The sequence below is a fragment of the Salmonella sp. SG203 genome, from assembly GCF_013350575.1.
In the GTDB taxonomy this organism is placed as follows: domain Bacteria; phylum Pseudomonadota; class Gammaproteobacteria; order Enterobacterales; family Enterobacteriaceae; genus Salmonella; species Salmonella enterica.
The window spans coordinates 1-115,343 of sequence record NZ_SNMT01000005.1 but is presented as its reverse complement, the minus strand read 5'-3'; the positions used below and the strand labels follow the sequence as shown (position 1 = coordinate 115,343).

General features: G+C 53.5%; 101 protein-coding genes (1 of these 101 running past the window's edge). 56 read left to right on the top strand and 45 right to left on the bottom strand.

Annotated features, from left to right (window positions below; genetic code table 11):
- Positions 1-310, bottom strand: partial view of a carboxylating nicotinate-nucleotide diphosphorylase gene (nadC, locus tag HV477_RS09930; protein WP_001135134.1) — the 5' portion only. Its footprint begins 584 nt before the window's first position; the window shows 310 of its 894 coding nt (coding positions 1-310); it begins with the start codon at positions 308-310; its stop codon lies off the left edge, out of view.
- An 87-nt stretch (positions 311-397) separates the two neighbouring features.
- Between nadC and ampD the strand changes: the two genes are divergently transcribed.
- Positions 398-961: a 1,6-anhydro-N-acetylmuramyl-L-alanine amidase AmpD gene (gene ampD, locus HV477_RS09925; protein ID WP_058821431.1), complete on the top strand. Its 564-nt coding sequence runs from the start codon at positions 398-400 to the stop codon at positions 959-961.
- The gene (gene ampE, locus HV477_RS09920) at positions 958-1,812 is read left to right on the top strand and encodes a beta-lactamase regulator AmpE (RefSeq protein ID WP_079898679.1); all 855 of its coding nucleotides are present in this window, start codon (positions 958-960) and stop codon (positions 1,810-1,812) included. Before ampD ends, ampE begins: the two co-directional genes overlap by 4 nt.
- Before the next feature lie 91 nt (positions 1,813-1,903).
- On the opposite strand, the gene HV477_RS09915 is transcribed toward ampE, so the two are convergent.
- The 3 genes from HV477_RS09915 to aroP form a co-directional block, all read right to left on the bottom strand.
- Positions 1,904-2,854, bottom strand: coding sequence for a family 43 glycosylhydrolase (locus tag HV477_RS09915; protein WP_000024782.1), 951 nt, complete (start codon positions 2,852-2,854; stop codon positions 1,904-1,906).
- Positions 2,854-4,260 carry a glycoside-pentoside-hexuronide (GPH):cation symporter gene (locus HV477_RS09910; protein ID WP_079898678.1) on the bottom strand — a complete coding sequence of 469 codons (1,407 nt, stop codon included), beginning with the start codon at positions 4,258-4,260 and terminating at the stop codon, positions 2,854-2,856. The genes HV477_RS09915 and HV477_RS09910 overlap by 1 nt, the downstream gene beginning before the upstream one ends.
- Before the next feature lie 163 nt (positions 4,261-4,423).
- Positions 4,424-5,797 (bottom strand): aromatic amino acid transporter AroP, encoded by a 1,374-nt coding sequence (gene aroP, locus HV477_RS09905; protein ID WP_000969487.1) that lies wholly within the window; start codon positions 5,795-5,797, stop codon positions 4,424-4,426.
- A 562-nt stretch (positions 5,798-6,359) separates the two neighbouring features.
- On the opposite strand from aroP, the gene pdhR reads away from it, so the two are divergent.
- From pdhR to HV477_RS09880, 5 genes are all read left to right on the top strand, one after another.
- On the top strand, positions 6,360-7,124 hold the full coding sequence (gene pdhR, locus HV477_RS09900; RefSeq protein ID WP_000331771.1) for a pyruvate dehydrogenase complex transcriptional repressor PdhR: 765 nt from the start codon (positions 6,360-6,362) through the stop codon (positions 7,122-7,124).
- Between the two features lie 159 nt (positions 7,125-7,283).
- A complete protein-coding gene (gene aceE, locus HV477_RS09895) occupies positions 7,284-9,947 on the top strand; it encodes a pyruvate dehydrogenase (acetyl-transferring), homodimeric type (protein WP_000003851.1) in 2,664 nt (887 codons plus the stop codon).
- Between the two features lie 14 nt (positions 9,948-9,961).
- Positions 9,962-11,845 carry a pyruvate dehydrogenase complex dihydrolipoyllysine-residue acetyltransferase gene (aceF, locus tag HV477_RS09890; protein WP_000963611.1) on the top strand — a complete coding sequence of 628 codons (1,884 nt, stop codon included), beginning with the start codon at positions 9,962-9,964 and terminating at the stop codon, positions 11,843-11,845.
- A 200-nt stretch (positions 11,846-12,045) separates the two neighbouring features.
- Positions 12,046-13,470 (top strand): dihydrolipoyl dehydrogenase, encoded by a 1,425-nt coding sequence (gene lpdA, locus HV477_RS09885; protein ID WP_001519338.1) that lies wholly within the window; start codon positions 12,046-12,048, stop codon positions 13,468-13,470.
- A gap of 288 nt (positions 13,471-13,758) precedes the next feature.
- The gene (locus HV477_RS09880; RefSeq protein ID WP_017465627.1) at positions 13,759-14,043 is read left to right on the top strand and encodes a hypothetical protein; all 285 of its coding nucleotides are present in this window, start codon (positions 13,759-13,761) and stop codon (positions 14,041-14,043) included.
- A 37-nt stretch (positions 14,044-14,080) separates the two neighbouring features.
- On the opposite strand, the gene HV477_RS09875 is transcribed toward HV477_RS09880, so the two are convergent.
- Positions 14,081-14,872 (bottom strand): DUF2950 family protein, encoded by a 792-nt coding sequence (locus HV477_RS09875; protein ID WP_000757452.1) that lies wholly within the window; start codon positions 14,870-14,872, stop codon positions 14,081-14,083.
- 12 nt (positions 14,873-14,884) lie between these two features.
- The gene (locus tag HV477_RS09870; RefSeq protein ID WP_017465628.1) at positions 14,885-16,507 is read right to left on the bottom strand and encodes a DUF3300 domain-containing protein; all 1,623 of its coding nucleotides are present in this window, start codon (positions 16,505-16,507) and stop codon (positions 14,885-14,887) included.
- A 388-nt stretch (positions 16,508-16,895) separates the two neighbouring features.
- On the opposite strand from HV477_RS09870, the gene acnB reads away from it, so the two are divergent.
- Positions 16,896-19,493 carry a bifunctional aconitate hydratase 2/2-methylisocitrate dehydratase gene (gene acnB / locus HV477_RS09865; RefSeq protein WP_079898676.1) on the top strand — a complete coding sequence of 866 codons (2,598 nt, stop codon included), beginning with the start codon at positions 16,896-16,898 and terminating at the stop codon, positions 19,491-19,493.
- Positions 19,494-19,532: 39 nt separating this feature from the next.
- Here the strand turns inward: acnB and HV477_RS09860 are convergent, their stop codons facing one another.
- Both HV477_RS09860 and HV477_RS09855 read right to left on the bottom strand, forming a co-directional pair.
- Positions 19,533-19,997: a membrane protein gene (locus HV477_RS09860; protein WP_000110443.1), complete on the bottom strand. Its 465-nt coding sequence runs from the start codon at positions 19,995-19,997 to the stop codon at positions 19,533-19,535.
- A gap of 408 nt (positions 19,998-20,405) precedes the next feature.
- Positions 20,406-20,729 carry a low molecular weight protein tyrosine phosphatase family protein gene (locus HV477_RS09855; RefSeq protein ID WP_001101536.1) on the bottom strand — a complete coding sequence of 108 codons (324 nt, stop codon included), beginning with the start codon at positions 20,727-20,729 and terminating at the stop codon, positions 20,406-20,408.
- A gap of 270 nt (positions 20,730-20,999) precedes the next feature.
- Here HV477_RS09855 and yacL point away from each other — a divergent pair, with 270 nt between their 5' ends.
- The 5 genes from yacL to HV477_RS09830 all read left to right on the top strand — a co-directional run bounded on the left by yacL (position 21,000) and on the right by HV477_RS09830 (position 25,568).
- Positions 21,000-21,362 (top strand): protein YacL, encoded by a 363-nt coding sequence (yacL, locus tag HV477_RS09850; RefSeq protein ID WP_079898675.1) that lies wholly within the window; start codon positions 21,000-21,002, stop codon positions 21,360-21,362.
- A gap of 234 nt (positions 21,363-21,596) precedes the next feature.
- Positions 21,597-22,550, top strand: a complete 954-nt coding sequence (locus HV477_RS09845; RefSeq protein WP_001022089.1) for a 2-keto-3-deoxygluconate permease 1 — start codon at positions 21,597-21,599, stop codon at positions 22,548-22,550.
- Positions 22,547-23,818, top strand: a complete 1,272-nt coding sequence (locus HV477_RS09840) for a D-threonate kinase (RefSeq protein ID WP_000783302.1) — start codon at positions 22,547-22,549, stop codon at positions 23,816-23,818. The genes HV477_RS09845 and HV477_RS09840 overlap by 4 nt, the downstream gene beginning before the upstream one ends.
- The gene (locus HV477_RS09835) at positions 23,808-24,791 is read left to right on the top strand and encodes a D-threonate 4-phosphate dehydrogenase (protein ID WP_000448749.1); all 984 of its coding nucleotides are present in this window, start codon (positions 23,808-23,810) and stop codon (positions 24,789-24,791) included. Before HV477_RS09840 ends, HV477_RS09835 begins: the two co-directional genes overlap by 11 nt.
- 9 nt (positions 24,792-24,800) lie before the next feature.
- Positions 24,801-25,568 carry a DeoR/GlpR family DNA-binding transcription regulator gene (locus tag HV477_RS09830; RefSeq protein WP_000678254.1) on the top strand — a complete coding sequence of 256 codons (768 nt, stop codon included), beginning with the start codon at positions 24,801-24,803 and terminating at the stop codon, positions 25,566-25,568.
- Between the two features lie 29 nt (positions 25,569-25,597).
- On the opposite strand, the gene speD is transcribed toward HV477_RS09830, so the two are convergent.
- From speD to HV477_RS09815, 3 genes are all read right to left on the bottom strand, one after another.
- Complete coding sequence (gene speD / locus HV477_RS09825; RefSeq protein WP_000734293.1) at positions 25,598-26,392, bottom strand: adenosylmethionine decarboxylase; 795 nt, start codon at positions 26,390-26,392, stop codon at positions 25,598-25,600.
- A 20-nt stretch (positions 26,393-26,412) separates the two neighbouring features.
- The gene (gene speE / locus HV477_RS09820; RefSeq protein WP_079898673.1) at positions 26,413-27,273 is read right to left on the bottom strand and encodes a polyamine aminopropyltransferase; all 861 of its coding nucleotides are present in this window, start codon (positions 27,271-27,273) and stop codon (positions 26,413-26,415) included.
- 106 nt (positions 27,274-27,379) lie between these two features.
- A complete protein-coding gene (locus HV477_RS09815; protein WP_000846613.1) occupies positions 27,380-27,727 on the bottom strand; it encodes a YacC family pilotin-like protein in 348 nt (115 codons plus the stop codon).
- Positions 27,728-27,928: 201 nt separating this feature from the next.
- Between HV477_RS09815 and cueO the strand changes: the two genes are divergently transcribed.
- Positions 27,929-29,539, top strand: coding sequence for a multicopper oxidase CueO (gene cueO / locus HV477_RS09810; protein WP_000946058.1), 1,611 nt, complete (start codon positions 27,929-27,931; stop codon positions 29,537-29,539).
- A gap of 77 nt (positions 29,540-29,616) precedes the next feature.
- Here the strand turns inward: cueO and HV477_RS09805 are convergent, their stop codons facing one another.
- Positions 29,617-32,007 carry a glucose/quinate/shikimate family membrane-bound PQQ-dependent dehydrogenase gene (locus HV477_RS09805; RefSeq protein WP_079898671.1) on the bottom strand — a complete coding sequence of 797 codons (2,391 nt, stop codon included), beginning with the start codon at positions 32,005-32,007 and terminating at the stop codon, positions 29,617-29,619.
- 205 nt (positions 32,008-32,212) lie between these two features.
- Here HV477_RS09805 and hpt point away from each other — a divergent pair, with 205 nt between their 5' ends.
- Positions 32,213-32,749, top strand: a complete 537-nt coding sequence (gene hpt, locus HV477_RS09800; RefSeq protein WP_000683342.1) for a hypoxanthine phosphoribosyltransferase — start codon at positions 32,213-32,215, stop codon at positions 32,747-32,749.
- Between the two features lie 57 nt (positions 32,750-32,806).
- Here hpt and can read toward each other — a convergent pair whose 3' ends face one another.
- Positions 32,807-33,469, bottom strand: a complete 663-nt coding sequence (can, locus tag HV477_RS09795) for a carbonate dehydratase (RefSeq protein WP_000651591.1) — start codon at positions 33,467-33,469, stop codon at positions 32,807-32,809.
- Between the two features lie 108 nt (positions 33,470-33,577).
- Between can and HV477_RS09790 the strand changes: the two genes are divergently transcribed.
- From HV477_RS09790 to HV477_RS09775, 4 genes are all read left to right on the top strand, one after another.
- Positions 33,578-34,504, top strand: a complete 927-nt coding sequence (locus HV477_RS09790; protein ID WP_000150625.1) for an ABC transporter ATP-binding protein — start codon at positions 33,578-33,580, stop codon at positions 34,502-34,504.
- Entirely contained in the window at positions 34,501-35,271 is a 771-nt protein-coding gene (locus HV477_RS09785; protein ID WP_000983418.1) for an ABC transporter permease, read from the top strand. The genes HV477_RS09790 and HV477_RS09785 overlap by 4 nt, the downstream gene beginning before the upstream one ends.
- A gap of 104 nt (positions 35,272-35,375) precedes the next feature.
- Positions 35,376-35,816, top strand: coding sequence for a PTS sugar transporter subunit IIA (locus tag HV477_RS09780; RefSeq protein ID WP_079898670.1), 441 nt, complete (start codon positions 35,376-35,378; stop codon positions 35,814-35,816).
- A 61-nt stretch (positions 35,817-35,877) separates the two neighbouring features.
- Complete coding sequence (locus HV477_RS09775; protein WP_000245322.1) at positions 35,878-37,107, top strand: polysaccharide deacetylase family protein; 1,230 nt, start codon at positions 35,878-35,880, stop codon at positions 37,105-37,107.
- A gap of 6 nt (positions 37,108-37,113) precedes the next feature.
- On the opposite strand, the gene panD is transcribed toward HV477_RS09775, so the two are convergent.
- The 16 genes from panD to thpR form a co-directional block, all read right to left on the bottom strand.
- Complete coding sequence (panD, locus tag HV477_RS09770) at positions 37,114-37,494, bottom strand: aspartate 1-decarboxylase (RefSeq protein ID WP_000621526.1); 381 nt, start codon at positions 37,492-37,494, stop codon at positions 37,114-37,116.
- 94 nt (positions 37,495-37,588) lie between these two features.
- The gene (panC, locus tag HV477_RS09765; RefSeq protein ID WP_079898668.1) at positions 37,589-38,443 is read right to left on the bottom strand and encodes a pantoate--beta-alanine ligase; all 855 of its coding nucleotides are present in this window, start codon (positions 38,441-38,443) and stop codon (positions 37,589-37,591) included.
- Between the two features lie 125 nt (positions 38,444-38,568).
- Positions 38,569-39,363 carry a 3-methyl-2-oxobutanoate hydroxymethyltransferase gene (gene panB, locus HV477_RS09760; RefSeq protein WP_079898666.1) on the bottom strand — a complete coding sequence of 265 codons (795 nt, stop codon included), beginning with the start codon at positions 39,361-39,363 and terminating at the stop codon, positions 38,569-38,571.
- Positions 39,364-39,472: 109 nt separating this feature from the next.
- Complete coding sequence (locus HV477_RS09755) at positions 39,473-40,648, bottom strand: fimbrial-like adhesin (protein WP_000924984.1); 1,176 nt, start codon at positions 40,646-40,648, stop codon at positions 39,473-39,475.
- Positions 40,649-40,684: 36 nt separating this feature from the next.
- Positions 40,685-41,269 (bottom strand): fimbrial-like protein, encoded by a 585-nt coding sequence (locus HV477_RS09750; RefSeq protein ID WP_001253683.1) that lies wholly within the window; start codon positions 41,267-41,269, stop codon positions 40,685-40,687.
- Positions 41,270-41,280: 11 nt separating this feature from the next.
- A complete protein-coding gene (gene staE, locus HV477_RS09745) occupies positions 41,281-41,889 on the bottom strand; it encodes a fimbrial protein StaE (RefSeq protein ID WP_000744143.1) in 609 nt (202 codons plus the stop codon).
- Between the two features lie 14 nt (positions 41,890-41,903).
- On the bottom strand, positions 41,904-42,470 hold the full coding sequence (locus tag HV477_RS09740; protein WP_000827925.1) for a fimbrial protein: 567 nt from the start codon (positions 42,468-42,470) through the stop codon (positions 41,904-41,906).
- Positions 42,457-45,063, bottom strand: a complete 2,607-nt coding sequence (locus HV477_RS09735) for an outer membrane usher protein (protein ID WP_052932269.1) — start codon at positions 45,061-45,063, stop codon at positions 42,457-42,459. Before HV477_RS09735 ends, HV477_RS09740 begins: the two co-directional genes overlap by 14 nt.
- A 59-nt stretch (positions 45,064-45,122) precedes the next feature.
- Complete coding sequence (locus HV477_RS09730) at positions 45,123-45,857, bottom strand: fimbrial chaperone (protein WP_000967610.1); 735 nt, start codon at positions 45,855-45,857, stop codon at positions 45,123-45,125.
- Between the two features lie 178 nt (positions 45,858-46,035).
- Positions 46,036-46,620: a fimbrial protein gene (locus HV477_RS09725; RefSeq protein WP_000709193.1), complete on the bottom strand. Its 585-nt coding sequence runs from the start codon at positions 46,618-46,620 to the stop codon at positions 46,036-46,038.
- A gap of 387 nt (positions 46,621-47,007) precedes the next feature.
- A complete protein-coding gene (folK, locus tag HV477_RS09720) occupies positions 47,008-47,487 on the bottom strand; it encodes a 2-amino-4-hydroxy-6-hydroxymethyldihydropteridine diphosphokinase (protein ID WP_000150775.1) in 480 nt (159 codons plus the stop codon).
- Positions 47,484-48,881 carry a polynucleotide adenylyltransferase PcnB gene (gene pcnB, locus HV477_RS09715; RefSeq protein ID WP_204376218.1) on the bottom strand — a complete coding sequence of 466 codons (1,398 nt, stop codon included), beginning with the start codon at positions 48,879-48,881 and terminating at the stop codon, positions 47,484-47,486. The genes folK and pcnB overlap by 4 nt, the downstream gene beginning before the upstream one ends.
- 161 nt (positions 48,882-49,042) lie before the next feature.
- Positions 49,043-49,939, bottom strand: a complete 897-nt coding sequence (gluQRS, locus tag HV477_RS09710; RefSeq protein WP_076737690.1) for a tRNA glutamyl-Q(34) synthetase GluQRS — start codon at positions 49,937-49,939, stop codon at positions 49,043-49,045.
- A 68-nt stretch (positions 49,940-50,007) separates the two neighbouring features.
- Complete coding sequence (gene dksA, locus HV477_RS09705; RefSeq protein ID WP_001155232.1) at positions 50,008-50,463, bottom strand: RNA polymerase-binding protein DksA; 456 nt, start codon at positions 50,461-50,463, stop codon at positions 50,008-50,010.
- A gap of 176 nt (positions 50,464-50,639) precedes the next feature.
- On the bottom strand, positions 50,640-51,344 hold the full coding sequence (sfsA, locus tag HV477_RS09700; protein ID WP_000899412.1) for a DNA/RNA nuclease SfsA: 705 nt from the start codon (positions 51,342-51,344) through the stop codon (positions 50,640-50,642).
- A 16-nt stretch (positions 51,345-51,360) separates the two neighbouring features.
- Positions 51,361-51,891 carry an RNA 2',3'-cyclic phosphodiesterase gene (thpR, locus tag HV477_RS09695; RefSeq protein ID WP_001748937.1) on the bottom strand — a complete coding sequence of 177 codons (531 nt, stop codon included), beginning with the start codon at positions 51,889-51,891 and terminating at the stop codon, positions 51,361-51,363.
- Between the two features lie 72 nt (positions 51,892-51,963).
- Between thpR and hrpB the strand changes: the two genes are divergently transcribed.
- From hrpB to fhuB, 6 genes are all read left to right on the top strand, one after another.
- Positions 51,964-54,393 (top strand): ATP-dependent helicase HrpB, encoded by a 2,430-nt coding sequence (hrpB, locus tag HV477_RS09690; protein ID WP_167668473.1) that lies wholly within the window; start codon positions 51,964-51,966, stop codon positions 54,391-54,393.
- 140 nt (positions 54,394-54,533) lie between these two features.
- Complete coding sequence (mrcB, locus tag HV477_RS09685) at positions 54,534-57,056, top strand: bifunctional glycosyl transferase/transpeptidase (RefSeq protein ID WP_079898663.1); 2,523 nt, start codon at positions 54,534-54,536, stop codon at positions 57,054-57,056.
- Positions 57,057-57,348: 292 nt separating this feature from the next.
- The gene (gene fhuA, locus HV477_RS09680) at positions 57,349-59,538 is read left to right on the top strand and encodes a ferrichrome porin FhuA (RefSeq protein WP_000113226.1); all 2,190 of its coding nucleotides are present in this window, start codon (positions 57,349-57,351) and stop codon (positions 59,536-59,538) included.
- 48 nt (positions 59,539-59,586) lie between these two features.
- Positions 59,587-60,384 (top strand): Fe3+-hydroxamate ABC transporter ATP-binding protein FhuC, encoded by a 798-nt coding sequence (gene fhuC / locus HV477_RS09675; RefSeq protein ID WP_023138974.1) that lies wholly within the window; start codon positions 59,587-59,589, stop codon positions 60,382-60,384.
- Complete coding sequence (fhuD, locus tag HV477_RS09670; protein ID WP_001208783.1) at positions 60,384-61,274, top strand: Fe(3+)-hydroxamate ABC transporter substrate-binding protein FhuD; 891 nt, start codon at positions 60,384-60,386, stop codon at positions 61,272-61,274. Before fhuC ends, fhuD begins: the two co-directional genes overlap by 1 nt.
- A 14-nt stretch (positions 61,275-61,288) precedes the next feature.
- On the top strand, positions 61,289-63,328 hold the full coding sequence (gene fhuB / locus HV477_RS09665) for a Fe(3+)-hydroxamate ABC transporter permease FhuB (protein ID WP_114063936.1): 2,040 nt from the start codon (positions 61,289-61,291) through the stop codon (positions 63,326-63,328).
- Between the two features lie 90 nt (positions 63,329-63,418).
- Here fhuB and hemL read toward each other — a convergent pair whose 3' ends face one another.
- Positions 63,419-64,699: a glutamate-1-semialdehyde 2,1-aminomutase gene (gene hemL, locus HV477_RS09660; protein ID WP_000045249.1), complete on the bottom strand. Its 1,281-nt coding sequence runs from the start codon at positions 64,697-64,699 to the stop codon at positions 63,419-63,421.
- 169 nt (positions 64,700-64,868) lie between these two features.
- On the opposite strand from hemL, the gene clcA reads away from it, so the two are divergent.
- Entirely contained in the window at positions 64,869-66,290 is a 1,422-nt protein-coding gene (gene clcA, locus HV477_RS09655; RefSeq protein ID WP_079898660.1) for a H(+)/Cl(-) exchange transporter ClcA, read from the top strand.
- A gap of 81 nt (positions 66,291-66,371) precedes the next feature.
- Positions 66,372-66,716 (top strand): iron-sulfur cluster insertion protein ErpA, encoded by a 345-nt coding sequence (gene erpA, locus HV477_RS09650; protein WP_001278668.1) that lies wholly within the window; start codon positions 66,372-66,374, stop codon positions 66,714-66,716.
- 100 nt (positions 66,717-66,816) lie between these two features.
- Here the strand turns inward: erpA and HV477_RS09645 are convergent, their stop codons facing one another.
- The 3 genes from HV477_RS09645 to mtnN are packed head-to-tail and all read right to left on the bottom strand — an operon-like array spanning position 66,817 to position 68,968.
- Positions 66,817-67,440 (bottom strand): TRIC cation channel family protein, encoded by a 624-nt coding sequence (locus tag HV477_RS09645; protein ID WP_000964234.1) that lies wholly within the window; start codon positions 67,438-67,440, stop codon positions 66,817-66,819.
- 36 nt (positions 67,441-67,476) lie between these two features.
- Entirely contained in the window at positions 67,477-68,277 is an 801-nt protein-coding gene (btuF, locus tag HV477_RS09640) for a vitamin B12 ABC transporter substrate-binding protein BtuF (protein ID WP_023226776.1), read from the bottom strand.
- Complete coding sequence (gene mtnN, locus HV477_RS09635; protein WP_000689821.1) at positions 68,270-68,968, bottom strand: 5'-methylthioadenosine/S-adenosylhomocysteine nucleosidase; 699 nt, start codon at positions 68,966-68,968, stop codon at positions 68,270-68,272. Before mtnN ends, btuF begins: the two co-directional genes overlap by 8 nt.
- Before the next feature lie 84 nt (positions 68,969-69,052).
- On the opposite strand from mtnN, the gene dgt reads away from it, so the two are divergent.
- The 3 genes from dgt (at position 69,053) to cdaR (ending at position 73,437) form a co-directional block, all read left to right on the top strand.
- Positions 69,053-70,570: a dGTPase gene (dgt, locus tag HV477_RS09630; RefSeq protein WP_000146450.1), complete on the top strand. Its 1,518-nt coding sequence runs from the start codon at positions 69,053-69,055 to the stop codon at positions 70,568-70,570.
- A gap of 129 nt (positions 70,571-70,699) precedes the next feature.
- Positions 70,700-72,127: a serine endoprotease DegP gene (gene degP / locus HV477_RS09625; RefSeq protein ID WP_000753959.1), complete on the top strand. Its 1,428-nt coding sequence runs from the start codon at positions 70,700-70,702 to the stop codon at positions 72,125-72,127.
- A 152-nt stretch (positions 72,128-72,279) separates the two neighbouring features.
- Positions 72,280-73,437, top strand: a complete 1,158-nt coding sequence (gene cdaR, locus HV477_RS09620; protein WP_000929420.1) for a DNA-binding transcriptional regulator CdaR — start codon at positions 72,280-72,282, stop codon at positions 73,435-73,437.
- An 88-nt stretch (positions 73,438-73,525) separates the two neighbouring features.
- On the opposite strand, the gene HV477_RS09615 is transcribed toward cdaR, so the two are convergent.
- Positions 73,526-73,912: a DUF3461 family protein gene (locus HV477_RS09615; protein WP_000272193.1), complete on the bottom strand. Its 387-nt coding sequence runs from the start codon at positions 73,910-73,912 to the stop codon at positions 73,526-73,528.
- A 246-nt stretch (positions 73,913-74,158) separates the two neighbouring features.
- Here HV477_RS09615 and HV477_RS09610 point away from each other — a divergent pair, with 246 nt between their 5' ends.
- Positions 74,159-75,460: an MFS transporter gene (locus tag HV477_RS09610; protein ID WP_079898658.1), complete on the top strand. Its 1,302-nt coding sequence runs from the start codon at positions 74,159-74,161 to the stop codon at positions 75,458-75,460.
- 36 nt (positions 75,461-75,496) lie between these two features.
- On the opposite strand, the gene dapD is transcribed toward HV477_RS09610, so the two are convergent.
- The 3 genes from dapD to map all read right to left on the bottom strand — a co-directional run bounded on the left by dapD (position 75,497) and on the right by map (position 80,055).
- Positions 75,497-76,321, bottom strand: coding sequence for a 2,3,4,5-tetrahydropyridine-2,6-dicarboxylate N-succinyltransferase (gene dapD / locus HV477_RS09605; protein ID WP_001186673.1), 825 nt, complete (start codon positions 76,319-76,321; stop codon positions 75,497-75,499).
- Positions 76,322-76,350: 29 nt separating this feature from the next.
- Positions 76,351-79,023, bottom strand: coding sequence for a bifunctional uridylyltransferase/uridylyl-removing protein GlnD (gene glnD / locus HV477_RS09600; RefSeq protein ID WP_001094520.1), 2,673 nt, complete (start codon positions 79,021-79,023; stop codon positions 76,351-76,353).
- Between the two features lie 237 nt (positions 79,024-79,260).
- A complete protein-coding gene (gene map, locus HV477_RS09595; protein ID WP_001018214.1) occupies positions 79,261-80,055 on the bottom strand; it encodes a type I methionyl aminopeptidase in 795 nt (264 codons plus the stop codon).
- Between the two features lie 450 nt (positions 80,056-80,505).
- On the opposite strand from map, the gene rpsB reads away from it, so the two are divergent.
- From rpsB to tilS, 21 genes are all read left to right on the top strand, one after another.
- On the top strand, positions 80,506-81,231 hold the full coding sequence (rpsB, locus tag HV477_RS09590) for a 30S ribosomal protein S2 (protein ID WP_000246886.1): 726 nt from the start codon (positions 80,506-80,508) through the stop codon (positions 81,229-81,231).
- A gap of 257 nt (positions 81,232-81,488) precedes the next feature.
- Positions 81,489-82,340, top strand: coding sequence for a translation elongation factor Ts (gene tsf, locus HV477_RS09585; RefSeq protein WP_000808106.1), 852 nt, complete (start codon positions 81,489-81,491; stop codon positions 82,338-82,340).
- Between the two features lie 144 nt (positions 82,341-82,484).
- The gene (gene pyrH, locus HV477_RS09580; protein ID WP_000224567.1) at positions 82,485-83,210 is read left to right on the top strand and encodes a UMP kinase; all 726 of its coding nucleotides are present in this window, start codon (positions 82,485-82,487) and stop codon (positions 83,208-83,210) included.
- 146 nt (positions 83,211-83,356) lie between these two features.
- The gene (frr, locus tag HV477_RS09575) at positions 83,357-83,914 is read left to right on the top strand and encodes a ribosome recycling factor (protein ID WP_000622423.1); all 558 of its coding nucleotides are present in this window, start codon (positions 83,357-83,359) and stop codon (positions 83,912-83,914) included.
- A 141-nt stretch (positions 83,915-84,055) separates the two neighbouring features.
- Positions 84,056-85,252, top strand: a complete 1,197-nt coding sequence (gene ispC / locus HV477_RS09570) for a 1-deoxy-D-xylulose-5-phosphate reductoisomerase (protein ID WP_079898656.1) — start codon at positions 84,056-84,058, stop codon at positions 85,250-85,252.
- Positions 85,253-85,564: 312 nt separating this feature from the next.
- On the top strand, positions 85,565-86,323 hold the full coding sequence (gene ispU / locus HV477_RS09565; protein ID WP_079898653.1) for a (2E,6E)-farnesyl-diphosphate-specific ditrans,polycis-undecaprenyl-diphosphate synthase: 759 nt from the start codon (positions 85,565-85,567) through the stop codon (positions 86,321-86,323).
- 12 nt (positions 86,324-86,335) lie between these two features.
- Positions 86,336-87,193 (top strand): phosphatidate cytidylyltransferase, encoded by an 858-nt coding sequence (gene cdsA / locus HV477_RS09560; RefSeq protein WP_000922422.1) that lies wholly within the window; start codon positions 86,336-86,338, stop codon positions 87,191-87,193.
- An 11-nt stretch (positions 87,194-87,204) separates the two neighbouring features.
- On the top strand, positions 87,205-88,557 hold the full coding sequence (gene rseP, locus HV477_RS09555; protein ID WP_000949017.1) for a sigma E protease regulator RseP: 1,353 nt from the start codon (positions 87,205-87,207) through the stop codon (positions 88,555-88,557).
- 31 nt (positions 88,558-88,588) lie between these two features.
- Complete coding sequence (gene bamA / locus HV477_RS09550; protein ID WP_021293678.1) at positions 88,589-91,000, top strand: outer membrane protein assembly factor BamA; 2,412 nt, start codon at positions 88,589-88,591, stop codon at positions 90,998-91,000.
- Between the two features lie 122 nt (positions 91,001-91,122).
- Entirely contained in the window at positions 91,123-91,608 is a 486-nt protein-coding gene (gene skp, locus HV477_RS09545) for a molecular chaperone Skp (protein ID WP_000758966.1), read from the top strand.
- A gap of 3 nt (positions 91,609-91,611) precedes the next feature.
- Positions 91,612-92,637 carry a UDP-3-O-(3-hydroxymyristoyl)glucosamine N-acyltransferase gene (gene lpxD, locus HV477_RS09540; RefSeq protein ID WP_001139266.1) on the top strand — a complete coding sequence of 342 codons (1,026 nt, stop codon included), beginning with the start codon at positions 91,612-91,614 and terminating at the stop codon, positions 92,635-92,637.
- A 105-nt stretch (positions 92,638-92,742) separates the two neighbouring features.
- Positions 92,743-93,198 carry a 3-hydroxyacyl-ACP dehydratase FabZ gene (gene fabZ / locus HV477_RS09535; RefSeq protein WP_000210741.1) on the top strand — a complete coding sequence of 152 codons (456 nt, stop codon included), beginning with the start codon at positions 92,743-92,745 and terminating at the stop codon, positions 93,196-93,198.
- Between the two features lie 3 nt (positions 93,199-93,201).
- The gene (lpxA, locus tag HV477_RS09530; RefSeq protein ID WP_000565950.1) at positions 93,202-93,990 is read left to right on the top strand and encodes an acyl-ACP--UDP-N-acetylglucosamine O-acyltransferase; all 789 of its coding nucleotides are present in this window, start codon (positions 93,202-93,204) and stop codon (positions 93,988-93,990) included.
- A complete protein-coding gene (lpxB, locus tag HV477_RS09525; protein ID WP_000741216.1) occupies positions 93,990-95,138 on the top strand; it encodes a lipid-A-disaccharide synthase in 1,149 nt (382 codons plus the stop codon). Before lpxA ends, lpxB begins: the two co-directional genes overlap by 1 nt.
- Positions 95,135-95,731, top strand: a complete 597-nt coding sequence (rnhB, locus tag HV477_RS09520) for a ribonuclease HII (RefSeq protein ID WP_000569411.1) — start codon at positions 95,135-95,137, stop codon at positions 95,729-95,731. Before lpxB ends, rnhB begins: the two co-directional genes overlap by 4 nt.
- Before the next feature lie 23 nt (positions 95,732-95,754).
- The gene (gene dnaE, locus HV477_RS09515; RefSeq protein ID WP_001294821.1) at positions 95,755-99,237 is read left to right on the top strand and encodes a DNA polymerase III subunit alpha; all 3,483 of its coding nucleotides are present in this window, start codon (positions 95,755-95,757) and stop codon (positions 99,235-99,237) included.
- 12 nt (positions 99,238-99,249) lie between these two features.
- Positions 99,250-100,209, top strand: coding sequence for an acetyl-CoA carboxylase carboxyl transferase subunit alpha (gene accA / locus HV477_RS09510; RefSeq protein WP_000055753.1), 960 nt, complete (start codon positions 99,250-99,252; stop codon positions 100,207-100,209).
- Between the two features lie 179 nt (positions 100,210-100,388).
- Positions 100,389-102,152 (top strand): chitinase, encoded by a 1,764-nt coding sequence (locus HV477_RS09505; protein ID WP_000524169.1) that lies wholly within the window; start codon positions 100,389-100,391, stop codon positions 102,150-102,152.
- Between the two features lie 75 nt (positions 102,153-102,227).
- On the top strand, positions 102,228-104,369 hold the full coding sequence (ldcC, locus tag HV477_RS09500; RefSeq protein ID WP_001021052.1) for a lysine decarboxylase LdcC: 2,142 nt from the start codon (positions 102,228-102,230) through the stop codon (positions 104,367-104,369).
- Between the two features lie 55 nt (positions 104,370-104,424).
- Positions 104,425-104,814, top strand: a complete 390-nt coding sequence (locus HV477_RS09495) for a VOC family protein (RefSeq protein WP_000901086.1) — start codon at positions 104,425-104,427, stop codon at positions 104,812-104,814.
- 62 nt (positions 104,815-104,876) lie between these two features.
- Positions 104,877-106,169 carry a tRNA lysidine(34) synthetase TilS gene (gene tilS, locus HV477_RS09490; protein WP_000210056.1) on the top strand — a complete coding sequence of 431 codons (1,293 nt, stop codon included), beginning with the start codon at positions 104,877-104,879 and terminating at the stop codon, positions 106,167-106,169.
- An 83-nt stretch (positions 106,170-106,252) separates the two neighbouring features.
- On the opposite strand, the gene rof is transcribed toward tilS, so the two are convergent.
- Both rof and HV477_RS09480 read right to left on the bottom strand, forming a co-directional pair.
- Complete coding sequence (gene rof, locus HV477_RS09485) at positions 106,253-106,513, bottom strand: Rho-binding antiterminator (protein WP_000062330.1); 261 nt, start codon at positions 106,511-106,513, stop codon at positions 106,253-106,255.
- The gene (locus tag HV477_RS09480; RefSeq protein WP_001518678.1) at positions 106,500-106,700 is read right to left on the bottom strand and encodes a YaeP family protein; all 201 of its coding nucleotides are present in this window, start codon (positions 106,698-106,700) and stop codon (positions 106,500-106,502) included. Before HV477_RS09480 ends, rof begins: the two co-directional genes overlap by 14 nt.
- A 197-nt stretch (positions 106,701-106,897) precedes the next feature.
- Between HV477_RS09480 and HV477_RS09475 the strand changes: the two genes are divergently transcribed.
- From HV477_RS09475 to nlpE, 3 genes are read left to right on the top strand one after another with little or no spacing between them, the layout of a single operon-like run.
- Positions 106,898-107,443, top strand: a complete 546-nt coding sequence (locus HV477_RS09475; protein ID WP_001185319.1) for a YaeQ family protein — start codon at positions 106,898-106,900, stop codon at positions 107,441-107,443.
- Positions 107,440-107,862, top strand: coding sequence for an alternative ribosome rescue aminoacyl-tRNA hydrolase ArfB (gene arfB, locus HV477_RS09470; protein ID WP_079898651.1), 423 nt, complete (start codon positions 107,440-107,442; stop codon positions 107,860-107,862). The genes HV477_RS09475 and arfB overlap by 4 nt, the downstream gene beginning before the upstream one ends.
- A gap of 31 nt (positions 107,863-107,893) precedes the next feature.
- Entirely contained in the window at positions 107,894-108,595 is a 702-nt protein-coding gene (gene nlpE / locus HV477_RS09465) for an envelope stress response activation lipoprotein NlpE (protein WP_000252575.1), read from the top strand.
- Positions 108,596-108,668: 73 nt separating this feature from the next.
- Here nlpE and proS read toward each other — a convergent pair whose 3' ends face one another.
- The 6 genes from proS to metN form a co-directional block, all read right to left on the bottom strand.
- Entirely contained in the window at positions 108,669-110,387 is a 1,719-nt protein-coding gene (gene proS, locus HV477_RS09460) for a proline--tRNA ligase (RefSeq protein WP_001260683.1), read from the bottom strand.
- A 110-nt stretch (positions 110,388-110,497) separates the two neighbouring features.
- Positions 110,498-111,205, bottom strand: a complete 708-nt coding sequence (gene tsaA, locus HV477_RS09455; RefSeq protein ID WP_000093988.1) for a tRNA (N6-threonylcarbamoyladenosine(37)-N6)-methyltransferase TrmO — start codon at positions 111,203-111,205, stop codon at positions 110,498-110,500.
- Positions 111,202-111,606, bottom strand: coding sequence for an Rcs stress response system protein RcsF (gene rcsF / locus HV477_RS09450; protein WP_001202315.1), 405 nt, complete (start codon positions 111,604-111,606; stop codon positions 111,202-111,204). The genes tsaA and rcsF overlap by 4 nt, the downstream gene beginning before the upstream one ends.
- Positions 111,607-111,724: 118 nt before the next feature.
- Complete coding sequence (gene metQ, locus HV477_RS09445) at positions 111,725-112,540, bottom strand: methionine ABC transporter substrate-binding lipoprotein MetQ (protein ID WP_000874215.1); 816 nt, start codon at positions 112,538-112,540, stop codon at positions 111,725-111,727.
- 38 nt (positions 112,541-112,578) lie between these two features.
- Entirely contained in the window at positions 112,579-113,232 is a 654-nt protein-coding gene (locus tag HV477_RS09440) for a methionine ABC transporter permease MetI (RefSeq protein WP_001287486.1), read from the bottom strand.
- Entirely contained in the window at positions 113,225-114,256 is a 1,032-nt protein-coding gene (metN, locus tag HV477_RS09435) for a methionine ABC transporter ATP-binding protein MetN (protein WP_000594017.1), read from the bottom strand. Before metN ends, HV477_RS09440 begins: the two co-directional genes overlap by 8 nt.
- A 189-nt stretch (positions 114,257-114,445) precedes the next feature.
- Here metN and gmhB point away from each other — a divergent pair, with 189 nt between their 5' ends.
- Positions 114,446-115,012: a D-glycero-beta-D-manno-heptose 1,7-bisphosphate 7-phosphatase gene (gene gmhB, locus HV477_RS09430; protein ID WP_001140158.1), complete on the top strand. Its 567-nt coding sequence runs from the start codon at positions 114,446-114,448 to the stop codon at positions 115,010-115,012.
- Positions 115,013-115,343: the final 331 nt, after the last annotated feature.

Here is a 115,343-nt window from a genome sequence, read left to right as displayed (position 1 = left end):
CTGTTTGGTTGGCGTGAATGGCGTCGCCGTCATCGACATGCCAGGTGAGGCGAACATCATCGCCCGCCAGTTGGATGAAGACCTCTTCAACCCAGCGCTTGCCGCAGAAAACGCCGTCTTCACGAGTGATCACCGTGGCATGGGCTTGCGTATCTGCCGGCAAAAGTTGCGCGGTGATATCGTTGCCAGCATCGACTTCTCCACCTAAATCTTCACGCAGCGCCTGAGCAACGGCGGCAGGGATATCGAGATTAATGCGTTCCAGTAGCGCGTCACGTCGGTCGTCTGGGTTATAACGGCGAGGCGGCATGATAAAACTCCAAATTGCTAACGAATCATAAGGTAGAAACATGCTACTCTGAAGCAGCTATAAGCACCACTCAAAAGGAGACTCCGCATGTTGCCAGATAAGGGTTGGTTGGTAGAGGCGCGACGCGTCCCTTCTCCGCATTATGATTGCCGTCCGGATGACGAAAAACCGTCCTTGCTGGTGGTGCATAATATTAGCCTGCCCCCCGGCGAGTTTGGCGGTCCGTGGATCGATGCATTATTCACCGGAACGATAGATCCAGACGTCCATCCTTTTTTTGCAGAAATCGCTCATCTTCGTGTTTCGGCCCATTGTCTGATTCGTCGCGACGGTGAAATCGTCCAGTATGTGCCTTTTGATAAGCGTGCGTGGCATGCGGGCGTGTCAAACTATCAGGGGCGGGAACGTTGTAATGATTTCTCCATTGGTATTGAGCTGGAGGGGACGGATACGCTGGCTTATACCGATGCGCAGTATCAGCAGCTAGCCGCCGTGACGCGCACGCTTATCGCTTGCTATCCGGCGATCGCCGACAATATGACCGGACACTGCAACATTGCGCCTGACCGCAAAACGGACCCTGGCCCTGCCTTTGACTGGCCGCGCTTTCGCGCTTTGGTAGCCCTCTCGTCGCACAAGGAGATGACATGACGCTGTTTACGACATTACTGGTGCTGATTGTCGAGCGCCTGTTTAAGCTGGGCGAGCACTGGCAGCTCGATCATCGGCTGGAGGCGCTATTCCGTCGGATTACGCATTTTTCGATGTTGCGCACGATGGGAATGACGGCGATCGCGATGGTGGTGACTTTTCTACTGCTCCAGGCGTTAAAAAGGCTGCTATTTAACGTGCCGACGCTGGTGGTGTGGATTCTCCTGGGCGTGCTGTGTATCGGCGCGGGCAAAGCGCGAGTACATTATCACGCCTGGCTGAAAGCGGCGTCCCGTAACGATCCGCATCCTTGCGAGGCGATGGCCAGCGAGCTTACGCTGATTCACGGCGTGCCGCCGGATTGTAATGAGCGTGAATTTTTGCGTGAGCTGCAAAATGCGTTGTTATGGATAAATTTCCGTTTTTACCTCGCACCGCTATTTTGGTTTATCGTTGGCGGTCCATGGGGGCCGGTAACGCTGGTGGGCTATGCGTTTTTACGGGCCTGGCAGACCTGGCTGGCGCGCTATCAGACGCCGCACCAGCGTTTGCAATCCGGCATTGACGCTATTCTTCATGTGCTGGACTGGATTCCGGTACGTCTGGCGGGCGTAGTGTATGCATTACTGGGGCATGGCGAGAAAGCGTTGCCGGCTTGGTTTGCCTCGCTGGCGGATCTGCATACTTCGCAGTATCAGGTGCTCACACGACTGGCGCAGTTCTCACTGGCGCGCGAACCGCATACTGACAAAGTAGAAACCCCCAAAGCGGCGGTGTCGATGGCGAAGAAGGCCTCGTTTGTGGTGGTGGTGATTATTGCGTTGCTCACCATTTATGGGGCATTAGTGTAGCGTTGTGCCGGTGGCGCTAACGCTTATGCTGCCTACAATGGAAAAATCTGTAGGCCCGGTAAGCGCTAGCGCCACCGGGCAGTGCAACGGCTTAGATCGTATCGGCTGGCGGCACGCCAAAATCAGGCATCCCGTTTTCGTCCCAGCGCACCCGTTTCAGACGCGTATGGCGGTTGGGATCGTACAACGGATCGCCTTCAATTTCGGTGTAATTTCTCGCGTGGTACACCAGTACATCTTCACCTTCCGGCGTTTGCGTAAAGCTGTTATGTCCCGGCCCATACTGGCGATTTTCATAGCTGGTGGTAAAGACCGGGCGCGGTGATTTATGCCAGTTCTGCGGGGTGAGCGGATCGTCGTTTACGTTAATCCACAGTAACCCCATACAGTAGTTTTCATCGGTGGCGCTGGCCGAATAGCTGATAAACAGCTTGTCGCCATGCACCACGACGGCCGGACCTTCGTTAACCCAAAAACCCCGACACTCCCAGTCGTACTCTGGCTTACTGAGCCTTACCGGCTCGCCTTTAAGAGTCCACGGATTTTCCAGTTCAGCCAGATAAATATTTGAGTTACCGGCAATATCCGGCGCTTTTTGCGCCCACAGATACCACTGCTTTCCCTGATGATAAAAAGTAGTGGCATCGAGGGCGAAGGTATCAAACGGCGTTTTAATTTGGCCTTTCTCCGTCCACTTGCCGGTGAGTGGGTCGGCATCGGCGCACTCCAGGGCAAACATGCGGTGCTGGAACATTCCCAGCTTATCAAGCGCTTGAGTATGGGTAGCGGCAAAATAGATGTACCACTTACCGTTGATGCGGTGCATTTCCGGTGCCCAGATGAGCTGGCTCATAGGGCCGCTTTCCGGTTTACGCCAGACGACAACGGGGTCGGCGGCGCGCAACCCTTCCAGCGAATTAGCCCGGCGGATTTCCAGTCTGTCATATTCCGGTACGGAGGCAATAAAGTAGTAATCGCTGCCGTCGCGTAAAATAAATGGATCGGCACGTTGTTCAATAAACGGGTTTGGCCAGTTTGCCATCAGGCTTTCCTTACGCTTTCAGCGGCTTTGAGCTCCTGCAACTCACTCAATTCGCGGTAATTAGTGCAACGTTTTTCCAAATCGTCCTGGATTTTTTTCATCAGTTCACGGTCAACTTTCAGCAGACGTACCACGCCTGCGGTAATCAGATAGCCAACGCCGGGGATAACGGTAAACAACAGCATAATACCGTTCATCGCCGAGGCGCTTTGCGCTTTGGCGCTGGCGTCATAACCGTACCAGGAGAGCAAAAAGCCGACCATCGCCCCGGCAATCGCCAGGCCCAGTTTCAGGAAGAACAGGTTACCGGAGAAGCTGATACCGGTAATGCGTTTGCCGGTTTTCCATTCGCCGTAATCGTCGACGTCCGCCATCAGCGACCAGTGCAGCGGGGAAGGGATCTGATGCAGAATATTGAGCAGGAAGTAGAGCGCCACTATCATCACGGTGGCTTTCGGGTCAAAGAAATAGAATGCGCAGGAGAAAATCGCCAGCGCGATATTGGTCCAGAAAAATACCTGCAATTTACACCAGCGATCGGTTAAGACTTTTGCCAGCATACTGCCGATCATCATACCGACCACGCCAAGACTAATAAAAAGCGTAGCGAAATGGGTGCTTTGTCCCATCACCCAGGTGACGTAATACATGGTCGCCGCCATACGGATAAACCCCGGGCAGACGTTACATAAGGTCAATAGCAGAATGCGTACCCATTGATCGTTTTTCCACACATCTTTGAAATCATTCTTCATATCATCGTGCGTCGGAACGGCAGGGCGAACGCGTTCGCGGACGCTGGCAAAGCAGAACAGAAACATACCCATGCCGATAATCGCCAGCACGGTCATCGCCAACTGATAGCCTTTGGCTTTGTCGCCGCCGCCAAACCAGTCCACCATCGGCAATAGCGTTAACGATAGCAACAGCGTCGCGATGCCGACTAACACGAAGCGATAAGCCTGACAGGCCACGCGCTCTTTTGGATCGTTGGTGATCACGCCGCCCAGTGAGCAATAGGGAATATTGATGGCGGTGTAGGTCACGGAAAGCAGAAAATAGGTGACGAAAGCATAGACAACTTTGCTGTTATAGCCCCAGTCCGGCGTCGTGAACATCAGCACGCTGAACAGCGCGTAGGGAAATGCAATCCACAGTAGCCAGGGGCGGAAACGACCATATTTACTTTGGGTACGATCGGCAAGCGCGCCCATCACCGGATCGGTAACGGCATCGATAACGCGTACTGAAAGGAGTAAAACACCGACTAACGCCGGGGCAAGACCAAAAATATCCGTATAAAAGTAATTAACAAACAGCATGATAGCGCCAAAAATAATGTTACATCCGGCGTCACCCATGCCATACCCGATTTTCTCTCTTACCGAAAGTCTGCCCTTATCCATTGAGACTTCTCCCCATCAGATGATGGCGGTAATTATTCGCCTGCAAGCTTTTTTTTGCGTAGCAGGATCACGTCGCTGATATGGATAAAATGGTTATACGTGGGAAACTGTGAGGCAGATAACACCCTCCCCGGACGGGGAGGGCGGAAAAGTAACGTCACGATCAGTGGGCTTTCACCGTTTTTGCCGTTTTTTCTTTACACAGATAGCCGACGCCCAGGATAAGCAGCCATACCGGAATCAGCCACACGGAGATCGCCATACCTGGCGTCATCAGCATAATGATCAATACCGCCGCCATAAACAGCAGGCAGAGAACGTTGCCGAACGGATAAAACAGGGCCGGGAAGCGGGTTTTCACGCCCTGCTGCTGTTTCGCGCGACGGAACATCATATGGGCAAGGCTAATCATCGCCCAGTTAATGACCAGCGCGGAGACCACCAGCGCCATCAGCAGTCCGAATGCGGACTCTGGGGCCAGGTAGTTGAGCAGCACGCACAACGCAGTCACGACGGCGGAAACCAAAATGGAGCTCACCGGCACGCCGCGTTTGTCGACGTTCAGCAGCGCTTTCGGCGCATTTCCCTGCTGGGCCAGACCGAACAGCATACGGCTGTTGCAGTAAACGCAGCTGTTATAAACCGATAGCGCGGCGGTGAGAACCACGATATTCAGCGCATTGGCGACAAACGTATCGCCCAGCTCATGGAAGATAAGGACAAACGGGCTGGTATCGGCGGTGACGCGAGTCCATGGCAGCAGCGAAAGCAGAACCGCCAGCGAGCCGATATAAAAAATCAGGATGCGATAGATAACCTGATTGGTAGCTTTGGGGATGCTCTGTTCCGGGTTATCGGCTTCAGCGGCGGTGATCCCTACCAGCTCCAGTCCGCCGAACGAAAACATAATAATGGCCATCATCATCACCAGCCCGGTCCAGCCATGCGGCAGAAAGCCGCCCTGTTCCCACAGGTTGCGCACGGTGGCCTGCGGACCAGCGGTATCGCTGAAGAGTAACCACGCGCCGAACAGAATCATAGCGATGACGGCGATCACTTTAATAATGGCGAACCAAAACTCCATCTCACCGAACACTTTAACGTTGGTCAGGTTGATGGCGTTGATAATCACAAAGAAGGCTGCCGCAGAAGCCCAGGTGGGGATCTCCGGATACCAGAACTGGATATATTTACCCACTGCGGTCAGTTCCGCCATGGCAACTAATACGTACAGCACCCAGTAGTTCCAGCCGGAAGCGAATCCGGCAAAGCCGCCCCAGTATTTATAGGCGAAGTGGCTAAAAGAGCCGGCGACCGGTTCTTCAACCACCATCTCCCCCAGCTGGCGCATAATCAGAAAGGCAATAAAGCCTGCAATCGCATAGCCCAGGATAATTCCTGGCCCCGCCGACTGAATAACGGAGGCGCTTCCCAGGAACAAGCCTGTCCCTATCGCGCCGCCCAATGCGATAAGCTGAATATGGCGGTTTTTCAGGCCGCGCTTGAGCTGCTCGCCGTGCTGCTGACTGTCCATTATAAAACCTCGTGTATCGGGCGCGGTTTATTCATAACGCGCTTATTTTGAACGATGCAGTAGTGCGTGTGTAAGTTTGCAATTCCGCTTTTTGTATTGATTTATTTACAATCTCGTTTTTTAAAATGTCACTTCAACTCTTTCGTCTTGATCAGAATAATGGTATGTGGCCGCGAATGCACCTGCTTTGTGCAGGGGTGATGACGAGTTGCGTAAAAAGAAAGCACTTGTAAATACCTCCTTTTATTTTCCCTTACAGATGTTAATTTGTTTTTATTCATTATTTATGCATAAAAATGCATTTAATCTACTGTTGAATCGGTTCAGATGAGATTTTTTATCGTTTCAAATACGTTAAATCTACCTCCTGGTGGGTAAATTTAACATTTGTGCACAGTTACAGTTTTGAAACATGATTTCTGTAAAATTGTTAAAATGTGCCTCCTTTACTGATTTCAATCAAAACCTGTATGGACAGAAGGTGAATACTTTGTTACTTTAGCGTCACAGACATGAAATTGGTAAGACCAATTGACTCCGGGCAAATGGCTTAAGACAGGAAATCATGGCCTACAGCAAAATCCGCCAACCAAAACTCTCCGATGTGATCGAGCAGCAGCTGGAGTTTTTAATCCTTGAGGGAACATTGCGTCCCGGAGAAAAACTCCCACCGGAACGTGAACTGGCAAAACAGTTCGACGTCTCCCGTCCCTCCTTGCGCGAGGCGATTCAACGTCTCGAAGCGAAGGGATTGTTGCTTCGTCGTCAGGGCGGCGGAACCTTCGTGCAGAGCAGCCTGTGGCAGAGCTTTAGCGACCCGCTGGTGGAACTGCTCTCCGATCACCCTGAATCCCAGTTTGACCTGCTCGAAACGCGCCATGCTCTGGAAGGCATTGCGGCTTATTACGCGGCGCTGCGCAGCACCGATGAAGATAAAGACCGTATTCGCGAGCTGCACCATGCTATTGAGCTAGCGCAAGAGTCCGGCGATCTGGATGCCGAGTCCGAAGCCGTGCTCCAGTATCAAATCGCCGTCACCGAAGCGGCGCACAACGTGGTATTGCTTCATCTGCTAAGGTGTATGGAGCCGATGCTGGCGCAAAACGTGCGGCAGAACTTCGAATTGCTGTATGCGCGTCGGGAGATGCTGCCGCTGGTGAGTACGCATCGCACCCGTATATTTGAAGCCATTATGGCCGGAAAACCAGAAGAAGCGCGTGAAGCGTCACACCGACATCTGGCGTTTATCGAAGAGATTATGCTGGACAGAAGCCGTGAGGAGAGCCGTCGTGAACGCGCTTTACGCCGCCTGGAACAGCGCAAGAATTAGTTTTTTCTGGCAGAACGTTAACCAGAAGATGTTGTGAATAACGCGCAAAAATGTGCGCGGCAACTAAACGCAGAACCTGTCTTATTAAGCTTTCTCACGAAAGTTTAATGGGACAGGTTCCAGATAACTCAACGTATTAGATAGATAAGGAATACCCCCATGTCAGAACGTTTCCAAAATGACGTGGATCCGATCGAAACTCGCGACTGGCTACAGGCGATCGAATCGGTCATCCGTGAAGAAGGTGTTGAGCGCGCTCAGTATCTGATTGACCAACTGCTTTCTGAAGCTCGTAAAGGCGGCGTGAAAGTCGCGGCAGGCGCAGGGGCCAGTAATTACATCAACACTATTGCCGTTGAAGACGAACCGGAATACCCGGGTAATCTGGAGCTGGAACGTCGCATTCGTTCTGCGATCCGCTGGAACGCCATCATGACCGTGCTGCGCGCGTCTAAAAAAGACCTTGAGTTGGGCGGCCACATGGCGTCCTTCCAGTCTTCCGCCACGATCTATGATGTCTGTTTTAACCATTTCTTCCGTGCGCGCAACGAACAGGATGGCGGCGACCTGGTGTACTTCCAGGGCCACATCTCTCCGGGCATCTACGCTCGCGCGTTCCTGGAAGGTCGTCTGACCCAGGAACAGATGGATAACTTCCGTCAGGAAGTTCACGGCAATGGCCTCTCTTCCTATCCGCACCCGAAACTGATGCCGGAATTCTGGCAGTTCCCGACCGTCTCTATGGGTCTGGGCCCAATCGGTGCTATCTACCAGGCGAAATTCCTGAAATATCTGGAACACCGCGGCCTGAAAGATACCTCTAAACAAACCGTTTACGCCTTCCTCGGCGACGGCGAGATGGATGAGCCGGAATCCAAAGGCGCGATCACCATCGCCACCCGTGAAAAACTGGACAACCTGGTCTTTGTTATCAACTGTAACCTGCAGCGTCTTGACGGCCCGGTCACCGGTAACGGCAAGATTGTTAACGAACTGGAAGGCATCTTTGCAGGTGCTGGCTGGAACGTTATCAAAGTCATGTGGGGCGGTCGTTGGGATGAACTGCTGCGTAAAGACACCAGCGGTAAACTGATCCAGCTGATGAACGAAACCGTTGACGGCGACTACCAGACCTTCAAATCCAAAGACGGCGCTTACGTGCGTGAGCACTTCTTCGGTAAATATCCGGAAACCGCCGCGCTGGTGGCCGACTGGACTGACGAGCAGATTTGGGCGCTGAACCGTGGTGGTCACGATCCGAAGAAAGTCTACGCGGCACTGAAAAAAGCGCAGGAAACCAAAGGCAAAGCGACCGTAATCCTGGCCCATACCATTAAAGGTTACGGCATGGGTGACACCGCGGAAGGCAAAAACATCGCTCACCAGGTGAAGAAAATGAACATGGACGGCGTGCGTTACGTCCGCGATCGTTTCAACGTGCCGGTTGCCGATGCTGATCTCGAAAAACTGCCGTACATTACCTTCCCGGAAGGTTCTGAAGAACACAAATACCTGCATGAACGCCGTCAGGCGCTGCATGGCTACCTGCCAAGCCGTCAGCCGAACTTCACCGAGAAGTTAGAGCTGCCTCAACTTTCAGATTTCGGCGCGCTGCTGGAAGAGCAAAGTAAAGAGATTTCCACTACGATCGCTTTCGTGCGTGCCCTGAACGTGATGCTAAAGAACAAGTCGATCAAAGATCGTCTGGTTCCGATCATCGCCGACGAAGCGCGTACTTTCGGTATGGAAGGTCTGTTCCGTCAGATTGGTATCTACAGCCCGAACGGCCAGCAGTACACCCCGCAGGACCGTGAGCAGGTTGCTTACTACAAAGAAGACGAGAAAGGCCAGATTCTGCAGGAAGGTATCAACGAGCTGGGCGCAGGCGCATCCTGGCTGGCTGCGGCGACCTCTTACAGCACCAACGATCTGCCGATGATCCCGTTCTATATCTACTACTCCATGTTCGGGTTCCAGCGTATCGGCGACCTGTGCTGGCAGGCTGGCGACCAGCAGGCTCGCGGCTTCCTGATCGGCGGGACTTCCGGTCGTACTACGCTGAACGGTGAAGGTCTGCAGCACGAAGATGGTCACAGCCACATTCAGTCGCTGACTATCCCGAACTGTATCTCTTACGACCCGGCTTACGCTTATGAAGTGGCTGTCATCATGCATGATGGTCTGGAGCGTATGTACGGTGAGAAACAAGAGAACGTTTACTACTACATCACCACCCTGAACGAAAACTACCACATGCCGGCCATGCCAGCAGGTGCCGAGGAAGGTATCCGTAAAGGTATCTACAAACTCGAAACCCTTGAAGGTAGCAAAGGTAAAGTTCAGCTGCTGGGCTCCGGTTCTATCCTGCGTCACGTGCGTGAAGCGGCAGAGATCCTGGCGAAAGACTACGGCGTAGGTTCTGACGTGTACAGCGTAACCTCCTTCACCGAACTGGCGCGTGATGGTCAGGATTGTGAGCGCTGGAACATGCTGCACCCGCTGGAAACCCCGCGCGTACCGTACATCGCTCAGGTGATGAACGACGCTCCGGCAGTGGCATCTACTGACTATATGAAACTGTTCGCCGAGCAGGTTCGTACTTACGTACCGGCTGACGACTATCGCGTACTGGGTACGGATGGCTTCGGTCGTTCCGACAGCCGTGAGAACCTGCGTCACCACTTCGAAGTTGATGCTTCTTATGTGGTTGTTGCAGCGCTGGGCGAACTGGCTAAACGTGGCGAAATCGACAAGAAAGTGGTAGCGGATGCGATTACCAAATTCAACATCGATGCAGATAAAGTTAACCCGCGTCTGGCGTAAGAGGTAAAAGAATAATGGCTATCGAAATCAAAGTACCGGACATCGGGACAGATGAAGTTGAAATCACCGAGATTCTGGTCAAAGTGGGCGACAAAGTTGAAGCTGAACAGTCGCTGATCACCGTAGAAGGCGACAAAGCCTCTATGGAAGTCCCGTCTCCGCAGGCTGGCGTCGTGAAAGAGATCAAAGTCTCTGTCGGCGACAAAACCGAGACCGGTGCACTTATCATGATTTTCGATTCCGCCGAAGGTGCAGCCGACGCTGCGCCTGCTAAGGCAGAAGAGAAGAAAGAAGCGGCTCCGGCAGCAGCACCTGCTGCGGCAGCGGCGAAAGACGTTCACGTACCGGATATCGGCAGTGACGAAGTTGAAGTGACTGAAGTGATGGTGAAAGTGGGCGACACCGTTGAAGCTGAACAGTCGCTGATCACCGTCGAAGGCGACAAGGCCTCTATGGAAGTGCCGGCGCCGTTCGCGGGCACCGTGAAAGAGATCAAAGTGAACACCGGTGATAAAGTGTCTACCGGCTCACTGATTATGGTCTTCGAAGTGGCGGGCGCAGCGCCTGCCGCAGCACCAGCGAAAGCGGAAGCCGCTCCGGCTGCTCCAGCAGCAGCGACGGGCGTGAAAGACGTTAACGTACCGGATATCGGCGGCGACGAAGTTGAAGTCACCGAAGTGATGGTCAAAGTCGGCGATAAAGTTGCCGCTGAACAGTCGCTGATCACCGTCGAAGGCGACAAGGCCTCTATGGAAGTTCCTGCGCCGTTCGCGGGCACCGTGAAAGAAATCAAAATCAGCACCGGCGATAAAGTGAAAACCGGTTCTCTGATTATGGTCTTCGAAGTAGAAGGCGCAGCGCCTGCGGCCGCTCCGGCTAAACAGGAAGCGGCGGCACCGGCTCCGGCGGCGAAAGCTGAGAAGCCTGCTGCCCCGGCTGCCAAAGCGGAAGGCAAATCTGAGTTCGCTGAAAACGACGCTTACGTTCACGCTACCCCGCTGATTCGCCGCCTGGCGCGCGAGTTTGGCGTAAACCTGGCGAAAGTGAAAGGCACCGGTCGTAAAGGCCGTATTCTGCGCGAAGACGTTCAGGCTTACGTGAAAGACGCAATCAAACGCGCGGAAGCTGCGCCGGCTGCTGCGGGCGGTGGTATCCCGGGTATGCTGCCGTGGCCGAAAGTGGACTTCAGCAAGTTTGGTGAAGTTGAAGAAGTGGAACTGGGCCGTATCCAGAAAATCTCTGGCGCGAACCTGAGCCGTAACTGGGTGATGATCCCGCACGTTACGCACTTCGACAAAACCGATATCACCGATCTGGAAGCGTTCCGTAAACAGCAGAACGCCGAAGCTGAGAAGCGCAAACTGGATGTGAAATACACGCCAGTGGTCTTCATCATGAAAGCGGTTGCCGCTGCTCTGGAACAGATGCCGCGCTTCAACAGCTCTCTGTCCGAAGACGGTCAGCGTCTGACCCTGAAAAAATACATCAACATCGGCGTGGCGGTTGATACCCCGAATGGCCTGGTGGTTCCGGTCTTTAAAGACGTGAATAAGAAGAGCGTGACCGAGCTGTCTCGTGAACTGACCACCATCTCCAAAAAAGCGCGTGATGGTAAGCTGACCGCTGGCGAAATGCAGGGTGGTTGCTTCACTATCTCCAGCATCGGCGGTCTGGGAACTACCCACTTCGCGCCGATTGTTAACGCGCCGGAAGTGGCTATCCTCGGCGTTTCTAAGTCGGCGATGGAACCGGTGTGGAATGGGAAAGAGTTTGTGCCGCGTCTGATGATGCCTATCTCTCTTTCCTTCGACCACCGTGTGATCGATGGTGCTGATGGTGCGCGTTTCATTACCATTATCAACAATATGTTGTCTGACATTCGCCGTCTGGTGATGTAATGAAAAAGCCGGCCAGACGGCCGGCTTTTTTTTGATAATCTCATGGAGTTTGTGAGGTTATTAGCGAAAGCGATAATTCGTGATCCGTTTGTTGTTTCAAAATTGTTAACAATTTTGTAAGATACGGGCGGATAGAACGACCCGGTGGATGATGGGCGATCAAGTACCCCGGACCGCCGGATACAAATAAAGAGGTCATGATGAGTACTGAAATCAAAACTCAGGTCGTGGTACTTGGGGCGGGCCCGGCAGGCTATTCTGCCGCTTTCCGTTGCGCTGATTTAGGTCTGGAAACCGTAATTGTAGAACGCTACAACACCCTTGGCGGTGTTTGTCTGAACGTCGGCTGTATCCCTTCTAAAGCGCTGCTGCACGTAGCAAAAGTTATCGAAGAAGCCAAAGCGCTGGCTGAACACGGTATCGTCTTCGGTGAGCCGAAAACCGATATCGACAAGATTCGTACCTGGAAAGAGAAAGTGATCACGCAGCTGACCGGCGGTCTGGCGGGTATGGCCAAAGGCCGTAAGGTGAAAGTGGTCAACGGTCTGGGTAAATTCACCGGGGCGAACACCCTGGAAGTTGAAGGCGAAAACGGCAAAACCGTGATCAACTTCGACAACGCGATCATCGCGGCAGGTTCTCGTCCGATCCAATTACCGTTTATTCCGCATGAAGACCCGCGCGTATGGGATTCTACCGACGCTCTGGAACTGAAAGAAGTGCCGAAGCGTATGCTGGTCATGGGCGGCGGTATCATCGGTCTGGAAATGGGTACCGTATACCACGCGCTGGGTTCAGAGATTGACGTGGTTGAAATGTTCGACCAGGTTATCCCGGCGGCTGATAAAGATATCGTTAAAGTCTTCACCAAGCGCATCAGCAAGAAATTCAACCTGATGCTGGAAACCAAAGTGACTGCCGTTGAAGCGAAAGAAGACGGTATCTACGTTTCGATGGAAGGCAAAAAAGCCCCGGCTGAAGCGCAGCGTTATGATGCGGTTCTGGTGGCGATTGGTCGTGTGCCGAACGGTAAAAACCTCGACGCGGGCAAAGCTGGCGTGGAAGTTGACGACCGTGGCTTTATCCGCGTGGACAAACAGCTGCGCACCAACGTGCCGCACATCTTCGCTATCGGCGATATCGTCGGTCAGCCGATGCTGGCGCACAAAGGCGTTCACGAAGGCCACGTTGCCGCTGAAGTTATCGCCGGGAAGAAACACTACTTCGATCCGAAAGTTATCCCGTCTATCGCGTACACCGAGCCAGAAGTGGCATGGGTTGGCCTGACCGAGAAAGAAGCGAAAGAAAAAGGCATCAGCTATGAAACCGCCACCTTCCCGTGGGCAGCTTCTGGCCGTGCTATCGCTTCTGACTGCGCAGACGGTATGACCAAACTGATTTTCGACAAAGAATCTCACCGCGTGATCGGCGGGGCGATTGTCGGCACCAACGGCGGCGAGCTGCTGGGTGAAATCGGTCTGGCGATCGAAATGGGCTGTGACGCGGAAGACATCGCGCTGACCATTCATGCGCACCCGACGTTGCACGAGTCCGTCGGTCTGGCTGCTGAAGTGTTCGAAGGTAGTATTACCGACCTGCCGAACCCGAAAGCGAAGAAGAAATAATCTTCTGTAGGTGGCAATGCGCCACCCGATACAGAAAAGCGGCTTTACAGCCGCTTTTTTTATGCATGGCAAATCAGATGTGTCAAATGATGGCGAAGGATAACGAAACCGCAAAATTTATCTTTTCCGCAGCAGTACGTTTTTCAAAGCGTATGCCGTCGGTAGTGCCTTTGTCTGTCATTTTCGATCAACTAATTGTTTCATAAGAAATACCTCTCCTTACTTTGTCATCACCCTGAAATTAGTAACCCTATAAAATAATAGCGAGCTAATTATGAGGTTTGATATATGAAACTTTTTCTGACAACAGCAGCGCTAACCGCGACGTTGGTTTCCGGCATGGCATTTGCCAGCGATCCCGTCATCCCCTGGGCGACTAACAGCGGTGGTACGGAAAGTACGCATATTGCGGCAATGGGCGAGGATTTGAATGCGCAGCATCAGCAGATCACCCACACGCATGAAGGCGTATGGGCGGCTAATTCCGGCAGCATTCAGGCTGATGAAGCCGCGCTGACCAGCAACAAGCCGCCGGTACAAGGCCACCCGGAATTAATGCCGCATCAGGGCTAATGATCACGGCCTGGCGATAACGCCAGGCGCTTACGGGTTATTCGGCGACCTGCCACTGCGCGTCTGGCGCAAAACGCGTGATAGCCTGAACTTTACTCTCCGTCTCCTTGCCTAAATCCGCCTGATAAATACGATCGTCCTGGTTGACCATAAAACTCATCACCCCGGTTTCGCCGTAATGCATCGGCCAGGCCAGAAGCGCCGCGCCGTGACCGTCGTTATCGCTGATAATACGGAAATGGTAGCCGTGGTAACCCTCGTCTGGCGCTGCGGGACTAAAGTTTGGGCCTAACGGACTGGGGACGTCGCCTGCTTTGGTTGGCCAGTACAGGCCATCTTTTTGGCCTTCGCTACTGATTATCCTGTGCGCCCAGCGATGGTTTTGCAAGTAATAGTCCTGCTGCGCATCAACGTAAGCATGCATGGCCTGTAAGGTAGAAAGTTCATTTCGCCCAATAGTACGGGTGAGGATCTCATTCCCGGCTGCCGCCATATCAAAGCGCCAGCCGCCAGTCTCTTTCACCATGGGCACCGGGAGCTGCCAGTCTTCTCGTCCGACATTCAGGTGCGCCGTATTGTCTTTCTGTACAATGCGATGGCCTTCGCGCCAGTCACGATTGAAGCGGGCCACGGCCTCGGGATCGGCACCTTCCGGCGGCAGAAATTGCCGCCAGTCATCGCCCAGTAGCGCGGTAAGCTGCGTTTCGTTTTTTCCGGCTACCGCCGCGGCGAAGGCGCTGGCGGCCGCTTCCGGGGAGGGGAACCGTTCCTGCGCGTAGCCCAGCAAGGGTAACGACAGTAACAGAGCGCTTAACATAACCTTTTTCATTATCTGCTCCGGTTAACGGCGATGAAATTCATGATGTTCAGAAAAATGTTCCCGCGCGGCGGCGCGTTGCTCGGTGTTTAAGTGACTGCCGCGACGGCTTTCCAGGCCGCGTAGCTGTTGCGATTGCCATGACGGCGATCGACTGTCGTTCCCGCTAAACACATTGGCGTGCATATTCTGGCGAAATGCCTGACGCTGTTGCGGCGTAGAGGATTCAATACGCTGGCGGGCGGTGTCTCTCTGCTGTTGTGAAACAGGGTGCTGCTGGGCTTTAGCCTTCAGCTCGGAACGATGCTGCTGCGTGGTGGATTTATTCAGTGTCTGCTGCGCCGCCTCGCGACGACTGCTGTTTTGTGTTCCGTCATAGCCACGGTAATTATTACGCTGGGCAATTTGATTTAACTGCTGCGATGCCGCTTTGCGCTGTCTATCGCGGGATGTCTCGCCTGACAGGTTAGCGGGTGATGTATGGCTGCGCTGTTGGAATTGCGCCATGGCCGCCTGGCGCTGACTGTCGCGAGACACTGGCGCTTGCTGCGTTGCGCTTAACCCGCCGCTAACATTGGTGGGATGGAACCGTTGCGCAACGGTATTATTCGGATAGGGGACGCCATTGCGCCAGGCGGGATTATGCTGCCAGCCCATCGTTTGGCCCGGCAGGTTTTGCCCGGATATCCGGTTGAAATTATTGACATTGATGTTGATATTATCGCCATTATGTTGATAACCGTTACCACCATGATGGTAATCATCATCATGATGGTCGTCGTCATGGTGGTGATGATCGTCGTCATCCCAGTCTATGCTGCTGAACAACGCATAGGTGGTGGCGACGCCCAGACTATAACCAAAACCTTTAACAAAACTATCGGCAAACTGCTGCCCCGGAGGGGGCGGTAAATACACCGGCGGATAAGCGGTATTGGGCCAGGCACCATACACCGTCGCGGGGTTATAGTTCGGCACGTACACCACCTGCGGATTCGCGGGTTCAATTTTGATGACGGTCGACGGTGTCGCTGGCGTACTGGCGGATGTGGTGGTTGTCGTCGTGACGGCGGTAGAAGCGCTGGACTTCGGCACGCTGGTGACGGTTTGCTGTGGCGTGGATTTTAGCGAACCGGTTTGTTGAGCGAGCAGACGCAGCCTTTGCACCGCATCCATCACATCCTGTGGCTGGGCTAAGAACGCATCGCCCAGGTTTTGCACCCATTGCGGATTCTCGCCCATAAGCGCCATCAACTGGGGAAAGGCGACCAGCGATTTGACGCTGGGGTCCCACGGTTGGCTGGCCACCGCCTGAATAGCGGCATCGCCCTGCAGCGTAGGGTTATCGCGCGACCACTGGACGGCCTGAACTACGTTCGCCGGGTAGGTGGAGGCCATGAGCACCTGCGAAAGCAGGGCATCGGGATAAAGCGCGACAGGCGCGACCCATTGATCAATTTGCGCAGTGGTAAAGGTCGTTTTCGCGACAGGCGCGGGCACAGCGGTCTGCGTTGGCTCAGAGGCGGGAGCTGCCGCCTGCGCGGGCGCTTCGGGAGCGCGGCTTTTAACATACAGTACGCCCGAAGCGGCAAATAACCCGGCACTGCACACAAGGGCAATGAGATGGGGTTTAAAGGGCAACGTCATTTTATCTCTCCCGATTCCCGAGAATCGCTATGGTCATTATGCCTGCCGCCGACGGGGTGCAGTTTGGCGTGAGTATAAAGGGACGATAGTTTAATTTTTAGCTAATGTTGGGATCGGTAACGTTACGTGACGATCAAAGCACGAAATGAGGTAAGCATTTATGGCTGCAGCTCCCGTCTCAGTAGAGCATTAGACCATCCTTAACGATTCAGCCACTTTTTTATGTTGCTTTTTTGTAAACAGATTAACACTTAAAGAAAATCCTGTTATTGTGCCTTATGCGGTACCGGGCATTTACCCTACTAACTACTGTCTCACAGGAGCGTGAAGAGAATCGCCCATCAACAAAAGCGCCGCATTATGACAATGAGAGCGAGGAGATATCGTCGTGCTAGAAGAATACCGTAAGCACGTAGCTGAGCGTGCTGCCCAGGGGATTGTGCCGAAACCTTTAGACGCAACCCAAATGGCTGCGCTTGTCGAGCTGCTGAAGACCCCGCCTGTGGGCGAAGAAGAATTCCTGTTAGACCTGTTGATCAACCGCGTTCCTCCTGGCGTAGATGAAGCCGCTTATGTTAAAGCCGGTTTTCTCGCTGCTGTCGCGAAAGGCGACACCACCTCCCCGCTGGTCTCCCCAGAAAAAGCCATTGAACTGCTGGGCACCATGCAGGGTGGTTACAACATTCATCCGCTGATTGATGCGCTGGACGATGTGAAACTGGCGCCGATTGCGGCCAAAGCGCTGTCCCACACCCTGCTGATGTTCGATAACTTCTACGACGTAGAAGAGAAAGCCAAAGCGGGCAATGAATATGCCAAACAGGTGATGCAATCCTGGGCCGACGCCGAATGGTTCCTGAGCCGTCCGCCGCTGGCGGAAAAAATCACCGTCACCGTTTTCAAAGTGACCGGCGAAACGAATACCGACGATCTCTCTCCGGCGCCGGATGCGTGGTCGAGACCGGATATCCCGTTACATGCGCAGGCGATGCTGAAAAACGCCCGTGAAGGCATTGAGCCGGATCAGCCAGGCGTTGTCGGCCCCATCAAACAAATCGAAGCATTGCAGAAAAAAGGCTACCCGCTGGCCTACGTGGGCGACGTGGTGGGCACCGGTTCTTCCCGTAAATCCGCGACCAACTCCGTGCTGTGGTTCATGGGCGATGACATCCCGAACGTGCCGAACAAGCGCGGCGGCGGTCTGTGCCTCGGTGGCAAAATTGCGCCTATCTTCTTTAACACTATGGAAGATGCGGGCGCACTGCCAATCGAAGTTGACGTTTCTAACCTGAATATGGGCGATGTGATTGACGTCTACCCGTACAAAGGCGAAGTGCGCAATCATGAAACCGATGAACTGCTGGCAACCTTCGAACTGAAAACCGACGTGCTGATCGACGAAGTGCGTGCCGGTGGTCGTATTCCGCTGATTATCGGACGTGGCCTGACCACCAAAGCGCGTGAAGCGCTGGGTCTGCCGCACTCTGATGTATTCCGTCAGGCAAAAGACGTGGCAGAAAGCAGCCGTGGCTTCTCTCTGGCGCAGAAAATGGTCGGTCGCGCCTGTGGTGTGAAAGGTATCCGTCCGGGCGCGTACTGCGAACCGAAAATGACCTCCGTCGGTTCTCAGGATACTACCGGCCCGATGACCCGCGACGAGCTGAAAGACCTGGCCTGTCTGGGATTCTCCGCCGATCTGGTCATGCAGTCGTTCTGTCACACCGCAGCCTATCCGAAGCCGGTTGACGTCACCACGCACCACACGCTGCCAGACTTCATTATGAACCGCGGCGGTGTCTCTCTGCGTCCGGGCGACGGCGTGATTCACTCCTGGCTGAACCGTATGCTGCTGCCGGATACCGTCGGTACCGGCGGTGACTCCCATACCCGTTTCCCGATCGGTATCTCCTTCCCGGCGGGCTCAGGCCTGGTGGCGTTTGCCGCCGCGACCGGCGTGATGCCGCTGGATATGCCGGAATCCGTGCTGGTGCGTTTTAAAGGCAAAATGCAGCCGGGCATCACCCTGCGCGATCTGGTCCACGCCATTCCGCTGTACGCCATCAAACAGGGCCTGCTGACCGTTGAGAAGAAAGGCAAGAAAAACATCTTCTCTGGCCGCATCCTGGAAATCGAAGGTCTGCCGGATCTGAAAGTGGAGCAGGCGTTTGAGCTGACCGATGCTTCTGCCGAGCGTTCTGCTGCGGGTTGTACCATCAAGCTGAACAAAGAGCCGATCGTTGAATACCTGACCTCCAACATCGTCCTGCTGAAGTGGATGATTGCGGAAGGCTACGGCGACCGTCGTACGCTGGAACGTCGTATCCAGGGCATGGAAAAATGGCTGGCGGACCCGCAGTTGCTGGAAGCCGATGCCGACGCGGAATACGCGGCGGTGATCGACATCGATCTGGCGGATATCAAAGAGCCAATCCTCTGTGCGCCGAACGATCCGGACGACGCGCGTCTGCTGTCTGACGTGCAGGGCGAGAAGATCGACGAAGTGTTCATCGGTTCCTGCATGACCAACATCGGCCACTTCCGTGCCGCCGGTAAGTTGCTGGATAGCCACAAAGGCCAGTTGCCAACCCGCCTGTGGGTAGCGCCGCCAACCCGTATGGACGCCGCGCAGCTCACGGAAGAGGGCTACTACAGCGTGTTCGGGAAGAGCGGTGCGCGTATTGAGATCCCTGGCTGTTCCCTGTGTATGGGTAACCAGGCGCGGGTGGCTGACGGTGCGACGGTGGTTTCCACTTCCACCCGTAACTTCCCGAACCGTTTAGGTACCGGTGCGAACGTCTTCCTGGCTTCTGCGGAGCTGGCGGCGGTGGCAGCGCTGATCGGCAAACTGCCGACGCCGGAAGAGTATCAGACCTATGTGGCGCAGGTGGATAAAACAGCGGTAGATACCTACCGTTATCTGAACTTTGATCAGCTTTCTCAGTACACCGAGAAAGCGGACGGCGTGATTTTCCAGACTGCGGTGTAATAGAGACGGGCCCGGATTTCCGGGCCCGAATGGCGCTTCTTATTTATTATTACGCTTCACTTCCCGTAGCCCCGGCAAATACGTAATTACCCCGCCCATTAATGCCCCGGCTACAATCGCTGGAATAAGCATAATCAATACTTCACCATATATTAATGGCAGTATGCTTATGTCAAAACGATATCGCACCAAATTAAACAACGTCGTGATCAGACCGCCTGCAATGGCGCAAAGGATCATCCTGTTAATTATTTTTTGATATAATTTCAGGGGTATCAGCGCGCAGGCGACACCGGTTAACCATGCGGGGAGGAGACTGTATATCCAGCCGGTAATAATAACTAATGCTGGTATTGTTCTGTAGAAACAGAACAAAAATGAGTCTGGTCCGCCAATAATGGCGGGTGAATAGTTTATGACACCTATCGCGGTGGCTGCGCCTATTAACGGCCCAAGCAGAATAAACCAACCGCTATGATAAATTATTCGTCGAAATACAGACATAATGTATCCCTCCTTAATTTTCCTTCAACCGTCTGACAAAAAATACAACTCACTACGGCTTCTCTGCTGATATCGCCCATTGCTGGAGCTTAGTTGAAAAGCGCTTATCAAGTAGCCAACAATTTCATGACAACGACCCGGATGATAAGGAAGCGTCTGAAAGACTAGCAGGCATCGGCGTGGCAGGGTATTGATGATTTCTGAAAAAACGCCAGAGGGACACCGGGCTGGTAATGCTATAACTGGATGAGGGGCAGCCATTTTTAATGACTGCTCTCTTCCGGCGCATAATAAAAGGTCATCTAAACGGCGCGCTGCCTGATGTGAAATTTGTCGTCGAGTTTTCGCTTAACGGAGAGTAAGTGAATGTAATCGTGATCGATGATGGACATTTCCTTGCGGCAACGCCTATATCCCCAGCACTTCCGGCACCAGCTCTTCCAGTTGCCTGACCAGTTCAGGATCCATATAGCGATAATCGTCGGGGATATCGAGTACGTGCAGGGGCTTATTTTCAATAATACGACGATATTCAGCCATCAACCGGTCTTTATGTTTCTGCTCCATAACGCAGATAACGTCAGCCCACTGAAGTAACCCGCACGACACGCTTTTTTTGGCGTTGCGGCTGGTGCCGGCGGAACGGACGCTAAGGCCAGGATAGCGGCGGAACACCTGCTCCGCCGTGGGGCTGCGCCATTGATTTCGGCTGCATATGAAAAGCACATTCATTAAATAAATACTCTTCCAGATCGCGCTTCGCTAACGGCGAGTGTGTGAATCGTGGAGACTTAATACCCCACGGTGCGGCACGTAGCACTTTGTCGGAGCGCGTGTAGATATATTGAAGCGCTAGAGTGACTTTCTGTATGAATAATAAACTGTTTTGGCATTTTTATTTTATCTTTTGTGCGCCCCGCTGTTTTTCTTTCACCGTGCTGCGATAATTACCTTAAGGCGCAATGCGGTATTGGCGCATTGCCAGGGCAGAGGAAAACAATTATGGATTACGAATTTCTGCGCGACGTTACCGGAGGGGTAAAAGTACGAATGTCGATGGGCCACGAGGTGGTCGGTCACTGGTTTAATGAAGAGGTTAAAGACAACCTCTCGCTACTGGATGAAGTAGAACAAGCCGCGCGTACGGTCAAAGGCAGCGAACGTTCCTGGCAACGAGCAGGGCATGAGTACACGATCTGGATGGACGGCGAAGAGGTGATGATTCGCGCCAATCAGCTGGATTTTTCCGGCGATGAGATGGAAGAGGGGATGAGTTATTACGATGAAGAGAGTTTCTCCCTGTGCGGCATGGAGGATTTTCTGCGGGTCGTCGCCGCGTATCGGGAATTCGTCAGTAAAGCCTGACACTCTCTTCGTTATTGCCCCGCAACGCCTGTCGACGGACAGTTGGGGGCGGTAGTGGAAACGAAATCACCACACATTCCAGCCGGGAGTATCCCGGCTTTTTTATTGCAGAATGATTTTTTGATTTTTATTAATCATTTTAAAACTGTGATCTGGCGCGTTTGTGATCTTAATTTGATTGAATATAATCGTTATGATTTTATTCAATCACAACAGGCAACAGGCGGTAAGACCATGAACATCAAAAAAGCAATAGAGCGCGTACCCGGCGGCATGATGGTCGTACCGCTCGTTATTGGCGCAGTCATTAACACCTTCGCCCCGCAGGCGCTTGAGATCGGCGGTTTTACCACCGCCTTATTTAAAAACGGCGCGGCGCCGCTAATTGGCGCTTTTCTGCTGTGTATGGGAGCCGGTATCAGTGTGAAAGCTGCGCCCCAGGCGTTATTGCAGGGCGGGACGATTACGCTCACCAAGTTGCTTGTCGCCATCGGCATTGGCCTGGGCGTGGAGCATCTTTTCGGCGCGGAGGGTATTTTTGGCCTGAGCGGCGTGGCGATTATCGCGGCGATGAGCAATTCGAATGGCGGACTTTATGCTGCGCTGGTAGGCGAATTCGGCAATGAGCGCGACGTCGGCGCTATCTCTATTTTGTCTCTTAATGATGGCCCTTTCTTTACGATGATTGCGCTGGGCGCGGCAGGGATGGCGAACATTCCCATTATGGCGCTGGTGGCGGTGCTGGTTCCGCTGGTTGTCGGCATGATCCTCGGCAATCTTGATCCTCATATGCGCGATTTTTTGACCAAAGGCGGCCCGCTGCTCATTCCTTTCTTTGCTTTTGCGCTGGGGGCGGGCATCAACCTGGAAATGTTACTGCAAGGCGGACTTGCCGGAATTCTGCTCGGCGTGCTGACAACGTTCGTTGGCGGTTTTTTTAATATTCGCGCAGATCGTCTGGTTGGCGGAACTGGCATTGCCGGGGCGGCGGCCTCCAGCACCGCGGGTAATGCCGTTGCGACGCCGCTGGCTATTGCGCAGGCCGACCCTTCGCTCGCCGAGGTGGCCGCTGCTGCCGCTCCGCTGATTGCCGCCTCGGTGATCACCACGGCAATCCTGACGCCAGTGTTGACCTCCTGGGTTGCGAAAAAACAGGCGCGTCAGGCTTCTTTGGAGAAAAACGCATGAAAATGATGGTTATCGCCGATGATTTTACCGGATCGAATGATACCGGCGTCCAGTTGGCGAAGAAGGGGGCGAGAACGGAAGTTATGTTGAGCGCGTCGCAAAAACCGTCCCGCCGCGCCGATGTGTTAGTCATTAACACCGAAAGCCGGGCGATGCCCGCAGATCAGGCGGCATCTGCCGTTTATGCCGCGCTTTCCCCGTGGTGTGAGACATCGCCAGCGCCGCTGGTGTACAAAAAAATCGACTCCACATTTCGCGGCAATATCGGCGCCGAAGTGACGGCGGCCATGCGCGCCAGTCAGCGAAAACTGGCCGTTATCGCCGCCGCGATCCCTGCGGCCGGACGCACGACGCTTGAAGGAAAATGTCTGGTTAATGGCGTCCCGCTACTGGAAACCGAATTTGCCAGCGATCCGAAAACGCCCATTGTCTCTTCCCGTATTGCCGAGATAGTGGCGTTGCAAAGTGAGATCCCTGTGTATGAAGTCTTTTTGCAGGATGTCCGACGCGGCGGGTTAAGCGCCTTACTTACGGCTTATGCGGCTGAGGGCGAAGGGATTATCGTCGTGGATGCGGTGGAAGAGCGGGACCTGACGTTGATTGCGCAAGCGGCGTGTGAACAACCGTCGATGCCGCTGCTCGTCGGCGCAGCGGGTCTGGCGAATGCGTTGCCGGTTGAACTTTTTATGCAAGACCGGCAGCGGCTGCCGGTGCTGGTGGTGGCCGGTTCGATGAGCGAAGCCACGCGACGTCAGGTGGATAATGCGCTGTGCCGGGGACGTGCGGAGGTCGTGGATATCGATGCCGCGCGCATGGTGTCGGATAGCGCGGAACAGGAAATCGCGTCTGTCGTAGAGCAGGCCTGCGCGCTGTTAAGTCAGCATCGACATACGATTTTACGCACCAGCCGTCGCGCAGAAGATCGACAGTTAATCGACGCGTTGTGCGAAAAATCCGCGATGAGCCGTCAGCAATTGGGCGAGCGACTGAGCCAGCGGCTTGGCGTCGTCACGTTAAACATTATCGAGCAGGCGCGGATTGGCGGGCTGTTTCTGACCGGCGGCGATATCGCTACCGCCGTCGCCGGCGCGCTTGGCGCTGAAGGTTATCGCATTCAGAGCGAGGTGGCGCCCTGTATTCCCTGTGGAACGTTTGTAAACAGCGAAATTGACGATCTGCCGGTCATTACCAAAGCGGGCGGATTCGGTTCAGACAGTACGTTGTGTGACGCGCTTTATTATATTGAGGAGATGTATTGTGGAGACTAAAACCGTTGCCATTACCATGGGCGATCCAGCGGGCATTGGGCCGGAAATTATTGTTAAAGCGCTAAGCGAAGACGGTCTCAACGGCGCGCCGCTGGTGGTTATTGGATGCCTCGCAACGTTGAAACGTTTACAGGCGAAGGGCATCACGCCGAACGTCGAGTTACGGGCCATTGAACGGGTCGCCGAAGCGCGTTTTGCGCCCGGCATCATTCATGTGATTGATGAGCCGCTGGCGCAGCCGGAGGCGCTGGAGGCCGGGAAAGTTCAGGCGCAGGCGGGGGATTTAGCGTATCGCTGCGTGAAGCGCGCCACCGAGTTAGCGTTACGGGGCGACGTACAGGCTATCGCTACCGCGCCGCTGAATAAAGAGGCGCTGCACCTGGCGGGGCACAACTATCCGGGCCATACCGAGCTGCTCGCGACCCTGACCCATAGCCGCGATTACGCGATGGTACTTTACACCGATAAACTAAAAGTGATTCACGTTTCAACGCATATCGCGCTGCGTAAATTCCTTGATACGTTAAGTACCACGCGTGTCGAAACGGTGATTGGTATTGCTGATACTTTCCTCAAGCGTGTGGGTTACGTTAAACCGCGTATCGCCGTGGCAGGCGTGAATCCTCATGCGGGCGAGAATGGCCTGTTTGGCGATGAAGAGACGCGTATCCTGACGCCAGCCATTACCGATGCCCGCGCAAAAGGTATGGACGTTTATGGGCCGTGCCCGCCGGATACTGTATTTCTCCAGGCTTATGAGGGGCAGTATGATATGGTGGTGGCGATGTATCATGACCAGGGGCATATCCCGTTGAAATTGCTTGGCTTTTATGATGGCGTGAATATCACCGCGGGGCTGCCGTTTATTCGGACCTCTGCCGATCATGGCACCGCATTTGATATCGCCTGGACGGGAAAAGCAAAATCTGAGAGCATGGCCGTATCGATCAAACTGGCAATGCAACTGGCATAATTCCCTGTTATGAAAGGACAACACCGTCTGGATCTCATTGTGGCGTATCTGAAAAACCATACGCTGGTTACGGTAGAACAGCTGGTTGAGGCGGTTGACGCATCGCCAGCCACTATCCGTCGCGATTTGATCAAGCTGGATGAGCAGGGCGTGATCAGCCGTAGTCATGGCGGCGTGGCGCTGCGGCGTTTTGAACCCGCCCAGCCCACCACCAATGAAAAACAACTGCGATCGCCCGCTGAAAAACGGGCGATCGCACGCGTTGCCGCATCGCTGGTCAATGCTGGCGATGCCGTCGTGCTGGATGCCGGTACGACAATGATGGAGCTGGCGAAATGCTTAACCCATCTTCCGCTGCGGGTCATCACCGTCGATCTGCATATTGCGCTGTTTTTAGCTGAGTTCCGGCAAATTGAAGTGACGATTGTCGGCGGTCGTATCGATGACAGCAGTCAGTCCTGTATCGGTGAGCATGGGCGCAAGCTGTTGCGCAGCGTTTACCCGAACATCGCGTTTATGAGCTGTAATTCATGGGGGGTAAAAACGGGCGTGACGACCCCAACGGAAGATAAAGCCGGGCTTAAACAGGAGATTATTGCTAATGCGCAGCGCAAAGTGTTGCTGGCGGACAGCAGTAAGTATGGCGCGCATTCGCTCTTTAATGTGGTGCCGCTTGAGCGCTTTAATGACGTGATTACCGACGTCAATCTGCCGCCGTCAGCGCAGGTTGAACTGAAAGGGCGCGCTTTTGCGCTAACGCTGGTGCAGCCGGAGTGACAGCGCCGTCAGGCGCTGCCAGTGGTGAATCAGACCGCAGAAATATTGCGGCCGTAGTAAATCTCGCGCATCTCTTTCCACAGCGCGGCGGTGATCTCCTGGCGTTCGGTTTCAGTGAGATCTTCCGGTTTGGTGTGAAACATGTAGTGCTTAAGATCGAACTCTTTAAGCAGCATCTTGGTATGGAAAATATTTTCCTGATACACGTTTACATCCACCATGTCATACAGCGACTTCATATCTTCCGACATAAAATTCTGAATAGAATTAATCTCATGATCGATAAAGTGCTTCATACCGTTGACGTCGCGCGTAAAGCCGCGCACGCGGTAATCGATGGTGACAATATCGGACTCTAGCTGGTGGATCAGGTAATTGAGCGCTTTTAGCGGTGAAATCACCCCGCAGGTTGACACTTCGATGTCGGCGCGAAAGGTGCATAGCCCGCCTTCCGGATGGCTTTCCGGATAGGTATGCACACAGATATGGCTCTTATCGAGGTGCGCCACCACGGTTTCCGGCAGCGGGCCGGGATGTTCGGTTTGATCGATAAGTTTCGGGTCGACTGGCTCTTCGCTCACCAGAATCGTGACGCTGGCGCCCTGGGGTTCATAATCCTGACGGGCGATGTTCAGGATGTTCGCGCCGATAATGGAGCAGGTCTCCGACAGGATCTCGGTCAGTCGGTTGGCGTTATAGAGTTCATCGATATAGGCGATATAGCCATCGCGCTCTTCTGCGGTTTTGGCGTAGCAGATATCGTAAATACAAAAACTCAGGCTTTTCGTCAGATTGTTAAAGCCATGCAGTTTCAGCTTTTTCAATTTTTATCACCTCCTTAACGTCACTGTGCGGACAGTGCGTCATGTAGATATTGCGGTAGCGCAAATGCAGCGGCATGAATAGCCGGGTTGTAATAGCGACATTTAAGGCCGGCGGCATGAAAACGCGCCTGAATAATTTCGCTCGACAGGTGACGAAGAGCGCCGTTGTCCGTCGCCCAGGCGAAGGTCATAATGCCGCCGTAATAGGTCGGAATCGCCGCCTGGTAGAAGCCGACATCGCTGAAGTAATGACTCAGCTTGCGGTGGCTGTCGAGCGCTTCATCCTGTTGCAGGAAGCACACGCCGTTCTGGGCGACAAAAATGCCGCCCGGATTCAGGCAACGCTTACAGCCTTCATAAAAGGCGGAGGTAAACAGGCTTTCGCCGGGGCCTATCGGATCGGTACAGTCGGAAATGATCACATCAAAGGTCTGATGGGGCTGATTGACGAAATTCACGCCGTCGTCGATCACTAGCGTAAAGCGCGGATCGTCGTAGCTGCCGGCATTGTGGTTGGGTAAATACTGGCGGCAAAACGAGACTACGCCAGCGTCTATCTCTACCATGGTGATGGTTTCGACGTTTTTATGCCGGGTGACTTCACGTAGCATTGCGCCGTCGCCGCCGCCGATAATCAGAACGTGTTTCGCATGACCGTGCGCCAGCAGCGGGACGTGGGTCATCATTTCATGATAAATAAATTCGTCGCGTTCGGTGGTCTGTACCACGCCGTCCAGCGCCATCACGCGGCCAAAAGCGGCGTTTTCAAAGATGATTAAATCCTGGTGATCGGTTTTTTCATGATACAGAACGTTGTCTACGGCAAAGTACTGACCAAACTGGTCGTGTAGCGTTTCATGCCACATCGTATTTTCGGCCATTGGCTGATACCTCCATTGTTAACACCCGTAAAAAAAGGGCGCAACATCATAGCTAACAATGACCGTGGATGCACGGTCATTATTTCAGCAATAGGATCGCGGAGGATTATTTAACGTAGGCTAACAGGCTCAGAGAATCGCGGGCCAGAGCTTTGCATTTTTTAGCGACCGGAATACCGATGCCGCTAAGATCGCGGTAGCTGTCTTCGCCCAACGATTTCATATCGAAGGTGTCGTAGTTACTCAGGTCCCACTGATTTTGCTGGGCAAAAAAGACCAGCGCACGGCGAATCTGACTGTTGGGTAAATTTTGGTAACCACAGTCATTTTTCAGAAAAACGAAAACCGCCGTTAAATCGGCCATATCTTCAGCTTCGGATTCAGTAAGCGCATAGCTATTTGCGCATAAGGCCATCAGGCTGCCAAACAACACGGGTCTGAAAAACGTCTTCATTGCTTCTACCACGGCATCAGGGAAAGTCAACGTTAGCATACTGAGAACGTAGCGACGACTTTTATTATCAGGATTGGTCGCGGCGTTTTCATTCTTGTTGTATTGCTGTCAGGAACGGTAAAGACGTGTTGCTGGCTTGACCTTCCCGTTAGGGCAGGGTCTAAGCTTAGACACCCGCCTGTTCATTATAAGGAAATGATTATGTTACGCCGTGATTTCTTAAAATATTCAGTGGCGCTGGGGGTTGCATCAGCGCTGCCGCTGTGGAGCCGCGCCGCTTTTGCCGCCGAACGTCCCGCGTTGCCTATTCCTGACCTGTTAACGGCAGATGCGAGCAACCGTATGCAGTTAATTGTTAAAGCCGGACAGTCGACATTCGCCGGTAAGAACGCGACAACCTGGGGCTACAACGGTAATTTGCTGGGGCCAGCGGTACAGCTTCACAAAGGAAAAAGCGTGACCGTTGATATCCATAACCAACTGGCCGAAGACACGACGCTTCACTGGCATGGTCTGGAGATTCCAGGCATCGTCGACGGCGGTCCGCAGGGGATTATTCCCGCAGGCGGAACCCGCACGGTGACGTTTACGCCGCAGCAACGCGCCGCGACCTGCTGGATTCATCCGCACAAACACGGCAAAACCGGGCGCCAGGTGGCGATGGGCCTTGCCGGACTGGTGCTGATTGAAGATGACGAGATTCGCAAATTGCGCCTGCCGAAACAGTGGGGCATCGACGATGTGCCGGTAATCATTCAGGACAAACGCTTCTCCGCCGATGGCCAGATTGATTATCAACTGGATATTATGACCGCCGCCGTCGGCTGGTTTGGCGATACGCTGCTGACCAATGGCGCTATCTATCCGCAGCATTCCGCGCCGAAAGGCTGGCTACGTCTGCGCTTGCTAAATGGCTGTAATGCGCGTTCGCTGAATATCGCCGCCAGCGATAATCGCCCGCTTTATGTGATCGCCAGCGACGGCGGCCTGCTGGCGGAGCCGGTGAAAGTCACCGAACTGCCGTTATTAATGGGTGAGCGTTTTGAAGTGCTGGTGGATATCAGTGACGGGAAAGCCTTTGATCTGGTGACCCTGCCGGTCAGCCAGATGGGAATGGCGATCGCTCCGTTTGATAAACCGCATCCGGTGATGCGTATCCAGCCGTTGCGGATTACCGCCTCCGGTACGCTGCCGGATACGTTGACGACGATGCCGGCGCTGCCGTCGCTGGAAGGGCTGACGGTGCGCAACCTGAAACTGTCGATGGACCCGCGCCTTGATATGATGGGGATGCAAATGCTGATGAAGAAATATGGCGCTCAGGCGATGAGCGGCATGGATCATGACAGCATGAACGCGCATATGCAGGGCGGCAATATGGGGCATGGCGAGATGGATCATGGCAACATGGATCACAGTGGGATGAATCATGGCGCGATGGGCAATATGAATCACGGCGGAAAATTCGACTTCCATAACGCTAACTTTATCAACGGCCAGGTCTTCGATATGAACAAACCGATGTTCGCGGCGCAAAAAGGCCGACATGAACGTTGGGTGATTTCCGGCGTGGGTGACATGATGCTGCATCCTTTCCATATTCACGGCACGCAGTTCCGTATTTTGTCAGAGAATGGCAAAGCGCCAGCGGCGCACAGAACGGGCTGGAAGGATACGGTACGCGTTGAGGGCGGTATCAGCGAAGTGCTGGTCAAGTTCGATCACGACGCGCCGAAGGAACATGCCTATATGGCGCACTGTCATCTGTTAGAACATGAAGATACGGGAATGATGTTAGGATTTACGGTCTAATCGATGTCTGTGACGCAGGCCGGGTAAGGCGAAACCGCTACCCGGCACAATGCCCGGCATACGCCGGGCATTAATGGTTATTTCGCGTCGTCAGGCAAAGCATAGGCCACGATATAGTCGCCCATCTTCGTACCAAACGAACCGTGGCCTCCGGCAGAAACGACCACGTACTGCTTACCGTTTACCTCATAGGTCATCGGCGTTGCCTGGCCTCCGGCGGGTAAACGTCCCTGCCACAGTTTTTCCCCGTTGCTCATGTTATAAGCGCGCAGGTAGTTGTCGGCGGTCGCGGCAATGAACAGCACGTTACCGGCGGTTGAGATTGGCCCGCCGAGCATGGGCATCCCCATGTTGAACGGCACCGGAACCGGCATCGGGAACGGCATACTGTCGCGCGGCGTCCCTATACGTTTCTTCCACACGATTTCATTGGTCTTCAGATCCAACGCGGAAATGTAGCCCCAGGCCGGTTGTTTACACGGCAAACCAAACGGCGAAAGGAACGGATTCAGCGTGACGCCGAACGGTACGCCGTACTGCGGCTGAATACCCGCTTCTGTACCGGTACCTTTCGCGTCTTTCGGCGGTTCCATTGGATTACCCGGGCCGCGTGGGATCAGCTTCGAGACAAACGGCAGCGCCATCGGGTTAGCGATAGCGACCTGACGGTCTGGATCGACGGAAATACCGCCCCATTCAAACATCCCCAGGTTGCCAGGGAAGACCAATGTCCCCTGCTCGGATGGCGGGGTGAAGATACCTTCATAGCGCAACTGGTGGAACATAACGCGGCACACCAGTTGGTCGAACATGGTCGCGCCCCACATATCCGCGCCGGAGAGATCTTTTTTCGGGCGGAAGGTTAAATCAGAGAACGGCTGAGTTTTGGCGACATAATCGCCTTTTGCCGCGCCCTGCGGGACCGGTTTTTCCGGAGCGGGCACGACCAGCTCGCCATTACGTCTGTCCAGCACAAAGATATTACCGGTTTTCGCTGGCGCATAGATAACCGGAACGGTAGTACCGTCAACGGTAATATCCGCCAGCGTCGGCTGTGCCGGCAGGTCCATATCCCACAGATCGTGATGGACGGTCTGATAACTCCAGGCCAGTTTCCCGGTGGTGGCATTCAGCGCCAGGATGGAGCTGGCATAACGTTCCTGCTCCGGCGTGCGGTTACCGCCCCAGATATCCGGCGTGGTCACGCCCATCGGCAGATAGACCAGATCCAGTTTCGCATCATAGGCGGCAGGCGCCCAGGAGTTCGGCGAGTTAAAGGTAAAAGCGTGCTCATCGGCTGGAATCGCGTTCGGATCTTTCGCCCCAGGATCGAAGGCCCACAGTAGTTTACCGCTATTAACATCAAAACCACGGATAACGCCGGACGTTTCGCGGGTAGAGAAGTTATCCGTGACCGAACCGGCAATGACAATCGTTTTATCGGTGATAATCGGCGGCGACGTCGGTTCATACAGTCCCGGCGTGGTGTCCGGCATATTGGTTTGCAGATTCAGAACGCCTTTGTTGGCGAAGGTTTCACACAGCTTGCCGGTTTCGGCATTCACCGCGAAAAGGCGACCGTCGTTGACCGGAAGGATAATGCGGCGCGGACAGTCGGCGATGACCTCCGGCGAGGCGGTATCCGTTTTGGCCTCATGATAAGAGACGCCGCGGCAGGTCACATGCTGGAAAGACGAATCGGTCTTCAACTGAGGATCAAAATGCCACTTCTCTTTACCGCTGGCGGCGTCCAGCGCGAACAGACGCTGGTGAGCTGTACACAGATAAAGCGTATCGCCGACTTTAATCGGGGTTACTTCGTTGGTGATTTCACCCGGATCGTTGGGTTGTTTCAGATCGCCGGTGCGGAAGACCCACGCTTCTTTCAGTTGGTGAACGTTATCCGCAGTGATCTGTTTCAGCGGCGAATAGCGTTGGCCTTCCTGATTACGTCCATAGGCCGGCCAGTCTTCGTCGGCGATCGACGAACTTGTTGCGGTGGGCGTGGCGTCGGCGCGAAGCGTACCGTTGATCTCCTGCGGGTCGTTGAAGCCGGCCCAGGTCAGAATGCCGCCGCTAATCAGCAGCGCCACGACCAGCGCCGCCACTGCGCCACTGGAAGGAACCACCAGCCGATGCCAGACAAACGGTAATATTAGCCAGATGCCGAAAAACACCAGGATATCGCTACGCGGCGTGAGCGCCCAGAAGTCGAACCCGACTTCCCACACGCCCCAAATCATTGTCGCCAGCAGCAGGGCGGCATACAGCCACAGCGCGGCACGTTTACTGCGCCATAGCAATCCGGCCACAACCAGCATCACGAGGCCCGCGATGGGGTAGTACCAGGAACCGCCAATAGCAACCAGCCAGACACCTCCGATAAGAAGATACAGCCCACAAAGTGCTGCAAAGAGGGCCGTCAGCGTCACGAGTAATCGTGGCGATCGTGCGTTATTTTCTGCCATAAAAAGACACCATCCCAAATTGTTAATTTTTTAGTAGCAATTAAGTATAGGAATTAACATGTGTGATCGTCATCACAAAATGAGCTTTCTTATCAAATGCCGCGAATGAATACGTTTGCTGTTATACTGCGTGCCTTGCGCGTCAATGCGGCGTTATTAGTCACCGGCATTGAGTGATTTGTTTTTAAATCATATGGTTATAAATATGAAACATACTGTTGAAGTCATGATCCCCGAAGCGGAGATCAAAGCACGTATTGCCGAGCTGGGTCGTCAGATTACCGAACGTTATAAAGACAGCGGCAGTGAAATGGTGCTGGTAGGTCTGTTGCGTGGCTCATTTATGTTTATGGCGGACCTGTGCCGTGAAGTTCAGGTTCCTCATGAAGTCGATTTTATGACCGCCTCCAGTTATGGTAGCGGCATGTCCACCACCCGCGACGTGAAAATCCTCAAAGATCTGGATGAGGATATTCGTGGTAAAGACGTGCTGATTGTCGAAGACATTATTGATTCCGGTAATACGCTGTCGAAGGTCCGTGAAATCCTGGGCCTGCGCGAGCCGAAATCGCTGGCGATTTGTACGCTGCTGGATAAACCTTCTCGCCGCGAAGTGGACGTGCCGGTTGAGTTCGTTGGCTTTTCGATTCCGGACGAATTTGTAGTCGGTTACGGTATCGACTACGCTCAGCGTTATCGCCATCTACCGTATGTTGGTAAAGTGGTGCTGCTGGACGAGTAAGCGCAGAAATGCCGGATGGCGTCGCTAAAGCGACTTATCCGGCCTATAGCTAATGGCTTATTGGTGGGGAATGTATTTCAGACTTAGGGCGGAAATACCCTTATGATAGCCGTTCTCCAGCGTTTCTCTGTTGGTGGCGGTGACGTCAAGATCGCGCAGCAGGCCATCATTGATACTGTACGCCCAGCCGTGAATGGTCACATTCTGCCCGCGTTTCCACGCTGACTGCATAATGGTGGAATGCCCCAGGTTATAGACCTGCTCCATGACGTTCAATTCATAGAGCGCGTCCAGACGTTGCTCTTCGGGCATTTTTCCCAACAGCGAGCTATGTTTAAGCCAGATGTCGCGGATATGCAGCAGCCAGTTATTAATCAAGCCCAGCTCAGGGTTTTCTACCGCAGCCTTGATACCGCCGCAACCGGAGTGGCCGCAAATGATAATATGCTCAACTTCCAGAACATCTACCGCATACTGAACCACGGAGAGACAGTTCAGATCGGTGTGAATAACCAGGTTAGCCACATTACGGTGAACAAACAATTCGCCCGGTTCAAGCCCGGTTAAACGCTCTGCGGGAACGCGGCTGTCGGAACATCCAATCCATAGAAAGCGCGGTTTTTGCGCTTGCGCCAGTTTCTCAAAAAATCCGGGGTCCTCTTCCACCAGCATTTTTGACCATAGTGCATTGTTGCTGATGAGTGTATCTATGTCTTTCATGGAAGTTAACGACCTGTAACCAAATAAGTGCGTTGGGCTAATATAGGGCAACTCCGTAATTATTTAAACCATATATAAAGTGTAAGAACGTAAAGTAAGTGAGAATTTATGACCATTGCGCTGGAACTTCAACAACTTAAAAAAACCTATCCCGGCGGCGTTCAGGCGCTGCGCGGCATAGATTTGCAGGTCGAAGCGGGGGATTTTTACGCGCTTCTGGGGCCAAATGGAGCAGGGAAATCGACCACCATCGGTATTATCAGCTCATTGGTTAATAAAACGTCCGGGCGCGTTAACGTTTTTGGTTACGACCTGGAAAAAGACGTGGTTAACGCCAAGCGACAGCTTGGACTGGTGCCACAGGAGTTTAACTTTAACCCGTTTGAAACGGTGCAACAGATCGTAGTGAATCAGGCCGGTTATTACGGCGTGGAACATAAAGAGGCAGTTTTACGTAGCGAAAAGTATTTAAAACAGCTCGATCTGTGGGAAAAACGTAATGAACGCGCGCGGATGCTGTCCGGTGGGATGAAACGCCGCCTGATGATCGCCCGCGCGCTGATGCATGAGCCTAAGCTATTGATTCTCGATGAGCCGACGGCGGGCGTCGATATCGAATTGCGTCGCTCAATGTGGGGGTTCCTGAAAGACTTAAACGCCAAAGGCACCACCATTATTCTCACCACCCACTATCTGGAAGAGGCGGAAATGCTGTGCCGCAATATCGGTATTATTCAGCACGGCGAACTGGTGGAAAATACTTCCATGAAAAATCTGCTTTCAAAGCTGAAATCGGAGACGTTTATTCTGGATTTAGCGCCCAAAAGCCCGCTACCTAAGCTTACGGGTTATCAATATCGTCTGGTGGATACCTCGACTCTGGAGGTGGAAGTGTTACGCGAGCAGGGGGTTAACAGTGTCTTTAGCCAACTGAGCGAGCAGGGGGTTCAGGTATTAAGTATGCGTAATAAAGCCAACCGTCTGGAAGAACTGTTTGTGTCGCTGGTGCATGAAAAACAAGGAGATCGCGCATGATGCAGCTTTACTGGGTTGCCCTTAAAAGCATCTGGGCGAAAGAGATCCACCGCTTTATGCGGATCTGGGTGCAAACGCTGGTGCCGCCTGTCATCACCATGACGCTCTATTTTATTATTTTCGGTAACCTGATCGGTTCGCGCATCGGCGAAATGCATGGCTTTAGCTATATGCAATTTATTGTGCCGGGCCTGATTATGATGGCGGTCATTACTAACTCCTACGCCAATGTGGCCTCCTCGTTCTTTAGCGCCAAGTTTCAGCGCAATATTGAGGAACTGCTGGTCGCGCCGGTGCCAACGCACGTGATCATCGCCGGATTTGTCGGCGGCGGCGTGGCGCGCGGGCTGTGCGTGGGGATTCTGGTGACGGCGATTTCGCTCTTTTTCGTGCCTTTCCAGGTGCATTCCTGGGTATTTGTCGCGCTAACGCTGATTCTGACCGCGATTCTGTTCTCGCTGGCCGGACTGCTGAACGCCGTGTTTGCGAAAACCTTTGACGATATCAGTCTGATCCCGACCTTTGTGCTGACGCCGCTGACCTACCTCGGCGGGGTATTTTACTCGCTGACGCTGCTGCCGCCGTTCTGGCAAGGGTTGTCGCACCTGAACCCGATCGTCTACATGATCAGCGGTTTCCGTTATGGTTTTCTGGGTATCCATGATGTGCCGCTGGTGACGACGTTTGGCGTACTGGTGATCTTTATCGCTGCTTTCTATCTGCTGTGTTGGTCGCTGATCCAGCGCGGACGCGGTTTGCGTAGCTGATACGATTCTCCTCTTCTCCTGGAGGGAAGAGGAGACTTTTGACGGCTGTCATCATTCCTGATTGGTAACCCTGATAAACTACTTGCCTGCTAAGGAGGTAGGCTATGTTAGGTTGGGTGATTACCTGCCATGACGATCGTGCACAGGATATGCTTGATCGCCTGGAGAGAAAAAATGGTCCGCTGGCGCAATGCCGGGCGGTCAATTTTTGGCGCGGTCTGAGCTCAAACATGCTGAGCCGCATGATGTGTGATGCCCTCCATGCCACCGATTCTGGTGAAGGCGTGATATTTTTAACCGACATTTCCGGCGCGGCGCCTTATCGTGTAGCGTCGCTGATGAGCCATAAACATCCTCAATGTGAAGTTATTTCAGGCATTAGCTATTCATTGATGGAGGAAATGATTCCTTTGCGAGAATCGATGAGCAGTTCAGCATTTCGTGACCAGATTGTCGCGCTTGGCGCGCCGGATGTCACCAGTCTCTGGCATCAGCAGCAGAAAAATCCGCCTTTTGTATTGCTGCATGATTTGTATGAGTTTTGATCAATACCATTGACGACGCTTTTGCTACAATAACGGCGTTTTTTCGCCTCGGTTATGATATATGGTTATGCGCGTTGTTCTTATTTTGCTGTTCTTTTTCGCCGGTAATGTGTTGGCTGCCTTGCCCGCTCGTTATATGCAAACGACGAAAGATGCCGCCATCTGGTCGCAGATTGGCGACAAAATGGTGACCGTAGGGAATATCCGCGCCGGACAAATTCTTTCCGTAACGCCTGTTGCGGTTGATTATTATGCCTTTAAATTTGGCTTCGGTGTGGGGTTTATCGATAAAGGCCATCTGGAACCCGTGCAGGGAAAACAAAAAGTGGAAGATGGGCTGGGCGATCTTAACAAGCCGCTCAGCAATCAGAATCTGGTGACCTGGAAGGACACGCCGGTGTATAACGCGCCGGACATCAGTAGCGCCCCGTTTGGCGTATTGGTGGATAATTTGCGTTACCCCATTATTAGCAAGCTGAAAGGCCGGCTACATCAAACCTGGTATCAGATCCGTATTGGCGACAGGCTGGCTTATGTCAACGCCATGGATGCGCAGGAAGACAACGGCATTCCGATTTTGACCTATCATCACATTTTACGTGATGAAGAGAATACCCGTTTTCGCCATACCTCCACCACGACTTCGGTTCGGGCATTCAGCAACCAAATGACCTGGCTTCGCGATCGCGGCTATGCCACGTTGACGATGTACCAACTGGAGGATTACATCTATAACCGCGCTAATTTTCCGGCGCGCGCGGTGGCTATCACCTTTGATGATGGCCTTAAATCGGTGAGTCGCTATGCGTATCCGGTATTAAAGCAGTACGATATGAAAGCGACGGCATTTATTATCTCATCGCGTATTAAGCGCCATCCGCAAAAATGGAATCCCAGGTCGCTGCAATTTATGAGCGTGTCCGAATTGCGCAAGATAAGCGATGTTTTTGATTTTCAGTCGCATACCCATTTTTTACACCGGGTAGATGGGCATCGCCGCCCGATTTTATATAGCCGCAGCTACCATAATATTCTGTTTGATTTTGAACGCTCGCGGCGGGCGCTCACACAGTTTACTCCGCACGTATTTTATCTTTCTTATCCCTTTGGCGGCTATAACGCGACCGCGATCAAAGCAGCAAAAGACGCCGGTTTCCATCTGGCGGTCACCACGGTGAGAGGGAAGGTGAAGCCGGGAGATAATCCGATGCTGCTCAAAAGATTGTATATTTTACGCACGGATTCGCTGGAAACGATGTCGCGGCTGATAGTCAATCAGCCGCAGGGGTAAGGACTATCAGGCAACCTGGACCGGAATGGCTTTCGCGGTGCGCTTCATTTCGTTGTCGCCTTCAAAGTAGGCCACTTTCGGACGCCATGTCCGGGCTTCTTCATCAGACATGGTGACGAAGCTGGCGATAATCACAATGTCGCCAACTTCAGCGCAGTGCGCCGCCGCACCGTTCACCGAGATGATTCTGGAGCCGCGTTCAGCCGCAATCGCATAGGTTGAGAAACGTTTCCCATTGGTCACGTTCCAGATATCAATCGCTTCGTTTTCCAGAATACCGGAGGCATCAAGGAAATCCTGGTCAATGGCGCAGGAGCCTTCGTAGTGCAGGTCCGCCTGCGTGACTTTTACGCGGTGGAGCTTGCCTTGCAGCATGGTGCGAATCATAACTTCTATACCCTGTCGTTTATCTTGGCTAAGCAGGCGCTTGTAGCCTGCTTTGGAAATTCTCAGGCAGTATTGCCCGATTTTTAACCCCTGTCTACTGGGCTAATGTAACGCTTTGATTATCGATCAGACGCGCCTGTCCCAGCCAGGCGGCAGCCAGAATCACTGCGCGTTTGCTGGTTTCCGTCAGCTCCAGCAGCGTGTCGGCATCACGGATTTGAATGTCGTCGGCACGGAAGCCTTTTTCATTCAGTTCCTGTTCGGCAATGGCAATAATCTCTTGCAGCTCACGATCACCCGCAATCAGTTTTTCAGCGATGCTATTCATCACGTTGTATAGACCCGGCGCAATTTTGCGCTGCTCTGCAGTCAGATAAGCGTTACGTGAGCTGAGCGCCAGCCCGTCTTTGGCGCGAATAATCGGCACGCCGACGATCTCAATGTCATAACTCATATCCGCCACCATTTTGCGGATCAGCGCCAGTTGCTGGAAATCCTTCTCGCCAAAGCAGGCGATATCCGGCTGGATCAGGTTGAACAGCTTGCTGACGATAGTCGAGACGCCGCGGAAATGACCTGGACGGCTGGCGCCTTCCAGCATGGTAGAGAGGCCGGGAACATCAACGTACGTCTGGCCTTCCAGCCCATGCGGGTAGATTTCCTCAACGGCTGGCGCAAAGACATAATCGACTTTGCGTTTGTTCAGCTTTTCACAATCTTCCTGCAGCGTGCGCGGATAGCGCACCAGATCGTCCGGCCGATCAAATTGCATCGGGTTGACGAAAATGCTGACGATGACCACATCGGCCTGGGCTTTTGCCTCATCGACCAGCTTCATATGGCCGTCGTGCAGGTTGCCCATAGTGGGAACCAGTGCGACGCGTTTGCCTTCCTGACGCAGACGGCGAATATGCTGGCGCAGCAGCGGCAGGGTTTCAATGATTAGCACAACAAAACTCCTTGAGTTGCTTGATGATCCTGCCCGATGGCGCTGCGCTTATCAGGCCTACATCCGTTGAGGATCTGTAGGCCGGATAAGACGCGTCGCGTCGCCATCCGGCACGGTCAGAAAAATTAGTGAAAGCTGTGTTCTTCGCCCGGATAAACGCCGGACTCCACTTCAGCCATATACTGCTGTACGGCGGCGCGCATGTCGCCCGCTTCGGCAAGGAAATTTTTCGCGAATTTTGGAATATGACCGCCGGTGATGCCAAACGCATCGTGCATCACCAGGATCTGACCGTCGGTGACGTTGCCCGCGCCGATGCCGATCACCGGAATCGACAGCGCTTCCGTGACGCGCTTCGCCAGCTCAACCGGCACGCATTCCAGCACCAGCAGTTGAGCGCCAGCGGCTTCTAAAGCCAGCGCATCATCCAGCAGTACCTGCCCGGCATCGCCGCGGCCCTGAATTTTATAGCCGCCGAAGATATTCACCGACTGGGGCGTTAATCCCAGATGGCCACACACCGGCACGGCGCGTTCGGTGAGCATTTTCACCGTATCAACCAACCATGCGCCGCCTTCGATTTTGACCATGTTGGCCCCCGCACGCATCACGATAGCCGCGTTTTCAAACGCCTGTTCCGGCGTGGCGTAAGCCATAAACGGCAGGTCGGAGAGCAGCAGGCAGTTCGGCGCACCGCGGCGTACCGCACGGGTGTGGTAGGCGATATCTTCCACGGTGACCGGCAGGGTGGAGTCGTGCCCCTGAATTGTCATGCCCAGCGAGTCGCCAACCAGCATCACATTGATGCCTTCATCGGCGAAGAGTTTGGCGAAGCTGTAATCGTACGCGGTAATGGTGGCGAAGCGCTTTTTCTCTTGTTTGCATTTCTGCAGCACAGCGATAGTAGTGGGTTTGCTCATAACCTCTCCGGCCATAATATTGATGAATAGAATGGCCGCATTGTAGGGGAAGAGAACCGCAAGCGTTAGCCCTTTCTGGGCAAATTGCGTTGCGGTTCGTTATAGGATTTTACGGATAGGTGATTGAAAATTGAGCGGTGGCTTTGAAATCACCTGGATTGATTGTTGGATTGTCACCATCGGGCTTTAAGGTTGCCTGGAAATACAACGATTTTGTCGCGCTTCCTACCGGGCTGCCGTCTCCGGTGTTATTGGTGGTGTCTTTATAAATTGAGCTTGAGTCGTTAGGTTTGAGTACCATCTGGGCGCTCGAACTACTTTTCAAACCTTCAATTAAAACGCCAATGCCGCTGGCTTTCGTGTTGCTGGTTGAATTGTTGGTTAGTAGCGAGGTGTTTTTCGTCCCGACATTATTACTGGCCAATTTAACTTCAATATTATTGATGTACTGGCAGGAGGAGAGATTGATCTGGAACTTGGTCGGCGACAGCCCTTCCATAATCTGCTTTGGATAAAAGCTACCCAGCTTAACCGTTGATCCCGAAACATTGGTGCCGCTAATGGTGCTGGCCGAGCAGGTTGGCCAGACGGCCTTAAGTCCTGTGGCGGCGAGGTTAAACTTCATTTTATAGTTTGATAATCCGCTGCCCGGGTTATCAATGTAGAAATCGGAGTCGCCGTTTTTAGACAGCGTAAAGCTTTGAAGCTGGGCTTCCGTCGGCGCGAAGTCAGAGTCGACATAGGCATAGATTTTCAGGCCATACATTAATTTGCCAAGGTTGCTATAAACATTTGTTCTGGAGCAGGCTGACGGAAATTCCGTGAACTCGCTGGTGATCGGCGTTGAGGTCTTATCAAACCAGAAGGTGCTTGAGGTCATATTCTCTGCTGGCTGAAGGAAGGTCATCTCAATGGTGAAATAAAAACCGGGGATTGAGGTTTTATACAGCGGATGTCCATTATAGCTTTTGCCAGCAGAGATATAATTATGGGTCAGTTGAAGGTAGGTGTGGTTGCCGCTGCCGTTACAGAACATCTCCATAACGTACTGGATGCCGGACCAGTTAAAAACGGTAATCTGGCGCAGCGCCGTTTCCTTATGAATCGCGATGGTCTGCCCAAAATTGTGGCTGTTATCAGTGAATACCGAATCCCCGCTTGGGCCATCATGTTCACTGGAGGCGTAGTCGCCAACGACCAGGGTAGTATTTATGGCATAACAGTTGGACATGATAGCCATCATCAGGAAAAAGGCGGCAAACCATGTTGTGTTTTTTAAAAGCATATTAACGATATCCTTTCGTTTAATAAAATCTCCTGATTATTCATAGGAGACATTCACCAGTACACGGCTGCTAAGTTCACCGGTCGTCACTTTTTCGGCACTGCGTATTTTTTGCATTCTGGAGTAAAAGGTCCAGACGGTGTCGCTGTAGGTGCTGGCAGCAAAAGTCGCCCGCGATGAACCATCCGTATTAAGCACGTTGGTGCGTGGTGAATCGGTGGTGAAAATCACCACGCCGACATTGTCTACGCCACCAGCATCGGTAGCGATGTCATTAGGAAAAACTTGTTGATTCTCAGGTGAGAACTGCCCGTTTAGTGGTGCGAAATTAAAGGTAACATTGGTTATTTTACCATCACTGATCGGGCAAGAAATAAGCTTAATGGTGAACTCTTTCCCCCCCTCATAATCGGTTTCCGCGGTAATGCCATCGGCAAAATAGGCGGGCGCTATGGTGGCGAAGTTTACCGTTCCATTGCCATCTATCTTTATCTGGCAGGTGTCCTTCTGCACGCTGGCGGTGAAATTCACATTGGTATCGGCGTACAGCGTCGCGCTAAACAGGGCTGTTGCCAGCCCTGAAAATAACGTGGCGAGCGTGGGTTCGCGCAAACGTCTCATTGGTATCACCATTACTGGTAAGTGATGGTGAAGGTGGTGGGCGAGTAGAAATCTCCCGCTGTCATATTTTGAAGCGTACCGCCGCTTTGAGCGACCATCATAGCGCTTAAAGGAAAATCAACAGGCGTTGTTACACTTGCACCAGATAAATCTACGGTTTGTTCTGGTTTCGACCAGCAGTGAAGTTTTACCGCGCCAGTGCCTCCAGGGGTTTCTGTCGTCCATACTTCCATGGCGACCATTGCTGCCTTTGTTGTTGAAGTCGAGGCATTTGCGAATTGCCCATCAGTGCCGCTGCTCCCCGGGCATGCTACATTATTTGGGGCTAGTCTGAACTTAGCTTTTTTATCTTTGAGACCGACACAATCACTGAACCGTAACTTAAAGGGTTTTATTTTACTTTTTGCATATACTTCAGAAATGTAAACGTTGCCAAAAGCGATAGTATCGGTAATGGTATCACCTTCAACCACGGATGCAGAACACGTACCCGCAGTGATATTGGCGTTCACGGTCAGGTCCAGACTGTTGGTTCCATCGGCATATGTCATCGTTGATATGCCAGCTCCCGTGGCAATCAGCGAGCTAAAAATCACGACGCGCAATATTTGCTTTTTCATTATCATCGTCCTTGTTATTGATAAGTGAAGTTAAACGTAGCGGTTGAGCTGAAAGCACCTGTGGTACCCGCGCCGTCGGTCAGTTCACGCAGCGCGACCGTCATTTCCACTTCGTTTGCTGCGCGCTCGTCGGAAGTCCAGCTAAATGAGCCTGAGCCGGGCGTGAAATAGGTTTCATCGGTAGTGCTTTTGCGCTTAAAGCCCATGCCAACATTGGTGGCAGCGCCGCTTGCCGCTGATTGGTTTTTGATAAAATTGCCGCTGGCATCTGTGGAGCTGGCAAGCGTGGTGGTGATTTTGGTCAGAGCGGCACTGCAATCCTTCGCGACAAACTTAAAGTTTTTCTGCGATTCCGCTGATTTTTTTATAATTTTATCCAACCCGACATCGCCGACGTTCAGCGTATAGCCGCTGGTGGCATCACCCGATAAGTTCGAGCCATCTAACGCCGCAATTGACATGCTGCAGGTCGTGGCTAACACGGTGGCGGTAAAGTCGACGTTGATATTTTCCGCCTGACTGGTAAGCGGAAATATCACGGCGAGCACAGAGGCTGCTAAAAGGTATTTATTCCTTTTCATTGTCTATTCCATTTGATTTAAGGTTATTAACACGACAGGTTATGTGGTCTAACAGTAAGGTCTGGCTGGACCCTACCGTTTGTTGCGTTGCCGGCAACGCAAAGGTTGCTAAACAAGTTGCTGGCTGGTTTTCTTCAAACCAGCGTACTGAGAGTTCGCCTGCATCGCTGATGCCGCGAACAAAAGCCTGACCGCCCTGGCCCATGTTGCCGATCTGCACATCGTTCTCGTAGACTTCTGCGCCAAATGGTAGGGCTTTTCCGTCATTACGGGACATGTTGAGAATGACCGAGCGCCCCTGGTCAGTTTCGAAACTGGCTAAGACTACCGCGCCATCACGCGGTATCAGGGTTGTACTGGTGCTCTTTAGTTCGACATCGTTTTCCAGCGTGTCGATATCAATATTGACCTGGTTTTCTCTGTAGGCGGAAAGCGAGTTCGTCGCGCCGTAGCCCCAGCGATCGATGGTGCTGTTGCCGCCATTGATGCGCGCGCCTTTCGCGCCGGGGGCTTTTACCAGCACGATGGCATCGCTATTACCGAAGTTATCGTTAGTGAACGTCACTCCACCGCCATGCAGGACAAAGCCTCCGGTTGTGGCGAGCGAATATTGTCGGCTGCTGTCATTATTGGCAGAGGCTGAAGCAGTAACATCTCCCCAGGGGGACTGATAGCTGGCGTAGCCGCCGACATCGGTGATGTTCTTTTCATTTTTCTGCATGGTGTAGCCGGTGTTCACGCTGTAGTTCAGCGTGTGGTCTTCACTGCTGCCGTTGCTGTTCATGCTCAACTGGTGCCCGCCGTCAAAATCAGTGCGCATTTGCGCCGTCAGTGAGCTGAAACCCGACTTACGGCGACCGCCGCCCAGCAGATTCTCCAGCGGAACGTTGAAGTTGATATAGAGCGAATCATCTTTTTCGCCATCTTCATCCCAGGATCTCTGGAGGTTGATACTGAGGCTGCCCCACGAAAAACCTCTTCCGTAGCCGAGGCTATAGTCGGTACGGCTTTCATTGGTAGCCCAGTAGTCGGTCCAGGAGCCTGAGAGGAAAAAGGAACCGTAGTCGACTTCCTTAAACCTCAACGGTTGGTTTATGCTGACCGTGACCTGGTTTTTCATGCGCGAATAGTTAAGCATGGTGTTGCGATCGTCCGCGTCTTTATGTTTCGCGTCATCAATCAGCTGTAGCGCATCATTCAGGCCCAGGTAGTCCTGCGTTGAATAACGATATGCCGCTACGTTAAAGGAGGTTGCCGTCGGTTCAATCAGCTTGTTCCACGTCAGTCGGTAGCTCTGGCCCTTATAGGTTTTATCCTCAGGGATCTCTGTACGAGACTGAGTGACATCAAGTGCAAATGCGCCAAGAGGGGTGTTGAGGCCGACACCCAGCAACCCGGCAAGATAGTTATTATCTGTTCCCTGAACACCTGTATAGAGGGTCAAAAAGTTATTAAGGCCGTAGTAATATGAACCTTGCGCCATATAGGGCTTGTCATGAAGCTCATCGTCATTCACTTCACCGGCGCTGAAATCCCAACGTCCGACGCCCGGGCGCTGCATCTGCATAACCGAGGAGAATGGCTGGCTAAAGGTGCGTTTACTGCCGTCGGCCTCCTCAACGGTGACGATGAGGTCGCTACCGTAGCCGGAAGGACTGATGTCGCTGATTTCAAAGGGGCCTGGCGGTACCGTGGACTCATAAATTTTGTAGCCGCCCTGGGTTATGCTGACCTTGGCGTTACTGTTTGCTACGCCGCGAATAATCGGCGCATAGTTGGCAAGCTGCGAAGGTAGCATTCGGTTGTCGCTATACAGACGAGCCCCGCGAATGCTTACGGAGTCAAATGTTTCGCCCGTGGTATAGGTTTCACCGACAACAAGTTGAGAGCGCATTGAAGGCAGATCGCGCTGCAAGTAGCGATTCTGGTAGTCAAAGGAGCTTCCTGAGTCTTTCGTCCAGTTATAGTTGCCGTTGGCGCGAAAACGCCATGCGCCGAGGTTAATACCGGTGTTAAACGCCGCATACATACTGTCATTATCGGCGTTGCCATTGGTGCTGTGATAGCCGTTCGCCGAGTAGGACAGAAGCGCTGCCGGAATACCATCTTCCCACAGCGAAGGCTCAACATAGCCGTCATAACCTTCAATGAGCCACGCCTGAGGTACGGTAATATCCAGACGCTGTTCGCCCATATCAAAATTGACCTCTGAATGCGCGATGGCGACGGGAAGGTTCAGACAATCTTGATCTTCTTCCTCCCCTTTTTTCAGAATTTGATTGGTCGCATTGATTTCTGGCTGTTTGATATGCAACTGCGCCAGATTTTTTTGTGTCAGGCAGGCTTCTGCACTGACCTTGCCGATATCGATAAAGGGTATGGACAGGCTTGATACGGGGTTTTCGTTGACGAAAACTTTTACGCTATACGTTCCGACAGGCGTTGGGTTGCCGTCGGAGTATTTGCTGATATCGATTGTGGAGGCGCTACTCCCCATTAAAAAGGAACTGTCGTATTCAACGCTTTCAGCGGAAATACTGCTCTGGCTATAAAATAGCGCACAGCAAACTGCGAGCATCGTTTTCTTCGGCATGGCCTTGGAATGTGGAAAGTTTTGCACCGATTTCTTCATCCTGATTCTTGGTTAATCCGTTACAGCGATACGGAACCTTCAATCAAACCGCCAAAATCATTAATGGCGTGATACTCCAGTTTTCCGGCGCTAGCGCCTGACAAGCCTTTCACGGTGAAGGATGATTTACTGAAAGGCGCAACCATGGTGGCTTCAACGTCATAACGTTTACCGCCTGCAGTGTAGGTAGCGTCATTAAATGAGACGAAATACGGAGTTGAGTTATCAGCACGTAGTACCGCGTGGCCTTGTTCGCTCGCTATTTGCCACTTCAGTTGTTTTGCCGCTTCAGCAGGCTGGCCCTTTAGTCCTGTTGGGCGATAGAACAGTTTGATACGGGTACGAAAAGCCAGTTGCAGTAAGCTTTTATTCTCTTCTTTGCTGGTATCCGCTTTTGGCGGTACTTCCAGTACGTTAAACCAGAAGACGCTTTCCCGGTCTTTCGGCAGCGCGCTGGCCTGGGTATACATAATTTTTACCGATTGCCCACGTTTAGGCTCAACGCGTGAAACCGGGGGGGTAGAAACGAAAGGCGCTTTAATACTCCCGGGATCGTCGTTATCGTTACCCAGGTCTATCCAGTTTTGGACTAATAATGGGCGGGTACCCTTATTTTCCAGTCGTATACTGACGTCTTTTTTATTTTCGTCATAAACGATTCTGGTGCCCGAGATAATAATATCCGCATAGCTAAAGGTACTAAATACAGCACTGGCTAATACGATGGCGGTCAGGCTTTTTTTTACATACAACATAAGCGTTCCTTGCCTGTAGAAGATAATGAAATCAACTTTGAATTTAATTAAATTGAATGAACCCCCGGAATCGTTGAAATAATTCCTGGACCCCGAAGGTTATATGAGATCAATAACTGATAAGCACGCTAACTCAAGGAAAGGTACGAGTACTTATTAGTGATAACCGTATGTCCTGTTACTGGTAAGTAAAGGTATACATTGCGTTCGTGGTTACATGACCGGTAGTCACTTCTTTAGAAGCATCGGCACGAACGTAAGACGCCATAAAGTTATAGGTTGCAACTTTGTTTTTGAAGGACGCTTCATGAATTTCAGCGCCATCGATTTTAACCTGAGTTTTGGTATCGGCATCATGGATGGCGATATTCACGTTTTCAGCCCCAGTTTCACCAGCCACAGACAGTGTGGTGTCATTGTCAAGAGTGCCGGTAGTGTTAGAGAATGACGAATCCATTACCAGAGAAGCCTTAGTGGCATCAGTTACATCAGCCGCGCCTGAGCAATCCAGGATGATAGAGAACGGAGCCGGAAGCGCGCCGTATGCGTTAGCAGCAACGCCTTCAGTGATATCGCCTGGGGCTGCTGTAGTCAGATATACGTCACCATCAGTCGCTTGATTACCGCGTGAAGAGGAAACTACTTTAGAACAGGTTGTTGCGCTCACTAAACCGTGGAATTCGATCTGGCCGCCTTCAACTGCCATTGCGGAAGTAGAACCCATAGCCATAACCATTGCGGCAGCTAAAATCGCTTTTTTCATTGCTGTATCCTTACAGGATTGAAATGTTAATAAATTAAATATCTACTAATTTATATTAAATAGCAGGGCTTGGATTTTAGCGTTTGAGGATAACTTTTGTATAATATTTGTTATTTATTGTTTTTTGCGATGAATTACCTCTGATTATATTTAAGGATGTTCTGACATTTTATTCATTGTGTTATTAATAGTGTTATTCATGATGTGTATGTTTAATTGCATTAAGCGGCTGTTTTTTAAACGGATAGCTGAAATACATGGTTTGTTGTTATGTTGTATAATATACGACTGCTTTCATGATTATTTCTAACAAGAGTATTTAGTTTATCTAATTATACGAAATAACAGCATAGAAACTATTTGTTGAATTGATAATAGGGGTATTTCTTACCAACGATCGGGACAGGGAGACATTTGGGACATCAGCTCGATCAGCAGACCTTTATCGTCGGGAAACACCAGCTCCGGAGCGATTTCGAATAACGGCCACAGCATAAAGCCGCGGTTTTTCATGTCGTAGTGCGGCACGGTCAGACGGTCGGTGTTAATGACTTCATCGCCAAACAGCATAATGTCGAGATCCAGCGTGCGCGGCCCCCAGCGTTCGGCCTTGCGCACCCGGCCCTGTTGCAGCTCAATGCGCTGGGTATGGTTAAGCAATTCTTCGGGGGCGAGAGCGGTATCCAGCGCCACCGCAGCGTTCAGGTAATCGGGCTGATCCTGTGGGCCAAGCGGCGGCGTGCGGTAAAACGAAGAAACCGCGACGATACGGCTATCGGGAATGTCGGCGATAGCCTTCAGGGCGGCATTGACCTGCTCCAGCGGAGAGGCCAGATTACTGCCAAGCGCGATATACGCGATCGTCATACGGTGCCCTCGCGGCGCGGCGCGCGTTTGCGCGGACGTGAACGACGGCGGCGTGGAGCAGGATCGTCGTCCAGCTCGTTGAGCATCCCTTTTTGTTCCGGCGGCGCGGAAGCCTGAAACTCGGCCCACCACTGCGCCAGACGTTGCAGTTCAGTATTATTTTCCACCTGAGCGCGCAGCTCCAGCAAATCAAACGCGGCGCGGAATTTGGGATGTTCCATCAGTTTCCAGGCGCGTTTGCCCTGACGACGGGACATGCGTAACTGAAGCTGCCAAATATCACGGGTCAGCGTGGTAAGGCGTTTCGGGATCGCCAGTGAACGGCAGGCTTCATCCAGCACGTCATTCATGGCCAGCGCGAAAGCATCGTAATAGGCAAGGCCGCTCTCCTGAGCGATTTTTTGCGCCATCTCCAGCAGCGGATACCAGAACATGGCGGCAAACAAAAACGCCGGGTTAACGCGCATCTCGTTACGGATGCGGTTATCCGTATTCTTCAACACCTGTGCAATGATGCGTTCCATTGCGCTGTCGCCGTTTTCGGTGAAATAACGCGTAATGGTAGGAAACAACGGCTGGAAGAGGTGGTATTCCCGCAGTTGTTGATAGGTTTCATAACCGTTCCCCGCCTGCAACAGCTTCAGCGACTCTTCGAACAGGCGCGCGGGAGGAATGTCGTTTAGCAAGGTTGCCAGACGCGGGATTGGCTCAGCCGTTTCAGGGCTGATACGCATATTGAGCTTCGCAGCGAAACGCACGGCGCGCAGCATTCGAACCGGATCTTCGCGGTAGCGCGTTTCCGGATTGCCGATCAGGCGAATCACGCCTTCTTTCAGATCCTGCATCCCGCCGACGTAATCGCGCACGGTAAAATCCGCCACGCTGTAGTAAAGGCTGTTGATGGTGAAATCGCGGCGCTGGGCATCTTCTTCGATAGAGCCGAAGATGTTGTCGCGCAGCAGCATACCGTTTTGCCCACGCTGGGAGGTCGTACGGTCGCTTTCACTGCCTTCATGATGACCACGAAACGTTGCCACTTCGATAATTTCCGGGCCAAACATCACGTGAGCCAGGCGGAAACGACGCCCCACCAGACGGCAATTGCGGAATAATTTCCGTACCTGATCCGGTGTTGCGTTGGTGGTCACGTCGAAATCCTTCGGCTTTTTACCGAGCAGGAGATCGCGGACGCCGCCGCCGACCAGGTAGGCTTCATAGCCCGCTTTGTTCAGCCTGTACAGTACCTTGAGGGCATTTTCACTGATATCTTTGCGGGAGATAGCGTGCTGTTCACGCGGGATAATCGTCATATGTGGACGGGCGACGGCTTGTTCTGCCTCGCTCTCCTCGCGGCTTAACACCTTACGGCAAAAATTAGCGACTCGGGTAAAAATAGCGCACCTCGGTAGTGTCATACATTAATAAGATCAACTTACTCTATGTCTTTCGCATTACGGCAGACGGGCGTAAGAGAGCAACGCGACCTGGGCTGTAAGCATCATTAACGCCGCAGCAATGCGAAAGACGATGAGCAAAAATAGCGGCTAATCATAGCTCAGCGAGACGCATTTGAGAATGCCGGATTTACATTAGCCGATGTGGGTACGGCTGTAAGCCTCCAGTGCGTCACCGCAAAGCGCAGCAACTCCTCAACAGACATCTCCTGCCACGCTACGACGTCGCGTTGGCCTAAAAAGCGCAATGCCTGGACCAGTACCGGGCGCGGATCGCCTGTCGCAAGCGCAGGGGCATGATTTTGCTTGGAAAGTTTAGCGCCTTGTTCGTTGAGCGCCAGCGGAAGGTGCACGTAAACAGGCGCACGCCAGCCAAACTGTTTATACAGAGAAAGTTGTCGGACAGTGGGTTCGATTAAATCTGCGCCGCGGACGATCTCCGTCACCCCCTGAAAATGATCGTCGACCACCACGGCCAGATTATAAGCAAACAGTCCGTCGCGGCGGTGGATAATAAAATCTTCGCTCGCCAGCTGCGGGTCAGCCTGGATGTCGCCGCGCAAGACATCATGGAAACGCATCACCGGATGCTGCTGTTTAATTCTGACGGCGGCATTCTCCGGCCCGTGGCATAACGTCCGGCAATGGCCGTCGTAAATACCGCCCAGACGTTGAATGCGCGAGCGGGGGCAAGTGCAGTAGTAGCTCAGTCCCTGCTCGTGAAGCCAGGCCAGCGCCTCGCGATAAGCCTCATGACGCTGTGATTGCCATAAGACCTCGCCATCCCAGTGCAGGCCGTAATGTTCCAGCTGGCGCAGAATGGTCGCTGCGGCACCGGGAACTTCACGTGGGGGGTCGATATCCTCGATGCGAACGCGCCAAATTCCGCGTTGCGCACGGGCTTGTAGATAGCTGCCGAGGGCGGCGATTAACGAGCCGAAATGCAGTTCGCCGGATGGCGACGGCGCGAAACGGCCAATATAGTGTGAGTCAGTCATGCTGCGGGCAATAAAGAATAAGGCGGGAAAACTCCCGCCTGTCATAAATAGGGTAGAAACGAACGGGATTAACCCGCCATCTGTTTTTCGCGAATTTCAGCCAGCGTTTTGCAGTCGATGCACAGATCGGCTGTTGGACGCGCTTCCAGGCGGCGGATACCAATCTCCACTCCGCAGGACTCGCAATAACCGAAGTCTTCATCTTCCACTTTCTTCAGCGTCTTCTCGATCTTTTTGATCAGTTTGCGCTCACGGTCACGATTACGTAACTCCAGGCTAAACTCCTCTTCCTGCGCGGCGCGATCGACCGGATCGGGGAAGTTGGCGGCTTCGTCCTGCATGTGCGTCACAGTGCGATCGACTTCATCCCGGAGTTGATTACGCCATGCTTCAAGAATACGCTTGAAGTGCGATAGCTGGGCTTCGTTCATATACTCTTCGCCCGGTTTCTCCTGGTACGGCTCCACCCCAGCGATGGCGAGAATACTCAGGGACGATGTTTTACGGTTTTGCCCTTCTTGCATGTTGCTTCTCCTTAACACGCACTATCGATCCCCATGTTCGGGGGAAAATCAGGTCGCTATAAATAGCAGATGCTTTTCCGGATAGCAATTATCTAAACGTAACACTTGACAACCCTGTGAGGAAAAGCGTATTTACGCACGCGGCCAGAATACTTAATAATCAGGCTGTTATTCCACTACAACGTTATGGGTACTGGTTCGTTCAGTTCCATTTTTTGGGCTGAAAGTTCTGCTTTATAAGCTAAAACTTCCACGCCTTTATTCTGAGCCTCGCTCAATAGCTGCGCGTATTTTATATCGATATGACGTGCGGGTGAAAAACGTGTAATGGCGGAGTGCAGCACCGCGAACACCACCACTGCGCGATGACCTGCCGCCGCAACGCCCATCAACTCCCGAAGATGTTTTTGCCCTCGTTCGGTGATGGCGTCGGGAAAATAACCGTTTTCTTTTTCCGCTAACGTGACCGATTTCACTTCAATATAGCAGTCCGGGCGGAAATCTGCCTGTAACATAAAATCTATACGGCTGCGCTCGGCGCCATATTTGACTTCACTTTTCAGAATATTGTACCCCGCCAGCGCCGGCAGGCGATTCTCCTGAATCGCTTCTTTCGTTAGCTGGTTCGCCCGCAGCGTATTCACGCAAATGAATGCGCCGGATTGCGTTTCAGTCAATTCCCAGGTATGCGGATATTTGCGTTTAGTATTTTCTGATGTCGAATACCAGACGGTATCGCCAGGCGTGGCGCAGCCGGTCATCGCGCCGGTATTAGGACAGTGCAGCGTAAGCGTTGTACCGTCAGGGGTGATCACATCGGCTAAAAAACGTTTATAGCGCTGAATCAGCGTAGCGCGTTGTAAAGGGGGGGAGAATAGCATCGACATTCCTTCATTATTATTCGCTCAGCGTCCAGCGCTGCAGCTCGGCATAGCGGGTACGGCCTTGCCCATACGAAGAGGCGTAAAGCGCAAACGACGTGACCGGAAATGACCAGCAAAAGCCCGGCGGCGGGATAGCCACCGTATGGCTGGCGTCGCGCAGCAGCGTAATATGCGGGTGAAAAGGCTGCGGGCTTTGGTAACAACCGCTGCGGGCGGCCTGCGCGCGCAGCATATTAGCCAACTGCAACAACCCGCGCGGCGGCTGGCGCATCCCCAGCCACACCACGCGCGAACGCAGCCACTGACCGGCGTCATCCAGATGTAGCGTAAAGCCCGGCTGGCGAATTCGTCCGGCCAGTTGCGCAAGCGCGCGCTGCTTATCGCTACTGACGTCGCCTAAAAAGGCCAGCGTCAGGTGTAGGTTCGCCGCTGCGACGGGGCGTCCGTCTTCAGACGCAAAATGGGCGGCGCGCCAGGCGATAATTTGTGCGCGCGCGTCGTCGGGTAAGTCAATCGCAAAAAACAGCCGTTTTGGCTCAGACATAGGGATACTCGGTTATGGATTAACACGATGCTACAATGCGGCGCAAAGAAAGTTAACCCCGTGGAGCCGTTTGTGACGTCATTGCCCGTTGCCGCCGTATTGCCTGAATTGTTGACAGCCCTAAAAACCGCGCCGCAGGTTTTGTTGTCCGCGCCTACCGGGGCGGGGAAATCCACCTGGCTGCCGTTGCAACTCCTGCAACAGGGGCCGGTTGCTGGAAAAATCCTTCTGCTTGAACCGCGTCGTCTGGCGGCGCGTAATGTCGCGCAGCGTCTGGCGGAAGCGTTGAATGAAAAGCCTGGCGAAACGGTAGGTTACCGGATGCGCGCGCAAAGCTGCGTGGGGCCGCGTACCCGGCTGGAAGTGGTGACAGAAGGCGTATTGACCAGAATGATTCAGCGCGATCCCGAATTACGCGGCGTGGGGCTGGTGATACTGGATGAATTTCATGAGCGCAGTTTACAGGCGGATTTAGCGTTGGCGCTGTTGCTGGATATCCAGCAAGGGCTCCGTGACGATCTCAGGCTGTTAATCATGTCTGCGACGCTGGATAACGACAGGCTTTGTCAGCGACTGCCTGATGCGCCGACGATCGTCTCGGAGGGGCGCGCGTTCCCGGTGGAGCGACGTTATCAGCCGCTCGCGACGCATTTGCGTTTTGATGAAGCCGTCGCGATGGCGACAGCGGAACTGTTGCGCAATGAAAACGGTTCGCTGCTGCTATTTTTACCCGGCGTAGGCGAAATACAGCGCGTTCATGAACATCTGGCGTCGCGGGTAGGGAGCGATGTCCTGCTTTGTCCGCTGTATGGCGCATTGTCTCTGGAGGCGCAACGCAAAGCGATTGTTCCGGCACCCGCCGGGATGCGTAAAGTGGTATTGGCGACTAACATTGCCGAAACCAGTTTGACGATTGAAGGGATTCGTCTGGTCGTCGATAGCGCTCAGGAGCGCGTGGCGCGATTCGACGCGCGAACGGGACTGACGCGGCTGGTTACGCAGCGTATCAGTCAGGCGTCAATGACGCAGCGCGCGGGGCGCGCCGGACGACTGGCGCCGGGTATCTGTTTACATCTGCTGGCAAAAGAACAGGCGGAGCGGGCGGCGGCGCAAAGCGATCCGGAAATCTTACACAGCGACCTCTCCGGTTTGTTGATGGAGGTGTTGCAGTGGGGATGTCACGATCCGGCCTCGCTTTTCTGGCTGGACAGGCCGCCGGAGGTGAATCTTCAGGCCGCCCGCCGTTTATTATTGATGTTAGGCGCGCTGGAGGGCGAGCGATTAAGCGCGCGGGGCCGGAAAATGGCGGCAACAGGTAACGATCCGCGCCTGGCGGCGATGTTAGTCAACGCCGGCGAGGGCGATAGCGCCGCCACTGCCGCCATGCTCGCGGCCATCCTTGAGGACCCGCCGCGAGGCGGCGGTACGGATTTAAGCGTGCTATTTTCGCGGCGACAGCCGGGCTGGCAGCAGCGTAGCCAGCAGCTTTTAAAACGGCTGCAGGTGCGTAATGGCGAGCCGGATAGCGCGCTTATTATGCCGCTGTTGGCCAGAGCGTTTAGCGACCGCATCGCGCGGCGTCGCGGTCAGGAAGGGCGCTATCAGTTAGCCAATGGTATGGGCGCGATGTTAGATGCGGATGACGCGTTGGGACGTCATGAATGGCTGATCGCGCCGCTGTTACTGCAAGGTAGCGCCTCGCCGGACGCCCGAATATTGTTGGCGCAGCCGCTGGATATTGCCTCGCTGATTCAGGCGTGTCCTGATTTACTGCGCCAGTCTGACACGGTTGAATGGGACGAGGCGCAGGGAACGTTGAAAGCATGGCGCAGAATGCGTATTGGACAGTTGACGGTTAGCGTTCAGCCACTGGCGAAGCCGTCTGAAGAGGAGCTTCATCAGGCGATGCTGAACGGCATCCGCGATAAAGGTCTGTCCGTCCTTAACTGGACGCCGGAAGCGGAGCAGTTCCGTCTGCGTCTGCACTGTGCGGCGAAATGGCTGCCGGAATATGACTGGCCTGCCGTGGATGAGGCGTCGCTGCTGGCGACTCTGGAAAATTGGTTGCTGCCGCACATGACAGGCGTACAGTCGTTACGGAGTCTGAAATCTCTGAATGTGACTCAGGCGTTACGGGGACTGCTTGACTATGCCATGCTGCAACGTCTGGATAGTGAACTGCCTGGGCATTACACTGTGCCGACGGGAAGCCGAATAACGATTCGTTATCATGAAGATAACCCGCCCGCGCTGGCGGTCAGAATGCAGGAAATGTTTGGCGAAGCGAAGACCCCAACCATCGCTCAGGGCCGCGTGCCGCTGGTGCTGGAACTGCTTTCGCCAGCGCAGCGACCGCTACAGATTACGCGCGATTTAAGCGCTTTCTGGCAGGGGGCGTATCGCGAAGTGCAAAAAGAGATGAAGGGCCGTTACCCCAAACATGTCTGGCCGGACGATCCGGCGAATACGGCCCCAACGCGGCGCACGAAGAAGTATTCGTGACGTGTTATACGTTGCCTCCAGGCCAGATAAGGCGTTAATCGCCATCCGGCAAAAGGGTAAATTGAGAGATTTCTTCTTCTGTCGTCTGGCGGAAGAATAGAGAATCGGGCCTTTGCGCCTGTATGTTGCGGAGAAAAAGCATGGCGGGGAATGACCGCGAGCCGATTGGACGTAAGGGGAAACCGTCACGTCCTGTGAAACAAAAGGTGAGCCGTCGTCGGCAGTATGACGACGATTATGATGATGACTATGAGGATGAAGAACCGATGCCGCGTAAAGGTAAGGGCAAAGGGCGTAAGCCTCGTGGCAAGCGCGGCTGGCTGTGGCTATTGCTAAAACTGTTTATCGTTTTTGTGGTGCTGTTCGCCATTTACGGCGTCTATCTGGATCAAAAAATCCGCAGCCGTATCGATGGCAAGGTCTGGCAGCTTCCGGCGGCGGTATATGGCCGGATGGTGAACCTTGAGCCAGACATGCCTGTCAGCAAAAACGAGATGGTAAAATTGCTGGAAGCGACGCAGTATCGTCTGGTGACGAAGATGACCCGTCCCGGCGAATTTACCGTGCAGGCCAATAGCATTGAGATGATCCGTCGTCCGTTTGACTTCCCGGACAGCAAAGAAGGGCAGGTGCGCGCGCGGCTGACGTTCAGTGACGGGCGTCTGGAAACCATCGTCAATCTGGATAACAACCGCCAGTTTGGCTTCTTCCGCCTCGATCCGCGGCTTATCACCATGCTTTCTTCGCCAAATGGCGAGCAGCGTTTATTCGTCCCGCGCAGCGGTTTCCCGGATCTGCTGGTCGATACGCTGTTGGCGACGGAAGACCGTCATTTCTATGAGCATGATGGCATTAGTCTTTACTCTATCGGGCGTGCGGTGCTGGCCAACCTGACGGCGGGACGCACGGTGCAGGGGGCCAGTACGCTGACCCAGCAGCTGGTGAAGAACCTGTTCCTCTCCAGCGAAAGATCATACTGGCGTAAAGCGAATGAAGCCTACATGGCGCTGATCATGGATGCCCGTTACAGTAAAGATCGTATTCTTGAGCTGTACATGAACGAGGTCTACCTCGGTCAAAGCGGGGATAATGAAATTCGCGGTTTTCCGCTGGCGAGCCTGTATTACTTTGGTCGTCCGGTAGAGGAACTGAGCCTCGATCAGCAGGCGTTACTGGTGGGGATGGTAAAAGGGGCGTCGATTTATAACCCGTGGCGTAACCCGAAACTGGCGCTGGAGCGTCGTAACCTGGTGTTACGCCTGTTACAGCAGCAGAAAATCATCGATCAGGAACTCTATGACATGCTGAGCGCGCGTCCGCTTGGCGTACAGCCGCGCGGCGGCGTTATTTCACCGCAGCCAGCGTTTATGCAGATGGTTCGTCAGGAACTGCAGGCGAAGCTGGGGGATAAAATTAAAGATCTCTCCGGCGTGAAGATCTTCACCACCTTTGACTCCGTGGCGCAGGATGCCGCAGAAAAAGCCGTTGTCGAAGGCATTCCGGCGTTGAAGAAGCAGCGTAAATTGAGCGATCTGGAAACTGCGATGGTGGTAGTGGATCGCTTTAGCGGCGAGGTACGCGCGATGGTTGGCGGGGCGGAGCCGCAGTATGCCGGCTATAACCGTGCCATGCAGGCGCGCCGTTCCATCGGGTCGCTGGCGAAACCGGCGACCTATCTGACCGCGTTAAGTCAGCCGAACTTATACCGTCTGAACACCTGGATTGCCGATGCGCCGATTTCTCTGCGCCAGCCGAATGGTCAGGTCTGGTCGCCGCAGAACGACGATCGTCGCTACAGCGAAAGCGGGAAAGTGATGCTGGTGGATGCGTTAACTCGTTCAATGAACGTACCGACGGTCAATCTGGGGATGGCGCTAGGTTTACCGGCGGTAACCGATACCTGGACGAAGCTCGGCGTGCCGAAAGATCAGCTCAATCCGGTTCCGGCGATGCTGTTAGGGGCGCTGAACCTGACGCCGATCGAAGTGGCGCAAGCGTTCCAGACTATCGCCAGCGGCGGAAATCGCGCGCCGTTATCAGCGCTGCGTTCGGTTATTGCGGAAGATGGTAAGGTGCTGTATCAAAGTTATCCGCAAGCTGAACGCGCTGTACCGGCACAGGCGGCTTACCTGACGCTCTGGACAATGCAGCAGGTCGTCCAGCGTGGTACGGGGCGTCAGCTTGGCGCGAAATATCCGGGTCTGCATCTGGCGGGTAAAACCGGGACGACAAACAACAATGTCGATACCTGGTTTGCCGGTATCGACGGCAGCCAGGTGACTATCACCTGGGTAGGCCGTGATAACAACCAGCCGACGAAATTGTACGGCGCCAGCGGCGCGATGGCGATTTACCAGCGCTATCTGGCGAACCAGACGCCGACGCCTTTAGTTCTGACGCCGCCGGAAGATGTGGTGGATATGGGCGTTGATTACGACGGTAATTTTGTCTGTAGCGGCGGTATGCGCACTCTGCCGGTCTGGACGGACGATCCAAATACGCTGTGCCAGCAGGGCGAGATGATGCAGCAACAGCAGCAGCCGTCAGGCAATCCGTTCGATCAGTCGTCTCAGCCGCAGCAGCCTGCGCAGCAACAGCCGCCGAAAGAAGAGAAGAGCGACGGCGTTGCCGGCTGGATTAAGGAGATGTTTGGCGGCAATTAATCACGGTAATATTGCCGGGTGGCGCTGTGCTTACCCGGTCTACACCGTTACGACTCCAGTATGTGCGACGTAGGCCGAATAAGACGCTTACGTCGCCATCCGGCAAATCCCCTATAAATAACATTTCAGTCTAATTTATTAACCCTTCCTTTTCATCTGGTTATTTCTTAACCCCTTAGTTTTCGTAGGGCCGCGTATCGCTTGCCATTGCGACGATATTTCGCCTATCATGCTGCGGTTATAATAATAATTATCGTTTACGTTATCATTCACTTTCATCAGAGATATACCAATGGCGCGTCTTAAAACTGCTCAGCCAAACTCCTCACTGCGTAAAATCGCAGTTGTAGTAGCCACAGCGGTTAGCGGCATGTCTGTCTATGCACAGGCGGCGGTTCAACCGAAAGAAGAAACCATTACCGTAACCGCAGCGCCTGCGCCGCAGGAAAGTGCCTGGGGACCGGCTCCGACCATCGCCGCGAAGCGTTCCGCCACTACCACCAAAACTGATACACCTATCGAAAAAACGCCACAGTCGGTTTCGGTGGTCACTAACGAAGAGATGCAGATGCATCAATTCCAGTCAGTAAAAGAAGCGTTGGGTTACACGCCGGGCGTAACGGTAAGCAGTCGCGGCGCTTCCAATACCTATGACTTCGTGATTATCCGTGGCTTCTCTTCCGTCGGCCTGAGCCAGAATAACTATCTGGATGGCCTGAAATTGCAGGGTAACTTCTACAACGATGCGGTTATTGATCCCTACATGCTTGAGCGTGTTGAGTTGATGCGTGGCCCAACGTCCGTTCTCTACGGTAAGAGCAACCCGGGCGGTATCATTTCGATGGTTAGCAAGCGGCCGACTACTGAGCCGCTGAAAGAAATTCAATTCAAAATGGGGACGGACAATTTGTTCCAGACCGGTTTTGATTTTAGTGATTCCCTGGATGACAACGGTGAGTTCTCATATCGTCTGACGGGGCTGGCGCGTTCGACAAATGAGCAGCAAAAGAGTTCTGAGTCGCAGCGCTATGCGATTGCGCCCTCTTTTACCTGGCGTCCTGATGAGAAAACGAATTTTACGTTCCTTTCTTATTTCCAGAACGAACCAGAGACCGGCTACTACGGCTGGTTGCCGAAAGAGGGAACGGTTGAACCGTTACCGAATGGTAAACGCTTGCCGACAGATTTCAATGAAGGGGCGTCAAACAACACCTATTCTCGTAACGAGAAAATGGTGGGATACAGTTTCGAGCATGGCTTCAACGACACTTTTACCGTGCGCCAGAATTTACGTTTTGTCGAAATGAAAACCGCGCAAAAAAGCGTCTATGGCACGGGGATTGCGGCGGACGGCCATACGCTTAACCGCGGTACTATCGTTGACAACGAGCGTTTACAGAATTTCAGCGTAGATACACAACTGGAAAGTAAATTCGCGACCGGCGATATTGATCATACGTTGCTGACGGGTGTCGATTTCATGCGTATGCGTAATGATATTAACGCGACGTTTGGTAGCGCGCCGTCAATCGATCTCTATAACAATTACCATCCTGAATACTTTGCTTTCGGCGGCGCTGAGCCGTACCAGATGAACGAAAGTAAACAAACAGGCCTCTATGTTCAGGATCAGGCGGAATGGAATAAGTGGGTATTTACTCTCGGCGGCCGCTATGACTGGTCTAAACAAGCGACAACGGTGCGTCAGAATTCCACTACGCCGACAGAAGGATATATTGAACGTAATGACCACCAGTTCACCTGGCGCGGTGGCGTAAACTACGTATTCGATAATGGAATTTCACCTTACTTCAGCTATAGCCAATCTTTCGAGCCAAGCGCCTTCGATTTGTGGAGCACCCCACGCGTTTCTTACAAGCCGTCAAAAGGCGAGCAATATGAAGCAGGGGTGAAATATGTACCGAAAGACATGCCGGTTGTTGTTACGGGTGCCGTTTATCAGCTGACCAAAACCAATAACTTGACCGCCGATCCAACCAACCCATTAGCGCAGGTGCCGGCAGGCGAAATTCGTGCGCGAGGTGTAGAGCTGGAAGCCAAAGCAGCATTGACGGCTAACATCAATATGACGGCGTCTTACACTTATACTGATGCTGAATACACGAAAGACACTAATCTGAAAGGGAATACGCCAGAGCAGGTGCCTGAACACATGGCGTCGTTGTGGGGCGATTACACCTTCAACGACGGTCCGTTGTCAGGTTTAACCCTGGGAACAGGCGGTCGTTTTATTGGTTCCAGTTACGGCGATCCGGCCAATAGCTTCAAGGTAGGCAGCGCAGCGGTGATGGATGCGGTCGTCAAGTACGATCTGGCGCGTTTTGGTATGGCGGGCTCCAGCATTGCGGTTAACGTTAATAATCTGCTCGACCGCGAATACGTCGCCAGCTGCTTCCAGACCTACGGCTGTTTCTGGGGCGCAGAACGTCAGGTCGTTGCAACGGCAACCTTCCGTTTCTAATTTCTTTTTGGGCACGGCTTGCCGTGCCCGTTTTACAAGTTGGCTGCGATGCAGGAAAACCACATTCATTCCGATACCACCTTTGCGCTGCGAAGCGTCGCCTTTCGTGTGCCGGGCCGCACGCTTTTACACCCCCTCTCGTTAACGTTTCCCGCAGGTCGCGTCACCGGACTTATCGGCCATAATGGTTCCGGTAAATCCACGCTGTTAAAAATGCTGGGCCGCCATCAGCCGCCTTCCGAAGGGGATATTCTGCTCGACAATCAGCCGCTGGCGAGCTGGAGCAGCAAGGCGTTTGCCCGCAAAGTTGCCTATCTGCCTCAACAATTGCCGCAAGCGGAAGGAATGACGGTGCGCGAACTGGTGGCGATTGGCCGCTATCCGTGGCACGGCGCGCTGGGACGCTTTGGCGTCGCGGACCGGGAAAAAGTAGAAGAGGCGATTACGCTGGTCGGCTTAAAACCGCTGGCGCATCGTCTGGTAGACAGCCTTTCCGGCGGCGAGCGCCAGCGCGCGTGGATTGCCATGCTGGTCGCGCAGGACAGCCGTTGTCTGCTGCTGGATGAGCCGACGTCAGCGCTGGATATCGCCCATCAGGTGGACGTGCTGGCGCTGGTGCATCGCTTAAGCCAGCAGCGCGGGCTGACGGTGGTTGCGGTGCTGCACGATATCAACATGGCGGCCCGCTACTGTGATTATTTAGTCGCGCTACGCGGCGGTGAAATGATTGCGCAAGGAACGCCTGCGGAACTGATGCGCAGTGACACGCTGGAGAAGATTTACGGTATCCCGATGGGTATCCTTCCGCATCCGGCGGGCGCGGCACCTGTGAGTTTTGTGTATTAATGCGTGAGTTATATCCTCTTACTCGCCGCCGTTTATTAACGGCGATGGCGCTCTCGCCGCTGCTGTGGCAAATGAATACGGCGCAGGCTGCCGCTATCGATCCCCGCCGGATTGTGGCGCTGGAGTGGCTGCCGGTTGAGCTGCTGCTGGCGCTCGGTATTACGCCTTATGGCGTGGCGGACGTGCCAAATTATAAGCTGTGGGTTAGCGAACCGCCGTTGCCGGATTCGGTGATTGATGTGGGTCTTCGCACTGAACCCAATCTCGAACTGCTGACGGAGATGAAGCCGTCGTTTATGGTCTGGTCGGCAGGTTACGGACCCTCGCCGGAGAAACTAGCACGGATCGCGCCGGGGCGCGGGTTCGATTTTAGCGACGGCAAAAAGCCGCTGGCGGTAGCCCGACGCTCGCTGGTTGAACTGGCGCAGACGCTGAATCTGGAAGCTGCGGCAGAAAAACATCTGGCGCAATACGATCGCTTCATCGCCAGCCAGAAGCCACGTTTTATCCGCCGCGGGGGACGTCCGTTACTGATGACGACGCTTATCGATCCGCGGCATATGCTGGTGCTCGGCCCGAATTGCCTGTTCCAGGAGGTGCTGGACGAGTATGGCATTGTCAATGCCTGGCAGGGTGAAACCAACTTTTGGGGCAGTACGGCGGTCAGCATCGATCGGCTGGCGATGTATAAAGAAGCGGATGTAATCTGCTTCGATCACGGGAATAACACCGATATGAACGCGCTGATGGCAACGCCGCTGTGGCAGGCCATGCCGTTTGTCCGCGCCGGGCGTTTTCATCGGGTGCCCGCCGTTTGGTTCTATGGCGCGACCCTCTCCACGATGCATTTTGTCCGCATCCTGAATAACGTGTTGGGAGGCAAAGCGTGAGCAGAAAACGTGAAATACCGGATGGCGGCGCGAAAAACGCCTTAACCGACCTACGGTTCGGGCGCTTTGTAGGCCGGATAAGGCGAAGCCGCCATCCGGCGTTGCTGTTATTGGCGCTGTTGGTTGCCGCCTGCTGGCTGACATGGGTTAACTTCTCCGTTGCGCTACCGCGCAGTCAGTGGCAACAGGCTATCTGGTCACCGGATATCGACATCATTGAGCAGATGATTTTTCATTACAGCCTGCTGCCAAGACTGGCGATTTCGCTGCTGGTGGGCGCGGGGCTTGGGCTGGTAGGCGTCCTGTTCCAGCAAGTATTGCGTAACCCGCTGGCGGAACCGACCACGCTGGGCGTGGCGACCGGCGCGCAATTGGGGATCACGGTGACTACGCTATGGGCGATTCCCGGCGCGCTGGCGACGCAGTTTGCCGCCCTGGCGGGAGCCTGTATCGTCGGCGCGCTGGTGTTTGGCGTGGCGTGGGGCAAACGCCTGTCGCCAGTGACCCTGATCCTCGCCGGGCTGGTGGTCAGCCTCTATTGTGGCGCAATCAACCAGTTACTGGTGATTTTCCACCACGATCAGTTGCAAAGCATGTTTTTATGGAGCACCGGAACGCTAACGCAAACCGACTGGAGCGGCGTGCAGCGTCTGTGGCCGCAGTTGCTGGGCGGCGTGATGCTCACGTTATTGTTGTTACGTCCGATGACGCTGATGGGGCTGGATGACGGCGTTGCGCGTAATCTGGGTCTGGCGCTGTCGTTAGCGCGTCTGGCGGCGCTGTCGCTGGCGATTGTGTTGAGCGCGCTGCTGGTCAACGCGGTGGGCATTATCGGTTTTATCGGCCTGTTTGCGCCGCTGCTGGCGAAAATGCTTGGCGCAAGACGTCTGCTGGCGCGCCTGATGCTGGCGCCGCTCATTGGGGCGCTTATTTTGTGGCTATCCGATCAGATTATCCTTTGGCTAACCCGCGTATGGATGGAAGTTTCCACCGGGTCAGTGACGGCGTTAATCGGCGCGCCGCTGCTCCTGTGGCTGCTGCCGCGGCTTAAAAGCATGAGCGTGCCGGATATGAACGCCAGCGATCGTGTGGCGGCGGAGCGTCGACATGTCCTCACTTTTGCCGTTGCCGGTGGCGCGCTCCTGCTGCTGGCAACATGGGTCGCGCTCTCTTTTGGTCGCGACGCGCACGGCTGGACGTGGGCGAGCGGAACGCTGCTTGAAGAACTGATGCCGTGGCGTTGGCCGCGGATACTGGCGGCGTTAATGGCGGGCGTCATGCTGGCGGTGGCGGGCTGCATTATTCAGCGTCTGACCGGTAATCCAATGGCCAGCCCGGAAGTGCTGGGGATCAGTTCCGGAGCCGCGTTTGGCGTGGTGTTGATGCTGTTTTTGGTGCCGGGGAATGCCTTCGGTTGGCTACTGCCTGCCGGAAGCCTGGGCGCGGCGGCGACACTGCTGATTATTATGATAGCCGCCGGGCGCGGCGGTTTCTCGCCGCAACGGATGTTGCTGGCGGGGATGGCGCTCAGCACTGCGTTTACCATGCTGCTAATGATGCTCCAGGCGAGCGGCGATCCGCGGATGGCGGATGTGTTGACCTGGATCTCAGGATCTACCTATAACGCCACTGGCGGGCAGGTTACGCGAACCGCGATCGTGATGGTAATTTTGCTGGCAATTGTGCCGTTGTGTCGCCGCTGGTTAACGATTTTGCCTCTGGGCGGCGATGCTGCGCGCGCGGTGGGCATGGCGCTTACGCCGTCGCGTATCGCGCTGCTGGCGCTGGCGGCTTGTTTGACGGCAACTGCGACGATGACCATTGGGCCGCTGAGTTTCGTTGGACTGATGGCGCCGCATATTGCGCGGATGCTCGGTTTTCGCCGGACGATGCCGCATATGGTCATCTCAGCGCTCGCAGGGGGCGTTCTACTGGTCTTTGCCGACTGGTGCGGCAGGATGGCGCTATTTCCGTATCAGATCCCGGCGGGACTGCTTTCAAGCTTTATTGGCGCGCCGTACTTTATCTATTTGCTACGTAAACAGAGCCGCTGAGTTTGCCGGATGGCGGCATAAATGCCTTATCCGGCCTGCGGTGTAGAATGTAGGCCGGGTAAGCGTAAGCGTCACCCGGCAATTCATCCTTTACAATTTCGCAAACACCCGACGCGCGGCGTCAATGGTATTATTAATGTCGTCCATGCTGTGTGCGACCGACATAAAACCCGCCTCAAACGCCGATGGCGCCAGATACACGCCTTCCTCCAGCATCAGGTGGAAGAAACGCTTAAAGCGTTCCACGTCGCACGCCATCACGTCCTGATAGCAAGTTACGCTCTCAGCGTCGGTGAAGAAAATCCCGAACATGCCGCCGACATGGTTAACCACCAGCGGAATATTCGCTTCTTCGGCAGCTTCCAGCAAACCTTCCGCCAGGCGGGTGGTGAGCTCATCCAGCGTTTCATGAATGCCGGGCTGGGCGACTTCATTCAGGCAGGCGAAACCGGCCGCCATCGCAATCGGGTTGCCGGAAAGGGTGCCCGCCTGGTAAACCGGGCCCGTCGGCGCCAGCGCATCCATTACATCGCGACGACCGCCAAACGCGCCTACCGGCATCCCGCCGCCGATGATTTTACCCAGACAGGTCAGGTCAGGCACGACGCCGTAGTAATCCTGGGCTCCGGCCAGCGCTACGCGAAAACCGGTCATCACTTCGTCGATAATCAGCAGCGCGCCGAACTCATCGCACAAGGCGCGCAGGCCCGGCAGGAATTCCGGCAGCGGCGGGACGCAGTTCATATTGCCCGCCACGGGTTCGACGATGATACAGGCGATTTCCTGCGGATATTGTTCAAACGCCGCGCGCACTGACGCCAGATCGTTATAAGTGCAGGTCAGCGTATGTTTCGCGAAATCCGCCGGCACGCCCGGCGAGTTCGGCTGACCGAGCGTCAGCGCGCCAGAACCGGCTTTGACCAGCAGACAGTCTGCGTGGCCGTGGTAGCAGCCTTCGAATTTGATAATCTTATCGCGGCCAGTAAAACCACGCGCCAGGCGAATCGCGCTCATCGTCGCTTCGGTGCCGGAGTTCACCATGCGCACCATGTCCATGGTCGGCACCAGGTTGGTCACCAGTTCCGCCATTTTTACTTCCATTTCGGTTGGCGCGCCGAAGCTTAAACCGCGCTCCGCAGCTTCGATCACCGCATTGCGGATAGCCGGATGGTTATGCCCCAGTACCATTGGCCCCCAGGAACCGACATAGTCGATATATGCTTTGCCATCGACATCGTACAGATACGCGCCGTCCGCTTTTTCGATAAACAGCGGGGTGCCGCCCACGCCAGTGAAGGCGCGAACAGGGGAGTTCACGCCGCCGGGGATCAGCTCGCGGGCCGCGCTATAGAGATTTTCAGACTTACTCATGGAAAGATTCCTGGTTCGTAGAAAAAGTGAATACCCGCTATTCTAAGTTATTCAGAGAAGGTTATGAAAGTTTTACGCATTTGAAACAATACGATTTGCAGGGGATTTTCACGGCGTTGGCGAGTAGAATGCCGACTTTAGATTTGTATTACCAATTAATGATCTTCTGATGAAAACAGACACTTCCACCTTTTTAGCTCAGCAAATTGTGCGCTTACGGCGCAGAGATCAGATTCGCCGGTTAATGCAGCGGGATAAAACGCCGCTGGCCATTCTGTTCATGGCGGCCGTTGTCGGCACGCTTACCGGACTGGTTGGCGTCGCCTTTGAAAAGACGGTTTCCTGGGTACAAAACATGCGCATTGGCACGCTGGTTCAGGTCGCGGACCATGCGTTTTTGCTTTGGCCGCTGGCCTTTATCCTTTCGGCGTTACTGGCGATGGTCGGCTATTTTTTGGTGCGAAAATTTGCGCCGGAAGCCGGCGGCTCGGGTATCCCGGAAATTGAAGGCGCGCTGGAGGAGTTACGTCCGGTGCGCTGGTGGCGCGTGTTGCCGGTGAAGTTTATCGGCGGGATGGGAACGTTGGGCGCAGGAATGGTATTAGGGCGCGAAGGGCCAACGGTGCAAATCGGGGGCAACCTTGGGCGCATGGTGCTGGATGTTTTTCGTATGCGCAGCGCCGAAGCGCGGCATACGTTGCTGGCGACCGGCGCGGCGGCGGGGCTCTCTGCGGCGTTTAACGCGCCGCTGGCGGGTATCCTGTTTATTATTGAAGAGATGCGCCCGCAGTTTCGCTACAACCTGATTTCGATTAAAGCGGTGTTTACCGGCGTCATCATGTCGAGCATTGTGTTCCGCATATTTAACGGCGAAGCGCCGATTATTGAAGTCGGCAAACTGTCTGATGCGCCGGTTAACACGCTGTGGTTATACCTTATCCTCGGCATTATTTTTGGCTGCGTCGGGCCGGTATTTAATTCGTTGGTGCTGCGTACCCAGGATATGTTTCAGCGCTTTCATGGCGGCGAAATTAAAAAATGGGTGCTTATGGGCGGCGCGATCGGCGGCCTGTGCGGTATTCTGGGGTTGATTGAGCCGGCCGCGGCAGGCGGCGGATTTAACCTTATTCCTATCGCCGCGGCAGGTAATTTTAGCGTCGGGCTACTGCTGTTCATCTTTATTACCCGGGTTGTCACGACGCTGCTTTGCTTTTCTTCCGGCGCGCCGGGGGGCATTTTCGCCCCGATGCTGGCGCTGGGAACGCTGCTTGGTACGGCCTTCGGTATGGCGGCGGCAGTGCTTTTCCCGCAGTATCACCTGGAGGCCGGTACCTTTGCGATTGCCGGGATGGGGGCGCTGATGGCGGCGTCGGTGCGCGCCCCGTTGACAGGGATTGTGCTGGTGCTGGAGATGACCGATAACTACCAGCTCATTTTGCCAATGATTATCACCTGTCTTGGCGCGACACTATTAGCCCAGTTTTTGGGCGGGAAACCGTTATACTCAACCATCCTGGCGCGCACTCTGGCGAAGCAGGATGCGGAACAGGCGGCGAAAAGCCAGAATGCGCCTGCGGGCGAGAATACTTGAACGAATTACCAGGGTATTAGATAATGACTGCCAATATTGGGTGAAAATTTATCCAATTACCGATGTCGTTTGGAGCAAAATATGAGTGATGACGTAGCGCTGCCGCTGCAGTTTACCGACGCAGCAGCGAATAAAGTAAAAAGTCTTATCGCTGACGAAGATAACCCGAATCTGAAACTGCGCGTGTATATCACCGGCGGTGGTTGCAGCGGCTTCCAGTATGGTTTTACCTTTGACGATCAGGTTAACGAAGGGGATATGACCATCGAAAAACAGGGCGTTGGCCTGGTGGTTGACCCGATGAGTTTGCAGTATCTGGTGGGTGGTTCGGTAGATTATACCGAAGGTCTGGAAGGTTCCCGCTTCATTGTAACCAACCCGAATGCGAAAAGTACCTGCGGGTGTGGCTCTTCCTTCAGCATTTGATCGCTGTTCGTTGTGCCGGATGGCGACGCGAGCGTCTTATCCGGCCTACAGGAAAGATGTTCCAGGCCCGATAAGCGTAGCGCCATCGGGCAAAACAATATCAACGTCCGTTTTCATCCAGGGCAAACGTCGGCAATTTCAAATGCCAGCGAATGGCCGCCAGCCGAATAAACAGCGTGACGACCATGCCCATCATGCTGGCGCTTTCCAGCGGTACTGAAAACGTATAAAACGCGGTGGCGTGAACAATCCCGCCGATAATACAGGCCGTGGCATAGATTTCGGTGCGTAGGATCATGGGGATCTCGCGTGCCAGAACATCGCGAATAATCCCGCCGCCGACGCCGGTAATCACGCCCATACAGACGGCCACTAATGGCCCCGTTTCAGCGAGGAAGGCTTTATTCACCCCAATGCCGACAAACACCGCCAGCCCGACCGCATCCAGTACCGGCAACATCCATTTCGGCAGACGTCTTGGCTGGCGAACCAGCAGGATGGTCAGCATACTGGTGACCATGGCGACGACCAGGTCGGTAGGATCTTTAACCCAGAATACGGGGCCGTTATCCAGCGCCATATCGCGGATTGTCCCGCCGCCAACGGCAGTAACGACGCCGAGCACCAGGACGCCGAACGGGTCCATACGTAATTTCCCGGCCAGCAACACGCCAGAGATAGCAAATACAGCCGTGCCTACAATATCCAGCCAATAGACGAGCATTGTCGAATCCCCACTGGGAGCCTGGTAAGACAGGCTCTAATTCACCTGTGAAAGCGCATTACAGAGTTGTTTTGCGGCGAGGATAATACGCGGGCTTGCGCGTTCAAACCAGTCGCTGTTAAGCGGAATAACCGGAATTTTTAACAGGTTTCCCCAGTATTGTTCAATTTTGAGAATTTCGCCCGCTTTTCCGGCCACGATAATGGCCTGGGGATGCCTTGCCAGCACCTGCTCACGGCTGACTTGCGGCCACGGCACGCGGCTGTCAGCAAAGACGTTTTCTCCGCCGCAGGTCGTCAAAACCTGATGTTGAATAGACCCTTTACCACTGGTAAACAGAGGATTCATGCCAAACTGAAGAAAGACGCGCTTTTTAGCTTTACCGGCATACTCGACTTTGAGCGCGGCGTACTCTTTTAGCAATGTCTGCGCTGCCTGCTGAGCCTTTTCCGGCTGCGGGCTCCAGGCGGCCAGTTGGCGGAGCGCGTCGGCGATCTGTTCGATGGTTACCGCGTCCACCCACATGACCTTAATACCTAATGACGTCAGTTGGTTTACCTGGCGTTCCGCATTACCGCCGCGCCAGGCGACGACCAGATCCGGCTTCAGCGCCACAATGCGCTCCAGATTCATTCCCTGCCAGGTAGAGACCTGTTCTATTTTTTGCGCTTCGGGCGGGTAGTCGGAATAGCTGCTGACGCCAACGGGCGTAATCCCGGCGGCAAAAGCAAGCTCCGTATTGGCGGGAGAGAGGGTAATGACGCGCGGCGCAGCGTAAAGCCACACCGGGAGCGTAAGCAGCAGGGCGCCCAGCGCCCTGAACATTTGCTTAGCCATGCGCCAGTTTCTGTACCAGCGTTTCGACCATCAGAGTCGACTGTTTCGCCGCCACCGCGAGGAATTCGTCAAAGCTGAGGTGCGATTGCTGATCGGCCACGTCAGAGATAGCGCGTACCACCACGAACGGCACGTTGAAGTTATGGCAGACGTGGGCGATAGCGGTGGCTTCCATCTCTACGGCGACCGCGTCGGGGAAGTTATGCCGGATTTTCGCTAGTCCGACGGAACCGTTAATAAACGCGTCGCCGCTAACAATAAGGCCGCGTACCGCGTTCAGATTCAGCTCCCTGATGCAGGATTCCGCGGCGGCGATCAGCTTATCATCGGCCTTAAATCCGGCCGGACAGCCCGGTAATTGCCCGTATTCATAGCCGAAAGCGGTCACATCAGCGTCGTGGTAACGTGCTTCGTCAGAGACGACGATATCGCCGACCTTCAGCGTGGACGCCAGACCGCCTGCGGAACCGGTATTGATGATCACGTCCGGCTTGCAGTGCTCCAGAAGCAACGTTGCGCCCAGCGCCGCCGCGACTTTACCGATACCGGATTTCAGCAACGCCACTTCGGTGCCGTTCAACTGGCCAGTGTAAATTTCGCAGCCGCCCAGCGTAATCGTCTGACGGTTGTCAATTTTGTCACGCAGCAGCGTAACTTCTTCTTCCATTGCGCCAATGATGCCGATTTTCATAGATTTACTCGCGATAAGTCAGTTTTGGGGGCATAGTTTATCATGCGCTTATGGGGAAGCGCATTTCTCAGGCGGGGAGAGGATATGGCATCGATCGATTTCCGAAATAAAATTAACTGGCATCGTCGTTATCGTTCACCGCAGGGCGTAAAGACGGAACATGAGATCCTGCGGATTTTTGAAAGCGATCGCGGGCGGATTATCAACTCTCCGGCTATACGCCGTTTGCAGCAAAAAACGCAGGTTTTCCCGCTGGAGCGCAATGCCGCGGTGCGTACTCGTCTGACGCATTCGATGGAGGTGCAGCAGGTGGGGCGTTATATCGCGAAAGAGATTTTAAGCCGCCTGAAAGAGCAAAACCGGCTGGAGGAGTACGGTCTGGATGCGCTGACCGGTCCCTTTGAAAGTATTGTAGAAATGGCCTGCCTGATGCACGACATCGGTAATCCGCCGTTCGGTCATTTTGGCGAAGCGGCGATCAATGACTGGTTTCGTCAGCGGCTGCATCCGGAAGATGCGGAAAGCCAGCCGCTCACGCATGATCGCTGTGTGGTTTCCTCGCTACGGTTACAGGAAGGCGAAGAAAATCTGAACGATATTCGCCGCAAAGTACGTCAGGATATCTGCCATTTTGAAGGCAATGCACAGGGAATTCGTCTGGTGCATACGCTCATGCGGATGAATCTTACCTGGGCGCAGGTTGGCGGAATTTTAAAATATACCCGTCCGGCATGGTGGCGAGGGCCGGTGCCGGATTCCCATCGCTATTTAATGAAGAAACCGGGCTATTATCTTTCTGAAGAGAAGTATATTGCGAGGTTACGTAAAGAACTGCAGTTAGCGCCTTACAGTCGCTTTCCATTAACGTGGATTATGGAAGCCGCAGATGATATTTCTTATTGTGTCGCCGATCTTGAAGACGCGGTAGAGAAAAGAATCTTTAGCGTTGAGCAGCTTTATCACCATTTATATCACGCGTGGGGCCACCATGAGAAGGATTCGCTGTTTGAGCTGGTGGTAGGAAATGCGTGGGAAAAATCACGCGCCAATACATTAAGCCGCAGTACCGAAGATCAGTTTTTTATGTATTTACGGGTAAATACATTAAATAAACTGGTGCCCTATGCCGCTCAGCGTTTTATTGATAATTTGCCGCAGATTTTTGCCGGTACCTTCAATCAGGCGTTACTGGAAGATGCCAGCGGTTTTAGCCGCCTGCTTGAACTCTATAAGAATGTGGCGGTTGAACATGTGTTTAGCCATCCGGATGTAGAACAGCTTGAACTACAGGGATACCGGGTGATCAGCGGGTTATTAGATATCTATCAGCCGCTATTAAGCCTGTCGCTTAACGACTTTCGCGAGTTGGTGGAAAAAGAACGGTTGAAACGCTTCCCCATAGAATCGCGCTTATTTCAGAAACTTTCTACGCGCCATCGTTTGGCCTACGTGGAAGTCGTCAGTAAATTACCCACGGATTCGGCGGAGTACCCGGTACTGGAATATTATTATCGCTGTCGGTTGATTCAGGATTATATCAGCGGGATGACTGACCTTTACGCATGGGATGAATATCGGCGTTTGATGGCGGTCGAACAGTAAATGGACTTTTGTAAAGATGGACAATAAATTTTTACTTTTTCCAGAAACTTTATTCCGGAACTTCGCGTTATAAAATGAATCTGACGTACACAGCAATTTTGCGTTACCTGTTAATCGAGATTGAAACACATGAAAAAAACCACATTAGCAATGAGTGCACTGGCTCTGAGTTTAGGTTTGGCATTGTCGCCTCTGTCTGCCACGGCGGCTGAAACGTCCTCTTCAGCAATGACTGCCCAGCAGATGCCAAGCCTGGCACCGATGCTCGAAAAAGTGATGCCATCGGTGGTCAGTATTAATGTAGAAGGTAGCACCACGGTGAATACGCCGCGTATGCCGCGTAATTTCCAGCAGTTCTTTGGCGATGACTCCCCGTTCTGCCAGGACGGTTCTCCGTTCCAGAATTCTCCGTTCTGCCAGGGCGGCGGTAACGGCGGCAACGGCGGTCAACAACAGAAATTCATGGCGCTGGGCTCCGGCGTAATTATTGACGCCGCGAAGGGCTACGTCGTCACCAACAACCACGTGGTTGATAACGCCAGCGTGATTAAAGTACAGCTTAGCGATGGGCGTAAATTCGATGCTAAAGTGGTGGGCAAAGATCCGCGTTCTGATATCGCGCTGATTCAAATTCAGAATCCGAAGAACCTGACGGCGATTAAGCTGGCGGACTCCGACGCGCTGCGCGTGGGGGATTATACCGTCGCTATTGGTAACCCGTTTGGTCTGGGCGAAACGGTGACGTCAGGTATCGTTTCGGCGCTGGGGCGTAGCGGCCTGAACGTAGAAAATTACGAGAACTTTATTCAGACCGACGCCGCGATTAACCGTGGTAACTCCGGCGGCGCGCTGGTGAACCTGAACGGTGAGCTGATCGGTATTAACACCGCGATTCTGGCGCCGGACGGCGGCAACATCGGTATCGGCTTCGCTATCCCCAGTAACATGGTGAAAAACCTGACGTCGCAGATGGTGGAATACGGCCAGGTGAAACGCGGCGAACTGGGGATCATGGGGACTGAGCTGAGCTCTGAGCTGGCGAAAGCGATGAAAGTCGACGCCCAGCGTGGCGCGTTCGTCAGCCAGGTGATGCCGAATTCGTCCGCAGCGAAAGCGGGTATCAAAGCCGGGGATGTCATTACCTCGCTGAACGGTAAACCGATCAGCAGCTTTGCGGCGCTGCGCGCTCAGGTCGGCACTATGCCGGTCGGCAGCAAAATCAGCCTCGGTCTGCTGCGTGAAGGTAAAGCGATTACGGTTAATCTGGAATTGCAGCAGAGCAGCCAGAGTCAGGTTGATTCCAGCACCATCTTCAGCGGGATTGAAGGCGCTGAAATGAGCAATAAAGGCCAGGATAAAGGCGTTGTGGTGAGCAGCGTGAAAGCGAATTCACCCGCCGCGCAAATTGGCCTCAAAAAAGGTGATGTGATTATCGGCGCTAACCAGCAGCCGGTGAAAAATATCGCCGAGCTGCGTAAGATTCTTGACAGCAAGCCGTCGGTGCTGGCGCTGAATATTCAGCGTGGTGATAGTTCTATTTATTTGCTGATGCAGTAATCACCTTTGTCCCCCTTCCGCCATGGAAGGGGGCAACACTTTTCTGTGAAACCCCCCACAACTCCATACTTATTTGCACCGTTTTGTGCATTTGCACAATGTCGAGACCTGTCATCTTCCTTATGCTTGTGCTCTGCTCACAGGAGGGGTTTATGGCTGGCTGGCATCTTGATACCAAAATGGCGCAGGATATCGTGGCGCGCACTATGCGCATCATCGATACCAATATCAACGTAATGGATGCCCGCGGGCGCATTATCGGCAGCGGCGATCGGGAACGTATTGGTGAATTGCACGAAGGCGCGCTGTTAGTACTGTCGCAAGGCCGGGTTGTGGATATCGACGACGCCGTGGCGCGACACCTGCACGGGGTGCGTCAGGGGATTAATCTTCCCTTACGCCTTGAGGGCGAAATTGTCGGCGTGATCGGCCTCACCGGCGAACCAGAGCATCTGCGTAAATATGGTGAACTGGTGTGTATGACTGCCGAAATGATGCTGGAGCAGTCGCGGTTAATGCACCTTTTGGCGCAGGATAGCCGTTTGCGTGAAGAGCTGGTGATGAACCTGATTCAGGCCGAAGAAAATACGCCGGCGCTGGTGGAATGGGCACAGCGTTTGGGGATCGATTTGAACCAGCCGCGTGTGGCGGCGGTGGTGGAAGTCGACAGCGGCCAGCTTGGCGTCGATAGCGCAATGGCGGAACTTCAGCAGTTGCAGAATGCGCTTACCACGCCGGAGCGTAACAACCTGATAGCCATTGTTTCCCTTACCGAGATGGTGGTGCTCAAACCCGCCTTAAACTCGTTTGGTCGCTGGGATGCTGAAGATCATCGTAAGCGCGTAGAGCAGCTTATCTCGCGCATGAAAGAGAATGGTCAGCTACGTTTTCGCGTGGCGCTGGGTAATTACTTTACCGGGCCGGGCAGTATTGCACGCTCATACCGCACGGCGCGCACCACGATGATGGTCGGCAAACAGCGGATGCCAGAAAGCCGCAGCTATTTTTATCAGGATTTGATGCTGCCGGTTCTGTTAGATAGCCTGCGTGGCGGCTGGCAGGCCAATGAGCTGGCGCGCCCGCTGGTAAAACTCAAAGCGATGGATAACAACGGGTTATTACGTCGGACGCTGACGGCGTGGTTTCGCCATAATGTCCAGCCGCTGGCGACCTCTAAGGCGCTGTTTATTCATCGTAACACGCTGGAATATCGGCTAAATCGTATTTCGGAACTGACCGGGCTGGATTTGGGAAATTTTGACGATCGGCTGTTGCTGTATGTGGCGCTACAATTGGATGAACAGCGTTAAGCCCGGCGGCGCTTCGCTTACCAGGCCTACGGGGATATACCTGTAGGCCGGATAAGGCGTAACACGTCGCCATCCGGCAACACACAGCTTACTTACGGGTAAGCTTGTCCAGATCGGCTTCGATTTCACTGATCTTATTCGCGACGACGCTTTCCAGATGGCGCAAGTCGTCGAGGATCTTACGTTTGAGATCGAGTTCTGAGCGGTCGCGCTGGCAGATTTGGTCCAGCTCGTCAATCACATAGCGTAGGTTAGGGCTAATCTCCTGTACTTCTTTATAACCCTGACCGATGCCATCGGCCACCACCGTTTTACGCTGGCGTGGATACTTAAACTTCACGCTTTTAGCAAAGAATTCACCTCTATCCTTTTGAAAATAGATTTTCAGGATATCGTTATTGGCTTCTTGCCGCAGGCTGTAACGATCGATTTCCTCAGGATTGGTAATGCCCAGACTTTTTAGATTGTCATACATAGCGGTATCCTTCATCACACTATAACTTTTGAATAATTAACGAAAAATTGGTTTTTCGCCACCAATGTATACAAAAAAAGCGCGGTTGATCGCAGAAGACGTCTCGGCAACGTCATGAGCAAAAGGGCGGCGGTTATTGATAGCTTAAGTAATTCAACGCGATATTCCGTTTATAGAGAAAGCGTTTGAGGTCAGTGTGGGAAATTGACCGGAGGCAGTGGTCGATAACCTTGAGAGGCGGAATCTATGTCCGGAACGTATAATGCCACTATTCGCCGGGTGGTGATTTCCGCCTGGATAGGAAACTCCATTGAATATTATGATTTTCTATTATACGGCTTAGCAAGCGCGCTGGTATTTGGCCCGCTTTTTTTCCCTGGCGCCAGCCCATTGACTGCAACGTTATCTTCTTTTGCCAGTTTCGGCGTGGGATTTATTTCCCGACCGCTGGGCGCGCTATTTTTTGGCAACAGGGGGGATACGCTTGGGCGTAAAAACACGTTATTAATCACGTTAGGCGGGATGGGCGCGGTCACGTTTCTCATCGGTTGCCTGCCTTCTTACGCCAGTATCGGCGCGCTGGCGCCTGCTTTACTGGTTATTCTACGTTTTCTACAGGGATTTATGGTTGGAGGCGAATGGGGAGGCGCCATGTTGATGGTCGTGGAATATGCTGCTGGAAAGCACCGGGGGCGGTTAAGCGCGCTATCGCAAACAGGAGGACTCACGGGACAATTATTGGCGACAGGCGTATTTATAGTCGTGACCCAATTACCGCAGGAGGCGTTGTTATTGTGGGGATGGCGTATTCCTTTTCTGCTCAGTGCGCTTTTGGTGTTGCCGGGATTATATATGCGTCATCGTCTGGATGAGACGCCAGTCTTCCGTGCGTTTAAAAAGCAGCAGGCCATTAATCATATGCAGCAAAGGGATGAAAGGCCGGTGGTCAAAGTAGTACGAGAACAATGGCGCAGCATTTTGCTGATTATAATTCTGCGTTTTGCGGAAAGCGTTCCCTTTTTTCTTGCTACCGTCTTCGCGGTTTCCTGGGCGACAACGCAGTTTGGGATTGCCAGCCTGACTATTCTGTACATTGTAATGTTCACCTGTCTGCTGGCGTATCCCATGCACGTGCTATTTGGCATCATGTCGGATCGGCGTGGCTGCCGTCAGGTGTATATTTTCGGCGCGCTTTTTGTCGCGGCAATGGCTTTTCCCTTTTTCTGGCTGCTGGAAAGCCGTTCGCTCATACTGATGACAATGGGCTACGTTCTGCTTATTAACATTGGTCATAATTCACTGAATGCCGTGCAACCTTCTTTTTTCGCCGGACTGTTTCATCCGCCTGTACGCTACAGCGGTTCATCAATTGGCGCTCAGTTGGGGGCGGTTGTGGCAGGGGGATTCACGCCGTTTATCGCTAAAGCGTTAAGCGCAGTCTATGATAACAGTTGGACTTTGGTTGCCGGTTATGTCGTTTTGACTGCGCTGGCTTCGGCGTTTGCGGCAAAGATTGCGCCGGACACCGTGTTACCGCATTCGCCGTAATGCAAAGGGGGGCTGTCGCCCCCGCTTTTCACTCGCTTAATCAATAGTGCGCAATAATTCGTTAATGCCCACTTTACCACGCGTTTTGGCGTCGACTTTTTTCACGATCACCGCGCAGTACAAACTGTACTTGCCGTCTTTTGACGGCAGGTTGCCGGAAACGACCACGGAGCCCGCCGGTACGCGGCCATAGTGAACTTCACCGGTCTCGCGATCGTAGATTTTGGTGCTCTGGCCGAGGTATACCCCCATGGAAATGACGGAACCTTCTTCGACAATGACGCCTTCCACGACTTCAGAACGCGCGCCAATAAAGCAGTTGTCTTCAATGATGGTCGGGTTAGCCTGCAGCGGCTCCAGTACGCCGCCGATACCCACGCCGCCGGAAAGGTGAACATTTTTACCAATCTGCGCGCAGGAACCCACCGTCGCCCAGGTGTCAACCATGGTGCCTTCGTCAACGTAGGCGCCGATGTTAACGTAAGACGGCATCAGCACGGTGTTGCGGGCGATAAATGCGCCCTGACGAACGGCCGCAGGCGGAACGACGCGGAAGCCTTCTTTCTGAAAACGCGCTTCGTCGTAATCAGCGAATTTCATCGGGACTTTATCGAAGTAGCGGCTTTCCGCACCGTCGATAACCTGGTTATCGTTAATACGGAAAGAGAGCAGAACCGCTTTCTTCAACCACTGGTGAGTGACCCACTGACCGTCGATTTTTTCTGCGACACGCAGCGCGCCGGAATCAAGTAGAGAAATGACCTGGTTTACCGCCTCTCGGGTCACGGTATCTACATTAGCCGGCGTAATATCGGCGCGGCGCTCAAAAGCGGTCTCAATAACGTTCTGTAACTGCTGCATTGTTAAACTCTTTCATATAAATAAACACACTACCCTTTATCGTTTGGATTGAGGGCCGCTGTCAACCGTTGTTGCACCTCAAGTTGCAGCACATTATTAAGCGCGCGCCGATCCGCTGTGGCGATTATGAATAAATCTTCTACTCGTTCACCAATGGTTGTAATTCGGGCGCCATGAAGCGAAATTCCCAGATCGGCAAAAATTTGTCCGACCCTGGCCAGCAGACCAGGTTGATCGAGCGCGATCAATTCCATGAATGATTTTCTGTCGGTATGGGTGGGCAAAAAATTGACTTCCGTTTCGACCGTAAAGTGCCGTAACTTTGCCGGTTGCCGACGCGGCTGCGGCGGCTGCCAGCTACGCTGCGTAATGGTCTGTTCAAGACCGGTGCGAATGACTTCATGGCGATCCGCCGCCAGCGGGCTGCCGTCTGGTTCCAGAACGATAAACGTATCCATTGCCATGCCGTCGCGAGTGGTAAAGATCTGCGCGTCATGGACGCTTAAATTACGCCTGTCCAGCTCGGCGCAGACGGCGGCAAACAGATAGGGTCTGTCCGGACTCCAGATAAAAATTTCGGTTCCGCCGCGCGTGGCCTGCGGACTAAGCAACACTAACGGTTGGCGCAGATCGTGCTGCAATAAATGGCGTGCGTGCCAGGCGAGCTGATTTGGACTATGACGAACAAAATAGTTAGCGCGACAGCGGGTCCAGATTTTGTGCAGCGCGGCTTCATCAATATTGTCCATTCGCAGCAGCGCCAGCGCCTGAAGCTGATGGTGACGCACGCGCTCACGCATATCCGGCGTATTTTGCATTCCACGCCTGAGCTGTTTTTCAGTGGCGAAGTACAGCTCGCGCAGCAGGCTCTGTTTCCAGCTATTCCACAAGGTTTCGTTGGTCGCGCAGATGTCCGCGACGGTCAGGCAGACCAGAAAACGCAGCCGTGTTTCGGTTTGCACCTCTTCGGCAAACTGCTTGATGACTTCCGGATCCTGGATGTCGCGGCGCTGGGCGGTGACTGACATCAGCAGGTGTTGGCGCACCAGCCAGGCGACCAGTTGCGTTTCGCGTGAGTTCAAACCGTGCAGTTCGGCGAAGGTGAGTACATCCTGCGCGCCCAGTACGGAATGGTCGCCGCCGCGTCCTTTCGCAATATCGTGGAACAGCGCGGCGATCAGGATCAGTTCCGGATGGGGAAGCCGCGGCCAGAGATCGACGCATAGCGGATGGCGCTGGCGTGTCTCTTCTTTCGCAAAGCTCTCCAGTTTGAGCATTACGCGGATGGTGTGTTCATCCACCGTGTATGCGTGGAACAGGTCAAACTGCATTTGTCCGACGATGTGCGACCACTGCGGCATATAAGCCCACAGTACGCTGTGGCGATGCATGGGCAGCAGGCCGCGGCTGACCGCGCCGGGATGGCGTAGCATACTAAGAAACAGAGTGCGCGCCTCCGGGATGTAACACAGCGGTTGGCTCAGGTGGCGGCGGGCGTGGCGCAAGTGGCGTAATGTCGTAGAGTAAATGCCGGTGATCGCGCTATTGCGCACCATCATATAAAACATGCGCAGGATCGCTTGCGGTTCGCGGATAAACAGCGTGTCGTCACGCAGATCAATAAGCGTGCCGCGCAGTTGAAACTCATCGTCAACAGGACGTGGTTTTTCATCCGCAGGTAGCGCCAGAATCGCCTCGTCAAATAGCTGAAGCAGCATCTGATTAAGTTCGCTCACCCGACGCGTAACCCGGAAGTAGTCTTTCATCATCCGCTCAACCGGATCATTGCCCTCGCCGCTGTAGTTAAGGCGTTGAGCGACGCTTAACTGGCGGTCGAACAGCAGGCGGTTATCGTAGCGGCTGACCACCAGATGTAGCGCAAAGCGAATGCGCCACAGGATATGCAGGCATTCGTTGAGCTCCGCGCGCTCAGCCGGGGTTAAAAAGCCGAATCCCACCATCTCATCGAGCGAGGTAGCGCCGAAGTGACGTCGGGCGACCCACTGTAACGTATGGATATCGCGCAGGCCGCCGGGGCTGCTTTTAATATCCGGCTCCAGATTATAGCTGGTGCCGTGATAGCGCTGGTGGCGCTGGTTCTGCTCTTCTACTTTGGCGGCGTAAAATTTGTCGGACGGCCAAAAACCTTCGCTGAAAATATGTTTTTGTAGTGCCAGAAACAGAGCGACATCACCGATCAGCAGGCGCGTTTCGATGAGGTTTGTTGCAACGGTTAAATCAGACAGACCTTCCAGCAGACACTCTTCCAGCGTACGTACGCTATGCCCGACATCCAGCTTGACGTCCCATAATAAAGTCAGCAGCTCGCCGACCTTTTGCGCCTGTTCATCAGGCAGCTTTTTGCGGCTTAAAATGAGCAGATCAATATCGGAAAGCGGATGCAGTTCGCCGCGTCCATAGCCGCCGACGGCGACCAGCGCCAGATCGGCAATCTGACCGAAACCGGCCTCAATCCACAGGCGTTGCAATAACTGGTCGATAAATTCGGTTCGGGCTTCAATAAGCTGTTCAGCACAAATGCCGCTGTCAAATGCCTCTCCCAGCCAGTGTTGAAAGATGTCGATGCGGGCTTTGATACCGGCGACGGTCAGTTCAGCGCGCGGCCAGACGCCAGGGTTTTGCGGCTGGTCAGGGAGGGTGGGGAGTGCGGTATTCGCGTGCTGTTCAGGAAGAGTATTCATATGCGCCACCCATTAAAAAGCCGGATAATGGCGTGAACGCCTTATCCGGCCTACGTATTTACTCTTCATCCTTCAAGTTGCTTCTACGTTGGCTGCGCTCGTTCACTCCAGTCACGTACTTATGTACGCTCCTGAAGATTCACTCTCTTGCCGCCTTGAGGCAACTCGAATGATTTTGAGTAAAGGTGTAATTTGTAGGCCTGATAAGATGCGAAGGCATCGCCATCAGGCAAAACATTATTCGTCGTGTGTGATGATCGCCGGGATGGTGTCATCTTTACGCAGCGTCAGAATTTCACAGCCGTTTTCCGTTACCACAATAGTATGCTCGTACTGAGCAGACAAGCTGCGGTCTTTGGTTTTTACCGTCCAGCCGTCTTTCATGGTGCGGATACGGTAATCCCCGGCGTTCAGCATCGGTTCAATGGTAAAGGTCATGCCAGGCTGCAACACGACGCCGCCATCGTCTGCATCATAATGCAGCACCTGCGGTTCTTCATGGAAGCCGCGACCAATACCGTGTCCGCAGTATTCACGTACCACGGAGAAACCTTCGCCTTCGGCATATTTCTGGATGGCGGCGCCAATGGTGCGCAGGCGGATGCCCGGTTTCACCATTTTGATGCCCAGATACAGGCTCTCTTGCGTGACGCGGCACAGACGCTCGCCCAGAATGGTCGGTTTGCCGACGATAAACATCTTCGAGGTATCGCCGTGGAATTCATCTTTAATCACGGTCACGTCGATGTTGACGATATCACCATCTTTCAGATGTTTAGCGTCATCCGGAATGCCGTGGCACACCACTTCATTAATAGAGATACAGACGGATTTCGGATAGCCGTGGTAGCCGAGGCAGGCGGAGATCGCGTGTTGTTCGTTAACGATGTAATCGTTACAGATACGGTCCAGTTCGCCGGTGGTGACGCCCGGTTTGATATACGGTTCGATCATTTCCAGCACTTCGGCTGCCAGACGGCCCGCGACGCGCATTTTTTCGATGTCTTCAGATGTCTTGATAGAGATAGCCATGAATTCTGTCCATCAGTGCCGATGATTTCGGCAATAATTGTGTAAGTGCTGACAATGGTATCAGTCAGGGGTGTACCCTGCCAAATTGAGAATCATTCTGAACTTCGCCTTTCGTGCCACAGGTGTGTTGGCGACATTTTTTCACCCCAGTCACTTACTGGCCGTAAGCTCCAGGGGATTCAAAAATTTGCCGCCTGCCTGTAACACGAAATTCATCGTTCAATTCAGCACTGAGTGCCAACAATTATTGGTGTCGGTGGCGTATTTGTGGTATAAAGCGCGCCGGACTTCCGATCCATTCGAAGACTACACACGATGGACGGGAGCGACAAATCTCACTTTGTGTAACAACACACACGTATCGGCACATATTCCGGGGTGCCCTTTGGGGTCGGTAATATGGGATACGTGGAGGCATAACCCCAACTTAATCTATAGAGGTTTTAAATCATGGCAACTGTTTCCATGCGCGACATGCTCAAGGCTGGTGTTCACTTCGGTCACCAGACCCGTTACTGGAACCCGAAAATGAAGCCGTTCATCTTCGGCGCGCGTAACAAAGTTCACATCATCAACCTTGAGAAAACTGTACCGATGTTCAACGAAGCTCTGGCTGAACTGAACAAGATCTCTGCTCGTAAAGGTAAAATCCTTTTCGTTGGTACTAAACGCGCTGCAAGCGAAGCGGTGAAAGAAGCTGCTAACAGCTGCGACCAGTTCTTCGTGAACCATCGCTGGCTGGGCGGTATGCTGACTAACTGGAAAACAGTTCGTCAGTCCATCAAACGTCTGAAAGACCTGGAAACTCAGTCTCAGGACGGTACTTTCGAAAAGCTGACCAAGAAAGAAGCGCTGATGCGTACTCGTGAGCTTGAGAAACTGGAAAACAGCCTGGGCGGTATCAAAGACATGGGCGGTCTGCCGGACGCTCTGTTCGTTATCGATGCTGACCACGAGCACATTGCTATCAAAGAAGCGAACAACCTGGGTATCCCGGTATTTGCTATCGTTGATACCAACTCTGATCCGGACGGCGTTGACTTCGTTATCCCGGGTAACGATGACGCAATCCGTGCTGTTAGCCTGTACCTGGGCGCTGTCGCTGCAACCGTTCGTGAAGGCCGTTCTCAGGATCTGGCTTCCCAGGCGGAAGAAAGCTTCGTAGAAGCCGAGTAATAAGGCTTGATAACTCCCTAAAATAGTTCGAGTTGCAGGAAGGCGGCAAGCTCGAGAATTCCCGGGAGCTTACATCAGTAAGTGACCGGGATGAGCGAGTGAAGGCAACGCGCCTGCGGCTCGAAATATGAAGGGGAGAGCCCTTATAGACCAGGTAGTATCACGTTTGGTTAGGGGGCCTGTATATGGCCCCCTTTTTCACTTTTATATCTGTGCGGTTTGATGCCGGGCAGATCAAATCTTTCGAGGATTTTAGAATGGCTGAAATTACCGCATCCCTGGTAAAAGAGCTGCGTGAGCGTACTGGCGCAGGCATGATGGATTGCAAAAAAGCGCTGACTGAAGCGAATGGCGACATTGAGCTGGCAATCGAAAACATGCGTAAGTCCGGCGCTATCAAAGCAGCGAAAAAAGCAGGCAACGTGGCTGCTGACGGCGTAATCAAAACCAAAATCGACGGCAACGTCGCTTTCATTCTGGAAGTTAACTGCCAGACTGACTTCGTGGCTAAAGATGCTGGCTTCCAGGCATTTGCTGACAAAGTGCTGGATGCCGCTGTTGCTGGCAAAATCACTGACGTAGAAGTCCTGAAAGCGCAGTTCGAAGAAGAGCGCGTTGCTCTGGTTGCGAAAATCGGCGAGAACATCAACATTCGTCGCGTAGCTTCCCTGGAAGGCGACGTTCTGGGTTCTTACCAGCACGGTGCGCGCATTGGCGTTCTGGTTGCCGCTAAAGGCGCTGACGAAGAGCTGGTTAAACAGCTGGCGATGCACGTTGCGGCAAGCAAGCCGGAATTCGTTAAGCCGGAAGACGTGTCTGCTGACGTGGTAGAGAAAGAGTACCAGGTACAGCTGGACATCGCGATGCAGTCCGGTAAGCCGAAAGAAATCGCAGAGAAAATGGTTGAAGGCCGCATGAAGAAATTCACCGGCGAAGTTTCTCTGACTGGTCAGCCTTTCGTCATGGAACCGAGCAAATCTGTTGGCCAACTGCTGAAAGAGCACAACGCTGACGTGACTGGCTTCATCCGCTTTGAAGTGGGCGAAGGCATTGAGAAAGTCGAGACTGACTTTGCAGCAGAAGTTGCTGCGATGTCTAAGCAGTCCTGATTTTCCTGAGGAGCCGCCTGAGGGCGGCTTCTTTTTGCGCCTCTCTTGTAAAATCAGCCGACGCCTGGCGTCTGCGCTGAAATGCGACGTACAATGTCGCCGGAATTAACTCATATCAATCGTTGACAGTCTCAGGAAAGAAACATGGCTACCAATGCAAAACCCGTCTATAAACGCATTCTGCTTAAATTAAGCGGCGAAGCTCTGCAGGGTACGGAAGGCTTCGGTATTGATGCAAGCATACTGGATCGTATGGCTCAGGAGATCAAAGAACTGGTTGAACTGGGTATTCAGGTTGGTGTGGTGATTGGCGGTGGTAACCTGTTCCGTGGCGCGGGTCTGGCAAAAGCGGGGATGAACCGCGTTGTGGGCGACCACATGGGCATGTTGGCCACCGTCATGAACGGCCTGGCAATGCGTGATGCGCTTCACCGCGCCTATGTGAACGCCCGCCTGATGTCGGCAATTCCTTTAAACGGCGTGTGCGACAACTACAGTTGGGCCGAGGCTATTAGCCTGCTGCGTAATAACCGTGTTGTGATTCTGTCTGCAGGTACGGGTAACCCGTTCTTCACTACCGACTCTGCGGCCTGTCTGCGCGGGATCGAAATTGAAGCGGATGTCGTACTGAAAGCGACCAAAGTGGATGGCGTATTCACTGCCGATCCGGCAAAAGATCCTTCCGCGACCATGTACGATCAGCTGACCTACAGCGAAGTGCTGGATAAAGAGCTGAAAGTGATGGATCTGGCGGCGTTCACGCTGGCTCGTGACCACAAACTGCCGATTCGTGTTTTCAACATGAACAAACCGGGCGCGCTGCGTCGTGTGGTGATGGGCGAAAAAGAAGGGACGTTAATCACGGAATAATTCCCGTGAGCGCCAAATACGGGTAAGATTCTGTTCTATTGACGGGTCTTATTACCTGGCAGAAATTAAACGAGACTATACTTAGCACATCTTTATATTGTGTGACCGTCTGGTCTGACTGAGACTAGTTTTCAAGGATTCGTAACGTGATTAGCGATATCAGAAAAGATGCTGAAGTACGCATGGAAAAATGCGTTGAAGCGTTCAAAACCCAAATCAGCAAAGTGCGCACGGGTCGTGCTTCTCCCAGCCTGCTGGATGGTATTGTCGTAGAATACTATGGCACTCCGACCCCGCTGCGCCAGTTGGCAAGCGTAACGGTAGAAGACTCCCGTACCTTAAAAATTAACGTGTTTGACCGTTCTATGGGGCCAGCCGTTGAAAAAGCGATCATGGCGTCAGACCTCGGTTTGAATCCAAGCTCTGCGGGCACCGACATTCGCGTTCCGCTGCCGCCGCTGACCGAAGAACGTCGTAAAGATCTGACGAAAATTGTCCGTGGCGAAGCGGAGCAGGCGCGTGTCGCCGTTCGTAACGTCCGCCGTGATGCGAACGATAAAGTAAAAGCTCTGCTGAAAGATAAAGCGATCAGTGAAGATGACGATCGTCGCTCTCAGGAAGAAGTACAGAAAATGACCGACGCGGCAATTAAGAAAGTGGATGCGGCGTTGGCAGATAAAGAAGCAGAACTGATGCAGTTCTGATTGATCTGTACGCAGATATAAACTCATTCCACCGCTAAACCTGGCGGATGAGTGGTGTACAAAGCGCCGCGCAGAAGACATTATCAGGTCTCCTGTGCGGCGTTTTGCTTTTTATTCCGTTTCAACACTTCTGGACGTTTCATGAAGCAATTAACCATTCTGGGCTCGACTGGCTCTATTGGTTGCAGCACACTGGACGTGGTGCGCCATAATCCTGATAGCTTCCGCGTTATCGCGCTGGTGGCGGGTAAAAATGTCGCCCGCATGGCGGAGCAGTGCCTGGAGTTCTCGCCGCGTTATGCCGTGATGGACGATACGTCGAGCGCAGAACAGCTCAAAATAATGCTTCAGCAGCATGGCAGCCGCACCGAGGTTCTGAGCGGTCAGCAGGCTGCCTGTGAGATGGCGGCGCTTGATGAGGTCGGGCATGTGATGGCGGCCATTGTGGGCGCGGCTGGTTTACTGCCGACCCTGGCGGCGATTCGCGCAGGGAAGACGATTCTGCTGGCGAATAAAGAATCGCTGGTGACCTGCGGGCGGCTGTTTATGGACGAAGTAAAACGCAGCAACGCCCGGCTTTTACCTGTCGATAGCGAACATAACGCGATTTTTCAGAGTTTGCCGCAATCTATTCAGCATAATCTGGGATACGCTGACCTTGAGCAAAATGGCGTAACGTCGATTTTGCTTACCGGGTCTGGTGGCCCGTTTCGTGAAACGCCAATGTGCGATCTGGCAGCGATGACGCCGGATCAGGCATGTCGTCATCCGAACTGGTCGATGGGGCGAAAAATCTCCGTCGATTCCGCCACCATGATGAATAAAGGTCTGGAATACATTGAAGCGCGTTGGTTATTTAATGCCAGCGCATGTCAGATGGAAGTGTTGATCCATCCGCAATCGGTCATTCATTCGATGGTGCGTTATCAGGACGGCAGCGTCCTGGCGCAGCTTGGAGAACCTGACATGCGTACGCCTATTGCGCATACGATGGCATGGCCGAATCGCGTCACGTCCGGCGCGCAGCCGCTCGATTTTTGCAAACTCAGCGCGCTGACGTTTAGCGCGCCAGATTATCAGCGTTATCCTTGCCTGAAGCTGGCGATGGAGGCGTTTGAGCAAGGTCAGGCGGCAACGACGGCGCTCAATGCGGCAAACGAAATCACCGTTGCCGCGTTTCTGGCGCAACAGATTCGTTTTACCGATATCGCCGGGCTCAATTTAGCGGTGCTGGAGAGGATGGATTTACACGAACCGGCAAGCGTTGATGACGTATTGCAGGTTGACGCCATCGCGCGTGAAGTAGCCAGAAAACAAGTGATACGGCTCTCACGCTGACGATTATCCCGCGACAGAAGATCGTGCTATTTGTTAGCGTTGGGCTTCGGTGATATAGTCTGCGCCACCTGATCGCAGGTTTTTGGCTTTTTTCGGTCAGGTTAGCCGTGGTTTTACACGGCTTTTTTGTGGATACACAAAATCATTCAGGACGCATCGGGACGGCAGGCGGATACGTTCCCGGCGTGCGCAGACAGCGCACGACAGGGGCGATGAGGCGCAGTCATTCGCGAAGCGGAGCGAAGAGAATGTGTATAAAGGCTTCAGTATTCCTGAGTACCGCTAAATCCTTTCAGGGACAAAAAACGCGTTATGTTGTCTGCAACTCAACCAGTAAGCGAAAATTTGCCAGCACATGGCTGCCGTCATGTTGCCATAATTATGGATGGCAATGGCCGCTGGGCGAAAAAGCAAGGGAAGATCCGGGCCTTTGGGCATAAAGCCGGGGCGAAGTCCGTCCGGCGAGCGGTCTCTTTTGCTGCCAATAACGGTATTGATGCGTTAACGCTGTATGCCTTTAGTAGTGAAAACTGGAACCGACCAGTGCAGGAAGTGAGCGCGTTAATGGAGCTGTTTGTGTGGGCGCTGGATAGCGAAGTCAAAAGCCTGCACCGCCATAACGTTCGCCTGCGTATTATCGGCGATATCAGCCGATTCAACTCACGTTTACAAGAACGTATTCGCAAATCAGAAGCGCTTACCGCCCATAATACGGGTCTAACGCTGAATATCGCTGCGAATTACGGCGGACGTTGGGATATTGTCCAGGGAGTCCGACAACTGGCGGAACAGGTGCAGGCTGGAGTGCTGCGCCCCGATCAGATTGATGAAGAGAGACTAGGCCAGCAAATCTGTATGCATGAGCTGGCGCCTGTGGATTTAGTAATTAGGACTGGGGGAGAGCATCGCATTAGTAACTTTTTGCTTTGGCAAATTGCCTATGCCGAACTTTACTTTACGGATGTTCTTTGGCCCGATTTCGATGAACAAGACTTTGAAGGTGCGCTGCATGCCTTTGCTAATCGAGAGCGTCGTTTCGGCGGTACCGAGCCTGGTGATGACAAAGCCTGATGGGGGTTGCTTTTGCTGAAGTATCGCCTGATTTCTGCTTTTGTGTTAATACCCGCGGTCATCGCTGCGCTTTTTTTATTGCCGCCGGTGGGGTTCGCCATTATTACGCTGGTTGTCTGTATGCTGGCCGCGTGGGAATGGGGACAGTTAAGCGGTTTCGCCGCGCGTTCACAGCGGGTTTGGCTGGCGGTGCTGTGTGGTCTGTTATTGGCGCTGATGCTATTTTTGTTGCCTGAGTATCATCACAACATTCGTCAACCGCTGGTTGAGATGTCGCTTTGGGCATCGTTAGGATGGTGGGTTGTCGCGCTACTGCTGGTGCTATTTTATCCCGGTTCGGCGGCAATCTGGCGCAACTCAAAAACATTGCGTCTCATTTTCGGTTTGTTAACTATTGTGCCATTTTTCTGGGGAATGCTGGCGCTGCGCGCCTGGCACTATGACGAGAATCATTACAGTGGCGCAATATGGCTACTCTATGTCATGATCCTGGTCTGGGGAGCGGACTCTGGCGCGTATATGTTTGGTAAATTATTTGGCAAACATAAGCTGGCGCCGAAGGTTTCCCCGGGTAAAACCTGGCAAGGGTTTATCGGCGGGCTTGCTACGGCTGCCGTGATCTCATGGGGTTACGGTATGTGGGCGAATCTGAATGTTGCGCCTGTTATCTTGCTGATTTGCTCTGTGGTGGCGGCTCTGGCTTCTGTACTGGGCGACCTCACCGAGAGTATGTTTAAGCGCGAAGCAGGAATTAAGGATAGCGGCCACTTGATTCCAGGTCATGGCGGCATTCTGGACCGAATTGACAGCCTGACGGCTGCCGTACCGGTCTTTGCTTGCCTGTTGTTACTGGTGTTCAGGACGCTCTAACGGAAGGTTTTATGCTGAGTATTCTCTGGAATCTGGCTGCATTCATCATCGCACTGGGCGTGCTGATCACTGTGCATGAATTTGGTCATTTCTGGGTTGCCCGGCGCTGCGGTGTGCGAGTTGAGCGCTTTTCCATCGGTTTTGGCAAAGCGCTCTGGCGTCGTACCGATCGGTACGGCACCGAGTATGTCATCGCCCTGATCCCGCTGGGCGGCTACGTCAAAATGCTGGATGAGCGCGCCGAACCGGTAGCGCCGGAATTGCGTCGTCACGCCTTCAATAACAAAACGGTGGGCCAGCGCGCCGCAATTATTGCCGCAGGTCCGGTTGCGAACTTCATTTTTGCTATCTTTGCTTACTGGCTGGTCTTTATCATCGGCGTCCCTGGCGTTCGTCCGGTCATTGGCGAAATAACGCCCAACTCGATTGCTGCGCAGGCGCAAATTGCGCCTGGTACGGAACTTAAAGCCGTTGATGGTATCGAAACCCCTGATTGGGATGCCGTGCGTTTACAACTGGTGTCCAAAATTGGCGATCAGCAGACGACGGTGAGCGTCGCGCCGTTTGGCAGCGACCAGCGGCAGGACAAAACGCTTGATTTACGTCACTGGGCATTTGAGCCTGATAAGCAAGATCCTGTATCTTCTTTAGGAATTCGGCCCCGCGGGCCACAGATCGAACCGGTACTGTCAGAAGTGCAGGCGAATTCCGCAGCCAGTAAAGCGGGTTTGCAAGCAGGCGACAGGATCGTTAAAGTCGATGGTCAGCCGTTAACGCAGTGGATGAAATTCGTGACGTTTGTACGCGATAATCCCGGTAAGCCGTTAGCGTTAGAGATTGAAAGGCAGGGGAGCGCCTTGTCGTTGACGTTAACGCCGGATACGAAATCGGTTAACGGAAAGGCGGAAGGGTTTGCAGGCGTGGTGCCTAAAATTATTCCTCTGCCGGAAGAGTACAAGACTATACGCCAGTATGGGCCTTTTAGCGCCATCCTCGAAGCCACGGATAAGACGTGGCAGTTGATGAAGCTGACGGTCAGTATGCTGGGTAAATTGATAACCGGTGATGTGAAACTGAACAACCTCAGTGGGCCGATTTCTATCGCTCAGGGGGCTGGGATGTCAGCGGAGTTCGGGGTGATTTATTACCTGATGTTCCTTGCGCTAATCAGCGTGAACTTAGGGATAATTAACCTGTTTCCGCTGCCCGTTCTTGACGGGGGTCATCTGCTGTTCCTGGCGATTGAAAAGCTTAAGGGCGGGCCGGTATCCGAGCGGGTTCAAGACTTTAGTTATCGCATTGGCTCGATTTTGCTGGTGTTGTTAATGGGGCTTGCACTTTTCAATGATTTCTCTCGGTTGTAAGAGAGTTAGTTAGGAAGAACGCATAATAACGATGGCGATGAAAAAGTTGCTCATAGCGTCGCTGCTGTTCAGCAGCGCCACCGTATACGGTGCTGAAGGGTTCGTAGTGAAGGACATTCATTTCGAAGGCCTGCAGCGAGTCGCCGTTGGTGCGGCTCTCCTCAGTATGCCGGTGCGCACAGGCGACACGGTTAATGATGAAGATATCAGTAACACCATTCGCGCTCTGTTCGCCACCGGCAACTTTGAGGACGTCCGCGTCCTGCGCGATGGTAATACCCTTCTGGTTCAGGTAAAAGAACGTCCGACCATTGCCAGCATCACTTTCTCCGGGAACAAGTCGGTGAAAGATGACATGCTCAAGCAAAACCTCGAAGCGTCTGGCGTACGTGTTGGCGAGTCTCTGGATCGCACCACGCTGTCTGATATCGAAAAAGGTCTGGAAGACTTTTACTATAGCGTAGGTAAATACAGCGCCAGCGTTAAGGCGGTCGTCACGCCGCTGCCGCGCAACCGTGTTGATCTTAAACTGGTGTTCCAGGAGGGCGTATCGGCGAAGATCCAACAGATCAACATCGTCGGTAACCATGCCTTTAGCACCGAAGAACTCATTTCTCATTTCCAGTTGCGTGACGAAGTGCCGTGGTGGAACGTCGTCGGCGATCGTAAATACCAGAAACAGAAGCTGGCGGGCGACCTTGAAACCTTGCGCAGTTACTATCTGGATCGCGGCTACGCGCGTTTCAATATTGACTCCACGCAAGTGAGTCTGACGCCGGATAAGAAAGGGATCTACATCACCGTCAATATCACCGAAGGCGATCAGTACAAGCTTTCCGGGGTTCAGGTGAGCGGTAACCTGGCCGGACATTCCGCTGAAATTGAGAACCTGACGAAAATTGAACCGGGCGAGCTCTATAACGGCACCAAAGTGACCAAAATGGAAGATGACATCAAAAAGCTTCTGGGTCGCTATGGTTACGCCTATCCGCGCGTGCAGTCACAGCCTGAAATTAACGATGCTGACAAAACCGTAAAACTGCGCGTAAACGTCGATGCGGGCAACCGTTTCTACGTGCGTAAGATCCGCTTTGAAGGCAACGACACCTCAAAAGATTCCGTTCTGCGCCGTGAAATGCGCCAGATGGAAGGGGCGTGGCTGGGCAGCGACCTGGTTGACCAGGGGAAAGAGCGTTTGAACCGTCTCGGCTTCTTTGAAACTGTCGACACCGACACGCAGCGCGTTCCGGGTAGCCCGGATCAGGTTGATGTGGTGTACAAGGTGAAAGAGCGCAACACCGGTAGCTTTAACTTCGGTATCGGTTACGGTACAGAAAGCGGCGTTAGCTTCCAGGCCGGCGTTCAGCAGGACAACTGGTTAGGTACCGGTTATTCCGTGGGGATTAACGGTACCAAAAACGACTACCAGACCTACAGCGAACTGTCCGTTACTAACCCATACTTTACCGTTGACGGCGTGAGCCTCGGTGGTCGTATCTTCTATAACGACTTTGAAGCGGATGATGCCGACCTGTCCGACTATACCAACAAGAGTTACGGTACGGATGTGACGCTTGGCTTCCCCATCAACGAGTACAACACGTTGCGTGCTGGTCTGGGTTATGTCCATAACAAACTGTCCAACATGCAGCCGCAGATCGCGATGGATCGTTATCTTGAATCGATGGGCGACCCTGATGCCAGCGATTTTGCTGCCGACGACTTCACCTTTAACTACGGCTGGACCTATAACAAGCTTGACCGTGGTTATTTCCCGACGGACGGCTCGCGAGTCAACCTGACGGGTAAGGTGACGATCCCAGGTTCCGACAACGAATACTACAAAGTGTCGCTGGATACCGCGACCTATGTGCCTATCGATAACGATCACAAGTGGGTGGTTTTGGGGCGTACTCGTTGGGGTTATGGCGATGGTTTAGGCGGCAAGGAAATGCCGTTCTATGAGAACTTCTATGCCGGTGGTTCCAGTACCGTGCGTGGTTTCCAGTCGAATACTATCGGCCCGAAAGCGGTCTATAAAAATGGCGCCCACACTAGTTGGGACGATAATGATGATTACGAAGATTGTACTCAGGAATCAGGCTGTAAATCAGATGATGCGGTAGGTGGTAATGCCATGGCTGTCGCCAGCCTGGAATTTATTACCCCGACGCCGTTCATCAGCGAAAAGTATGCCAACTCGGTTCGTACCTCCTTCTTCTGGGATATGGGTACCGTTTGGGATACGAACTGGGATCCGTCATCTGCGCCGTCAGATGTACCGGACTACAGCGATCCAGGCAACATCCGTATGTCCGCGGGTATCGCATTACAATGGATGTCCCCATTGGGGCCGTTGGTCTTCTCCTACGCCCAGCCGTTTAAAAAGTACGATGGAGACAAAGCCGAGCAGTTCCAGTTTAACATTGGTAAAACCTGGTAATTGTTCACTGCAAAGGAATGCATTGGTAGTGTAGCGATGACTTTTGGCGATGCCCCCAGGGATCGCCAGGCCACGCAAAGAGCTGTACCTTCGGGTGCAAATGGGATGGTAAGGAGTTTATTGTGAAAAAGTGGTTATTAGCTGCAGGTCTTGGTTTGGCGATGGTAACGTCCGCACAGGCTGCTGACAAAATTGCAATCGTCAACATGGGCAATCTGTTCCAACAGGTTGCGCAGAAGACGGGTGTATCCAATACACTGGAAAACGAATTTAAAGGCCGTGCGGCTGAACTGCAAAAAATGGAAACCGATCTGCAATCTAAAATGCAGCGTCTGCAATCCATGAAAGCAGGTAGCGATCGTACTAAGCTGGAAAAAGACGTGATGTCTCAGCGCCAGACTTTCGCGCAAAAGGCGCAGGCTTTTGAGAAAGATCGCGCTCGTCGTTCCAACGAAGAACGCAACAAACTGGTGACTCGAATCCAGACTGCGGTGAAAAAAGTGGCTAACGACCAGAGTATCGATCTGGTGGTAGACGCAAACACCGTTGCTTACAACAGCAGCGATGTGAAAGACATCACCGCTGACGTACTGAAACAGGTTAAATAAGTAATGCCTTCAATTCGACTGGCTGACTTAGCAGAACAGTTGGATGCAGAATTACACGGTGATGGCGATATCGTCATCACCGGCGTTGCGTCCATGCAATCTGCAACAACAGGCCACATTACGTTTATGGTAAATCCTAAGTACCGTGAACACTTAGGTTTATGCCAGGCTTCTGCGGTTGTCATGACGCAGGACGATCTTCCTTTTGCCAAGAGCGCGGCGCTGGTAGTTAAAAATCCCTACCTGACCTACGCGCGCATGGCGCAAATTTTAGATACTACGCCGCAGCCCGCGCAGAATATCGCGCCAAGCGCCGTGATTGATGCGACGGCAACGCTGGGTAGCAATGTTTCAGTCGGCGCGAATGCGGTGATTGAATCTGGCGTACAACTGGGCGATAACGTGGTTATCGGCGCAGGCTGTTTCGTCGGGAAAAATACCAAAATCGGGGCGGGTTCACGCTTGTGGGCGAACGTAACGATTTACCACGACATTCAGATCGGTGAGAATTGCCTGATCCAGTCCAGTACGGTGATCGGCGCGGACGGTTTTGGCTACGCTAACGATCGTGGCAACTGGGTGAAGATCCCACAACTGGGCCGGGTCATTATTGGCGATCGTGTCGAGATTGGCGCTTGTACCACCATTGACCGTGGTGCGTTGGATGATACTGTTATTGGCAATGGCGTGATTATTGATAATCAGTGCCAGATTGCACATAACGTCGTGATTGGCGACAATACGGCAGTTGCCGGTGGCGTCATTATGGCGGGTAGCCTGAAGATTGGCCGTTACTGCATGATTGGCGGCGCCAGCGTGATCAATGGGCATATGGAAATATGCGACAAAGTCACGGTAACTGGCATGGGTATGGTGATGCGTCCCATCACGGAACCGGGCGTCTACTCCTCAGGCATTCCGCTGCAACCCAACAAAGTATGGCGTAAAACTGCTGCACTGGTGATGAACATTGATGATATGAGCAAGCGTCTCAAAGCGATTGAGCGCAAGGTTAATCAACAAGACTAACGTTCCGCCTTGTAGTTGCCATTCTTTTCCGGCCTGTCACATTCATACGATTGCGGCAGGCCGTGTTATTATTGCCTTTTTGTATATTTGGACAGGAAGAGTATTTTGACTACTAACACTCATACTCTGCAGATTGAAGAGATTTTAGAGCTTCTGCCGCACCGTTTTCCGTTTTTACTGGTCGATCGCGTGCTGGACTTTGAAGAAGGTCGTTTTCTGCGTGCGGTGAAAAATGTCTCCGTCAACGAGCCGTTTTTCCAGGGGCATTTCCCGGGCAAACCGATTTTGCCAGGCGTGCTGATTCTGGAAGCGATGGCGCAGGCAACCGGTATTCTGGCGTTTAAAAGCGTTGGTAAACTGGAACCTGGCGAACTGTATTATTTCGCGGGTATTGATGAAGCGCGCTTTAAGCGTCCGGTGGTGCCAGGCGATCAGATGATCATGGAAGTCACTTTCGAGAAAACGCGCCGTGGCCTGACCCGCTTTAAAGGGGTTGCGCTGGTCGACGGTAAAGTTGTGTGCGAAGCAACCATGATGTGTGCTCGTAGCCGGGAGGCCTGATTCGTGATTGATAAATCCGCCTTTATTCATCCTACCGCCATTGTGGAAGACGGCGCTGTAATTGGCGCTAATGCCCACATTGGTCCCTTTTGTATTGTTGGGCCGCAGGTCGAAATTGGTGAGGGAACCGTACTGAAGTCTCATGTGGTCGTAAATGGTCAAACCAAAATCGGCCGCGACAACGAGATTTATCAGTTTGCCTCCATCGGTGAAGTGAACCAGGATCTGAAATATGCGGGTGAGCCGACCCGTGTGGAAATTGGCGATCGTAACCGCATCCGCGAAAGCGTCACCATTCATCGTGGTACAGTGCAGGGCGGTGGGTTGACGAAGGTGGGTAGCGATAACCTGCTGATGATCAATGCGCATGTCGCACATGATTGTACGGTAGGTAATCGCTGTATCCTCGCCAACAACGCCACGCTGGCGGGGCACGTATCAGTCGATGATTTTGCGATCATCGGCGGTATGACGGCAGTTCATCAATTCTGCATTATCGGTGCGCATGTGATGGTCGGCGGCTGCTCCGGCGTGGCGCAGGATGTCCCTCCGTATGTGATTGCGCAGGGTAACCATGCGACGCCGTTCGGGGTAAATATCGAAGGGCTGAAGCGTCGCGGCTTTAGCCGTGAAGGGCTGGTGGCGATTCGTAATGCCTACAAACTGTTGTACCGCAGTGGTAAAACGCTCGACGAAGCGAAGCTGGAAATCGCTGAACTTGCTGAAAAGCATCCGGAAGTGAAGGCGTTTACCGAGTTCTTTGAGCGTTCAACGCGCGGTCCGATTCGTTAATGGCGGCACAGCGTCCTTTAACGATTGCCCTGGTCGCCGGTGAAACGTCCGGCGATATTCTTGGCGCAGGCTTAATTCGTGCGCTGAAAGCGCGCGTACCCAACGCCCGTTTTGTGGGCGTTGCGGGGCCGCGTATGCAGGCCGAAGGGTGTGAAGCCTGGTACGAAATGGAAGAGCTGGCGGTCATGGGCATTGTTGAAGTGCTCGGACGTTTACGCCGTTTGTTGCATATCCGCGCCGATCTGACCCGCCGTTTTACCGAACTCAAGCCCGATGTCTTTGTCGGGATTGATGCCCCTGATTTCAATATTACCCTCGAAGGTAATCTGAAAAAGCAAGGGATTAAGACTATTCATTATGTCAGCCCGTCCGTTTGGGCCTGGCGACAGAAACGCGTTTTCAAAATAGGCAGATCCACCCATATGGTGCTGGCCTTTCTGCCTTTCGAAAAAGCGTTTTACGATAAATTTAACGTCCCGTGCCGCTTTATCGGTCACACCATGGCGGATGCCATGCCGCTGGACCCGGATAAAAATGCGGCGCGCGACGTGTTGGGTATCCCGCATGACGCCCATTGTCTGGCGCTACTGCCAGGCAGCCGTGGCGCGGAAGTGGAAATGCTCAGCGCCGACTTCCTGAAAACCGCGCAATTGCTGCGACAGCGCTATCCCGATCTGGAAGTGGTAGTGCCGCTGGTGAACGCGAAACGCCGCGAGCAGTTTGAAAAAATTAAAGCGGAGGTTGCGCCGGATCTCGCCGTTCATTTGCTGGACGGCATGGCGCGCGAGGCGATGATCGCCAGCGACGCGGCTCTGCTGGCCTCAGGCACGGCGGCGCTGGAGTGTATGCTGGCAAAATGCCCGATGGTCGTGGGGTATCGTATGAAGCCCTTCACTTTCTGGCTGGCGAAACGTCTGGTGAAAACGGAGTATGTGTCTTTGCCTAACCTGCTGGCGGGAAGAGAATTAGTCAAAGAGCTGTTGCAGGAAGAGTGCGAACCGCAAAAACTCGCCGAAGCGCTGTTGCCGCTACTGGCGAACGGTAAAACCAGCCATGCGATGCACGACACCTTCCGTGAGCTGCATCAGCAGATCCGCTGTAATGCCGATGAGCAGGCGGCAGATGCCGTCCTGGAGTTAGCACAATGATCGAATTTGTTTATCCACACACCCATTTAGTGGCGGGTGTGGATGAAGTGGGCCGTGGCCCGCTGGTGGGCGCCGTAGTGACCGCCGCCGTGATCCTCGATCCGGCTCGTCCGATCGTCGGTCTGAATGATTCCAAAAAATTGTCTGAAAAGCGTCGTCTGTCATTGTATGACGAGATTAAAGAAAAGGCATTAAGCTGGAGTCTGGGACGCGCGGAAGCGCATGAAATTGATGAGCTGAATATTTTACACGCCACCATGCTCGCCATGCAGCGCGCTGTCGCTGGTCTGCATATTGCGCCAGAATATGTGCTGATCGACGGCAATCGCTGTCCGGCGCTGCCTGTGCCGTCAATGGCCGTGGTGAAAGGCGACAGCCGCGTGGCGGAGATTAGCGCGGCGTCTATTCTGGCGAAAGTCACCCGCGACGCAGAAATGGCGGCGCTGGATATCGTTTTTCCTCAGTATGGCTTTGCGCAGCACAAAGGCTATCCAACCGCTTTTCATCTGGAAAAGTTGGCCCAGTATGGCGCGACGGCGCACCACCGACGCAGTTTTGCGCCTGTTAAACGCGCTCTGGGACTTGTGTCCTGACTCTTGTATCGAGAAATCTGAAGATGTCTGAACCACGTTTCGTTCACCTGCGGGTGCACAGCGACTACTCTATGATCGATGGGCTGGCGAAGACCGGGCCGCTGGTGAAAAAGGCGGCCTCATTAGGTATGCCTGCGCTGGCGATCACCGATTTTACCAACCTCTGCGGTCTGGTGAAGTTCTACGGAGCGGGTCATGGCGCGGGCATTAAACCCATCGTCGGGGCGGACTTTAACGTTCACAACGAACTGCTGGGAGATGAGCTGACTCATCTGACGGTACTGGCGGCGAATAATACGGGATACCAGAACTTGACGTTGCTGATCTCGAAAGCGTATCAGCGCGGCTACGGCGCGGCAGGCCCGATTATCGAGCGCGACTGGTTGGTAGAGCTTAAAGAAGGTTTGATTCTGATTTCCGGCGGACGCATGGGCGACGTAGGCCGCTGTCTGCTACGCGGCAACCAGGCGCTGGTGGAGGAGTGCGTTGCTTTCTATGAAACGCATTTTCCCGATCGCTACTTCCTGGAACTGATCCGTACCGGCAGACAGGACGAAGAGACCTATCTCCATGCTGCGGTTGAACTGGCTGAGGCACGTGGTTTGCCGGTTGTCGCGACAAACGATGTCCGTTTCCTTGAAAGCGATGATTTTGACGCCCATGAGATTCGTGTCGCGATCCACGACGGTTTCACGCTCGACGATCCTAAACGTCCACGCAATTATTCACCGCAGCAGTATATGCGCAGTGAAGAAGAAATGTGCGAGCTGTTCTCCGATATTCCGGAGGCGCTGGAAAATACGGTGGAGATTGCCAAACGCTGCAACGTAACGGTGCGTCTGGGTGAATATTTCCTGCCGCAGTTCCCGACCGGCGATATGACCACCGAAGATTATCTGGTCAAAAAATCGAAAGAGGGGCTGGAAGAGCGTCTGGCTTTCCTGTTTCCGGACGAAGAAGAGCGCAAAAAGCGTCGCCCGGAATATGACGAGCGTCTGGATATTGAACTACAGGTTATCAACCAGATGGGGTTCCCTGGCTACTTCCTCATCGTGATGGAGTTTATCCAGTGGTCAAAAGATAACGGCGTGCCGGTAGGGCCGGGACGTGGTTCCGGGGCTGGTTCGCTGGTGGCCTACGCGCTGAAAATTACCGACCTTGATCCGCTGGAATTTGACCTGCTGTTCGAACGTTTCCTGAACCCGGAACGTGTCTCTATGCCTGACTTCGACGTTGACTTCTGTATGGAGAAACGCGACCAGGTGATTGAGCACGTCGCAGACATGTACGGGCGCGATGCGGTATCGCAGATTATCACCTTCGGTACGATGGCGGCGAAAGCCGTTATCCGCGATGTGGGCCGCGTGCTGGGGCATCCGTACGGTTTTGTCGATCGTATCTCGAAGCTGGTGCCGCCCGATCCGGGCATGACGCTGGCAAAAGCCTTTGAAGCGGAACCGCAACTGCCGGAAATTTACGAGGCGGATGAAGAGGTCAGAGCGCTGATCGATATGGCGCGTAAGCTCGAAGGCGTCACGCGTAACGCCGGTAAGCACGCTGGCGGCGTGGTCATCGCGCCGACCAAAATTACCGACTTTGCGCCGCTGTACTGCGATGAAGAGGGCAAGCATCCGGTTACCCAGTTTGATAAAAGCGACGTGGAATATGCCGGGCTGGTGAAGTTCGACTTCCTTGGTTTGCGTACGCTGACCATCATCAACTGGGCGCTGGAGATGATCAACAAGCGGCGCGAGAAAAACGGCGAGCCGCCGCTGGATATCGCCGCCATTCCGCTGGACGATAAAAAAAGCTTCGACATGCTGCAACGCTCGGAAACCACGGCGGTCTTCCAGCTTGAATCGCGCGGTATGAAAGACCTGATCAAACGTCTGCAGCCGGACTGCTTTGAAGATATGATCGCGCTGGTGGCCCTGTTCCGTCCCGGCCCGTTGCAGTCAGGGATGGTAGATAACTTCATCGACCGTAAGCACGGTCGTGAAGAACTCTCTTACCCGGACGTTCAGTGGCAGCATGAAAGCCTGAAGCCGGTACTGGAGCCGACCTACGGCATCATTCTGTATCAGGAACAGGTGATGCAGATTGCCCAGGTACTTTCCGGGTATACTCTCGGCGGCGCGGATATGCTGCGTCGTGCGATGGGTAAGAAAAAGCCGGAGGAGATGGCCAAACAGCGTTCCGTTTTTGAAGAGGGTGCGAAAAAGAACGGTATCGACGGCGAACTGGCGATGAAAATCTTTGACCTGGTGGAGAAATTCGCCGGTTACGGGTTTAACAAATCGCACTCCGCCGCTTATGCGCTGGTTTCTTACCAGACGCTATGGCTAAAGGCGCACTATCCGGCAGAGTTTATGGCGGCGGTAATGACCGCCGATATGGACAACACCGAGAAGGTCGTCGGCCTGGTGGACGAGTGCTGGCGGATGGGACTGAAAATTCTGCCGCCGGATATTAACTCCGGATTGTACCATTTCCACGTTAACGATGAGGGTGAGATCGTCTACGGCATCGGCGCGATCAAAGGCGTCGGCGAAGGGCCGATCGAAGCGATCATCGACGCGCGTAATCAGGGCGGCTATTTCCGCGAACTGTTTGATCTGTGCGCGCGGACCGACACCAAAAAGCTCAACCGCCGGGTGCTGGAAAAGCTGATCATGTCCGGGGCGTTCGACCGCCTGGGGCCGCACCGCGCCGCGCTGATGAACTCATTGGGCGATGCGCTGAAAGCCGCCGACCAGCACGCCAAAGCGGAAGCTATCGGTCAGGCGGATATGTTCGGCGTACTGGCGGAAGAGCCGGAGCAAATCGAGCAATCCTATGCCAGCTGCCAGCCGTGGCCGGAGCAGGTGGTGTTAGATGGGGAACGTGAAACGTTGGGGCTGTACCTGACGGGCCACCCCATCAATCAGTATTTAAAAGAAATTGAGCGCTATGTCGGCGGGGTAAGGCTCAAAGACATGCATCCGACAGAACGTGGTAAAGTCACCACGGCTGCGGGGCTCGTGATTGCCGCAAGGGTTATGGTCACCAAGCGCGGCAATCGTATCGGCATCTGTACGCTGGATGACCGTTCCGGGCGTCTGGAAGTGATGTTATTTACCGACGCGCTGGATAAATACCAGCAGTTGCTGGAAAAAGACCGCATACTTATCGTCAGCGGACAGGTCAGCTTTGATGACTTCAGCGGGGGGCTTAAAATGACCGCCCGCGAAGTGATGGATATTGACGAAGCTCGCGAAAAATACGCTCGCGGGCTTGCTATCTCGCTGACGGACAGGCAAATTGATGACCAGCTTTTAAACCGACTCCGTCAGTCTCTGGAACCCCACCGCTCGGGGACCATTCCAGTACATCTCTACTATCAGAGGGCGGATGCGCGTGCGCGGCTGCGTTTTGGCGCAACGTGGCGTGTCTCTCCGAGCGATCGTTTACTTAACGATCTGCGTGGCCTCATTGGTTCGGAGCAGGTGGAACTGGAGTTTGACTAATACAGGAATACTATGAGTCTGAATTTCCTTGATTTTGAACAGCCGATAGCAGAGCTGGAAGCGAAAATCGATTCTCTGACTGCGGTAAGCCGCCAGGATGAGAAACTGGATATTAATATCGATGAAGAAGTCCATCGCCTGCGCGAAAAAAGCGTAGAACTGACGCGCAAAATCTTCGCCGATCTCGGCGCATGGCAGGTAGCCCAACTGGCGCGCCATCCGCAGCGTCCGTACACCCTGGATTATGTCCGTCTGGCGTTTGATGAGTTTGATGAGCTGGCGGGCGATCGCGCCTATGCTGATGACAAAGCCATCGTCGGCGGTATCGCGCGTCTGGAAGGGCGACCGGTGATGATCATTGGTCATCAGAAAGGTCGTGAAACCAAAGAAAAAATTCGTCGTAACTTTGGCATGCCAGCGCCGGAAGGCTACCGCAAAGCGCTGCGCCTGATGGAAATGGCTGAACGCTTCAACATGCCGATTATCACCTTCATCGACACCCCGGGCGCTTACCCTGGCGTGGGCGCGGAAGAGCGTGGTCAGTCTGAAGCCATCGCCCGCAACCTGCGTGAGATGTCTCGTCTGAACGTACCGGTCATCTGCACCGTGATTGGCGAAGGCGGCTCCGGCGGCGCATTGGCGATTGGCGTGGGTGATAAAGTGAATATGCTGCAATACAGCACCTATTCCGTTATCTCCCCGGAAGGTTGCGCCTCTATTTTGTGGAAGAGCGCCGACAAAGCACCATTGGCTGCTGAAGCGATGGGCATCATCGCGCCGCGTCTGAAAGAGCTGAAGCTAATCGATTCCATCATTCCGGAGCCGCTGGGCGGCGCGCACCGTAATCCGGAAGCGATGGCGGCGTCGCTAAAAGCGCAGCTGCTGGAAGATTTAGCCGATCTCGATGTGTTAAGCACCGATGATTTAAAAAACCGTCGTTACCAGCGTTTGATGAGCTACGGTTACGCCTAATCATTTACCTCATTTTTCCCAGGAGGCCGGATAATCCGGCCTCTTTTTTTTGGACGAGGAAAAATGAGACGCCGATGAGTTGATGTGATTAAACGCAACGGCATGTTCTCCCTGACACTGTAGCAACTGCCAGGCGTGTGGCCAGGGCAGGCAGTGAACTACCCTTCAAGGAGAAAATTATGGGATTGCAAAAAACACTGGCGCTCAGCGCCGTGGCGGCAGGAATCATGTTGAGCTTATCCGGTGCGCAGGCTGCGCCGCTGCTTAGCAGTAGTGAGCCAATGACCATCAACGCCAGCGATCTGGCGGCGAAAGAGAAAGCGCTAACGGATTTTCCGTTAATGGAGGCCGTGAAATCCTCTATCCAGACGTTGGATAACAGCGCGGTCGAACAAATCGAACCGGGGCGCGCCGCTAACCCGGCAAACGTAAAACGCGTTGAAAGTATTCTGAAAGAGGCCGACTGGGATTATCTGTTCCCGATGCGCGCGCCGGAATACACTTACTCTAACTTCCTGAAAGCGATAGGTAAATTCCCGGCGGTTTGTGGTACCTACACCGATGGACGCGATAGCGACGCTATCTGCCGTAAAACCCTGGCTACTATGTTTGCGCATTTTGCCCAGGAGACGGGCGGTCACGAAAGCTGGCGTGACATTCCGGAATGGCGTCAGGCGCTGGTCTATCTGCGCGAAGTCGGCTGGACAGAAGGGCAGAAAGGCGGCTACAACGGCGAATGTAACCCGGATGTATGGCAGGGCCAGACCTGGCCGTGCGGTAAAGATAAGGACGGCGATTTCCTCAGCTATTTTGGTCGCGGGGCAAAACAGCTTTCTTATAACTACAACTATGGGCCTTTCTCTGACGCGATGTATGGCGACGTTCGCCCTCTGCTGGATAAACCCGAGCTGGTGGCGGATACCTGGATGAACCTGGCGAGCGCCGTCTTCTTCTTTGTGTATCCGCAGCCGCCGAAGCCGTCTATGCTACATGTGATTGACGGTACCTGGCAGCCAAACGATCGCGATAAAGCAAACGGCCTGGTATCAGGTTTCGGCGTCACCATTCAGATCATCAATGGCGGCGTGGAGTGCGGCGGCGCAGATGAGAATGCGCAGTCGCTTAACCGTATCGCCTACTACAAAGAGTTTGCCAACTACCTGAAAGTGCCGGTGCCGGCTGACGAAGTGTTGGGCTGTAAAAAGATGAAGCAGTTCGATGAAGGCGGCGCTGGCGCGTTACCGATCTATTGGGAACAAGACTGGGGCTGGAGCGCCGATACTGCGGACGGTAAAACCTATTCCTGCCAGTTAGTGGGATATCAGACGCCGTATACCGCCTTTAAAGAGGGCGACTACACGAAATGTGTACAACATTATTTCAACGTTAATGTCGTCGATGATAACGGAACCACTGAACCGGATGTCACGCCAACTCCGGCGCCAGTGACGGATGAAAACGTGGCGCCAGTCGCGCGCATTGCCGGGCCGGTCGGGGCGGTGGAAGCCGGTAGCCAGGTTTCACTCAGCGCGGAAGGATCGACCGACGCGAATGGCGACAAGCTCACCTATACCTGGATGTCGCAGGATGGCAAAACGCTGAGCGGCCAGGATAAAGCCGTTGTGATTTTCAACGCGCCGGATGTCACTCAGAACACCCAGTATGTGGTGAATCTGACCGTTAGCGACGGTACGCTTTCCAGTACAGCGGTTTATACGCTGAATGTGAAAGCGAAGGCCGCCGCTGCGGATGACGAAGATAAGACCACCAGCTATCCTGCCTGGAGCAGCAGCCAGAAATGGAATCCGGGCGACATCGTCAACAGTAATGGCGCGTTGTACCAGTGCAAACCGTTCCCGGAAGGCTCATGGTGTAATGTTGCGCCTGCCTACTATGAGCCCGGTGTAGGGATTGCCTGGGCCGATGCATGGAACGCATTGTAATAAGATAAATCCTGTCGGTGCTTTGCATCGGCAGGATTGTTACTATGCTTATCTCAGGTTTTTTCAGGAGAAAGCATGAACATCATCGCCATTATGGGGCCGCACGGGGTTTACTATAAAGATGAACCCATCAAGGAGCTTGAGCGTGCATTACAATCCCTGGGATTTCAAATTATCTGGCCGCAAAATAGCGTTGACTTGTTGAAGTTTATTGAACATAACCCGCGCATCTGCGGCGTTATTTTTGACTGGGATGAATACAGTCTCGATCTTTGTAGCGAAATCAACCAGCTAAATGAATACCTTCCTCTCTACGCCTTTATCAATACCAACTCCACGCTGGACGTTAGCGTTCACGATATGCGCATGGCGCTGTGGTTTTTTGAGTATGCATTAGGGCTGGCTGAAGATATCGCGACGCGCATTCATCAATATACAAACGAATATCTCGATAATATTACGCCGCCGTTTACCAAAGCGCTGTTTACCTACGCCAAAGAAGGAAAATATACCTTTTGTACGCCGGGTCATATGGCGGGAACGGCGTATCAGAAAAGCCCGCCAGGCTGCCTGTTTTATGACTTTTTTGGCGGCAATACCTTAAAAGCTGATGTGTCGATTTCGGTGACTGAACTGGGATCGCTGCTGGATCACACCGGGCCGCATCTGGAAGCGGAAGAGTATATCGCCCGTACTTTTGGCGCCGAGCAGAGCTATATGGTGACGAACGGTACGTCGACCTCGAATAAAATTGTCGGTATGTATGCCGCGCCTGCGGGAAGTACGCTACTTATTGATCGTAATTGTCATAAATCGCTGGCGCATTTGCTGATGATGAGCGATGTGGTGCCTCTCTGGTTGAAGCCGACGCGCAATGCGCTCGGCATTCTCGGCGGTATTCCCCGAAGGGAATTTACCCGTGCAAGCATCGAAAGCAAGATAGAGGAGACCCCTCAGGCGCAATGGCCGGTTCATGCGGTTATCACCAATTCGACTTACGATGGTCTGCTGTATAACACTAACTGGATCAAGCAGATGCTGGACGTTCCCTCGATCCATTTTGATTCCGCCTGGGTACCCTATACCCATTTCCATCCGATCTACCAGGGGAAAAGCGGGATGAGCGGCGATCGGGTGCCTGGAAAAGTGATTTTCGAAACGCAATCCACCCATAAAATGCTGGCGGCTTTTTCGCAGGCGTCGCTTATTCATATCAAAGGGGAATATGACGAAGAGACGTTTAACGAAGCGTTTATGATGCACACTTCCACATCGCCGAGCTATCCCATTGTCGCCTCTATCGAGACCGCGGCGGCGATGCTGCGCGGCAATCCAGGGAAAAGATTGATTAATCGTTCGGTGGAGCGGGCGCTCCATTTTCGTAAAGAGGTACAGCGGCTACGTGAAGAGTCCGATAGCTGGTTCTTTGATATCTGGCAGCCGGAAGAGGTTGATGAGGCCGAATGCTGGCCGGTCACGCCGGGAGAAACCTGGCATGGCTTCGCCGATGCCGATGACGATCATATGTTTCTCGATCCGGTTAAGGTGACAATCCTGACGCCGGGGATGGATGAACAGGGCAACATGAGCGAAGAGGGGATACCCGCCGCGCTGGTGGCGAAGTTCCTCGATGAGCGAGGCGTGGTGGTGGAAAAAACCGGGCCGTATAATCTGCTGTTTTTGTTCAGCATAGGGATTGATAAGACCCGTGCGATGGGGCTGCTGCGCGGACTGACGGAATTTAAACGCGCCTATGATCTTAACCTGCGCGTCAAAAATATGTTGCCGGATCTGTATGCGGAAGATCCGGATTTTTATCGCAATATGCGCATTCAGGATCTGGCGCAGGGGATCCATAAACTGATCCGCCAGCACGATCTTCCGGGGCTGATGCTGCGGGCGTTCGAGGTTTTACCGGAGATGATCATGACCCCGCACCAGGCCTGGCAGCGTCAGATCAAAGGTGAGGTGGAAACCGTGGCGCTCGATCAACTGCCAGGGCGCGTTTCCGCGAATATGATCCTGCCTTATCCGCCAGGCGTTCCGCTGTTGATGCCCGGCGAGAGGATCACGCAACAGAGTCGGGCCGTGCTCGATTTTCTGCTGATGCTCTGTTCGATTGGCCAGCATTATCCCGGTTTTGAAACGGATATTCACGGCGCGAAACGGAATGAAGACGGGGTGTACCAGGTACGAGTCTTAAAACACGCCTGCTAGCTTGCCTGACGGGAATGTGACGAGTAACGTACTGATAATCAATAAAGGAGACGCTATGCTGGGATTAAAACAGGTTCATCACATCGCGATCATTGCGACAGACTATGCGGTGAGCAAGGCGTTTTATTGCGATATTCTGGGGTTCGATCTGCTAAGCGAAGCCTGGCGGGAAGAGCGTGACTCATGGAAGGGCGATTTGGCGCTAAACGGGCAGTATGTGATTGAGCTTTTCTCTTTTCCCTTCCCTCCGGCGCGTCCAAGCCGACCTGAAGCCTGCGGCCTGCGCCATCTGGCTTTCAGCGTGGAAAATGTGGAAAACGCCGTTGCGCATCTGGAAAAGCATCAGGTTAAGTGCGAACCGATACGCATCGATCCGTATACCGGGAAGCGCTTTACTTTTTTCAACGATCCGGACGGTTTACCGCTTGAGCTGTATGAGCAGTAAGGCTTGTCATTAAGACGCTCGCCAGGTAACGTTGCCGGGCTAAGTCACTATAAGCATGGATCATGACCACTCTCACGTTGAATACCTCGTTACTCTCTTCTCGCCGTATTCTGGCTGCCTTTAGCGGTGGCCTGGATTCTACGGTGCTTCTGCATCAACTGGTGTTGTGGCGAGAACGCCATCCTGACGTCACGCTGCGTGCTATCCATATTCATCACGGTTTAAGCCCTCATGCTGATAGCTGGGTGCGGCATTGCGAAACCGTATGCGAACGCTGGCAGGTTCCGCTGGTAGTGGAGCGGGTGACGCTGGCGGATAATGGCCTGGGTATCGAGGCCCATGCGCGTGAAGCGCGCTACCGGGCGTTCGCACAGACGCTATTGCCTGGCGAAGTGCTGGCAACCGCGCAGCACCTTGACGATCAGTGTGAAACGTTTCTGCTGGCGTTAAAGCGCGGCAGCGGTCCGGCCGGACTTTCCGCGATGGGAGAACGCTCGCCTTTTGCCGGAACTCTGCTTCTTCGCCCGCTGTTGAGAGAAACGCGGAAGACGCTGGAACAGTGGGCTGTGCGTCATGGCTTATGCTGGATTGAAGATGAAAGCAATCAGGATGACGCCTACGATCGCAATTTTTTACGCCTGCGCGCGCTTCCGCTCTTACAGCAGCGCTGGCCGCATTTTCCTGCGGCGGTAGCCCGTAGCGCGACGCTCTGCGCCGAGCAAGAAAGGCTGCTGGACGAGCTTCTGGCCAGCGATCTTACTGACTGTATCACGGCGGAGGGAACATTGCGGCTCTCTCCATTAATGTCGATGAGCGATGTACGGCGGGCGGCGATTTTGCGTCGCTGGCTGGCGATGCGTAATGCGCCGATGCCCTCTCGCGACGCGCTGGAACGTATCTGGCAGGAGGTGGCGCTGGCGCGCGACGATGCCTCTCCCTGTTTACGCTTTGGCGATCACGAGATTCGCCGTTATCAGTCGCAACTGTGGTGGATTAAATCCGTGGCCGGACAACACGAAACGACGGTCGCCTGGCCCGTCTGGCAAACACCGCTGGCGCTGCCTGCCGGCTTAGGGACGGTACAGCTCGTTCCTGGCGGCGAACTGCGCCGACCGCGAGAGGAAGAATCCGTCAGCATTCGGTTTAAAGCGCCAGGCGTGTTACATATTGTCGGGCGTAACGGTGGACGTAAATTAAAGAAAATCTGGCAGGAGCAGGGGATCCCGCCCTGGCGACGAGACACCACGCCGCTGTTGTTTTACGGCGAAACGCTGATTGCGGCTGCGGGTGTTTTTGTGACGCGTGAGGGAGCAGCAGAAGATAAAGAAGGGGTGAGTCTGGTTTGGCATGCCTGATGGCGCTGCGCTTATCAGGCCTACGTATCGCATGGAACGTAGGCCGGATAAGGTGCTTGCACCACCATCCGGCAACAAAATACTCAGGATTCGCTAACTACCACGGTACCAATTTCCGGGTGGCTGAAACTGGCGATTTTATCGAGACGAAGTTCACAAGACTCGCCGGAAACTTCGGCAAGCAGATATTCTACGTTTTTACGTAAGATCAAATCGTTCGCTTTTGCCTGCAAAACCTCGCCATCTTTTAACGTTAGCGTCAGTATTAAATGATGCATGCAGGCAAGCTCAAGACTATCGTAGTCATCGCAATTAATGGGTTGATACGTTTCATTCATTGACATAATCGCTCACCAGTAAGTTCGCGGCAGCATAAGCTGCCTTTTCCCTGACCGACTCTGAAAGGGCGCTATCTGCCGCCACTTCATTAAGCACTTTCAATACACAACCCAGCGCATCCGGGACATACCCTAAGTCTCCGCTGGCGATTTCCGCATACCGCTTGCGTACTAACTCACAATATTTTTCCACATGCCCTCCTGTCAGCATTCTGACTTAACCGTGGATGCAAGTCTAAGCCTACGAAGTTAAATCTTGTTTAGCAAGGTGACTATACCATACTCATTTGCGCAATATCAGCGCCTGACGCGAGTGGGTAAAAGATTCGTTAACAGCCTTTTAGCGCGGTTTTCGCTACAATGGGCGCCTGATTCGAAAGGAGTTTTCTCATGGCGCTTAAAGCGACAATTTATAAAGCCGTCGTCAATGTGGCTGACCTTGATCGCAACCGGTTTCTGGATGCGGCATTGACGCTGGCGCGTCACCCTTCTGAAACGCAGGAGCGCATGATGCTGCGCCTGTTGGCATGGATAAAATATGCTGATGAACGGTTGCAGTTTACACGTGGGCTCAGCGCGGAAGATGAGCCGGAGGCCTGGCTGCGCAATGATCATTTGGGCATCGATCTCTGGATAGAGCTGGGGCTGCCGGATGAGCGCCGTATTAAGAAAGCCTGTACTCAGGCGAGCGATGTCGCGCTCTTTGCTTATAACTCCCGGGCGGCGCAAATCTGGTGGCAGCAGCATCAAAGCAAGTGCGCGCAGTTCGCTAACCTGTCCGTCTGGTATCTGGATGACGGGCAGCTGGCGCAGCTCAGTGAATTTGCCGATCGTACCATGACGCTACAGGCGACGATTCAGGACGGCGCAATCTGGCTTTCTGATGCTCGGAATAATCTGGAAATACAGCTAACCGCCTGGCAACAGCCCTCATGATTGCCATCTCCCGGACGGTCTCCATAGCCGATAATGAGCTGGAAATTACGGCCATTCGCGCGCAGGGCGCGGGTGGTCAGCACGTAAATAAGACCTCTAGCGCGATTCATTTGCGCTTTGACATTCGGGCCTCTGGCCTGCCAGAGTATTATAAACAGCGTTTGCTGACGGCCAGCCACCATCTGATAAACGATGATGGCGTCATTATCATTAAGGCGCAGGAGTTCCGGAGCCAGGAGCTCAACCGGGAAGCGGCTATCGCCAGGCTGGTTGCCGTCATAAAAGAATTAACCGCGGAGCAGAAAAGCCGTCGCGCAACCCGTCCGACGCGTGCCTCGAAAGAGCGCCGCTTGTCCTCAAAGGCGCAAAAATCTTCTGTAAAGGCGCTTCGCGGCAAAGTTCGTCGTCCACTGGATTGACGGGCAGGAATAGCAATTTCATAAGGATTTTATGGTGAGAACAGCAATATTGTCAGTAGCGGCAGCCTGTACGCTATTTGCATTGATAGGGTGTAATAACCGTGCGGAAGTTGACGCCCTGCAACCTGCGCAGGCGGCGGAATTAAAACCCATGCAGCAAAGCTGGCGCGGCGTGCTGCCCTGTGCGGATTGTGAAGGTATTGAAACGTCACTGTTTCTGGAAAAAGACGGCACATGGGTGATGAACGAGCGCTATCAGGGCGTGCGCGAAGAACCTTCCTCTTTTGCGTCATACGGTACCTGGGCGCGGACGGCGGATAAACTGGTGTTAACCGACAGCAATGGCGAGAAATCGTATTATCGCGCGAAAGGCAATGCGCTGGAGATGCTCGACAGAGAAGGCAATCCGGTGGCTTCGCAGCTTAATTATACGCTGGTGCCTGTTACCGCCAGCCTGCCGGTAACGCCAATGCCGCTGCGTGGTATGTATGTATACAGGGCCGATGCGGCGACCTTTACCGATTGCGCGACCGGAAAACGGCTGCCGGTCGCCAGTAACGCCCAGCTTGAGCGCGGCTATCTGGCGGCGAAAGGTGAAGCGGAAAAACCGGTGCTGCTGACGGTAGAAGGGCATTTTGTGTTAGCCGCGAATCCGGACACGGGCGAGCCGGTAAAAACGCTAATAGCTGATAAAAATGTGAAGTTTGCGCCGGGTAAGGATTGCACTCACTAATAAAAGGCCTCGCAGGGTGCGAGGCCTTTACATATCTGCCGGATGGCGCCGGGCAATCCCAACAAAATGTCGTTTAGCCTTTAATGGCCTTGACCAGATAATCAACGATATCGCCGGTTTTAATAAGCGATTTTTCACCGCTACGACGGTATTTATACTCAATATCGTCGTTATCCAGGTTGCGATCGCCAATCACGATAGTATGTGGAATACCAATCAGCTCCATATCGGCAAACATCACGCCCGGGCGCTCTTTACGGTCGTCCATCAGCACTTCAATGCCCTGCGCGCGCAATTCGCTGTACAGCTTTTCCGCCAGCTCCTGCACACGGAAGGATTTGTGCATATTCATCGGCAGAATAGCGACCTGGAAAGGCGCAATGGCGTCAGGCCATACAATGCCGCGCTCGTCAAAGTTCTGCTCGATAGCCGCGGCAACGACACGTGTTACGCCGATACCGTAACAGCCCATTGTCAGGATCTGGTTACGGCCATCTTCACCCTGAACGGAGGCTTTCAGCGCTTCTGAGTACTTGGTACCTAACTGGAAGATGTGACCCACTTCGATACCGCGTTTGATAAGCAACGTTCCCTGACCATCCGGACTCGGATCGCCGGCGACTACGTTACGGATGTCGGCAACAACAGGCGTCGCCACATCGCGATCCCAGTTAATACCAAAGTAGTGTTTACCGTCGATGTTAGCGCCAGCGGCAAAATCGCTCATGGCGGCAACGGTACGATCGATGATGACCGGAATCGGCATATTGACCGGGCCGAGGGAGCCAGGGCCGGCATTAATTACGGCGCGAATCTCTTCTTCAGTAGCGAAGGTCAGCGGGCTGGCAACGTGCGGCAGTTTTTCCGCTTTAACTTCATTCAGTTCATGATCGCCGCGAACCAGCAGAGCCACCAGCGGAGACTTGCTGTCTTTCACCGCTTTCACCAGCAGCGTTTTTACCGTTTTTTCAATTGGCAGGTTGAATTGTTCCACCAGCTCCGCGATGGTTTTGGCATTTGGCGTATCGACCAGAGTCATTTCCTGCGTCGCCGCTGCGCGCGGCGTTTGCGGCGCGATAGCTTCTGCCAGTTCAATGTTAGCCGCGTAATCAGAAACATCAGAGAAAACGATATCGTCTTCGCCGCTTTGCGCCAGCACCTGGAATTCATGCGAGGCGTTGCCGCCGATAGAACCGGTATCGGCCTGTACCGCGCGGAAATCCAGCCCCATACGGCTGAAGATACGGCTATACGCGGCGTACATGGCGTCATAGGTTTCCTGCAACGATTCCTGAGAGGTATGGAAAGAGTAAGCATCTTTCATCAGGAATTCGCGCGAACGCATCACGCCAAAGCGCGGACGCACTTCATCACGGAATTTGGTCTGGATTTGGAAGAAGTTCAGCGGCAACTGCTTATAAGAGCTGAGTTCATTACGCACCAGGTCGGTGATAACTTCTTCGTGGGTCGGGCCGAGTACGAACGGACGCTCGCCACGGTCGACAAAACGCAGCAGTTCCGGACCGTACTGTTCCCAACGACCACTCTCTTGCCACAGGTCGGCTGGCTGAACGACTGGCATCGACACCTCGATAGCACCGGCGTTGTTCATCTCTTCACGCACGATGTTTTCGACTTTTTTCAGGACGCGCAGGCCGGTCGGCAGCCAGGTATATAACCCGGAGGCGAGCTTGCGGATCATCCCGGCGCGCAGCATCAGCTGGTGGCTGATAACCTCGGCGTCGGCAGGTGTCTCCTTCAGAGTGGAGAGCAGGTATTGGCTAGTACGCATGTTGTTACGGTTCCAGTTGAACGATCGAACAGGCTCAATGTGAGCCTGATACAAAAAAAGTGATTTAGTTTACCAGCGTGCAAGAGATGTCAAAAGAGAAGGGCGTGAAATTACCGTGGTTCCAGCGCAAACACTTCAAATCCGGTGTTAACCACACGCCAGCGCACGTTAAAATCATGCAGCCAGACGGCATAGGTTTTGCCCGTCTCTTCACCCTTACGATAAGCCGGGCGAGGATCTTGCGCCAGCACATCGCAAATAAATGTCCGTAGCTGCGGATAACGCCTTTCCAGCGTCGTAAGCTGTTGAGCCACCTCAGCGGTAAAACTCACGGGCATTTCAGCTATCGGCGCCTGTTGCGCATAGCTGGCGGCGGCGTCCGGTAAGGCCTCGGCAAACGGTAAATACGGTTTAATATCCACCACCGGCGTGCCATCCACCAGATCCAGACTGCCTAATTTCAGAATTACGCTCTCTTTCCGGCACTCGATACCTTTTAGCGCAACGAGCGACATGCCAATCGGATTGGGGCGGAACGTGGAGCGCGTGGCAAAAACGCCCATTCTGGCGTTACCGCCAAGACGGGGCGGACGAACTGTTGGCCGCCAGCCGCCGTCCATCGTCTGATGAAAAACGAAAAGTACCCACAAATGGCTGAACGCTTCCAGGCCGCGAACGGCATCGGCCTGGTTGTAAGGCGCTATCAGATGCAGTTCGCCGCAGGCGCTTTTGACCAGACCAGGCTGGCGCGGAACGGCGAATTTTTCTTTATAGGGGGAGCGAATAACTCCGATTTGTTCAAACTGAAAGCTGCTCATTTCGCCGAAATATTCAGGGCGGACCCGATACAAACCGCCTGACGGTAGCAGCCTGGCGTGCCGCTGGTAATTTCACAGCTGTGCAGCAGGACGGCGTTGGCTTTCATTTTAGATGCATTAATCTGCATACGCTTGCGCGCAGTTGGAATGTTAGGCGGAGAGTCTTGATTTGTCGCCTGGCAGGATTCGCCGCTAACTTCGCCAAGATCGCGGAAAGGTTTGCCGACTAAGTCTTCAGCATTGGTGTAAATCCTGACGGGAGCGGCACGCGGCGCTTTAGGTTTCTCCGGCTCCGCTTTTGGCGGGGTTGCGGTGCTTTGAACGGGTTCAACAGGGGATCTGCTTAGCATGGAACAACCGCCCAGCATGAGTGCCAATAAACAGATCGGTAAAGCACGCATAATATTTCCTCAATGAATGTTCTAATTGCCAGATATTGAATCAGGAGCTTGCATAAATGACAAGACGGGCAATAGCCCGTCCTGAATAATATTACAGATTGTGGAATCAGCCTAAAACTTACCAGCCTTTCACCGCACCGCCATTAAAAACTTTATTTGCGGCTTCGTACACTTCATCAGACTGGTAAGCCTGAACGAATTTTTTCACATTCTCGGCGTCTTTGTTATCTTCACGCGTCACGATCAGGTTAACGTACGGAGAATCTTTATCTTCAACGAAGATACCGTCTTTCGCTGGCGTCAGGCCAATCTGGCTGGCGTAAGTCGTATTGATGACCGCTAACGCGATCTGCGCGTCATCCAGCGAACGCGGCAACTGCGGCGCTTCCAGCTCAACAATTTTCAGATTTTTCGGGTTTTCCACGATATCCAGCGAGGTAGGAAGCAGACCGACGCCGTCTTTCAGTTTAATCAGCCCTACTTTTTGCAGCAGCAACAGGGAACGACCAAGGTTGGTCGGGTCGTTAGGCACAGCGACCTGGGAACCGTCCTTGAGCTCATCCAGAGATTTGATTTTTTTGGAATATCCTGCAATGGGATAGACAAAAGTCTTACCAACGGAAACCAGTTTGTAGCCGCGATCTTTGATTTGCTGATCCAGATACGGTTTGTGCTGGAAGGCATTGGCATCGATATCGCCTTTGCTCAGCGCTTCATTAGGCAGAACATAATCATTAAAGGTCACCAATTCCACGTCCAGGCCGTATTTTTCTTTCGCGACTTTCTGCGCGACTTCGGCAACTTGCTGCTCTGCGCCAACGATTACGCCGACTTTAATATGATTCGGATCTTTTTCATCCTGACCGCAACCCGCAAGTGCCAGAGAACCAATCAGAGCACCCACTGCCGCAAAGGTTTTGAATTTGAACGCCATGCTTATTTCCTTAATGAGTATTTGTGTTGTGTTTAACGTTACTTATGCGTGACAGCCCTGACGATGCGATCGCCGGATAACTGAATTAAATAAACCAGAACGACGAGTAATACCAGCACCGTATTCATCACGGTAGCATTGTATCCAATATAACCGTACTGATAGCCGATTTGACCGAGGCCGCCTGCGCCGACGGCGCCGCCCATTGCGGAGTAACCGACCAGGGTGATCAGTGTAATGGTTGCCGCATTCACCAGACCAGGCAGCGCTTCCGGTAAAAGGATTTTACGTACAATTTGCAGCGGCGTGGCGCCCATCGCTCGCGAGGCTTCAATCAGCCCGGCAGGGATCTCTAACAACGCATTTTCCACCATACGGGCGATAAAAGGCGCGGCGCCGACGGTCAGCGGTACAATCGCGGCCTGCAAACCAATGGAGGTGCCGACAATTATTCGGGTAAAAGGAATCATCCACACCAGCAGGATGATAAAGGGAATCGAGCGGAAAATATTGACCACCGCAGAGAGGGAGCGATACAGCCTGGCGTTCTCCATAATCTGCCCCGGGCGCGTAACATACAGCAATACGCCGACCGGCAGGCCAATCACGAAACCGAAGAAACCGGAGACAAAGGTCATCGCCAGCGTTTCCCAGACGCCACGAACCAGTAACCACATCATTGCCTCAGACATAACCCAGTACCTCTACTTTCACATGGTGATCCTGCAGCCAGGCAATTGCGGCTTGCGTCTCTTCTTGTGTGCCGTGCATTTCCGTTAGCATAATGCCGAACTTCACACCGCCCGCGTAATCCATCTGCGCGCTGATAATATTATTGTTCACGTTGAAACGACGCGCGGTTTCAGAAAGCAGCGGGGCATCCACAGACTGTCCGGTGAATTCCATGCGCAGCATCGGCACGCTGTCAGTTTCCGGCGACGCTTTCAAACGCGCCTGGTAATCTTCCGGAATGTCCAGGTGCAGAGTGGACTGAATAAACTTCTGCGCCAGCGGCGTTTTAGGATGCGAGAAGACTTCGCTGACCGTATCCTGCTCAATAAGCTCGCCATTACTGATAACGGCAACGCAGTCGCAGATACGTTTCACGACATCCATTTCATGAGTGATAAGCAGAATCGTCAACCCCAGACGACGGTTGATATCTTTCAGCAATTCCAGAATCGAACGGGTCGTTGCGGGATCAAGCGCGCTGGTGGCTTCATCGCACAGCAACACTTTTGGATTACTGGCTAACGCGCGGGCAATCGCGACACGCTGTTTCTGACCGCCGGAAAGATTTGCCGGATAGCTGTCGTGCTTGTCGCCAAGACCGACTAAATCCAGCAGCTCTGTGACACGGCGTTTGATCTCTTCCTTTGGTGTGTTATCCAGTTCCAGCGGCAACGCGACGTTGCCAAACACGGTACGGGAAGAGAGCAGGTTAAAATGTTGGAAAATCATGCCGATTTGACGGCGAGCTTTGGTCAACTCAGACTCTGAAAGCGTTGTTAGCTCCTGACCGCCGACCTGAACGCTACCTTCGGTTGGGCGTTCAAGTAAGTTAACGCAGCGGATAAGCGTACTTTTACCGGCGCCGGAGGCGCCAATGACGCCGTAAATTTGTCCGGCAGGGACATGCAGGCTGACATTGTTCAGCGCCTGAATGGTGCGCGCCCCCTGCTGGAACACTTTGGTAATATTCGAAAGTTTAATCATTGATTCTTTATTATCGTAATGAAATGAGCGGAGGCATTTTCGTCTGCCTAATACGGTCAACGCCGTCAACAGAATGGATGTTAAGGCATCCAGACGTCTAAATCAATCAGGCTTTATACGATGAGCACTTTCTTGCCTGCTGAAACATGCGATACTAGCGCCACTTGCTTTACTCAGGAGCTATAAAAGGTGGCAAAGTCTGTACCCGCAATTTTTCTCGACCGTGACGGCACCATTAATGTGGATCACGGCTACGTACATGAAATCGATGCATTCGAGTTTATAGACGGTGTTATTGACGCGATGCGCGAGCTAAAAAAAATGGGCTATGCGTTGGTGGTGGTGACAAACCAGTCCGGAATCGCGCGCGGCAAATTCACTGAGGCGCAGTTTGAAACGTTAACCGAATGGATGGACTGGTCGTTGGCGGATCGCGATGTTGATTTGGACGGCATCTATTATTGTCCTCACCATCCGCAGGGCAGTATAGAAGAGTTCCGTCAGGTATGTGATTGTCGCAAGCCGCATCCAGGAATGCTTATCTCGGCGCGTGATTTCCTGCATATCGATATGGCGGCTTCTTATATGGTGGGAGACAAGCTGGAAGATATGCAGGCGGCAGCGGCGGCAAATGTCGGGACAAAAGTGCTGGTGCGTACGGGCAAACCGGTCACGGCAGAAGCAGAAAACGCGGCGGACTGGGTGTTAAACAGCCTTGCTGACCTGCCATCAGCGATAAAAAAGCAGCAAAAATAAGCGTTATGGATAAAAGATGAGCGGTTAAAACAAAAATGCATTTTTCCGCTTGTCTTCCTGAACCGACTCCCTATAATGCGCCTCCATCGACACGGCGGATGTGAATCACTTCACACAAACAGCCGGTCGGTTGAAGAGAAAAATCCTGAAATTCAGGGTTGACTCTGAAAGAGGAAAGCGTAATATACGCCACCTCGCAACGGTGAGCGAAAGCCGCGTTGCACTGCTCTTTAACAATTTATCAGACAATCTGTGTGGGCACTCGAAGATACGGATTCTTGACGTCGCAAGACGAAAAATGAATACCAAGTCTCAAGAGTGAACACGTAAT

Excerpts from the sequence above, each read along its gene's own strand:
- aceF (WP_000963611.1), top strand. The coding sequence starts at position 9,962 with ATGGCTATCGAAATCAAAGTACCGGACATCGGGACAGATGAAGTTGAA.
- ldcC (WP_001021052.1), top strand. The coding sequence starts at position 102,228 with ATGAACATCATCGCCATTATGGGGCCGCACGGGGTTTACTATAAAGAT.
- HV477_RS09750 (WP_001253683.1), bottom strand. The coding sequence starts at position 41,269 with ATGAGACGTTTGCGCGAACCCACGCTCGCCACGTTATTTTCAGGGCTG.
- gluQRS (WP_076737690.1), bottom strand. The coding sequence starts at position 49,939 with ATGACTGACTCACACTATATTGGCCGTTTCGCGCCGTCGCCATCCGGC.
- HV477_RS09775 (WP_000245322.1), top strand. The coding sequence starts at position 35,878 with ATGGTTATGCGCGTTGTTCTTATTTTGCTGTTCTTTTTCGCCGGTAAT.
- HV477_RS09725 (WP_000709193.1), bottom strand. The coding sequence starts at position 46,620 with ATGAAAAAAGCGATTTTAGCTGCCGCAATGGTTATGGCTATGGGTTCT.
- HV477_RS09855 (WP_001101536.1), bottom strand. The coding sequence starts at position 20,729 with ATGAATGTGCTTTTCATATGCAGCCGAAATCAATGGCGCAGCCCCACG.
- map (WP_001018214.1), bottom strand. The coding sequence starts at position 80,055 with ATGGCTATCTCTATCAAGACATCTGAAGACATCGAAAAAATGCGCGTC.
- HV477_RS09875 (WP_000757452.1), bottom strand. The coding sequence starts at position 14,872 with ATGAAAAAGGTTATGTTAAGCGCTCTGTTACTGTCGTTACCCTTGCTG.
- ampD (WP_058821431.1), top strand. The coding sequence starts at position 398 with ATGTTGCCAGATAAGGGTTGGTTGGTAGAGGCGCGACGCGTCCCTTCT.
- hpt (WP_000683342.1), top strand. The coding sequence starts at position 32,213 with ATGAAACATACTGTTGAAGTCATGATCCCCGAAGCGGAGATCAAAGCA.
- HV477_RS09830 (WP_000678254.1), top strand. The coding sequence starts at position 24,801 with ATGAAAGGACAACACCGTCTGGATCTCATTGTGGCGTATCTGAAAAAC.
- cdaR (WP_000929420.1), top strand. The coding sequence starts at position 72,280 with ATGGCTGGCTGGCATCTTGATACCAAAATGGCGCAGGATATCGTGGCG.
- arfB (WP_079898651.1), top strand. The coding sequence starts at position 107,440 with ATGATTGCCATCTCCCGGACGGTCTCCATAGCCGATAATGAGCTGGAA.
- HV477_RS09440 (WP_001287486.1), bottom strand. The coding sequence starts at position 113,232 with ATGTCTGAGGCAATGATGTGGTTACTGGTTCGTGGCGTCTGGGAAACG.
- tilS (WP_000210056.1), top strand. The coding sequence starts at position 104,877 with ATGACCACTCTCACGTTGAATACCTCGTTACTCTCTTCTCGCCGTATT.
- proS (WP_001260683.1), bottom strand. The coding sequence starts at position 110,387 with ATGCGTACTAGCCAATACCTGCTCTCCACTCTGAAGGAGACACCTGCC.
- tsaA (WP_000093988.1), bottom strand. The coding sequence starts at position 111,205 with ATGAGCAGCTTTCAGTTTGAACAAATCGGAGTTATTCGCTCCCCCTAT.
- thpR (WP_001748937.1), bottom strand. The coding sequence starts at position 51,891 with ATGTCTGAGCCAAAACGGCTGTTTTTTGCGATTGACTTACCCGACGAC.
- HV477_RS09785 (WP_000983418.1), top strand. The coding sequence starts at position 34,501 with ATGATGCAGCTTTACTGGGTTGCCCTTAAAAGCATCTGGGCGAAAGAG.
- pdhR (WP_000331771.1), top strand. The coding sequence starts at position 6,360 with ATGGCCTACAGCAAAATCCGCCAACCAAAACTCTCCGATGTGATCGAG.
- panB (WP_079898666.1), bottom strand. The coding sequence starts at position 39,363 with ATGAGCAAACCCACTACTATCGCTGTGCTGCAGAAATGCAAACAAGAG.
- HV477_RS09780 (WP_079898670.1), top strand. The coding sequence starts at position 35,376 with ATGTTAGGTTGGGTGATTACCTGCCATGACGATCGTGCACAGGATATG.
- dnaE (WP_001294821.1), top strand. The coding sequence starts at position 95,755 with ATGTCTGAACCACGTTTCGTTCACCTGCGGGTGCACAGCGACTACTCT.
- metQ (WP_000874215.1), bottom strand. The coding sequence starts at position 112,540 with ATGGCGTTCAAATTCAAAACCTTTGCGGCAGTGGGTGCTCTGATTGGT.
- fhuD (WP_001208783.1), top strand. The coding sequence starts at position 60,384 with ATGCGTGAGTTATATCCTCTTACTCGCCGCCGTTTATTAACGGCGATG.
- accA (WP_000055753.1), top strand. The coding sequence starts at position 99,250 with ATGAGTCTGAATTTCCTTGATTTTGAACAGCCGATAGCAGAGCTGGAA.
- HV477_RS09790 (WP_000150625.1), top strand. The coding sequence starts at position 33,578 with ATGACCATTGCGCTGGAACTTCAACAACTTAAAAAAACCTATCCCGGC.
- HV477_RS09915 (WP_000024782.1), bottom strand. The coding sequence starts at position 2,854 with ATGGCAAACTGGCCAAACCCGTTTATTGAACAACGTGCCGATCCATTT.
- tsf (WP_000808106.1), top strand. The coding sequence starts at position 81,489 with ATGGCTGAAATTACCGCATCCCTGGTAAAAGAGCTGCGTGAGCGTACT.
- dgt (WP_000146450.1), top strand. The coding sequence starts at position 69,053 with ATGGCATCGATCGATTTCCGAAATAAAATTAACTGGCATCGTCGTTAT.
- HV477_RS09870 (WP_017465628.1), bottom strand. The coding sequence starts at position 16,507 with ATGACGTTGCCCTTTAAACCCCATCTCATTGCCCTTGTGTGCAGTGCC.
- HV477_RS09610 (WP_079898658.1), top strand. The coding sequence starts at position 74,159 with ATGTCCGGAACGTATAATGCCACTATTCGCCGGGTGGTGATTTCCGCC.
- nlpE (WP_000252575.1), top strand. The coding sequence starts at position 107,894 with ATGGTGAGAACAGCAATATTGTCAGTAGCGGCAGCCTGTACGCTATTT.
- speE (WP_079898673.1), bottom strand. The coding sequence starts at position 27,273 with ATGGCCGAAAATACGATGTGGCATGAAACGCTACACGACCAGTTTGGT.
- mrcB (WP_079898663.1), top strand. The coding sequence starts at position 54,534 with ATGGCGGGGAATGACCGCGAGCCGATTGGACGTAAGGGGAAACCGTCA.
- rof (WP_000062330.1), bottom strand. The coding sequence starts at position 106,513 with ATGTCAATGAATGAAACGTATCAACCCATTAATTGCGATGACTACGAT.
- metN (WP_000594017.1), bottom strand. The coding sequence starts at position 114,256 with ATGATTAAACTTTCGAATATTACCAAAGTGTTCCAGCAGGGGGCGCGC.
- HV477_RS09475 (WP_001185319.1), top strand. The coding sequence starts at position 106,898 with ATGGCGCTTAAAGCGACAATTTATAAAGCCGTCGTCAATGTGGCTGAC.
- bamA (WP_021293678.1), top strand. The coding sequence starts at position 88,589 with ATGGCGATGAAAAAGTTGCTCATAGCGTCGCTGCTGTTCAGCAGCGCC.
- HV477_RS09910 (WP_079898678.1), bottom strand. The coding sequence starts at position 4,260 with ATGGATAAGGGCAGACTTTCGGTAAGAGAGAAAATCGGGTATGGCATG.
- cueO (WP_000946058.1), top strand. The coding sequence starts at position 27,929 with ATGTTACGCCGTGATTTCTTAAAATATTCAGTGGCGCTGGGGGTTGCA.
- HV477_RS09505 (WP_000524169.1), top strand. The coding sequence starts at position 100,389 with ATGGGATTGCAAAAAACACTGGCGCTCAGCGCCGTGGCGGCAGGAATC.
- ampE (WP_079898679.1), top strand. The coding sequence starts at position 958 with ATGACGCTGTTTACGACATTACTGGTGCTGATTGTCGAGCGCCTGTTT.
- dksA (WP_001155232.1), bottom strand. The coding sequence starts at position 50,463 with ATGCAAGAAGGGCAAAACCGTAAAACATCGTCCCTGAGTATTCTCGCC.
- HV477_RS09495 (WP_000901086.1), top strand. The coding sequence starts at position 104,425 with ATGCTGGGATTAAAACAGGTTCATCACATCGCGATCATTGCGACAGAC.
- clcA (WP_079898660.1), top strand. The coding sequence starts at position 64,869 with ATGAAAACAGACACTTCCACCTTTTTAGCTCAGCAAATTGTGCGCTTA.
- degP (WP_000753959.1), top strand. The coding sequence starts at position 70,700 with ATGAAAAAAACCACATTAGCAATGAGTGCACTGGCTCTGAGTTTAGGT.
- HV477_RS09805 (WP_079898671.1), bottom strand. The coding sequence starts at position 32,007 with ATGGCAGAAAATAACGCACGATCGCCACGATTACTCGTGACGCTGACG.
- btuF (WP_023226776.1), bottom strand. The coding sequence starts at position 68,277 with ATGGCTAAGCAAATGTTCAGGGCGCTGGGCGCCCTGCTGCTTACGCTC.
- hemL (WP_000045249.1), bottom strand. The coding sequence starts at position 64,699 with ATGAGTAAGTCTGAAAATCTCTATAGCGCGGCCCGCGAGCTGATCCCC.
- rseP (WP_000949017.1), top strand. The coding sequence starts at position 87,205 with ATGCTGAGTATTCTCTGGAATCTGGCTGCATTCATCATCGCACTGGGC.
- mtnN (WP_000689821.1), bottom strand. The coding sequence starts at position 68,968 with ATGAAAATCGGCATCATTGGCGCAATGGAAGAAGAAGTTACGCTGCTG.
- HV477_RS09730 (WP_000967610.1), bottom strand. The coding sequence starts at position 45,857 with ATGTTGTATGTAAAAAAAAGCCTGACCGCCATCGTATTAGCCAGTGCT.
- HV477_RS09740 (WP_000827925.1), bottom strand. The coding sequence starts at position 42,470 with ATGAAAAGGAATAAATACCTTTTAGCAGCCTCTGTGCTCGCCGTGATA.
- staE (WP_000744143.1), bottom strand. The coding sequence starts at position 41,889 with ATGAAAAAGCAAATATTGCGCGTCGTGATTTTTAGCTCGCTGATTGCC.
- erpA (WP_001278668.1), top strand. The coding sequence starts at position 66,372 with ATGAGTGATGACGTAGCGCTGCCGCTGCAGTTTACCGACGCAGCAGCG.
- rpsB (WP_000246886.1), top strand. The coding sequence starts at position 80,506 with ATGGCAACTGTTTCCATGCGCGACATGCTCAAGGCTGGTGTTCACTTC.
- can (WP_000651591.1), bottom strand. The coding sequence starts at position 33,469 with ATGAAAGACATAGATACACTCATCAGCAACAATGCACTATGGTCAAAA.
- yacL (WP_079898675.1), top strand. The coding sequence starts at position 21,000 with ATGGATTACGAATTTCTGCGCGACGTTACCGGAGGGGTAAAAGTACGA.
- ispC (WP_079898656.1), top strand. The coding sequence starts at position 84,056 with ATGAAGCAATTAACCATTCTGGGCTCGACTGGCTCTATTGGTTGCAGC.
- HV477_RS09645 (WP_000964234.1), bottom strand. The coding sequence starts at position 67,440 with ATGCTCGTCTATTGGCTGGATATTGTAGGCACGGCTGTATTTGCTATC.
- panD (WP_000621526.1), bottom strand. The coding sequence starts at position 37,494 with ATGATTCGCACCATGCTGCAAGGCAAGCTCCACCGCGTAAAAGTCACG.
- rnhB (WP_000569411.1), top strand. The coding sequence starts at position 95,135 with ATGATCGAATTTGTTTATCCACACACCCATTTAGTGGCGGGTGTGGAT.
- HV477_RS09840 (WP_000783302.1), top strand. The coding sequence starts at position 22,547 with ATGAAAATGATGGTTATCGCCGATGATTTTACCGGATCGAATGATACC.
- fhuC (WP_023138974.1), top strand. The coding sequence starts at position 59,587 with ATGCAGGAAAACCACATTCATTCCGATACCACCTTTGCGCTGCGAAGC.
- lpxD (WP_001139266.1), top strand. The coding sequence starts at position 91,612 with ATGCCTTCAATTCGACTGGCTGACTTAGCAGAACAGTTGGATGCAGAA.
- lpxB (WP_000741216.1), top strand. The coding sequence starts at position 93,990 with ATGGCGGCACAGCGTCCTTTAACGATTGCCCTGGTCGCCGGTGAAACG.
- lpdA (WP_001519338.1), top strand. The coding sequence starts at position 12,046 with ATGAGTACTGAAATCAAAACTCAGGTCGTGGTACTTGGGGCGGGCCCG.
- sfsA (WP_000899412.1), bottom strand. The coding sequence starts at position 51,344 with ATGCTATTCTCCCCCCCTTTACAACGCGCTACGCTGATTCAGCGCTAT.
- ispU (WP_079898653.1), top strand. The coding sequence starts at position 85,565 with ATGTTGTCTGCAACTCAACCAGTAAGCGAAAATTTGCCAGCACATGGC.
- fhuA (WP_000113226.1), top strand. The coding sequence starts at position 57,349 with ATGGCGCGTCTTAAAACTGCTCAGCCAAACTCCTCACTGCGTAAAATC.
- HV477_RS09860 (WP_000110443.1), bottom strand. The coding sequence starts at position 19,997 with ATGTCTGTATTTCGACGAATAATTTATCATAGCGGTTGGTTTATTCTG.
- folK (WP_000150775.1), bottom strand. The coding sequence starts at position 47,487 with ATGACGATCGCGTATATCGCGCTTGGCAGTAATCTGGCCTCTCCGCTG.
- HV477_RS09735 (WP_052932269.1), bottom strand. The coding sequence starts at position 45,063 with ATGCCGAAGAAAACGATGCTCGCAGTTTGCTGTGCGCTATTTTATAGC.
- glnD (WP_001094520.1), bottom strand. The coding sequence starts at position 79,023 with ATGAATACTCTTCCTGAACAGCACGCGAATACCGCACTCCCCACCCTC.
- HV477_RS09615 (WP_000272193.1), bottom strand. The coding sequence starts at position 73,912 with ATGTATGACAATCTAAAAAGTCTGGGCATTACCAATCCTGAGGAAATC.
- aceE (WP_000003851.1), top strand. The coding sequence starts at position 7,284 with ATGTCAGAACGTTTCCAAAATGACGTGGATCCGATCGAAACTCGCGAC.
- HV477_RS09845 (WP_001022089.1), top strand. The coding sequence starts at position 21,597 with ATGAACATCAAAAAAGCAATAGAGCGCGTACCCGGCGGCATGATGGTC.
- HV477_RS09880 (WP_017465627.1), top strand. The coding sequence starts at position 13,759 with ATGAAACTTTTTCTGACAACAGCAGCGCTAACCGCGACGTTGGTTTCC.
- rcsF (WP_001202315.1), bottom strand. The coding sequence starts at position 111,606 with ATGCGTGCTTTACCGATCTGTTTATTGGCACTCATGCTGGGCGGTTGT.
- HV477_RS09755 (WP_000924984.1), bottom strand. The coding sequence starts at position 40,648 with ATGCTTTTAAAAAACACAACATGGTTTGCCGCCTTTTTCCTGATGATG.
- HV477_RS09815 (WP_000846613.1), bottom strand. The coding sequence starts at position 27,727 with ATGAAGACGTTTTTCAGACCCGTGTTGTTTGGCAGCCTGATGGCCTTA.
- pyrH (WP_000224567.1), top strand. The coding sequence starts at position 82,485 with ATGGCTACCAATGCAAAACCCGTCTATAAACGCATTCTGCTTAAATTA.
- dapD (WP_001186673.1), bottom strand. The coding sequence starts at position 76,321 with ATGCAGCAGTTACAGAACGTTATTGAGACCGCTTTTGAGCGCCGCGCC.